The organism is Streptomyces sp. NPDC032161 (genome assembly GCF_040636995.1).
Lineage (GTDB): Bacteria > Actinomycetota > Actinomycetes > Streptomycetales > Streptomycetaceae > Streptomyces.
On record NZ_JBEZVN010000012.1, the window covers coordinates 56,234 to 151,954 of the forward strand.

General features: G+C 72.5%; 74 protein-coding genes, 1 pseudogene and 1 riboswitch (1 of these 76 running past the window's edge). Of the genes and pseudogenes, 49 read left to right on the forward strand and 26 right to left on the reverse strand.

The genetic code is table 11. The features are described 5' to 3' along the window. A protein-coding gene (locus AB0E67_RS21685) for a class I SAM-dependent methyltransferase (RefSeq protein ID WP_362029177.1) crosses the window boundary here: on the forward strand, nucleotides 1–556 show its 3' portion. It extends 185 nt beyond the left edge of the window; only the last 556 of its 741 coding nucleotides appear in the window; its start codon lies off the left edge, out of view; its stop codon occupies nucleotides 554–556. 16 nt (nucleotides 557–572) lie between these two features. Here AB0E67_RS21685 and AB0E67_RS21690 read toward each other — a convergent pair whose 3' ends face one another. Beyond that, nucleotides 573–4,367 carry a CHAT domain-containing protein gene (locus AB0E67_RS21690; protein WP_362029180.1) on the reverse strand — a complete coding sequence of 1,265 codons (3,795 nt, stop codon included), beginning with the start codon at nucleotides 4,365–4,367 and terminating at the stop codon, nucleotides 573–575. A gap of 79 nt (nucleotides 4,368–4,446) precedes the next feature. Here AB0E67_RS21690 and AB0E67_RS21695 point away from each other — a divergent pair, with 79 nt between their 5' ends. Next, nucleotides 4,447–4,842, forward strand: a complete 396-nt coding sequence (locus tag AB0E67_RS21695) for a hypothetical protein (RefSeq protein WP_362029183.1) — start codon at nucleotides 4,447–4,449, stop codon at nucleotides 4,840–4,842. A gap of 10 nt (nucleotides 4,843–4,852) precedes the next feature. Continuing rightward, nucleotides 4,853–5,779: a hypothetical protein gene (locus AB0E67_RS21700; RefSeq protein ID WP_362029186.1), complete on the forward strand. Its 927-nt coding sequence runs from the start codon at nucleotides 4,853–4,855 to the stop codon at nucleotides 5,777–5,779. A gap of 629 nt (nucleotides 5,780–6,408) precedes the next feature. On the opposite strand, the gene AB0E67_RS21705 is transcribed toward AB0E67_RS21700, so the two are convergent. Then, nucleotides 6,409–8,652, reverse strand: coding sequence for a PQQ-binding-like beta-propeller repeat protein (locus AB0E67_RS21705; protein WP_362029189.1), 2,244 nt, complete (start codon nucleotides 8,650–8,652; stop codon nucleotides 6,409–6,411). A gap of 252 nt (nucleotides 8,653–8,904) precedes the next feature. Then, nucleotides 8,905–9,327 carry a YjbQ family protein gene (locus AB0E67_RS21710; protein WP_362029192.1) on the reverse strand — a complete coding sequence of 141 codons (423 nt, stop codon included), beginning with the start codon at nucleotides 9,325–9,327 and terminating at the stop codon, nucleotides 8,905–8,907. A 182-nt stretch (nucleotides 9,328–9,509) separates the two neighbouring features. Here AB0E67_RS21710 and AB0E67_RS21715 point away from each other — a divergent pair, with 182 nt between their 5' ends. Continuing rightward, complete coding sequence (locus AB0E67_RS21715) at nucleotides 9,510–10,718, forward strand: NAD(P)-binding domain-containing protein (RefSeq protein WP_362029365.1); 1,209 nt, start codon at nucleotides 9,510–9,512, stop codon at nucleotides 10,716–10,718. A 279-nt stretch (nucleotides 10,719–10,997) separates the two neighbouring features. On the opposite strand, the gene AB0E67_RS21720 is transcribed toward AB0E67_RS21715, so the two are convergent. Then, complete coding sequence (locus AB0E67_RS21720; RefSeq protein WP_362029195.1) at nucleotides 10,998–12,803, reverse strand: ABC transporter ATP-binding protein; 1,806 nt, start codon at nucleotides 12,801–12,803, stop codon at nucleotides 10,998–11,000. Between the two features lie 166 nt (nucleotides 12,804–12,969). On the opposite strand from AB0E67_RS21720, the gene AB0E67_RS21725 reads away from it, so the two are divergent. From AB0E67_RS21725 to AB0E67_RS21745, 5 genes are all read left to right on the forward strand, one after another. Next, on the forward strand, nucleotides 12,970–13,413 hold the full coding sequence (locus AB0E67_RS21725) for a MarR family transcriptional regulator (RefSeq protein WP_362029198.1): 444 nt from the start codon (nucleotides 12,970–12,972) through the stop codon (nucleotides 13,411–13,413). Nucleotides 13,414–13,507: 94 nt separating this feature from the next. Then, nucleotides 13,508–16,459 (forward strand): FAD-binding and (Fe-S)-binding domain-containing protein, encoded by a 2,952-nt coding sequence (locus AB0E67_RS21730; protein WP_362029201.1) that lies wholly within the window; start codon nucleotides 13,508–13,510, stop codon nucleotides 16,457–16,459. Between the two features lie 359 nt (nucleotides 16,460–16,818). Beyond that, nucleotides 16,819–18,216, forward strand: coding sequence for a Gfo/Idh/MocA family oxidoreductase (locus tag AB0E67_RS21735; protein ID WP_362029368.1), 1,398 nt, complete (start codon nucleotides 16,819–16,821; stop codon nucleotides 18,214–18,216). Nucleotides 18,217–18,401: 185 nt separating this feature from the next. Then, on the forward strand, nucleotides 18,402–20,312 hold the full coding sequence (locus AB0E67_RS21740) for an ABC transporter ATP-binding protein (protein WP_362029203.1): 1,911 nt from the start codon (nucleotides 18,402–18,404) through the stop codon (nucleotides 20,310–20,312). Then, the gene (locus tag AB0E67_RS21745; protein WP_362029206.1) at nucleotides 20,309–22,090 is read left to right on the forward strand and encodes an ABC transporter ATP-binding protein; all 1,782 of its coding nucleotides are present in this window, start codon (nucleotides 20,309–20,311) and stop codon (nucleotides 22,088–22,090) included. Before AB0E67_RS21740 ends, AB0E67_RS21745 begins: the two co-directional genes overlap by 4 nt. Before the next feature lie 62 nt (nucleotides 22,091–22,152). Here AB0E67_RS21745 and AB0E67_RS21750 read toward each other — a convergent pair whose 3' ends face one another. After that, nucleotides 22,153–22,944, reverse strand: coding sequence for a metal-dependent hydrolase (locus AB0E67_RS21750; protein WP_362029209.1), 792 nt, complete (start codon nucleotides 22,942–22,944; stop codon nucleotides 22,153–22,155). A gap of 139 nt (nucleotides 22,945–23,083) precedes the next feature. Here AB0E67_RS21750 and AB0E67_RS21755 point away from each other — a divergent pair, with 139 nt between their 5' ends. Beyond that, a complete protein-coding gene (locus AB0E67_RS21755; protein WP_362029212.1) occupies nucleotides 23,084–25,597 on the forward strand; it encodes a DUF3516 domain-containing protein in 2,514 nt (837 codons plus the stop codon). Between the two features lie 49 nt (nucleotides 25,598–25,646). Next, on the forward strand, nucleotides 25,647–26,519 hold the full coding sequence (locus AB0E67_RS21760; RefSeq protein WP_351516500.1) for an acyl-CoA thioesterase II: 873 nt from the start codon (nucleotides 25,647–25,649) through the stop codon (nucleotides 26,517–26,519). A 10-nt stretch (nucleotides 26,520–26,529) separates the two neighbouring features. Here the strand turns inward: AB0E67_RS21760 and AB0E67_RS21765 are convergent, their stop codons facing one another. Further along, a complete protein-coding gene (locus AB0E67_RS21765; RefSeq protein WP_362029215.1) occupies nucleotides 26,530–26,769 on the reverse strand; it encodes a DUF6011 domain-containing protein in 240 nt (79 codons plus the stop codon). Between the two features lie 164 nt (nucleotides 26,770–26,933). Here AB0E67_RS21765 and AB0E67_RS21770 point away from each other — a divergent pair, with 164 nt between their 5' ends. Further along, nucleotides 26,934–27,422 (forward strand): glutathione peroxidase, encoded by a 489-nt coding sequence (locus AB0E67_RS21770; protein WP_362029218.1) that lies wholly within the window; start codon nucleotides 26,934–26,936, stop codon nucleotides 27,420–27,422. A gap of 48 nt (nucleotides 27,423–27,470) precedes the next feature. Here AB0E67_RS21770 and AB0E67_RS21775 read toward each other — a convergent pair whose 3' ends face one another. Continuing rightward, the gene (locus AB0E67_RS21775; protein WP_362029220.1) at nucleotides 27,471–28,697 is read right to left on the reverse strand and encodes an acyl-CoA dehydrogenase family protein; all 1,227 of its coding nucleotides are present in this window, start codon (nucleotides 28,695–28,697) and stop codon (nucleotides 27,471–27,473) included. Nucleotides 28,698–28,869: 172 nt separating this feature from the next. Between AB0E67_RS21775 and AB0E67_RS21780 the strand changes: the two genes are divergently transcribed. Next, complete coding sequence (locus AB0E67_RS21780; protein WP_362029222.1) at nucleotides 28,870–29,520, forward strand: TetR family transcriptional regulator; 651 nt, start codon at nucleotides 28,870–28,872, stop codon at nucleotides 29,518–29,520. A gap of 54 nt (nucleotides 29,521–29,574) precedes the next feature. Here AB0E67_RS21780 and def read toward each other — a convergent pair whose 3' ends face one another. Continuing rightward, the gene (gene def, locus AB0E67_RS21785; protein ID WP_362029225.1) at nucleotides 29,575–30,129 is read right to left on the reverse strand and encodes a peptide deformylase; all 555 of its coding nucleotides are present in this window, start codon (nucleotides 30,127–30,129) and stop codon (nucleotides 29,575–29,577) included. 105 nt (nucleotides 30,130–30,234) lie between these two features. Between def and AB0E67_RS21790 the strand changes: the two genes are divergently transcribed. From AB0E67_RS21790 to AB0E67_RS21810, 5 genes are all read left to right on the forward strand, one after another. Next, nucleotides 30,235–31,473 carry a MurT ligase domain-containing protein gene (locus tag AB0E67_RS21790; protein WP_351516510.1) on the forward strand — a complete coding sequence of 413 codons (1,239 nt, stop codon included), beginning with the start codon at nucleotides 30,235–30,237 and terminating at the stop codon, nucleotides 31,471–31,473. Between the two features lie 34 nt (nucleotides 31,474–31,507). Further along, nucleotides 31,508–32,236, forward strand: coding sequence for a glutamine amidotransferase (locus AB0E67_RS21795; RefSeq protein WP_362029228.1), 729 nt, complete (start codon nucleotides 31,508–31,510; stop codon nucleotides 32,234–32,236). Between the two features lie 143 nt (nucleotides 32,237–32,379). Continuing rightward, on the forward strand, nucleotides 32,380–33,405 hold the full coding sequence (locus AB0E67_RS21800; protein WP_362029231.1) for a 6-phosphofructokinase: 1,026 nt from the start codon (nucleotides 32,380–32,382) through the stop codon (nucleotides 33,403–33,405). A gap of 114 nt (nucleotides 33,406–33,519) precedes the next feature. Continuing rightward, nucleotides 33,520–34,470 carry a cytochrome c oxidase assembly protein gene (locus AB0E67_RS21805; RefSeq protein ID WP_362029234.1) on the forward strand — a complete coding sequence of 317 codons (951 nt, stop codon included), beginning with the start codon at nucleotides 33,520–33,522 and terminating at the stop codon, nucleotides 34,468–34,470. A 66-nt stretch (nucleotides 34,471–34,536) separates the two neighbouring features. Further along, on the forward strand, nucleotides 34,537–34,695 hold the full coding sequence (locus AB0E67_RS21810) for a hypothetical protein (RefSeq protein ID WP_362029236.1): 159 nt from the start codon (nucleotides 34,537–34,539) through the stop codon (nucleotides 34,693–34,695). Nucleotides 34,696–34,748: 53 nt separating this feature from the next. Here the strand turns inward: AB0E67_RS21810 and AB0E67_RS21815 are convergent, their stop codons facing one another. Both AB0E67_RS21815 and AB0E67_RS21820 read right to left on the reverse strand, forming a co-directional pair. Further along, complete coding sequence (locus AB0E67_RS21815; RefSeq protein ID WP_362029239.1) at nucleotides 34,749–35,144, reverse strand: SSI family serine proteinase inhibitor; 396 nt, start codon at nucleotides 35,142–35,144, stop codon at nucleotides 34,749–34,751. A 248-nt stretch (nucleotides 35,145–35,392) separates the two neighbouring features. Beyond that, nucleotides 35,393–36,997: an alkaline phosphatase D family protein gene (locus AB0E67_RS21820; protein ID WP_362029241.1), complete on the reverse strand. Its 1,605-nt coding sequence runs from the start codon at nucleotides 36,995–36,997 to the stop codon at nucleotides 35,393–35,395. Between the two features lie 308 nt (nucleotides 36,998–37,305). Here AB0E67_RS21820 and AB0E67_RS21825 point away from each other — a divergent pair, with 308 nt between their 5' ends. The 6 genes from AB0E67_RS21825 (at nucleotide 37,306) to AB0E67_RS21850 (ending at nucleotide 48,697) form a co-directional block, all read left to right on the forward strand. Then, complete coding sequence (locus AB0E67_RS21825) at nucleotides 37,306–40,188, forward strand: family 78 glycoside hydrolase catalytic domain (protein WP_362029244.1); 2,883 nt, start codon at nucleotides 37,306–37,308, stop codon at nucleotides 40,186–40,188. Further along, nucleotides 40,185–41,492, forward strand: a complete 1,308-nt coding sequence (locus tag AB0E67_RS21830; RefSeq protein WP_362029247.1) for an extracellular solute-binding protein — start codon at nucleotides 40,185–40,187, stop codon at nucleotides 41,490–41,492. Before AB0E67_RS21825 ends, AB0E67_RS21830 begins: the two co-directional genes overlap by 4 nt. Next, entirely contained in the window at nucleotides 41,489–42,448 is a 960-nt protein-coding gene (locus AB0E67_RS21835; protein ID WP_362029249.1) for a sugar ABC transporter permease, read from the forward strand. Before AB0E67_RS21830 ends, AB0E67_RS21835 begins: the two co-directional genes overlap by 4 nt. Next, complete coding sequence (locus AB0E67_RS21840) at nucleotides 42,445–43,341, forward strand: carbohydrate ABC transporter permease (RefSeq protein ID WP_362029252.1); 897 nt, start codon at nucleotides 42,445–42,447, stop codon at nucleotides 43,339–43,341. The genes AB0E67_RS21835 and AB0E67_RS21840 overlap by 4 nt, the downstream gene beginning before the upstream one ends. Before the next feature lie 9 nt (nucleotides 43,342–43,350). Further along, nucleotides 43,351–47,430 carry a hypothetical protein gene (locus tag AB0E67_RS21845; RefSeq protein ID WP_362029255.1) on the forward strand — a complete coding sequence of 1,360 codons (4,080 nt, stop codon included), beginning with the start codon at nucleotides 43,351–43,353 and terminating at the stop codon, nucleotides 47,428–47,430. A gap of 217 nt (nucleotides 47,431–47,647) precedes the next feature. Further along, nucleotides 47,648–48,697, forward strand: a complete 1,050-nt coding sequence (locus tag AB0E67_RS21850; protein WP_362029257.1) for an NAD-dependent epimerase/dehydratase family protein — start codon at nucleotides 47,648–47,650, stop codon at nucleotides 48,695–48,697. Nucleotides 48,698–48,791: 94 nt separating this feature from the next. Here the strand turns inward: AB0E67_RS21850 and AB0E67_RS21855 are convergent, their stop codons facing one another. Both AB0E67_RS21855 and AB0E67_RS21860 read right to left on the reverse strand, forming a co-directional pair. Beyond that, nucleotides 48,792–50,369, reverse strand: coding sequence for an alpha/beta hydrolase (locus tag AB0E67_RS21855; RefSeq protein WP_362029259.1), 1,578 nt, complete (start codon nucleotides 50,367–50,369; stop codon nucleotides 48,792–48,794). Between the two features lie 484 nt (nucleotides 50,370–50,853). Then, on the reverse strand, nucleotides 50,854–51,171 hold the full coding sequence (locus tag AB0E67_RS21860) for a type II toxin-antitoxin system Phd/YefM family antitoxin (protein WP_362029262.1): 318 nt from the start codon (nucleotides 51,169–51,171) through the stop codon (nucleotides 50,854–50,856). Nucleotides 51,172–51,627: 456 nt separating this feature from the next. Here AB0E67_RS21860 and AB0E67_RS21865 point away from each other — a divergent pair. From AB0E67_RS21865 to AB0E67_RS21885, 5 genes and pseudogenes are all read left to right on the forward strand, one after another. After that, nucleotides 51,628–51,870, forward strand: a pseudogene (locus AB0E67_RS21865) (ISAzo13 family transposase); the annotation flags it as partial. Nucleotides 51,871–52,029: 159 nt separating this feature from the next. Continuing rightward, nucleotides 52,030–52,290, forward strand: coding sequence for a hypothetical protein (locus AB0E67_RS21870; RefSeq protein WP_362029265.1), 261 nt, complete (start codon nucleotides 52,030–52,032; stop codon nucleotides 52,288–52,290). A gap of 227 nt (nucleotides 52,291–52,517) precedes the next feature. Beyond that, nucleotides 52,518–53,153 carry an ATP-dependent Clp protease proteolytic subunit gene (locus AB0E67_RS21875; RefSeq protein ID WP_362029371.1) on the forward strand — a complete coding sequence of 212 codons (636 nt, stop codon included), beginning with the start codon at nucleotides 52,518–52,520 and terminating at the stop codon, nucleotides 53,151–53,153. A gap of 7 nt (nucleotides 53,154–53,160) precedes the next feature. Next, nucleotides 53,161–53,469, forward strand: a complete 309-nt coding sequence (locus tag AB0E67_RS21880; protein ID WP_351516531.1) for a hypothetical protein — start codon at nucleotides 53,161–53,163, stop codon at nucleotides 53,467–53,469. Between the two features lie 335 nt (nucleotides 53,470–53,804). Then, nucleotides 53,805–54,001, forward strand: a riboswitch (cyclic di-AMP (ydaO/yuaA leader). A 3-nt stretch (nucleotides 54,002–54,004) separates the two neighbouring features. Continuing rightward, on the forward strand, nucleotides 54,005–54,478 hold the full coding sequence (locus AB0E67_RS21885; RefSeq protein WP_362029268.1) for a C40 family peptidase: 474 nt from the start codon (nucleotides 54,005–54,007) through the stop codon (nucleotides 54,476–54,478). Nucleotides 54,479–54,600: 122 nt separating this feature from the next. On the opposite strand, the gene AB0E67_RS21890 is transcribed toward AB0E67_RS21885, so the two are convergent. Together AB0E67_RS21890 and AB0E67_RS21895 are read right to left on the reverse strand one after the other, a co-directional pair. Then, nucleotides 54,601–55,032: an ATP-binding protein gene (locus AB0E67_RS21890; RefSeq protein ID WP_362029373.1), complete on the reverse strand. Its 432-nt coding sequence runs from the start codon at nucleotides 55,030–55,032 to the stop codon at nucleotides 54,601–54,603. A gap of 297 nt (nucleotides 55,033–55,329) precedes the next feature. After that, complete coding sequence (locus AB0E67_RS21895) at nucleotides 55,330–56,472, reverse strand: 8-amino-7-oxononanoate synthase (RefSeq protein ID WP_362029271.1); 1,143 nt, start codon at nucleotides 56,470–56,472, stop codon at nucleotides 55,330–55,332. 142 nt (nucleotides 56,473–56,614) lie between these two features. Between AB0E67_RS21895 and bioB the strand changes: the two genes are divergently transcribed. From bioB to bioD, 3 genes are read left to right on the forward strand one after another with little or no spacing between them, the layout of a single operon-like run. Further along, complete coding sequence (bioB, locus tag AB0E67_RS21900) at nucleotides 56,615–57,838, forward strand: biotin synthase BioB (RefSeq protein ID WP_362029273.1); 1,224 nt, start codon at nucleotides 56,615–56,617, stop codon at nucleotides 57,836–57,838. Next, on the forward strand, nucleotides 57,831–59,135 hold the full coding sequence (locus tag AB0E67_RS21905; RefSeq protein ID WP_362029276.1) for an adenosylmethionine--8-amino-7-oxononanoate transaminase: 1,305 nt from the start codon (nucleotides 57,831–57,833) through the stop codon (nucleotides 59,133–59,135). Before bioB ends, AB0E67_RS21905 begins: the two co-directional genes overlap by 8 nt. A 1-nt stretch (nucleotide 59,136) precedes the next feature. Beyond that, nucleotides 59,137–59,826, forward strand: coding sequence for a dethiobiotin synthase (gene bioD / locus AB0E67_RS21910; RefSeq protein ID WP_362029278.1), 690 nt, complete (start codon nucleotides 59,137–59,139; stop codon nucleotides 59,824–59,826). Between the two features lie 93 nt (nucleotides 59,827–59,919). Here bioD and AB0E67_RS21915 read toward each other — a convergent pair whose 3' ends face one another. Together AB0E67_RS21915 and AB0E67_RS21920 are read right to left on the reverse strand one after the other, a co-directional pair. Continuing rightward, nucleotides 59,920–60,291 carry a fic family toxin-antitoxin system, toxin component gene (locus AB0E67_RS21915; protein WP_362029281.1) on the reverse strand — a complete coding sequence of 124 codons (372 nt, stop codon included), beginning with the start codon at nucleotides 60,289–60,291 and terminating at the stop codon, nucleotides 59,920–59,922. Further along, a complete protein-coding gene (locus tag AB0E67_RS21920; protein WP_362029376.1) occupies nucleotides 60,288–60,515 on the reverse strand; it encodes an antitoxin in 228 nt (75 codons plus the stop codon). Before AB0E67_RS21920 ends, AB0E67_RS21915 begins: the two co-directional genes overlap by 4 nt. Nucleotides 60,516–60,663: 148 nt before the next feature. Between AB0E67_RS21920 and AB0E67_RS21925 the strand changes: the two genes are divergently transcribed. The 6 genes from AB0E67_RS21925 (at nucleotide 60,664) to mug (ending at nucleotide 66,949) form a co-directional block, all read left to right on the forward strand. Further along, nucleotides 60,664–61,128, forward strand: a complete 465-nt coding sequence (locus tag AB0E67_RS21925; RefSeq protein WP_362029284.1) for a GNAT family N-acetyltransferase — start codon at nucleotides 60,664–60,666, stop codon at nucleotides 61,126–61,128. 245 nt (nucleotides 61,129–61,373) lie between these two features. Next, on the forward strand, nucleotides 61,374–62,714 hold the full coding sequence (locus tag AB0E67_RS21930; protein ID WP_362029286.1) for a hemolysin family protein: 1,341 nt from the start codon (nucleotides 61,374–61,376) through the stop codon (nucleotides 62,712–62,714). After that, a complete protein-coding gene (locus AB0E67_RS21935) occupies nucleotides 62,711–63,730 on the forward strand; it encodes a hemolysin family protein (RefSeq protein ID WP_362029289.1) in 1,020 nt (339 codons plus the stop codon). The genes AB0E67_RS21930 and AB0E67_RS21935 overlap by 4 nt, the downstream gene beginning before the upstream one ends. Nucleotides 63,731–64,027: 297 nt before the next feature. Next, on the forward strand, nucleotides 64,028–64,876 hold the full coding sequence (locus AB0E67_RS21940) for an SGNH/GDSL hydrolase family protein (protein WP_362029292.1): 849 nt from the start codon (nucleotides 64,028–64,030) through the stop codon (nucleotides 64,874–64,876). A 59-nt stretch (nucleotides 64,877–64,935) separates the two neighbouring features. Next, nucleotides 64,936–66,378, forward strand: a complete 1,443-nt coding sequence (gene purB / locus AB0E67_RS21945; protein ID WP_362029295.1) for an adenylosuccinate lyase — start codon at nucleotides 64,936–64,938, stop codon at nucleotides 66,376–66,378. Between the two features lie 19 nt (nucleotides 66,379–66,397). Further along, the gene (gene mug, locus AB0E67_RS21950; protein ID WP_362029298.1) at nucleotides 66,398–66,949 is read left to right on the forward strand and encodes a G/U mismatch-specific DNA glycosylase; all 552 of its coding nucleotides are present in this window, start codon (nucleotides 66,398–66,400) and stop codon (nucleotides 66,947–66,949) included. A gap of 219 nt (nucleotides 66,950–67,168) precedes the next feature. Here mug and AB0E67_RS21955 read toward each other — a convergent pair whose 3' ends face one another. The 3 genes from AB0E67_RS21955 to AB0E67_RS21965 all read right to left on the reverse strand — a co-directional run bounded on the left by AB0E67_RS21955 (nucleotide 67,169) and on the right by AB0E67_RS21965 (nucleotide 69,476). After that, on the reverse strand, nucleotides 67,169–67,606 hold the full coding sequence (locus AB0E67_RS21955) for a hypothetical protein (protein ID WP_362029301.1): 438 nt from the start codon (nucleotides 67,604–67,606) through the stop codon (nucleotides 67,169–67,171). A gap of 191 nt (nucleotides 67,607–67,797) precedes the next feature. Then, nucleotides 67,798–68,535, reverse strand: a complete 738-nt coding sequence (locus AB0E67_RS21960; protein ID WP_362029304.1) for an ABC transporter permease — start codon at nucleotides 68,533–68,535, stop codon at nucleotides 67,798–67,800. Nucleotides 68,536–68,537: 2 nt separating this feature from the next. Then, nucleotides 68,538–69,476: an ATP-binding cassette domain-containing protein gene (locus tag AB0E67_RS21965; RefSeq protein ID WP_362029307.1), complete on the reverse strand. Its 939-nt coding sequence runs from the start codon at nucleotides 69,474–69,476 to the stop codon at nucleotides 68,538–68,540. 108 nt (nucleotides 69,477–69,584) lie between these two features. Between AB0E67_RS21965 and AB0E67_RS21970 the strand changes: the two genes are divergently transcribed. The 3 genes from AB0E67_RS21970 to AB0E67_RS21980 all read left to right on the forward strand — a co-directional run bounded on the left by AB0E67_RS21970 (nucleotide 69,585) and on the right by AB0E67_RS21980 (nucleotide 72,669). Further along, complete coding sequence (locus AB0E67_RS21970) at nucleotides 69,585–70,757, forward strand: histidine kinase (protein ID WP_362029309.1); 1,173 nt, start codon at nucleotides 69,585–69,587, stop codon at nucleotides 70,755–70,757. Between the two features lie 4 nt (nucleotides 70,758–70,761). Further along, a complete protein-coding gene (locus AB0E67_RS21975) occupies nucleotides 70,762–71,412 on the forward strand; it encodes a response regulator transcription factor (RefSeq protein ID WP_362029312.1) in 651 nt (216 codons plus the stop codon). 99 nt (nucleotides 71,413–71,511) lie between these two features. Then, nucleotides 71,512–72,669, forward strand: a complete 1,158-nt coding sequence (locus AB0E67_RS21980; protein WP_362029315.1) for an ROK family protein — start codon at nucleotides 71,512–71,514, stop codon at nucleotides 72,667–72,669. A gap of 153 nt (nucleotides 72,670–72,822) precedes the next feature. Here the strand turns inward: AB0E67_RS21980 and AB0E67_RS21985 are convergent, their stop codons facing one another. The 3 genes from AB0E67_RS21985 to AB0E67_RS21995 all read right to left on the reverse strand — a co-directional run bounded on the left by AB0E67_RS21985 (nucleotide 72,823) and on the right by AB0E67_RS21995 (nucleotide 76,130). Continuing rightward, nucleotides 72,823–73,590 (reverse strand): GntR family transcriptional regulator, encoded by a 768-nt coding sequence (locus tag AB0E67_RS21985; RefSeq protein WP_362029318.1) that lies wholly within the window; start codon nucleotides 73,588–73,590, stop codon nucleotides 72,823–72,825. Between the two features lie 322 nt (nucleotides 73,591–73,912). Next, entirely contained in the window at nucleotides 73,913–74,797 is an 885-nt protein-coding gene (locus AB0E67_RS21990) for an RNA polymerase sigma-70 factor (protein ID WP_362029319.1), read from the reverse strand. A gap of 226 nt (nucleotides 74,798–75,023) precedes the next feature. Next, nucleotides 75,024–76,130, reverse strand: a complete 1,107-nt coding sequence (locus AB0E67_RS21995) for a DMT family transporter (protein ID WP_362029322.1) — start codon at nucleotides 76,128–76,130, stop codon at nucleotides 75,024–75,026. 47 nt (nucleotides 76,131–76,177) lie between these two features. On the opposite strand from AB0E67_RS21995, the gene AB0E67_RS22000 reads away from it, so the two are divergent. From AB0E67_RS22000 to AB0E67_RS22020, 5 genes are all read left to right on the forward strand, one after another. Beyond that, a complete protein-coding gene (locus AB0E67_RS22000; protein ID WP_362029325.1) occupies nucleotides 76,178–77,644 on the forward strand; it encodes a PLP-dependent aminotransferase family protein in 1,467 nt (488 codons plus the stop codon). Between the two features lie 407 nt (nucleotides 77,645–78,051). Further along, entirely contained in the window at nucleotides 78,052–79,632 is a 1,581-nt protein-coding gene (locus tag AB0E67_RS22005) for an alkaline phosphatase D family protein (RefSeq protein ID WP_362029328.1), read from the forward strand. Between the two features lie 71 nt (nucleotides 79,633–79,703). Continuing rightward, nucleotides 79,704–81,077, forward strand: a complete 1,374-nt coding sequence (locus AB0E67_RS22010; RefSeq protein ID WP_362029331.1) for an SWIM zinc finger family protein — start codon at nucleotides 79,704–79,706, stop codon at nucleotides 81,075–81,077. Continuing rightward, the gene (locus AB0E67_RS22015; RefSeq protein ID WP_362029334.1) at nucleotides 81,074–83,797 is read left to right on the forward strand and encodes a DUF6493 family protein; all 2,724 of its coding nucleotides are present in this window, start codon (nucleotides 81,074–81,076) and stop codon (nucleotides 83,795–83,797) included. The genes AB0E67_RS22010 and AB0E67_RS22015 overlap by 4 nt, the downstream gene beginning before the upstream one ends. 180 nt (nucleotides 83,798–83,977) lie before the next feature. Then, nucleotides 83,978–85,462 carry a GNAT family N-acetyltransferase gene (locus AB0E67_RS22020; protein ID WP_362029336.1) on the forward strand — a complete coding sequence of 495 codons (1,485 nt, stop codon included), beginning with the start codon at nucleotides 83,978–83,980 and terminating at the stop codon, nucleotides 85,460–85,462. Nucleotides 85,463–85,636: 174 nt separating this feature from the next. On the opposite strand, the gene AB0E67_RS22025 is transcribed toward AB0E67_RS22020, so the two are convergent. Continuing rightward, nucleotides 85,637–86,956 (reverse strand): aminotransferase class I/II-fold pyridoxal phosphate-dependent enzyme, encoded by a 1,320-nt coding sequence (locus AB0E67_RS22025; protein WP_362029339.1) that lies wholly within the window; start codon nucleotides 86,954–86,956, stop codon nucleotides 85,637–85,639. A gap of 59 nt (nucleotides 86,957–87,015) precedes the next feature. On the opposite strand from AB0E67_RS22025, the gene AB0E67_RS22030 reads away from it, so the two are divergent. Together AB0E67_RS22030 and AB0E67_RS22035 are read left to right on the forward strand one after the other, a co-directional pair. Further along, nucleotides 87,016–87,513 (forward strand): Lrp/AsnC family transcriptional regulator, encoded by a 498-nt coding sequence (locus AB0E67_RS22030; protein WP_351516570.1) that lies wholly within the window; start codon nucleotides 87,016–87,018, stop codon nucleotides 87,511–87,513. A 102-nt stretch (nucleotides 87,514–87,615) separates the two neighbouring features. Then, complete coding sequence (locus AB0E67_RS22035; RefSeq protein ID WP_362029343.1) at nucleotides 87,616–89,301, forward strand: DUF885 domain-containing protein; 1,686 nt, start codon at nucleotides 87,616–87,618, stop codon at nucleotides 89,299–89,301. A gap of 274 nt (nucleotides 89,302–89,575) precedes the next feature. Here AB0E67_RS22035 and AB0E67_RS22040 read toward each other — a convergent pair whose 3' ends face one another. The 3 genes from AB0E67_RS22040 to AB0E67_RS22050 all read right to left on the reverse strand — a co-directional run bounded on the left by AB0E67_RS22040 (nucleotide 89,576) and on the right by AB0E67_RS22050 (nucleotide 95,073). Beyond that, the gene (locus AB0E67_RS22040) at nucleotides 89,576–92,743 is read right to left on the reverse strand and encodes an SMC family ATPase (protein WP_362029346.1); all 3,168 of its coding nucleotides are present in this window, start codon (nucleotides 92,741–92,743) and stop codon (nucleotides 89,576–89,578) included. Beyond that, entirely contained in the window at nucleotides 92,740–93,906 is a 1,167-nt protein-coding gene (locus AB0E67_RS22045; protein ID WP_362029348.1) for an exonuclease SbcCD subunit D, read from the reverse strand. The genes AB0E67_RS22040 and AB0E67_RS22045 overlap by 4 nt, the downstream gene beginning before the upstream one ends. A gap of 219 nt (nucleotides 93,907–94,125) precedes the next feature. Next, entirely contained in the window at nucleotides 94,126–95,073 is a 948-nt protein-coding gene (locus AB0E67_RS22050; RefSeq protein ID WP_362029351.1) for an ornithine cyclodeaminase family protein, read from the reverse strand. A gap of 314 nt (nucleotides 95,074–95,387) precedes the next feature. Between AB0E67_RS22050 and AB0E67_RS22055 the strand changes: the two genes are divergently transcribed. Further along, a partial coding sequence (locus tag AB0E67_RS22055; protein WP_362029354.1) for an IS110 family transposase occupies nucleotides 95,388–95,721 on the forward strand: 334 nt, incomplete at its 3' end.

Here is a 95,721-nt window from a genome sequence, read left to right on the forward strand (position 1 = left end):
TGTGCCGGTCGTGGGCATCGAACTGTCCGAGCACATGGCCGCGGTCCTGCGGCGCAAGGTGGACGAGGAAACCCTTCCGGTCGCCGTCGGGGACATGGCCACGACCACCGTCCCCGGGGAGTTCAGCCTGGTCTACCTCGTCTACAACACGATCACCAACCTGCTCACCCAGGGCGAGCAGGTCGAGTGCTTCCGGAACGCCGCCCGCCATCTGGCCCCCGGCGGCCGGTTCGTCGTCGAGCTGGAAGTACCGCCGCTGCGGTTCCTCCCGCCCGGGCAGGTCGCGGTGCCGTTCGACGTCTCCGAACGGCATCTCGGCTTCGACACCTTCGATCTGGCCGAGCAGATCCTCGTCTCGCACCACCTCACCCGCGACGGCGACGACGGCCGCTACCGCCGCAGCGAGTCCCGGCACCGGTACGCCTGGCCGGCGGAGCTCGACCTGATGGCACGGCTCGCGGGGCTCGAACGGGAACGCCGCGTCGCGGACTGGAGCGGGGAGCCGTTCACCGAGGACTCCACGAAGCACGTCTCCGTGTGGCGCAAGCCGGTCTGAGGCCGCCGCCCGGCCATCAGGGACCCGCGTGCACCTGGCAGGCCCACAGGCTCGGGGTCCGCGGATAGGTGTCGCGCAGGGTGCGCACGGCCCGGTGCAGGGCCTCGGCCGCGCGGGCGACGTCGAGCGCGCCGTCGCCCGTGTTCAGCGCTTCGTAGACGCTCAGCGCGACCTCGGCCCCGATGGCGTCGTCGACATGCCACAGCGAGCCGACGACGTGGGGGAAGCCGGCCATCTGGAAGGCGCTGACGATGTGCACGGCCTCGTCGGCGAGCCCGGGGCTGGTGCGCAGGGTGTCGCAGGCGGAGAGGTAGGCGAGCCGGACCGACGGCAGCCGCAGCCGGGCCAGGTCGCGCACGGTCAGCGGGTGCGCGGTGTGGTCGTGCAGGACGAGCCTGCTGCCGGAGGGACGTTCCGGGTCGCCCAGGGCGTGGCAGGCGAAATGGGCGTGGGCGTGGTGGTGCAGGGCGGAGACGACCGCGGAGCGGGTGGCGTCCGCGTCCGCCAGCAGCGCGGCGCCGGGGAGGAGGCCGGCCAGCTGGTCCGCCTCCCGGCGTGCGCCCGGGAGCGGGGCCTGGCCGGTGGCCCCCGCGACACTGACCACGAGCGTGCCGCCGCCCGCCGGGCGGGCGGCGCGGCGACGGGCGTGGTGCAGGGCCCGCAGCGTCGGTGTGTACGAGGAGACCACCCGGTCCAGGGCGCCCGGAGCGTCGACGGGGGCCGCCGCGTGCAGGGGCAGCGTGCCCAGGAGACCGCCGGGCGACCACCACACTCGAGTGGCCTCCGGGAGGCGGTCGAGGACCGGACCGGTGGCCGCCCGCCACAGCCAGGCGAGGGTCTCCCGTACGTCCTCCTGGGCACGCCGCGACTGCTTGCGGGAGGTTCCGGGTGTCTCGATGCGGACCAGCGCGTCCTGGAAGGTGCGCCGACGCGCCGCCGTCGTCCGCTGGTCGAGCCCGGGGAGGGGCACGGCGTCGATGGAGCGCTCGGTGACGACCAGGGCGTCGCTGCCGTACGGCGAGACGTTGACCAGGATCACCGGGCCCGCCGCGGCGGTCGCGCGCAGTTCGCGCTCGTCCCACTCACGCACCGGACGCAGCATGCCCAGCTCGGGGTGTTCGGCGCGGATCCGGTCCGTGAGGTCCCGCCACTCGGCCGCCAGCCGCTGCCGCAGATCGGCGCGGGCGTCGGGGCCGGGCGGTCGTTCTTCGAGGAACTCCCGGGCGCCGGTCGCGGTGTCGAGGGCCTCCCGGAGTTCCTCGAAGCGGTCGGCGAGGTCCGGGGCGGTCTCCCGGAGCCGCGTCAGATCGCTGTCGGCGTCGAAGGCGTGGGAGAGGATCACGCCCCTGGCCTGTTCGAGCAGTCCGACCGCGAGCCCGGGCCGGCCACAGCGCACCGCGCAGGCCGCCGCCCGGGCACCCAGCCCGACGGTCCCGCTCAGCAGGAACTCCTGGTCGTCACGGACGAGATGACGCGGCGCCACGGAATGCAACAGGTCGACCGCCAGGGCGTAGCCGTCCAGGGCTCCTTCCCAGTCGCCCAGCTCCGCCCGGACGTCGCCCCAGGCCCGTGCCGCTTCCATGCGCAGGGAGGGCGCGCACTGCTGCTCCAGGGCCGCCGAACGGAACACGTCGGCCGCCGCGACCAGGTCGGCTCCGCGGCGACGGCGGCCGGGCCTCCGGTCGCTCAGAACGCGGCCGAGGTTCGTCAGGCGCAAGGTGCGGTGGGGGTGACCGGGCGGGGTGGCCTCGACGGCCCGGTGGAAGAGCGCGACCACTTCGTCGCGGGCCGCGGACGACACCAGGACGCGGGGGCTCAGGAGCCGTGCCCCCGCCGCCACCGTCAAAGCACCCGCCAGCTCGGGCGAGTTCGCGGGCAGCGCCGCGATCACCGCGTTGGCCAGCTCGCGCGCCTCGCGGGCGTCGCCGATCCGCGGCGTCCGTGCGAAGCGTGCCATCAGGGCGATGGCGAGGTTGTGACGCCGACGGGGCAGCAGCGGGTCGCCCTCCGGGGTGAGGGCGAGGGCCTCTCTGAGCAGCGGTACCGCCTCATCGAGTCCGCCGGCCGGATCGGCGGCGCGTCCGAGGCCGATGACCAGACCGATCCCCGTCGAGCTCAGCAACGCCGCGCGGTGCGCACGGCCCAGGCCGGGCAGCGCGGCGGCCCGGCCCCGGCACTCCTGGGCCTCCCGCAGGTCCTCGCCGTCCTCGGTCAGCTGGTGACGCAGGTCCAGCGCCGCGCCGAGGTTGAGCAGCCGCACTCCGAGCATCCGGTGTCCCTCGGGGGTGAGTGCCACCGCCGCCCGATGGGCGCGCACCGCCTCGTTCAACTCCCCGGGATCTCCGGAGCGCTGATAGCCGGCGGTCAGCACCAGTCCGAGATCGTCGAGCATGGTGGGGCGGTCCGGGTGGCCCGGCGGTGTGAGCGCCTCGGCCCGCCGCAGCCGGCGCAGCGCCTCCGCCAGATCCGGCCCGTTCGCCTCCGGGTCGCGCGTGTAGCGGGTGTACAGGGCCATCGCGGGGGCGAGAAGCGGTGGTCCGGAGCCGTCCGGCGGCTCCGTCGAAGCGGTGGCCGGGCCGATCAGGCCGAGCGCCGCGTCCAGATCGGCCTGAGCGCCGGTCGCGACGGAACGGGCGCGCAGGGCGTTGCCCAGCGCGTTGCGCAAGGCGGCGCTCCGACCGGGATCCGTGGCCGCCCGAAGCGCCTCGGTCAGCACGGCGACCGCCTCGTCCAGATCCTCGGTCCGGCCTGTGTACTGTGCCCTCAGCACGAGGGCCATGCCCAGGTCGTGGCCCGCCGTCGCGGGTTCCGCATCGCCGGGCAGCGCCCGGCGGCACAGCTCCACCACCTCGTCGCACTCCTCGGGTGTCGCGCCCTCCCGCTGCCGCAGCAGCAACAGCGCGCGCTTCAGGACGTCGAGACCGTAGAACGGTCGGGGACTCCCGGGGGCCGCCTGGGCCAGTGCGTCACGTGCGATGCCGACCGCCTCGTGCAGGTCCTCGGGGTCGTACGAGCGCAGGTAGCGGTCCAGGAGCCGGGCGGCCAGGGCGTCGAGGGCGAGGAGACGCTCGGGCGACCCGGCCGGGATCGCCTTGAGGGCGCGGTGGGCGAGCCGCACCGGGTCCGCGGCCTCTCCTGACGTGTCGCCGGACATGTCGCCGAGCAGGTCCCCGAGCGGCCAGGTCGTCCCGGCCCGGTCCAGCGCCCGGGACAGGCCCGCGTGCCGGTCCGCGTACCGGGGGTCGTACTCCGGCGTCGCGAGGACGGCGAGGCTGCCGCATCCGACCGCGGTGGCGAGCCGGATCCCGGGAGAGGGCAACACGGCACCGAGGGCCGCGGCCAGTCGGTGGAGCCGGCGTACGTCTTCGGAGGCCCCCGGCGGCGGGTCGTACTGCCGCCCCTCCGCCACGATCAGCCACGCGGCACACTGGGCCGCCCACTCGGCGGGGCCGTCCGCGTCCGCCGGGTCGGGGCGGACGGCGGGACCGGTGGCCGCGTAACGCGCCGCCAACTCCGGCGGCACCAGCCCCGGATCGGCGACCCAGACCGGGAAGAGCAGTGTGCCCGCCATGCACCCGTGCACGCCGCCGTGCTCCCCCGGCCCGGCCATCTCGCGGGCGACGCAGAGCCACCCGGCCGCGTGCCGGGCCTCCATGTCGGTCCTGGCGTCGGCGGTCCGCAGCAGCCCCCGCAGTTCCGCGTCCGCCTCGGGGCCGAACACCACGGCCCCGTCCACCCCTCCGTCCGCGGTCGCGGCCCGCGCGAGGCGCGCACGGATCGCCTGCAGGAACCAGTCCCGGTCGTACCTCACCCCGCCGCTCCCCGCTGTCCGGTCTCGTCGTCACGTCCACGCACGCCCAACTCTGCCCGATCTACGGCACACTTGGACCATGACCGCGTCTTCCGACCTCCCTCATGCCGATCACCGGGCGACGGCGTCGTTGTGCCTCCTGCTCGGCTCGCCGGACGCTCTGCGACAGCCCGAGGTCCGGGAGGCGGCCGAGCACGCGCGGGACCTGCTGCGGTCGGGCGCGGGCGCCGACGAACTCGCGGCCTGCTACCGCGTCCTGGACACGGCGTTGCGTCGGGCCGGGGACGCACGCGGGCTGGTCAACGGATCCCGGAGCTGGACGGCCCCCGGCGTCTCGCCCCACATCAAGGTGGCCGTGTGCCCCGGACCGGCCCGGTGCCCCCGCGTCGAACGGGCCCGCGACCTGCTCCCCGCCCCGCACTGCGCGGTCAACGGCACGCGCATGCGCAAGGGCCGGCTGGACTCCGCCCAGTGACCCCGCTCCCGTGAATCCCCTCCTCGCCACTCTGGGCGGCAGACTCACCGAACGCTGGCTCAACCTGCTGGTGCTCCCCGGCGCGCTGTTCCTCGCCGTCACGGCCGTCGGCGCCACCCTGGGTCACCGCCACTGGCACGACATCGACCGGCTGCGCACCGGTCTGGACGACCTCGCCACCAGGCCCGCCCTCGACCGCGCGGGCACCGCCGCGCTCCTGGTCGCCCTGGTCCTGCTCGCCGCGACCGCGGCCTCGCTCGTCGCGCAGTTCCTCGGCGGCGTGATCGAGCGGTACTGGCTGCGCTTCGGCCGGGACCCGCTCTCGCGCGCCCTCACCGTCCGCCGCGTCCGCAGGTGGAGGGAGCGGGACGCGCGGCTCGACGCGGCAGTCGGCCGCGCCGACTGGACAGGTGCCGGGCCCGACGACACGGTGATGGTCCCGAGCGGCACACTGGCCCGGATCCGGTCCCTCACCGAGGCCCGCGACCGTGTCGCACTGCGCGAACCGGCCCGCCCCACCTGGTACGGCGACCGCATGCAGGCAACGGCCGACCGTGTCGAGGCGGCCTACGGAGTGGACCTCGCCACCCTCTGGCCCCGGCTGTGGCTGGTCCTCCCCGAACCCGCCGTACGCCACATCCAGTCGGCCCGCGACTCCTTCGGCGCCGCCGCCCGTCTCGCCGCCTGGGCCGTCGGCTACGCCCTGCTCGCCTGCTGGTGGTGGCCCGCCGTCCTGGCCGCCCTCGGCTGCGCTGCCGTGGCCCGCTCCCGCGCGCGCACCGCCCTGGACGCGCTGGCGGGCCTCGTCGAGGCCGCCGTCGACGTCCACGGCCGCGAACTGGCCACCCGGGTCGGCCTGCTCCCGCCGGACGCACAGGGACTGCTGGCCCATGACACGGGGGACGGGATGTCGGCGGTGTTCAGAAAGGCCGAGTGACCGTCGACGGACCATGGCACCGGCGCACCCGCCGCGGACCGGCCGGGGAGCGGCTCCGGTCGGCCCAGGTGATCGCCCGCCCGCAGGTGCTCGGGCAGGCGGTGCTCGTGGTCACCGCGGAGTACGACCGGTGGGCCGGTACGGACGGGATTCAGGCGCACGACCGGCTGGAGGTTCTTGTGCTGGTCACGAGCGGGCGTCTCGTCGTGGTCGGGCCGAAGCGCGGAACGGGCGACCGGGGCGTGCACCCCCCGGGCGATCGGCTACGCCGCTCCGGTGTCCCGGTTCGGCCTCGGCACCCGGCCCCGGGCGCGCCGCGACCTCCTGTCGCGCAGGGGGCAGGACCTCGACAGCGACGTGTGCAAGCAGCGGCTGCTCGACCACGTGGACGGGGAGTGGAGCCCGGAGTCGCTCCAGCTCCCCCCGGCAAGTGAGCACCGCCGCCGACTTCCCCGAGCAGGTCACCCGCTCCGTGGTCCGGCTGGCCGGCACGGTCCTCGGCATCGACCTCATTCAGGTGGGGTCCGCGGAAGGTGGAAGGGCACCTGGTCGCCGGCCGCGTGGGCGACCGAGTGGGCCGCTGAGGTGCGCCCGGCAAGGAGGGCGGCCGACGTCCGGTGCCGCCCGGGTCAGCCCGACTTCGGCGGCTCCTGCGTGTCGAAGGCGAAGAGAGTGTTCTTGGCCGCGGCCACGATCACCGCGCGCCCCGCGACGGTCACGCGCGGGCTCGCGCCCTGCTCGCCCGTCAAACCATCGGCCTGCGGGTCTGTCGTCCACAGAGGTTGGCCGTCGTGCGGCGACAGCGCGACCACCCGGCCGGTGGCCGAGCTGAAATACAGCGCGCCGGCTCCCGCGACGGGACCCGACGCACCCTCCACGCCGGTCTGCCGCGACCACTTCGTCCGGCCGGTCGCGGGGTCGAGCGCCGTGACGAGACCGGTCTGCCCGCTCACGTAGACGGCGCCGTCCGCCATGCCGGGCGTCCCCGCGTATGTCCTGGCCAGTCGGGAGTACGTGACCTTCCGCGAGTCCGGGTCGACCCGCGCCACCCCGTCGTAGCCGGCCAGCGCCGGTCCCTCCATGTGTCCCTGGAGGAGTACGAGCCCGCCGTTGGTGACGCCCATCGGTACGGCGGGGCCGTCGACCGCGATGGGCCCGCCCAGTGCCCCCGAGGTGCGGTCGACCGTGCGCAGGGTGGGGTGGCGCACCTCCAAGGCATCCACCTCCGTATCCGTCGCGCACATCGCGAAGAGCTGTGGCCCCACCGGGACGGGAGCGCACTGCGTACCGGCGGGGAACGACGTGGTCCAGGTGACCTCACCGCTGTGCGCGTCCCGGGCCTCGAAGCGGGAGTTGGAGGCGTCGACCGTCACGACGGCGGAGCCGACCACGACGGCGTCCTGGGTCCGCCCCGTGACGGCCTTCGACTGGGCGCCGGACGGCACGGACCACAGCTCCCGGCCGGTGTCGGCGTCGATGGCCACCACCTCGCTGGGAGGGTCCTGCGGGGCGTCCTGGGCGGCGAAGCGGTAACCGAGCACCGTGTCGTCGGTGGTGCCCACCATGTGCATGCCCTGGACGGGGACGCCCGGGCTCTTCGCCGTCCACACCCGCGAGCCGTCCATGGCCCTGATACGGGTCGCGACGACACCGCCGCCCCCGCAGAACACCGCGTCGCCGCGCGCGACGCAACGCAGCTCGTCGGGGATGTCCTCGCGCCCGCCCTGCACGGTCTTGCGCCACGGTTCGAAGCCGTCCGGAAGCGCGGCACCCGGCGTCGCGACGCCGTTGCCCTTGCCGCCGCCGCTGTTCCCCCCGAAGCCGCCCGCCTTCAGTACGGCGGCTCCCCCGCCGATCGCTGCCACCGCGACCGCGGCCGCGAGCACAGGACGCCATCGGCGACGCAGACGGCGGCCGACGGGGGTGCCGGTGCTCCCTGTGTCGGGACCGGCCGGGGCGGTGTCCGGGGCTGACGGCGCCGGGGTGTCCCGCGTCGCGAAGTGATGCTGAGTGATCACGTCGCGGGTGCAGCCCGCGCCGACCCCGTTCGCGTCGGTTCCACCGAGGTCGGCCGGCAGGTCCCGCAGCAGCACGAGGAGTTCGTCGGCAGAGGGGCGCCCCTCGGGCTCCTTGTCCAGGCACAACTCGACGACCGCGCGCAAAGCCGCCGGCACGGCACCCAGCGACGGCTCCTCGTGCACCACCTGATACGCCGTCATGTACGGGCTGTCCGCGTCGAAGGGCCCGTGGCCCGTCGCCGAGTACACCAGCAGCGTCCCCAGCGAGAAGACATCGGACCGCGGCCCCACACCACGCGGCGCCTGCAACTGCTCCGGCGACATGAAGGGCGGCGTACCGATGACCCGGCCCGTCATCGTCAGCGTCTGCTGGTCCACGGCGCGCGAAATGCCGAAGTCGATGACGCGGGGGCCCTCGGGCGAGAGCACGACGTTCGAGGGCTTCAGGTCACGGTGGACGACCCCCACCCGGTGGATGTCGCGCAGCGCCTCCGCCAGCCCGATGGCGAGCCTCCTCAGCTCCGCACCGTTCAGCGGGCCCTTCTCGGCGATGTGCTGGGTGAGCGTGGGCCCCTCGATATAGGTCGTCGCCATCCACGGCTGCTCGGCCTCAGGAGCAGCGTCGACCACGGCGGCGGTGAACGCGCCGCTCACCCGCCTCGCCGCCGCCACCTCCTGCCGGAAGCGGATGCGGAACTCGTCGTCCGCCGCGAACTGCTGGTGGATCAGTTTGACGGCGACGGGTCGCCCCGAACTCGTACGGGCCAGAAAGACCGTGCCCATGCCACCCGAGCCGAGCCGCGCCTCAAGCGGATAGCCGCCGATCTCGACTGGATCACCTCCGCGCAGCGACACTCTTCCCGCCCTCCCGTCCCCCGTGCACCTCTGCCACCACGGGCCTGCGTACTTGTCCCGCAGACAAACTAGTCGTAGGGCGGTGCGGCACAGCAAAGCGGGTGACGGACAAGGAGTCCAGAGCCGCTCCCGTGCCGCACACGACGAAGCCCCGCCAGGAGCATGACGGAGCTCCGTCGTGTCGTGGAACACCGCACACCGCTCATTCGGCGCGGCCGGACTTCCCCTCTGCGGTCCAGCCGAAGCGATCGGCTAACCGACGAAGCTCAGACGCACCTGACGGTCGGGATTGTCCTTGTTGGTGTCGACCAGGCACACCGACTGCCACATCCCCAGTTCGAGCCGTCCACCGATCACCGGCAGCGTCGCGTGCGGGGGCACGAGGGCGGGCAGTACGTGGTCGCGGCCGTGCCCGGGCGAGCCGTGACGGTGCTGCCAGCGGTCGTCGGCGGGCAGCAGGGTGTGCAGGGCCGCGAGCAGGTCCTCGTCACTGCCGGAACCCGTTTCGAGCACGGCGATTCCGGCGGTCGCATGCGGCACGAAGACATTGAGCAGCCCGTCCCTGGCGGCGGCGGTCCGGGCGAGGAACTCCTCGCAGTGGCGCGTCAGATCGGTGACGGTCTCCGTCGTCCCGGTGGTGATGCGCAGGACGCTGGTGCTGAAGGGGGATGACATCCTCCCATCTTGCCGCCCTCGCCGCGCGGTCGCGCCGTCCACTCCTTCCGCGTACGGACGCGTCTTCCGCGCGGGAACGTACAGGGCTCCGCCGAACGGAGCTTTCGCGGCGGCGCTGGAAGATCCTCACCGTCGACACGGTTAGTAGAAGCGTGAACAACACTGAGGTGGCCGCAGCGCACATGGTCGATGTCGTCGTGATCGGCGCCGGACAGGCGGGCCTGTCCGGCGCCTACCATCTGCGGCGCGCGGGCCTGGAACCCGAACACGACTTCGTCGTGCTGGACCACTCGCCGCGCCCCGGTGGCGCCTGGCAGTTCCGCTGGCCCTCGCTGACGTACGGCAAGGTGCACGGCATGCACGCGCTTCCCGGTATGGAGCTGACCGGCGCCGACGACGACCGGCCCTCCTCCGAGGTGATCGGCGCGTACTTCGACTCCTACGAGCACGCCTTCGACCTGCGGGTCCACCGGCCGGTGGACGTGAGCGCGGTGCGCGAGGGCGACGGCGGCCGACTGCTCGTCGAGACGTCCGAGGGCACGTACGCCACCCGCGCCCTGATCAACGCCACCGGCACCTGGGACCGACCGTTCTGGCCGCGCTACCCGGGGCAGGAGGGCTTCCGCGGGCGGCAGTTGCACACGGCGGACTACCCCGGGCCCGACGCGTTCGCCGGTCGGCGGGTGGTGGTGGTCGGCGGCGGCGCCTCCGGCACCCAGCACCTCATGGAGATCGCCGAGGTGGCGGCCGAGACGTACTGGGTGACGCGTCGGCCGCCGGTCTTCCGGGAGGGGCCGTTCGACCAGGACCGGGGCCGGGCCGCCGTGGCGCTGGTGGAGGAACGGGTACGGCGCGGACTGCCGCCGCAGAGCGTGGTGAGCGTGACCGGACTTCCGTTGAACGACGCCGTGCGACGGGCCCGCGCGGAGGGAGTGCTGGACCGGCTGCCGATGTTCGACCGGATCACACCGACCGGGGCCGCCTGGGACGACGGCCGGACGATCGACGCCGACGTCATCCTCTGGGCGACCGGCTTCCGGGCCGCCATCGACCACCTCGCGCCGCTGAGGCTGCGCGAGCCCGGCGGCGGCATCAGGCTCGACGGCACGCGGGCGGTCAGGGACGCACGCGTCCATCTCGTCGGATACGGGCCGTCCGCCAGCACCATCGGCGCCAACCGGGCGGGGAGGGCCGCGGTGCGCGAGATCACGCGGCTCCTCGCGACACCGGCAACCGACGTCGGCCACGCGGGCACCGCCCCGGAAACGGCTTCGGTCCCGGAAACGGGAGCGATCCGTGCCGTCCTGCCGGGGGCCCGTCGACCGGTACGACAGACAGCTCAACTCACAGAACACGCGAACACGGGATCGGATGTTCGCTGGAACGCGTGATCGTTTCGCATTTCGTTGCTCAGCTCCCCCGCGACGGATGATGATTACAGGGCGCAAGCAACGGGCTGCAGACCGCGACTGCGCTGTCCCGCATATGCACCATGTACAAGGAGAAAATCCTCATGAACGTCCTCACCAACCTGCTCGCCGGCATCGTCCACTTCGTGGGTTGGCTCGTCTGACCGTTGTTCCGCCCGGCGCCGTCGCTCCCCGTCCCACGGGAGCGGCGGCGCCGCCGCGTGTACGGGCCGCTCGGGGCCCCACACCCGGCCCCGCCGATCAGGTGGCCACCGGGGCCAGTCGGGTGTCGCATCGGACGAGCGCGGCATAGCGGCCGTCCTGCCGGAGCAGCTCGTCGTGGGTGCCGCGTTCGGTCGTGCGACCGGCGTCGAGGACGACGATCTGGTCCGCGTCGCGGACGGTGGAGAGGCGGTGGGCGATGGTGATGGTGGTCCGGCCCGCGGAAAGCGCGTCGATCGCTTCCTGAACCGCGAATTCCGTACGGGTGTCCAGGGCGCTCGTCGCCTCGTCGAGCACCAGCACCGGCGGATCGCGCAGGATCGCACGGGCGATGGCCAGGCGCTGCTTCTCGCCGCCCGAGAAGCGGTAGCCCCGCTCCCCGACCAGGGTGTCGTAGCCGTCGGGCAGTGCGGAGATGTGGTCGTGGATCTGCGCCGCGCGGGCGGCCGCCTCGATCTCGGCGTCGGTCGCTTCCGGTTTGGCGAAGCGCAGGTTGTCGGCGACCGAGGCGTGGAAGAGGTACGTCTCCTGGGAGACCACCCCCACGGCCCGCGCCAAGGTGTCGAAGTCGAGCTCGCGCACGTCGACGCCGTCGATCAGGACCCGGCCGCCCGTGACGTCGTAGAGCCGGGGCACCAGGTAGCTGAGGGTGGACTTGCCCGACCCGGTGGGTCCGACGATCGCCAGGCTGCCGCCCGCCGGCACGGTCACGTCGATGTCGCTGAGCGTCGGACCGTTCTTCTCGTCGTAACTGAAGTCGACGTGCTCGAAGCGGACCTCGCCGCGGATCCTCTCCAGCCGGACCGGGTGCTCGGGCTCGGTGATCTCCACGTCGAGGTCGAGGTATTCGAAGATCCGCTGGAAGAGCGCGAGGGACGTCTGCATCTGCACTCCGGTGGAGAGCAGGCCCACGGCCGGCCGGAACAGCGCCTGCTGGAGCGAGACGAAGGCGACGAGCGTGCCGATGGAGACGGCCGGACCGCCCGATCCCAGGGCCAGCCCCGCCGCCCAGTAGATGACGGCGGGCATGGCGGCCATGACGACGCCGATCGTCGCCATCCGCCACCGCCCGGCCATGCTGGAACGCACTTCGAGATCGACCAGCTTCTCCGACTCCTCGGCGAAGCCCTCGGTGAGGGAGTCCGCCCGGCCCATCGTGCGGCCGAGCAGGATGCCGCTGACGGAGAGCGACTCGGTGACCGTCGCGGCCATGGCGGCCATCTGCTTCTGGCGGCGGGTGGTGATCTTCTTGCGTTCGCGGCCGACCTTGCGGCTGATCCACACGAAGACCGGCAGCAGGAGCAGCGAGACCAGGGTGAGCCGCCAGTCGAGCGCCAGCATGGCGACGACCGTGGCGACGACCGCGGTGAGGTTGGAGACCAGCGAGGTCGCGGTGGAGGTGACGGTGGCCTGCATGCCGCCGATGTCGTTGGCGATGCGGGACTGCACCTCGCCGGTCCTCGTCCGGGTGAAGAAGGCGAGCGGCATACGCTGCAGCTGGGCGTAGACCGCGGTGCGCAGATCGTGCATGACGCGCTGGCCGACCGTGGTGGAGATCAGCGTCTGCAGGACGCCGAGGACGCCGTTCAGCACGGCGGCCACGATCATCCCGAGGGCGAGCAGCGACAGCAGTCCCGTACGCGCCTGCGGAATGGCGGTGTCCAGGATCTCGCGCAGCAGGAACGGCGAGGCGACCGACACCAGGGACGAGGCGCCGACGAGCAGCGCCACCAGGGCGAGCCGACCTCGGTAGGGACGGAACAGGCGCAGGATGCGACGCACCTCGGCGGGCGGGTGTTCTCCGTCCCGGGGCGGGGGCGTCCAGTTGATTTCGTCGGGTTTCATGGGCTCCTTCGACGGTGCGGGGTCGTGGGGACCCGGGGTCCGGCCGGTCCGGCATCCGGCCCGGGGTGGTCCGGGTCCGGGCCAAGGGCCGGGTATCCGGCATTTCGAGAGCTTAGCTCATTGTTACCTTCGCTCACAATGAATGCGGTCCTGATATTATTCCGCCATGGACTCCTCCGACGCAGACGGCGTACTCGCCGAGCAGTTGCTGCGGGTGACCCGCAGGCTCCAGCGGATCCAGAGCCGCCAGCTGGAGCCGATCGGCATCACTCCCGCCCAGTTCCGGCTGCTGCGCATCGTGGCCCATTACGACGGGCCGCCCCGGATGGCGGACCTGGCCCAGCGGCTGGACGTCGTCCCGCGCGCCGTGACGAGTCTGGTCGACGGCCTGGAGACGAGCGGCCGGGTGCGCCGCGCCCCCGACCCGGACAACCGCCGGGTGATCCGGATCGAGATCACCGAGGAGGGCCTCGCCACCCTCCGCTCGCTGCGCGACGCGCGCCGGGCCGCCGCGGAGGAGATCCTGGCCCCATTGACCACCGATCAGCGCGAGGTGCTCGGCGGGCTGTTGTCCGCCCTGGTCAACGGCATGCCGGAGCGCCACTGCTAAACCTGTGGGAACGCGCGTCCGGCCGGTTGGTGCCCGGCACGCACCGGCCGGACGTACCGAACGAACAGAACAGAACCGCCGAGGAGAGCCCGACATGCCGCTGCTGGAGCCGAAGCCCGAAGCACTCCGTCCCGGTGCGGTGCGCACGCCGTCCCCGGACCGGGTCCCCGACCGGCGGTCCCCGGGCACGCCCGAACCGCTGCGCAGCGCGCTGATCGGCCTGCTGGGGGCCGAGAAGGTGCTGTGGAAGGTCTCCGACCTGGTGAAGTACGCCTCCGACGCCAGCCCCTACCGGTTCGTGCCCCAGGTCGTCGTGGTCCCGGAGGACATCGCCGACGTCGCGGCGATCCTGTCGTACGCGCACGACAACGGCCGCGAGGTCGTCTTCCGCGCGGCGGGCACCAGCCTGAACGGCCAGTCGCAGGGCGAGGACATCCTGGTCGACGTGCGCCACCACTGGGCGGGCATCGAGGTGCTGGACGGCGGCGCACGCGCCCGTGTCCGGCCCGGGACGACGATCGTGCGGGCCAACGCCACGCTCGCCCGCCACGGCCGGCTGCTCGGCCCCGACCCGGCCAGTGCCATCGCCTGCACGGTCGGCGGAGTCGTCGCCAACAACGCCTCGGGCATGACCGCGGGCACGACCCGCAATTCGTACCGCACCGTCTCCTCGCTCACGTTCGTCCTGCCGAGCGGCACGGTCGTCGACACGGGTGCCCCCTCGGCGGACGAGGACCTGGCCCGGGCCGAGCCCCGGCTCTGCGAGGAACTGCTGGCGCTGAAGGCGGAGATCGAGGCGGACGCCGAGCTGACCGCGCGTATCCGGGCCAAGTACGAGATCAAGAACACCAACGGCTACCGCCTCGACGCCTTCCTGGACGGGTCGACGCCCGTCGAGATCCTGCGGGGGCTGATGGTCGGCTCCGAGGGCACCTTCGGCTTCATCTCCGAGGTCGTCTTCGACACGCTTCCGCTGGACCGACGCGTCTCCACCGGTCTGCTGTTCTTCCCCTCCCTGACCGCGGCGGCGGCGGCCGTGCCGCACTTCAACGCGGCGGGGGCGATCGCCGTCGAGCTGATGGACGGCAACACGCTGCGCGCGTCGGTGAGCGTCCAGGGCGTGCCCGCGGACTGGGCCGGGCTGCCGAAGGAGACCACGGCGCTGCTGGTGGAGTTCCGGGCCCCGGACGAAGCGGGACAGGAGGCGTACGAGCGGGCCGCCGCGTCCGTCGTCGAGGGGCTCGACCTGGTCGCGCCGGTGGCCTCGGTGACCAATGAGTTCACCCGTGACGCCCAGGTCATCTCGGGCTACTGGAAGGCCCGCAAGGCGTTCGTCACCGCGGTCGGCGGATCGCGGCCCTCGGGGACGACGCTGATCACGGAGGACTTCGCGGTGCCTCCCTCCCGGCTGGCCGACGCCTGCGAGGCCCTGCTCGCGCTCCAGGCGCAACACGGTTTCGACGCCGCCGTCGCCGGGCACGCGGCGCACGGCAACCTCCACTTCCTGCTCGCCTTCGACGCGGCGAAGCCGTCCGACGTCGAGCGCTACGCCGCGTTCATGGACGACTTCTGCCGACTGACGGTGGAACGTTTCGACGGCTCCCTGAAGGCCGAGCACGCCACCGGCCGCAACATCGCCCCGTTCCTGGAGCTGGAGTGGGGCCCGAAGGCCACCGAGCTGATGTGGCGCACGAAGCAGGTCATCGACCCGGACGGGGTACTGGCCCCGCGCATCGTCCTCGACCGCGACCCCAGGGCCCATCTGCGCGGTCTGAAGACCATCCCCGAGGTGGAACTGATCGCGGACCCCTGCATCGAGTGCGGCTTCTGCGAACCCACCTGCCCCAGCCACGACCTGACCACATCCCCGCGCCAGCGCATCGTGCTGCGCCGGGAGATGATGCGGCAGACGGGCGGCTCGCCGGTGGAGTCGCGGCTGCTGGACGCGTACGGCTACGACGCCGTCGACACCTGCGCGGGCGACTCGACGTGCAAGCTGGCCTGCCCGGTCGGCATCGACACGGGCGCCATGATGAAGGACTTCCGCCACCGTCGGCACTCGCCGCGCGAGGAGCGGATCGCGGCGCTCACCGCCAAGAACTTCAAGGCGGTGGAGGCGGCGGCACGTCTCGCGGTCGCCGCGGCCGACCGGATCGGCGACCGCATCGGCGACGGGCCGCTGGAGACGATCACCGGGCTCGCCCGCAAGGCCGTACGCCCCGATCTGATGCCCGAGTGGCTTCCCGAGACCCCGGGCGCCGCCGCCCGGAAGCTCCCCCGTACCTCCCGCGTCGGGGCGAGGGCCGTCTACTACCCGGCGTGTGTGAACCGCATCTTCGGCGGCCCGGAGGGCCATCGCGGCCCGTCCCTGCCGCAGGCCGTCGTCGCCGTTTCCGCCCGCGCCGGGAAGCCGGTGTGGATCCCGGACGACGTCGCGGGCACCTGCTGCGCGACGATCTGGCACTCGAAGGGGTACGACGAGGGCAACACCGTGATGGCCAATCGCATCGTGGAAGCGGCCTGGGGCTGGACGGCCGGCGGCCGGCTCCCCCTGGTCGTCGACGCCTCGTCGTGCACCCTGGGCATCGCCCACGAGGTGGTGCCGTACCTCACCGACGACAACAGGGAGCTGCACCGGGAGCTGACCATCGTCGACTCCCTGGTCTGGGCGGCCGACGAACTGCTCCCCGGGCTGACGGTGCTCCGCAAGGTCGATTCGGCGGTGCTGCACCCGACGTGCTCCATGCAACATCTGGGCGATGTGGAGCAGTTGCGCACGGTCGCGGAGGCCTGCGCGGAGGAGGTCGTGATCCCCGACGACGCCGGTTGCTGCGCGTTCGCGGGCGACCGCGGCATGCTGCACAAGGAGTTGACGGAGTCGGCCACGGCCAAGGAGGCGGCGGAGGTGAACACCCGTGACTACGACGCGTACCTCTCCGCCAACCGCATGTGCGAGATCGGCATGGACCGGGCCACGGGCCACTCGTACTACTCCGTGCTGATGGAACTGGAACGGGCGACGCGGCCGGGAGCGGTCGTGCGCTGACCCGCGCGGGGCCGCCCGGCGACCGCCTCGCGGGCCGGTCGTCCGACGGCCCGCCGACGTCCTCACCCGCCGGGTGGGTCCGGTCATGACCGGACCCACCCGGCTTTCGCACGGGCACCAGGCCCGTGGTTCACGAAAGTCCATGGTTTGGGATCAGGAGTCCAATCGTTCCCCTTGCGCGTGGACGGACTCGACGACCAAGGTCCTCCACGAGGTTCATTCACCGGCCGCGCACGTCAGACCCCCCTTCTGGAGGATCGATGAACGACGCAGCACAGCACGACGACGGTACGCAGCACGACGCCACGCAGCACGGGAACCCCCGGCACCACGGCGCGGAGAGCGGCGACCCGGGCCCGATGAGCCGCCGCTCGGTCCTGTGGACGACCGCCTCGGTGGCCGGTGCCGGGCTCGCGCTCGGCGGTCTCGGCGCCGGGACCGCGTCCGCCGCCCCCGTCCCGGGCCCGCAGTCGGCCGGCGCGGAACAGGCGTCCGCGCCGCAGCGCCGGGGGCGCACCATGGTGGGGGTTCCGTTCGACCGGCGCTCCACCGTCCGGGTCGGACTGGTCGGGCTCGGCAATCGCGGTGGCAGCATGATCGACCTCTTCCTCGCCATGGAAGGCGTACGGGTCGTCGCCGTCTGCGACCCGGTCAGGGCCAAGGCCGAGCGAGCGGCGGCGAAGGTGACCGCCGCGGGGCAGCCGTCGCCCGCCGTCTACACCAACGGCGAGCACGACTACGAGAACCTCTGCCGGCGCGGGGACATCGACTTCGTCTACGTGGCGACGCCCTGGGACTTCCATTTCGAGATGGCTAGGACCGCCCTGCTGAACGGCAAGCACGTCGGCGTGGAGTGCCCGATCGCGCTCCGGCTGGACGAGCTCTGGGAGTTGGTCGACCTCTCCGAGCGCACCAGGCGTCACTGCATGCAGTTGGAGAACTGCTGTTACGGGCGCAACGAGATGCGTGTGCTGCGCATGGCGCACGCCGGGCTCTTCGGCGATCTGCTGCACGGCGCGGGCGCGTACAACCACGACCTGCGCGGCCTGATGTTCGATCCGAAGTACTACGAGGGCCCGTGGCGCAGACTGTGGCACACCCGGCTGCGCGGGGACCTCTACCCCAACCACGGCTTCGGTCCGGTCGCCAACTACATGGACATCAACCGCGGCGACCGTGCGGTCAGCATCACCAGCGTCGGTTCCCCGTCGCTGGGACTCGCCGAGTACCGCAGGAACAACATGCCGCCCGGCGATCCGAGCTGGAAGGAGACCTACATCGAGTCCGACCGTACGATCAGTCTCGTCCAGACCGCCAAGGGCCGGGTCATCCGGCTGGAACACGACGTGTCGACCCCTCACCCGTACTCACGGATCAACAGTCTCGGCGGGACGAAGGGCGTCTTCGAGGACTACCCGGCGCGCATCTACATCGAGCCCGACCACACGAACGACGCCTGGGGCGACTTCTCCCGGTACGCCCAGTGGGACCACTGGCTCTGGAAGGAGCACGCCAACCCGCCGGGCGGACACGGCGGAATGGACTACATGCTGGTGTTCCGGCTGATGCAGTGCATGCGGCTCGGCCTCGTCCCGGACTTCGACGTGTACGACGCGGCGACCTGGACGGCACCCGTGCCGCTGAGCCATCTGTCCATCAAGGCGAAGGGCGCGCCGCAGCAGATCCCGGACTTCACGCGCGGTGAATGGAAGAAGGCACGCTCCGGCATGGATTCGGAGAAGCCGGAGGGGATCTGACGGTCCGTGCACGGGCCGCGGGCCCCGGCTCCGCGGCCCTTCTCCACGACCGGTGCGGCGGCCGGAGCATGTCCGAAACGACTCCCCCGGGGAAAATTCGATTGCTCCGGCCGCCGGGCCGGGGACAACCTGGGGCGGTTTGCGGCTTTCTCCGAGCCGTCCGGCACACCGACCCCTGGGACGTCATGAAGATTCGCGATCTTCCGTACTCGGATCCCGGCGTTCCCGACGTCCGCTCGGGTCCGCGTTTTCTGCTCTGGCTGGGGCGCGGTCAACTCCGCGGCCAGCTCAAGGCGATGGGGTGGGGGCTGCTCCACCAGTGCGCGCTGGCCGGGTTCTCGCCCGCGGTCGGTTTCGCCGTGCAGGCGGCCGTCGACCGTTCCGGCGCCCGGCTCGCGTGGGCGGGCGCCCTGTTCGCCGTCCTGGGCGTGCTGATCGCACTGGGCGACACCATGCTCCACCGGACCGCCGTCACCAACTGGATCACCGCCGCCGCGCGCGTCCAGCAACTGTTGGCGCGCAAGACCGCGGAGCTGGGTTCGGCACTGACCCGCCGCGTCGCCGCGGGCGAGGTCGTCGCCGTGTCCACCGGCGACGTCGAGAAGATCGGCTGGTTCGTCGAGGCGCTCTCCCGCTTCGTCGCGGCCGTCGCCGCGATCGTGCTGATCTGCACGGCGCTCGTCGTCCATCTGCCCGCGCTGGGCGTACTGGTGACGCTCGCCGTGCCGTTGCTGGCCCTCGCCGTGCTGCCGCTGCTCCCCCCGGCCGCCCGACGCGCCGATCTCCAGCGCGAGAAGGCGGGACGAGCGACCGAACTGGCCTCCGACACCGTCGCCGGGCTCCGGGTGCTGCGCGGGATCGGGGGCGAGGAGCTGTTCCTCGGCCGCTACCGCCACGCCTCGCAGGAGGTCCGCCGGGCAGCGGTGCACAGCGCGCGGATGTGGTCGCTGATCTCGGCGGTCCAGGTCCTGCTTCCGGGGCTGCTGCTGATCTCGCTGGTCGGGTACGGGGCGGCGCTGGCCCGCGACGGCCGGATCGAGGTCGGGCAGCTGGTCACGGTGTACAGCGCGGCGGCGCTGATGCTGTTCCCGCTCCGCCGCGTCGAGGAGATCGCGATGGCGTACTCCTTCTCCCGGCCCTCCGCCCGCCGTGCGGTGCGGGTGCTCTCGCTGCGCCGCACCGACCCGCCCGCGGCCACCGGCTCCCCGGCTGCCGCGGCCGCGCCCTTCGGCGACCTGTACGACCCGGTCACCGGGCTGCTGGCACCGGCCGGTCTGCTCACCGCGGTGGTCTGCGGCGACCCGGACGAGGCGGGCCGCCTGGCCGAACGGCTCGGTGGCCACGCCCCTGCGGGAACGGACGCGGGCGCGGACACCGCGACCGGCACCGGCCCGGACCAGGGCCCGGACGAGGGCGTGCCGGAACGTACGGGGGCCGGTGCCGCGACCGGGCCGCGGCCGCCGTCCGTCCTCCTCGGGGGCGTGGCCCTGGACGAACTCCCGCTGGACGCGGCCCGGACCGCCGTACTGGTCCAGGACAAGGATCCGGTGCTGCTCTCCGGCACCCTGCGCGAGCTGCTGGACGTCCCTTCGTCCGGGCGGGTGCCCGCCGACGAGGCGTTGTCGGCCGCCCGGTGCGGCGATGTGCTGGACGCGCTGGCGCAGGCGCCCACCGCCTCGGACGGCGACCCGATGACGGCCCGCATCACCGAGCGCGGCCGTTCGCTCTCGGGCGGGCAGCGCCAGCGGCTCGCCCTGGCGCGTTCCCTGGTGACGGATCCGGAGGTGCTGGTCCTCGACGAGCCGACCTCGGCCGTCGACTCCCACACGGAGGCCGGGGTCGCCACCGGGATCAAGGAGGTGCGCCGGGGACGCACCACCGTGGTGCTCGCCTCCTCGCCGCTGCTGCTCGACGCGGCGGACCGGGTGGCGCTGGTACGCCGGGGCACGGTCGTCGCGGTCGGAACGCACCGTGAACTGCTGCACACGGAACCGCGCTACCGGGCGGTGGTCACGCGCGAGACGGACGAGGAGATCGCGGACCGGGCCGCCCGGGGCCCGCACGGAGCCGACGAGGAAATCGAGGAGCGGGCATGATCGGCGTCGCGAGACCCTCCCACGACCCGGCGGCGCCGGAGTCGGCGACGACCCTGCCGGTGGGCACCCCCGCCACGGTGCGGAGCTACGTACGGGAGCTGCTGCGGCGCCATCGCGGGCCGTTCGCGCTGCTCGTCTCGTTCAACGCCGTCGCGGTGATCGCCTCGGTCGTCGGCCCGTACCTGCTGGGCGGGCTGGTCCAGAACCTCGCCGATGGCGTCGGTGACCTGCGTCTGGAGCGCACGGTCGCGGTGTTCGCGCTGGCGCTCGTCGTGCAGACGGTGTTTACCCGGCTGATGCGGCTGCGCAGCGCGATGCTCGGTGAGGAGATGCTCGCCGATCTGCGCGAGGACTTCCTCGTGCGGTCGGTGCGACTGCCGCCGGGTGTGCTGGAGCGCGCGGGTACGGGCGATCTCCTGTCCCGGATCACCACGGACATCGACCGGCTGGCCGAGGCGATGCGCGAGGCCGTGCCGCAGCTGACGATCGGCGTGGTCTGGGCCGGGCTGCTGATCGCCGCGCTCACGGCGACGGCCCCTCCGCTGGCGCTCTCGGTCCTGGTCGCGCTGCCGCTGCTGGTCCTGGGCTGCCGCTGGTACTTCCGGCGGGCGCCTTCCGCGTACCGTTCGGAGGCCGCCGGATACGCGGCGGTGGCGGCGGTCCTCGCGGAGACGGTGGACGCCGGGCGGACCGTGGAGGCCCACCGTCTGGGGGCGCGCCGGGTGGCCCTGTCGGACACCCGCGTCGGGCAGTGGACCGCGTGGGAGAGGTACACGCTGTTCCTGCGTTCCGTGCTGTTCCCCGTCATCAACGCCACCTATGTGCTGATCCTGGGTGCGGTGCTGATGCTCGGCGGCTGGTTCGTGCTGGAGGGCTGGCTGACCGTCGGCCAGCTGACGACGGGTGCGCTGCTGGCGCAGATGATGGTCGACCCGATCGGGCTGATCCTGCGCTGGTACGACGAGCTGCAGGTGGCGCAGGTGTCGCTGGCGCGACTGGTCGGTGTCCGGGACATCGAGCCGGACGCGGGCGACGCCGGGGTCCTCCCGGACGGCCGGGACGTGCGGGCCGACGAGGTGCGCTTCGGCTACCGCGCCGGGCTGGACGTCCTGCACCGGGTGTCCCTGGACGTGGCGCCGGGCACGCGCCTGGCGCTGGTCGGTCCGTCCGGGGCGGGCAAGTCCACCCTGGGCCGGCTGCTGGCCGGGATCTACTCCCCGCGCACGGGTGAGGTCACGCTGGGCGGCGCGCGGTTGTCGCGGATGAGGGCGGAGGACGTACGGACCCATGTGGCGCTGGTCAATCAGGAGCACCACGTGTTCGTCGGGTCGCTGCGGGACAACCTGCTGCTGGCACGGGCGGGTGCCGAGGACGCGGAGCTGTGGGCGTCGCTCGCGGCGGTCGACGCGGACGGCTGGGCGAGGGCCCTGGAGGAGGGGCTGGACACCGAGGTCGGTTCCGGCGGTCTGGCGCTGACCCCGGCCCAGGCCCAGCAGATCGCCCTGGCCCGGCTGGTCCTGGCCGATCCGCACACGCTGGTGCTGGACGAGGCCACGTCGTTGCTGGATCCGCGGGCCGCCCGGCACCTGGAGCGGTCACTGGCCCGGGTTCTGGAGGGCCGTACGGTCGTGGCGATCGCCCACCGGCTGCACACCGCGCACGACGCGGACGTGATCGCGGTGGTGGAGAACGGCCGGATCAGCGAGCTGGGCAGCCATGCCGCGCTGGTGGCGGCGGACGGCGCGTACGCGGCGCTGTGGCGGTCCTGGCACGGCTGAGACGCCGGGCCCGGCCGTCCCTCGCGCGCCCCGACCGCCTCGGCCGGGGCGCGCGGCGCGGGTCAGAAGACGTTCAGCGCGGCCGCCCCGCCCAGCCCGCCGAGCACCATGAACACCGGCATCAGCACCTTCAGCTCGACCCAGCTGCCGGCCCTGAAGCGCATGGCCTTCGGCGGCCCGACCGGGTACCAGCGCTTGCGGCCCACCGGTATCGGCCACAGGATCGGACAGCCCGACACGGTCAGCGCATCGCCGATGTCGTGGACGAGGGCGCCGAGCACGATCGGCAGCCCGAGCCACAGGTACTCCTGGCCGGGGGCGGTGAACAGCCAGTCCGACCCGTTCCCCGGCTGGTCCAGCACGCCCGCCAGGATCCAGGCGCTGGTCGCGCCGAGCAGCCACACCAGCACGTCGCTGGACATCCGGGCGGCCCGCCACAGCAGCCCTTCGACGGCCAGCACCAGGTGGACGAAGAGGATCCCGAGGACCGCCCACCGGCCGCCGGTGATCGCCGCGACGGAGGCCCCGGCACCGACCAGGACCGCCCAGAGCCAGGTGTGGGTCAGGGTCCGGTGCCCGCCGTTCCTGCGCGGGTCGCCGGAGCCCCGGGTGGCCTTGTACACGGCGTGCGAGAGCGTGTCGACGACCTCGCAGAGCCACCGGGAGACCGGCCCGAAGGAGCGGGAGATCGTCGCGGACTTGTGGTCGAGGTCCGGGGCGAGCGCCGCCCCGGCCGTGATCAGCGCCCCGACGACGAGCACCGGCCACGGCATCGCGTGGTCCGTCGCCGAGACCGCCGCGCCCACCCCCAGCCAGGCCGCCGCCCCGGACAGTGAGTGTGCCGGTCCCATCATGGTGCTTCCCGCCCCCAGTTCCGTGCTGCCGCCACGACCGCTGCGGCGCGGCCGAGTTGAGTGGGAAAGCGTATCGTCCGTGATCTTCATACAGTCGTCCGGTTCCCTCATCCGGGCGGAAGGCAGGCAAGATGGGGGCGTGACCCTTATCGATCAGCTGCCCCCGACCGACGACCCCGACGCCCTCTTCGAGGCTTTCTCGTCATGGACCGAGACCCGGGGCATCACCCTCTATCCGGCTCAGGAGGAGGCGCTGATCGAGGTCGTGTCCGGGGCGAACGTGATCCTCTCCACCCCGACCGGCTCCGGGAAGAGCCTGGTCGCGGCCGGTGCGCACTTCACGGCGCTGGCCCAGGACAAGGTCACCTTCTACACCGCGCCGATCAAGGCCCTGGTCTCGGAGAAGTTCTTCGACCTGTGCAAGCTGTTCGGCACGGAGAACGTGGGCATGCTCACCGGCGACGCCTCGGTCAACGCCGACGCCCCGGTGATCTGCTGCACGGCCGAGGTGCTGGCGTCCATCGCGCTGCGTGACGGGAAGTACGCGGACATCGGCCAGGTCGTGATGGACGAGTTCCACTTCTACGCCGAGCCGGACCGCGGCTGGGCGTGGCAGATCCCGCTGCTGGAGCTGCCGCAGGCCCAGTTCGTCCTGATGTCGGCCACGCTCGGCGACGTCAGGATGTTCGAGGAGGACCTGACCCGCCGTACCGGCCGTCCCACGTCCGTGATCCGCTCCGCCACCCGGCCGGTGCCGCTCAGCTACGAGTACCGGCTGACCCCGATCACCGAGACCCTCACCGAGCTCCTGGACACCCGGCAGGCGCCCGTCTACATCGTGCACTTCACCCAGGCCGCGGCCGTCGAGCGGGCGCAGTCGCTGATGAGCATCAACATGTGCACGAAGGAGGAGAAGGAGAAGATCGCCGATCTGATCGGCAACTTCCGCTTCACCACCAAGTTCGGCCGGAACCTGTCGCGCTACGTGCGGCACGGCATCGGGGTGCACCACGCGGGCATGCTGCCGAAGTACCGGCGCCTGGTGGAGAAGCTCGCCCAGGCCGGTCTGCTGAAGGTGATCTGTGGTACGGACACGCTCGGCGTCGGCGTCAACGTCCCCATCCGCACGGTGCTGTTCACGGCCCTCACCAAGTACGACGGCACCCGTGTGCGCACGCTGCGCGCCCGGGAGTTCCACCAGATCGCGGGCCGGGCCGGGCGGGCCGGTTTCGACACGGCGGGCTTCGTCGTGGCACAGGCGCCCGAGCACGTCATCGAGAACGAGAAGGCGGTCAGGAAGGCGGGCGACGACCCGAAGAAGAAGCGCAAGGTGGTCCGCAAGAAGGCGCCCGAGGGCTTCGTCGCCTGGTCGGAGACCACCTTCGACAAGCTGATCCAGTCCGATCCGGAGCCGCTCACCTCCCGCTTCAAGGTGACGCACACGATGCTGCTGTCCGTGATCGCGCGCCCCGGCGACGCCTTCGAGGCGATGCGGCGCCTGCTGGAGGACAACCACGAGCCGCGCAGGGCGCAGCTGCGCCACATCCGCCGGTCCATCGCGATCTACCGCTCGCTGCTGGACGGCGGTGTGGTGGAGCGGCTCGACGCGCCGGACGCGGAGGGCAGGATCGTCCGGCTCACCGTCGACCTCCAGCAGGACTTCGCGCTCAACCAGCCGCTGTCCACCTTCGCGCTCGCCGCGTTCGACCTGCTGGACCCCGACTCCCCCTCGTACGCCCTGGACATGGTCTCCGTCGTCGAGTCGACGCTGGACGACCCGCGTCAGATCCTCGCCGCGCAGCAGAACAAGGCCCGCGGCGAGGCGGTCGGGCAGATGAAGGCCGACGGCGTCGAGTACGAGGAGCGGATGGAGCTGCTCCAGGAGGTCACGTACCCGAAGCCGCTGAGCGAGCTGCTGTGGCATGCGTACGACGTGTACCGCAGGAGCCACCCGTGGGTGGGCGACCACCCGGTGTCGCCGAAGTCCGTGATCCGTGACATGTACGAACGCGCCATGACGTTCACGGAGTTCACCTCCCACTACGAGCTGGCCCGCACCGAGGGCATCGTGCTGCGCTACCTCGCGAGCGCGTACAAGGCGCTGGAGCACACCGTCCCGGACGACCTCAAGTCCGAGGACCTCCAGGACCTGATCGCCTGGCTCGGCGAGATGGTCCGCCAGGTGGACTCCAGTCTGCTCGACGAGTGGGAGCAGCTCGCCAACCCGGAGCTGGAGACCGCCGAGGAGGCGCAGGAGAAGGCCGACGAGGTGAAGCCGGTCACGGCCAACGCCCGCGCGTTCCGGGTGCTGGTGCGCAACGCGATGTTCCGCCGGGTCGAGCTGGCCGCGCTGGACCAGGTCGCCGAACTGGGCGAGCTGGACGGCGAGTCGGGCTGGGACGAGGACGCGTGGGGCGAGGCGATGGACGCCTACTGGGACGAGTACGACGACCTGGGCACCGGCCCGGACGCGCGCGGCCCGAAGCTGCTGAGGATCGAGGAGGATCCCGCGCACGGCGTGTGGCGGGTCCGGCAGACGTTCGCCGACCCGAACGGCGACCACGACTGGGGCATCGGCGCGGAGATCGATCTGGCCGCCTCCGACGAGGAGGGGCGCGCGGTCGTCCGCGTCACCTCCGTCGGTCAGTTGTGAGGGCGTACGCCATGAGGGCCGCGCCGCTGCGAGAGTGGAGACGAACCGCATGACGAACCCCGCCGAGCGTCTGGTCGACCTGCTCGACCTGGAACGGATCGAGGTCGACATCTTCCGGGGGCGCAGCCCTCACGAGTCGCTGCAACGGGTGTTCGGCGGCCAGGTCGCCGGGCAGGCGCTGGTCGCGGCGGGGCGGACCACGGACGGGGACCGGCCGGTGCATTCGCTGCACGCGTACTTCCTGCGTCCGGGGCGCCCGGGGGTGCCGATCGTTTACCAGGTGGAGCGCATCCGGGACGGCCGGTCGTTCACCACCCGCCGGGTCACGGCCGTTCAGCAGGGCCGGACGATCTTCAGCCTGACGGCGTCGTTCCACCGTCCGGAGGAGGCCGGTTTCGAGCATCAGCTGCCGCCCGCCCGGGAGGTGCCCGGCCCGGAGGAGCTGCCGACGGTCGCCGAGGAGGTGCGGGCGCATCTCGGGGAGCTGCCGGAGGCGCTGGAGCGGATGGCCCGCCGCCAGCCGTTCGACATCCGGTACGTCGACCGGCTGCGCTGGACGCGGGACGAGGTGAAGGGGGCCGATCCGCGCAGCGCGGTGTGGATGCGCGCGGTCGGGCCGCTGGGCGACGATCCGCTGGTGCACACCTGCGCGTTGACGTACGCCAGTGACATGACGCTGCTCGACGCGGTCCGGCTCCCGGTGGAACCGCTGTGGGGTCCGCGCGGCTTCGACATGGCGTCGCTGGACCACGCGATGTGGTTCCACCGGCCGTTCCGGGCGGACGAGTGGTTCCTCTACGACCAGGAGTCGCCGATCGCGACCGGTGGCCGGGGGCTGGCGCGCGGCCGGATCTACGACCGCGCGGGCAACCTGCTGGTGTCCGTGGTGCAGGAGGGGCTGTTCCGGGCCCTCGGCTCGTAGCCGTACCGCTTCAGACGCCGGGCAGCGGGTCCTGCTCGACCTCGTGGCGGCGGGTGCGGATGTCCAGGGGCGCGGGGTGCAGTTTGGCGTCGCAGGAGGGGCCGAGGCCGGCACGGCGCGACTCCGTCCCCGTGAGGGGGCGGCCGCACAGGCGGCAGTGCACCGTCCGTCGGCGGGGTGTCCGGTCGGCTGTGCCGTTCTCGGCCGCGGGCTCGGCGCCTGGTTCGAAGAGGGGTTCTGCGGGGTCCACGGCACGATCGTCCCAGGCGGGCGTCCGCTCCGCGACTTCCCGGCGACACACGACGCGAGCGGTTCACGGGTGAGCGCCCCGGGCGACCCGGCGTTCGAGTTCGTGTCGATCAACCGGCGGGCAGGACAATGGCTGTTGGAAGCCAACCTCACAAGGAGCGCCGCATGACTCTGTACGACATCCCCCTGCGCACCCTCTCCGGCGAGCCCACCTCGCTCGCCGAATACCGCGGCCGCGCGGTCCTGTTGGTGAACGTCGCGTCCCAGTGCGGGCTCACCCCGCAGTACGCGGGCCTGGAACGGCTGCAGAAGGCGTACGCGGACCGGGGCTTCACCGTGCTGGGCGTGCCGTGCAACCAGTTCGCCGACCAGGAGCCCGGGAGCGCGGAGGAGATCCGGACCTTCTGCTCGACGACGTACGGGGTCACCTTCCCGTTGCTGGAGAAGAGCGAGGTGAACGGTGAGGGACGCCACCCGCTCTACGCCGAGCTGACCGCGCTGGCGGACGCGGACGGCGAGGCGGGCGATGTGCAGTGGAACTTCGAGAAGTTCCTCATCTCGCCGACGGGCGAGCCCGTCGCGCGGCTGCGTCCGGGCACGGACCCGGAGGCCGCGGAGCTGGTGGCCGCCATCGAGGCCCAGCTGCCCGTCTGACGGTCGGCTCCGCGCGGGCCCGCACCTCGCGCGGGCCCGCGCGCCGCGTCAGCGGATCTGCATGCCGGAGAGGGTGCGGGCGATCACCAGGCGCTGGATCTCGCTCGTGCCCTCGAAGATGGTGTAGATCGCCGCGTCCCGGTGCATCCGCTCCACCGGGTACTCGCGGGTGAAGCCGTTGCCGCCGAGGATCTGGACGGCCTGTGCGGTGACCTTCTTGGCCGTCTCGCTCGCGTAGAGCTTGGACATGGAGCCCTCGGCCGAGGTGAACGGCTTGCCGCTGGCGGCCATCCAGGACGCCCGCCAGACCAGCAGCCGGGCCGCGTCGATCTGCGTGCGCATGTCCGCGAGCTGGAAGGCGACGCCCTGGTTGTCGATGATCGGCCGGCCGAACTGGGTGCGGGTCTTCGCGTAGTCCAGCGCCACCTCGTAGGCGGCGCGGGCGGTGCCGACCGCCATGGCGCCGACGGAGGGGCGGGACGCCTCGAACGTGGCCATCGCCGCGTTCTTCACCCGCTCGCCGCCGGACGCGGCGCGTTCCCGGGCCCTGGCCAGCCGCTGGTCGAGCTTCTCCTTGCCGCCGAGCAGGCAGTGCCCGGGGACGCGCACGTCCTCCAGGACCACCTCGGCGGTGTGCGAGGCGCGGATGCCGTGCTTCTTGAACTTCTGGCCCTGGGAGAGGCCGGGGGTGTTCGGCGGCACGATGAACGAGGCGTGCCCCTTGGAGCCGAGCCCGGGGTCGACCACGGCGACGACGACGTGCACGTTGGCTATGCCGCCGTTGGTCGCCCAGGTCTTGGTGCCGTTCAGCACCCACTCGTCCTTCGCCTGGTCGTACACCGCGCGGGTGCGCATCGACGCGACGTCGGAGCCCGCGTCCGGTTCGGAGGAGCAGAACGCCGCGACCTTGACGTCGTCGGCGTCGCCGTACATCTGCGGGATCCAGGTGCCGATCTGCTCCTCGGTGCCGTTGGCGAGGACGCCCACGGCCGCCAGGCCCGTACCGACGATCGACAGGGCGATGCCCGCGTCGCCCCAGAACAGCTCCTCCATCGCCATCGGGATGCCGAGCCCGGTGGGGTCGAAGAACTGCTGGGCGTAGAAGTCGAGGGAGTAGATGCCGACCTTGGCCGCCTCCTGGATGATCGGCCAGGGGGTCTCCTCACGCTCGTCCCACTCCGAGGCCGCCGGACGGATCACGTCGGCGGCGAAGCCGTGGAGCCAGTCGCGTACCTGCTTCTGGTCGTCGTTGAGTTCGAGCGTGAACTCGGCCATGTTGCCCCTCCAGGTATTGCCCTGAAACCATTGGTTACTTGCGGTAACAGAAGTCTGTTACCGGTAAGTAGACCGTGTCAACCGGACAGGTGCCGATCCGCGCCCCGCAGGGTGGGGTGTTACGTTGCGCAGGCACGACGCACGGGAACGGCGGGGGCGGGGAGAGGGCGACATGGAGACCACACGACGGGCCGAGCGGCAACGGACAGCGGCCGAGAACCGCCGCCGCGAGCTGCTGGAGGCCGCCGACCGCGTGGTGCTCAGGGACGGGCCGGGCGCCTCGATGAACGCCATCGCGGCGGAGGCCGGTATCACCAAGCCCATCCTCTACCGGCACTTCGGCGACAAGGGCGGCCTCTACCGCGCACTCGCCAAGCGTCACACCGACGCCCTGCTGATCGCCCTGCGGGCGGCGCTCGACGCGCCCGCCGAGCGCCGCCGGCGCGTGGAGTCGACGCTCGACACCTATCTCGCGGCCATCGAGGCCCGGCCGCAGGTCTACCGCTTCCTGATGCACCCCTCCGACGACTCGGCGGCCACGGCGGAGCGGGGCTTCGACATCGGACGGCACTCCGCCCCGCTGCTGCGCAGGCTCGGCGAGGAGCTCGCCAAGGTGATCGCCGAGCGGGTGGACCTGGGACCGGACGGCGAGGCGATGGCCCGCATCTGGGGTCATGGCATCGTCGGCATGATGCACGCCGCGGGAGACTGGTGGCTGGGGGAACGGCCCTGCTCCCGCGAACAGTTGGTCCGCAGCCTGGCGGATCTGCTGTGGGGCAGGCTGGCCGCCGTGGACGACCGGCCCGGGGGCCCCGGGTTCTGAGGGCGCGGCCTACCGCACCCCGCTCCCGGCTCGCTCGTCCGCGCCCGCTCCGCGTCAGCCGCCCCGCGCCCAGGGTGCCCGGCGGGCCGCTCGCAGCGCCCTGGACCGGCGCAACCCGGTGAGCCGGTCGGTGTAGACCCTTCCGTCGAGGTGGTCGCACTCGTGCTGGAGGCAGCGGGCGAAGAAGCCGGTCCCGGTGATCCGGACGGGCTCGCCCCCGAGGGTCGCGCCCTCGACGACGGCCCGGTCGAAGCGCGGGGTGTCGGCCTCGATGCCGGGGAGCGAGAGACAGCCCTCCGGGCCGCGCACGATGACGCCGTCCGCCTCGACCAGACGCGGGTTGACGACGTGTCCGAGGTGCCGGACGTCCTCGTCGTCGGGGCAGTCGTAGACGAACACGCGCAGCGGCACACCGATCTGATTGGCCGCGAGCCCCACGCCGGCTGCCGCGTACATGGTGGCGTACATGTCCTCGACGAGGCGGGCGAGCGAGGGGCCGAAGTCCGTGACGGGATCGCAGGCGCCATGCAGCACCGGGTCTCCGAGCAGGCTCATGGCGCGAACCAGTCCGGAACTGCCGGGGATCGGGCGGCTTCGCATGGCGGCCATCGTACGTTCCGGCCGCCCCGGCCGGTCCCGGCGGTGCCGAGGTGCGGCGTCCGGGCCGGACATCGATAGGCTGGGCGCGGACCGATGCAAGGAGGATCTAGGACGATGGCAGGCAACACGGAGCCGCTGTCGCCGCGGGCCAAGCTGGCCGTGACGGCGGGCAAGGCCGCGGCGGCGGTGTCGCGCGCCGCGGGGCGCGGCAGCGGATCGGTGATCGGCGGCCGGGTGGCGCTCAAGCTCGACCCCGACCTGCTGGGGCGGCTGGCGCAGCACCTGGACGTGATCCTCGTGTCGGCGACGAACGGCAAGACGACGACGACCCGGCTGATCGCCGAGGCGCTGCGGGCCGCGGGCCCGGTCGTGTCCAACGCGCTCGGCGCGAACATGCCGGCCGGTATCACCTCGGCTCTGGCGGGCGGCTCGGACGCGCAGTACGGCGTGATAGAGGTCGACGAGAAGTACCTCGCCGGAGTCGCGCGCGACACGACGCCCAAGGTGATCGCGCTGCTCAACCTCTCCCGCGACCAGCTGGACCGCGCCGCGGAGACCCGGATGCTCGCGGAGAAGTGGCGCGAGGGCCTGTCCGGCTCGAAGGCCGTGATCGTCGCCAACGCGGACGACCCGCTGATCGTCTGGGCGGCGTCCTCGTCCCCCAACGTGGTGTGGGTGGCGGCGGGTCAGGCGTGGAAGGACGACGCCTGGTCCTGCCCGTCGTGCGGCGGCGTGATGCAGCGCCCCGGTGACGACTGGTTCTGCGGCGAGTGCGGATTCCGCCGCCCCGCCCCCAGCTGGGTCCTGCACGGCGACTACGTCCTGGACCCGCACGGTTCGGCCTGGCCGATCCACCTCCAGCTGCCCGGCCGCGCCAACAAGGCCAACGCGGCCACGTCGGCAGCGGTGGCCGCGGTCTTCGGTGTGCCGCCGCAGGTCGCGCTGGAGCGTATGTACCAGGTGCAGGCCGTGGCCGGCCGCTACGACGTGGTGACGTTCCTCGGCCGCGAACTGCGGCTGCTGCTCGCGAAGAACCCGGCCGGCTGGCTGGAGACGTTCTCCCTGATCGAGCCGCCGCCGACGCCGGTGGTCCTGTCCGTCAACGCCCGCGGCGCGGACGGCACCGACACCTCCTGGCTGTGGGACGTGGACTACACCCAGCTCGCCGGCCACCCGATCTTCGTGCTCGGCGACCGCAAGCTGGACCTCGCGGTCCGGCTGGAGGTGGCCGGTCTCGACTTCCGGGTCTGCGAGAGCCTCGACGAGGCCGTGCAGCAGGCCCCGCCCGGCCGTATCGAGGTCATCGCCAACTACACCGCCTTCCAGGACCTGCGCCGTCGTGTCGGCAACTGACCCCGGCCCCGGCCACCTCCGGAGAGGACGAAGCATGAGCAACAACGGTCTGCGTGTCGTCTGGGTGTACCCGGACCTCCTCAGCACCTACGGCGACCAGGGCAATGCGCTGGTGGTCGAGCGCCGGGCGCGGCAGCGCGGTCTCGACGTGCAGCGCGTCGACGTCCGCAGCGACCAGCCGATCCCGACGTCCGGCGACATCTACCTGGTCGGGGGCGGCGAGGACCGGCCGCAGCGCCTGGCCGCGGAGCGGCTGCGCCGCGACGGCGGACTGAACCGGGCCGCCTCCAACGGCGCGATCATCTTCTCGGTCTGCGCCGGGTACCAGATCCTCGGCCACGAGTTCATCAACGACCTCGGTGAGCGCGAGCCCGGCCTCGGGCTGCTCGACGTGGTCTCCACCCGCGGCGAGGGGGACCGGTGCGTCGGCGACGTGCTCGCCGACATCGACCCGCGGCTCGGCCTGCCGCCGCTGACCGGGTTCGAGAACCACCAGGGCGTCACCCACCTCGGGCCGACGGCGCGGCCGTTCGCCCGGGTGCAGTTCGGCCGGGGCAACGGCACCGGGGACGGCACCGAGGGCGCGTACAACGACACCGTCTTCGGCACGTACATGCACGGGCCGGTGATGGCGCGCAACCCGCTGATCGCGGACCTCCTGCTGAAGCTGGCGCTGGATGTCAACGCCCTGCCGCCGACGGACGACCGCTGGTACGAGGCGCTGCGCGCCGAGCGCATCGCCTCGGCGACCCAGCCCGCCTGATGAGGCACTTTTCGCTCAGCTGAGCGGCGTCCAGCAGGCGGACGCCCGGTTCGGTCCCGCCACCCCGCGCCGGTAGGGTGGCGGGCATCCAACCGGACGACGGGGTCCGGTCGTCGGCCCACGTTGCAAAGGTTTCCCGGGCAATGCGAATTGGTGTACTCACCTCCGGCGGCGACTGCCCCGGCCTGAACGCCGTCATCCGTTCCGTCGTGCACCGCGCGGTGGTCGACCACGGCGACGAGGTCATCGGCTTCCACGACGGGTGGAAGGGCCTCCTGGAGTGCGACTACCGCAAGCTCGACCTCGACTCGGTCGCCGGCATCCTCGCCCGCGGCGGCACGATCCTCGGTTCCTCCCGGGTCCAGCCCGCCCATCTGCGCGGCGGCGTCGAGCAGGCCAGGGGGCACGTCGCCGACCTCGGTCTCGACGTGATCATCCCGATCGGCGGCGAGGGCACGCTGAAGGCGGCCCATCTGCTCTCCGAGGCGGGCCTGCCGATCGTCGGCGTCCCCAAGACCATCGACAACGACATCGCCGCCACCGACGTGACCTTCGGCTTCGACACCGCTGTCGGTGTGGCCACCGAGGCACTCGACCGGCTCAAGACCACCGCGGAATCGCACCAGCGGGTGCTGATCGTCGAGGTCATGGGCCGCCACACCGGCTGGATCGCCCTGCACTCGGGCATGGCGGCCGGGGCGCACGCCATCGTCGTGCCGGAGCGGCCCTTCGACATCGACGAGCTGACCCAGGTGGTCGGCAAGCGCTTCTCGGCCGGCAAGAAGTTCGCGATCGTCGTCGTCGCGGAGGGCGCCAAGCCGCGCGAGGGCTCCATGCAGTTCGAGCAGGGCTCCAAGGACATCTACGGGCACGAGCGGTTCGCCGGTGTGGCGACGCAGCTCTCCACCGAGCTGGAGCAGCGTCTGGGCAAGGAGGCCCGCCCGGTGATCCTCGGTCATGTGCAGCGCGGCGGCACCCCGACGGCGTACGACCGTGTGCTCGCGACCCGTTTCGGCTGGCACGCGGTGGAGGCGGCGCATCGCGGCGAGTTCGGGATGATGACGGCGCTGCGGGGCACGGACATCACGATGGTGCCGCTGGCGCGGGCCGTCGAGACGCTGAAGACGGTCCCGGCCGAGCGGTACGCAGAGGCCGAGTGCGTGCTCTGACCTCCTCCCCCCGCCCCGCACAACAGCCCCCGGTCGCAGCCGTGACCGGGGGCGGTTCTACTCTGGTCGGGACAACCGGCGCGTATCGGGGACGTCCACAGCGGGAGTGAACAGATGGATCACAGCGGGCACGGCATGAACATGGATCTGCCGCCGTTCACGCTGGAACGGGGGCTCCAGTTCTCCCCCGACGCGTTCTTCCTCATCGGCTGCCTTCTCGCACTCGGCCTGTACGGGTACGGCGTGCTGCGGCTGCGCGGGCGCGGGGACGCCTGGCCGGTGGGGCGGACGGTCTTCTTCTTCGTGGGCGTGCTGAGCATCGCCCTGGTGATGTGCACCAAGCTCAACGACTACGGCATGGTCATGTTCAGCGTGCACATGGTGCAGCACATGGTGATCAGCATGCTGTCGCCGATCCTGGTGCTGCTGGGAGCCCCGGTGACCCTGGCGCTGCGCGCGCTGCCGGTCGCGGGCCGCGGCCGTACCGGCCCGCGCGAGCTGCTGCTCATGCTGCTGCACAGCCGGTACATGAGGGTCATCACGCATCCCGTCTTCACGATCCCGATGTTCATCGCCAGCCTTTACGCGCTGTACTTCACTCCGCTGTTCGACTTCCTGATGGAGTCGAAGACCGGGCACATCGCGATGATGGTGCACTTCCTCGCGGTCGGCCTGGTGTTCTTCTGGCCGATCATGGGCGTGGACCCGGGTCCGCACCGGCCGGGGTACGTGATGCGGATGCTGGAGCTGTTCGCGGGAATGCCGTTCCACGCGTTCTTCGGCATCGCGCTGATGATGGCCACGACGCCGATGGTCGACACGTACGAGCACCCTCCGGCCTCGCTCGGCATCGACGCGCTGAGCGACCAGAGCGCGGCGGGAGGCATCGCCTGGGCGTTCAGCGAGATTCCCTCGGTGCTGGTGCTGATCGCGCTGGTCTTCCAGTGGTACCGCTCCGAGCAGCGGGCGGCGAAGCGTTCCGACCGCTCGGAGGAGCGCAACGGCGACCGGGAGCTTCAGGCGTACAACGCCTATCTCGCCTCCTTGCAGACGCGCGGCCGGTAGCGGCGGGCCCGCCTCCGGGGTGACGATGGCACCCACGGCCGCGTGGCCGGTGAGGAGGGTGCGGACATGTCCGGGTCCACGAAGTCCATGGGCGTGATCACCATGGTCGCCCTGGTGGTGGTCACCGCGTACACGGTGGCGCTGGGGAGCAGCGGCTGGCTCTGGTTCGGCTGGGTGGTGCTCGGGCTGATCACCCTGGGGATGGCCGCGACGCGCCGGTCCTGAGCCGCCGCCCTCCGGGCACGCCTGCCCGGAGGGCGGCGGGCGGTCGATCCGGTTCAGAAGCGGAAGACGGGCCCGGTGGCGACGTCCATCTCGCAGGGGTTGGGGAAGGTCCGGCGCCAGGAGACGCGGCGCCCGTCCCAGGTGCCGGTGGCCTCGGCCGTCACCGGGTCGGACTCCTTGGTGCACAGGTGCGGGTCGCCGGGCAGGGCGTCGAGATCGCCGTCCGCCGCCGCGAGGTCCGCGCAGGCGGCGACCGCGTGGGGGTGGTGGGTGCCGGGCGTCGGCGGGCAGAGCAGTCGGACGCCCCTGATCCAGGTGTTCCCGCCGCCCGAGACGGTGAGGAGGAGGTTTCCCTTCGGCACCGGCTCCCCGGGCGGGGCGGCCACTGCGGGGGCAGCGGCGGTGAGGGTGAGCAGTGCGGCGGTGGCGAGTACGGTGCGCAGACGCATCGGGGTTCTCCTGTGGCGGGGGTACGGCCGTCCCCGGACGGGCCGGGCGTGTCCTGGACGGACCGGGCGCGCGGCCGTCGGGGAACCCCCGCATGGTGCTCGTGGGGGTTGGCCCGGACAAGGCGCCGCGCCATCGGTGCCCCGTCCGGAGCGGGCCGTGCGCCCGGACGGAGTACCAGGCGGCCCGCGTCACCGTGCGGTGCCGACGCCCGCGCAGGCTCCCCCGGCAGGAGACTCCGGTGTCCCCGTCAGGCGGGACGGACCCCGGGGCGGCCCGCCTCGGTCACGAGCGAGAGCCTGGTCGAGACGGGGGCACCGGGTGTGGTGACGTACGGGAGCACCCGGAAGTCGGCCCGGCACCGCTCCTGGGTGAGCGAGCAGCGCACGTAGCCACGCTGGAAGTTGGTGAACCTGATGTGCTCGTTCGCGGCGAGGAGCCGGGCGCCGGACGGGTCGAGGTCCATGCCGTCCTTCGAGGTGGAGATGGACGAGCCGACGAACTCGACACCGAGCGTGGGTGATTCCGGGTCGTCGAAGTCGCGCTTGAGATCTGCGGCGAGGTGGCGGTGCATGTCGCCGGTGAGCACGACGGGGTTGTTCACGGAACGGTCGGTGATCTCCTTGAACAGCCGCCTGCGCGCGTCGACGTAGCCGTCCCAGAAGTCCATCACGAACGACTGGCCGGGGCCGGGATCGGTGTCGACCTGGGACACCGGGATCTGCTGGGAGATCATGTTCCAGGTGGTGTCGGAGCGGCCGAGGCCCCGGTACAGCCACTGTTCCTGCTCCGGGCCGAGGACGGTCCGGCCGGGTGCCAGCCGCTCCGCACAGCCGCTCCTGGTGCCGTCACCGCAGGGCTGGTCGTCGCGGAAGAGCCTGGTGTCGAGGATGTGGAAGGTGGCCATCCGGCCGTAGCGCAGGCGGCGGTACATCCGGGCCTCGAAGCCGTTCGGCCTGTTCCCCAGCCTCAGCGGCAGATGTTCGTAGTACGCCTGGAAGGCCGCCGCCGCGCGCCGCCGGAAGACCGCCGGGTCCTGGTCGGGTTCGTCGTCGGCCTTCGACCGGTCCCGCGCCCAGTTGTCCTCCACCTCGTGGTCGTCCCAGACGAGGGCGAACGGATGGGCCCGGTGGGCGGCCATGAGGTCGGGGTCGAAGCGGTGCAGGGCGTGGCGGTTGCGGTACTCCACGAGGGTCGTCGGCTCGGGGCGCAGTTCGGCGGCCACGGGGACGCCGCGCACGCCGCCCATGGCGTCGATGGGGTTCTCGTAGATGTAGTCGCCGAGGTGCAGGACCAGATCGACGTCCTCCGCGGCGAGGTGCCGGTAGGCGGTGTAGAAGCCCTCGAACCACGCCTGGCAGGAGACGAAGGCGAAGCCGAGTTCCTTGGGGCGGCCGTCCGGCGCGGGCGCGGTGCGGGTGCGGCCGACGGGGCTCAGCACTCCGCCGGCACGGAAGCGGTAGTAGTAGTGCCGCCCCGGTCGCAGTCCGGAGACCTCGATGTGGACGGAGTGGGCGAGTTCGGGCACCGCCCGCGTGCTCCCCCGGCGCACGACGGTCCGGAAGCGTTCGTCCTGGGCGACCTCCCATTGGACGTCGACGGATCGCGGGGGCATGCCACCGGTCCCGTCGGGGGTCAGGGGCCGGGGCGCCAGGCGCGTCCACAGCACCACCCCGTCCGGCCAGGGGTCGCCGGAGGCCACTCCCAGGGCGAACGGGTCGTCCCGGAAGGGCGTGTCGCCCCACGCGTCGGACGCGGTCAGCCCGGCCGCGGCGAGAGCCATGCCGGCCGTTCCGCCGAGCATCGCCCGCCTCCCGAGCCCCCTGGTGCCGCCCGTCCCGCTGTTCATACGCATGAAACTCGTCCCTTCGTCGGGCGGGATCCCGTCCGGTACGAGGTGGGATCGGCGCGTGATTTCACGTCCACCCATGTGGTAATCACACGCTGGATATCACACGGGATCAACCGCCACAAGACCGCACGCGGGGGGCACAATGCCCTTCGGCGAAGGACAGTTGGGCGCCGTTCGACCAGGTGACGGGGCGTCCGGGGCAGGGCCGAAGCATACTCTTGACACCTCTTTGAGGTGCTCCTAGTCTCCACGCCACAGAATGGCCGTTAGATTTCACATCGGGAAACTCGGGGCGACGGAAGGACGTGCTCGTGTCCGGTTCCTCGGCAGTGGACGCGCCCGTTCCGCGCTCCGCCGGAGGCGGCCCCGAGGAGCACCCCGGGCCACGGCCCCTCGGACTGTCCGGTCTGCGGTGCGAGCACCGCACCACGCCGCTGGGAATCGACGAACCGTCACCGCGGCTGTCCTGGCGGTCGGCGTCCGGGCTGCGCGGCGACGACCCCGTGGCCCACCGGGTCCGGGTCGCCGAACACCTCGCGGACCTGGACCGGGACCAGCATCTGCGGTGGGACACCGGCCGGGTGACGGACGACGGCGCGATCGCCGTCGAGTACGCGGGGCCCGCCCTGCGGGAACACACCCGCTACCACTGGCGGGTGTCCGTCTGGACCGCCCGCGCGGCACGGCCCGTCGACGCCACGTCCTGGTTCGAGACCGCCTTTCTCGGCGGCGCGCCCTGGCGTGCCTCCTGGATCGCCCACGACCCGCGTCCGGTCGCCGTGATGGACGCCCCCACCGAGGGCTCCCTCGCGCTCGACAGCCACGGGCTCGCACCGTGCCCCCTGTTGCGGCGCGCCTTCACCGCCCCGGCCGTCGCACGCGCCCGGCTCCATGTCACTGCCCGCGGTCTGTACGAGGTCCGGCTCAACGGGGCACGGATCGGGGACGCCGAACTCGCGCCCGGCTGGACCGACTACAACCGCCGCGTCCAGTACCAGACCTACGACGTCACCGCCCTGCTGCGGGACGGCGAGAACGTGCTCTCGGCGACCCTCGCCGACGGCTGGTGGAGCGGGTTCGTCGGCTTCGAGCCGCGCAGGGCCGGAGCCCATTACGGCTCGTTCCCCCAGTTCCTGGCCGAACTCCACCTCACCGGAGCGGACGGCCGGAGCAACGCCGTCGTCACCGACGGCACCTGGCGCACCGGGACCGGAGCCGTGCGTCACGCGGACCTGCTGATGGGCGAGTGCCACGACCTGCGGTACGCGGCCGAGGGCTGGGAGCTGCCCGGCTTCGACGACTCCGGCTGGTCACCGGCGCTGGTCACGGAGACCGACCACCGGCTGCTCGTTGCGTCCGTCGACGAGCCCGTCCGGGCGACGGCCCGGCTCGGCCCGCGCGCGGTCACCCGCCTCTCCCCCGACACGCACGTGGTCGACTTCGGGCAGAACCTCGCGGGCCGGGTGCGGCTGCGGATCGGTGAACTGGCCGCCGGCGCACGGGTGGTGGTCCGCCATGCCGAGGCGCTGGACGGGTCGGGCGGGCTCTACACGGCGAATCTGCGCACCGCCGCCGCGACCGACGTGCTCGTCGGGGACGGCCGCCGGGACATCGTGTTCGAGCCGCGTTTCACGTATCACGGGTTCCGTTACGCCGAGATCCGCGGGCTGCCGGAACTCGCCGCCGACGACGTCGTCGCCGTGGCCCTGCACAGCGACACGCCGTGGGCCGGGGAGTTCGACTGCTCGGACCCCGAACTGCGGCGGCTCCACGACTGTGTGGTGTGGGGGCAGCGCTCGAACTTCGTGAGCGTACCCACGGACTGTCCGCAGCGCGACGAGCGGCTCGGCTGGATGGCCGACGCGCAGGTGTTCCTGCCGACGGCCGCGCTCAACGCGGACGTGGCCGCGTTCTTCACCAAGTGGCTGCGCGACGTGGACGACGCCCGCACCCCCGACGGCGGGTTCGGCAACGTGGCCCCGCGCCTGGCCGGGGTCGCGGACGAGGGGGCGCCCGGCTGGGGCGACGCCGGGGTGATCATTCCGTGGCACCTCCACCGGGTCTACGACGACGACCGGTTCCTGTCCCGCGCGCTGGACGGCATGTGCGCCTGGGTGGAGCTGATCCGCCGTCACAACCCGGATCTGGTCTGGCGCGGTCGGGTGGGCCCGCACTTCTCCGACTGGCTCGCCCCCGGCACCCCCACCCCCCGCGACGTCGTCGCCACGGCGTACTTCGCGCACAGTGCCCGGCTGACCGCCCGGGCCGCGGGCGTCCTGGGCCGCGAGGAGGTCGCGGCCCGCCACCACCGGCTGGCCGACGCCGTCCGCGCCACGTTCACGAAGCGCTTCGTCACCGTCGCGCACTCCCCGGGCGGCGGCCGGCCGACGGTACGCGTCGCCGGGGACACCCAGACCGGCTGTCTCCTCGCGCTCGCCTTCGACCTGGTGCCCCCCGACCTCGTCGACGGGGTCGCGGACCGGCTCGCCGAACTCGTGGAGGCCGCGGGGCCCGCCCTGCTGACCGGGTTCCTCGGGGTCGCGCTCGCCGCGCCCGTCCTCGACGCGCACGGACGGGCAGACCTCGCCCACGCGCTCCTGCTGCGCGACGAGGTCCCGTCGTGGCGGTTCCCGCTGCGGCACGGCGCCACCACCGTCTGGGAGCGCTGGGACGGGTGGACCCCGGACGCGGGCTTCCGGGCGCCGTCGATGAACTCCTTCAACCACTACGCGCTCGGTTCGATCGACGAGTGGCTGTACCGCGGTGTCGCGGGGCTCGACCAGGCACCGGACTCGACCGGTTACCGGCACCTGCGGATCAGACCACGGCCCGGCCCCCTGCGTCACGCACGGGCCCGTCACGAGTCGGTGCGCGGCACGATCGAGGTGGGCTGGGAGCGCGACGGCGGCCGGATCTCCCTGTGCGTCCTGGTGCCGCCCGGCTCCACCGCCGACGTGTACGTGCCCACCACGGACCCCCGCTCGGTCCGGGAGTCGGGAGCGGTGCCGGCGGCCGACGACGCCCACGTCACCGAGCTCGCGTCGGCCGCGGACCACGTCCTGTACCGGGTGTCCTCGGGCGTCTACCGCTTCACCGCCGCCTTTCCGCCGCCGGACCCGCACGCCGGCCCCGCCCCGGTCCGCCCCGCACCAGCACCTCCGCCCGCCCGTTCGCACGAGGAGGACACACCATGACGACGGGTTCCCAGGACCGGCCCGACCGGGGCGCGTTCGGCCGCCGGGGGTTCCTCCGGGCCGGTGGCTCGCTCGCGGCGCTCGCGGCGCTTCCGCCCGTGCTGACGGCCTGTTCCTCCTCGGACGACGGCTCCGGACAGCTGCGCGTGGTGGGCGTCGCCGACCAGCAGAAGCCCTTGGAGGAGATGGTCGGACGGTACCGCGCCTCCCACCCCGGCGCCCGGTTCACGACCTCCTTCGCGCCCACGGACCAGGTGCAGACGCTGGTGCGCACAAGGCTCGCCGGGGGCAACGCCCCCGATGTCCACGTGCTCTACCCCGGCAGCGGCAGCGCCATGTCGATGGCCGAACTGGCCCGCGCCGGCCTGCTCGCCGACCTCAGCGGCCAGCCGTGGGCCGAGGAGGTCCCGGAGAACTTCCGCTCCGCGTACCGGCGCGAGGGCAGGACGTACCTGTACTCGGCGGGAAGCAGTGTCATCGGCGCCATCCACAACAAGCGGGTCTTCGCCGAGGCGGGCGTCGAACCGCCCCGGACCTGGAGCGAACTCCTCGACGTGTGCGCCAGGCTGAAGGCGCGGGGCGTGGTCCCGATCGCTCTCGGCGCGCAGACGCCCTGGGTCACCCAGCTGATCACGTACGCCCTGGTGCCCAACGCCGTCCACGCGAAGAACCCCCGCTTCGACGCCGACATGGCCGCGGGGCGGGCACACTTCCGCGGCTCCGGGTGGGCCGACGCGCTGGGCAGGTACCAGGAGCTGCAGCGCCGCGGCTTCTTCAACGCCAACCCCAACGGCACGACCTACGAGCAGCAGACCGCGATGGTCGCGGGCGGGAAGGCGGCGATGGCCGTGCAGGTCTCCGCCGTGCTCGCCGGCTTCCGTCAGGCCGCCAGAACACCGGACGACCTCGGCATGTTCCCGTTCCCCGGCAACGACGACGCGGCGGACCAGTGGATCCCGGCGGGCGTCGTCGTCGGCCTCGGCGTCTCCGCGCACTCCCGGAGAACGGCGTCGGCGAAGGCGTTCGTCGAGTTCCTGGGCCGGCAGGAGAACGTCGACCGCTGGGCACGTTCCGTGGCCGCGATCCCGTTCCGACGCGGCCCCTCCACCCGCGTCGATCCCGTGCTCGGGGAGTTCCTGCCGCTCATCGACGCCGGCCGGGCGGTCCCGTTCATGGACCAGAACTGGCCCAACCCCGAGGTGCAGCCCGCCCACTTCGCCGCCGTGCAGGACCTCCTCGCGGGAAAGACGGACGTCGACGGCGCCCTGGGACGGATGGACGAGGCGTACGGGAAGACGCCGTGACGGGCACGTTCGAGCGGTCTGCGCCCGCCGCCACCGGCCGGTCCGGTGCCGGGCCGCGCCCCGGTGTCCGCCCGGCCCGGCAGCACGACCACACCGCCCCGCCCTGGCGGTTCGTGGTCCCGGCGCTCGTCGTGTACGGCGTCGTCGTGCTGTACCCGAGCCTGGCCGGGGTGATGTACGCCTTCACCGACTGGTCCGGCATCGGCGGCTTCTCGTTCACCGGCCTGGACAACTTCCGCACCCTGCTCGACGACGAGCGCGCGCTGGGGTCCGTCGGCAACACCCTGCTGCTCACCGTCGCCGTGGTCGTCGTCCAGAACGGCATCGGACTGCTGCTCGCGCTGGGCGTCCACGCCCGCCTCAGGTCCCGTGCCGTGCTGCGGCTGGTCTTCTTCGCACCGGCAGTCGTCAGCCCCGTCATGGTCGCGATCCTGTGGAAGCACGTCTACAACCCGGAGAACGGCGCCGGTCTCAACGGCCTTCTGGGGGCGGTCGGGCTCGGCGGGCTGCGCCAGGACTGGCTGGGCGATCCCTCCCTCGCCCTGTGGTCCGTCGCGGCCATGGTCGTGTGGCAGTACGCCGGGTACTCGATGGTCGTCTTCCTCGCCGGGCTCCAGGGCGTGCCCGCCGAACTCCACGAGGCCGCGCGCATCGACGGCGCCGGTGCCTGGCAGCGTTTCCGCCACGTCACCTGGCCCCTGCTGGCACCGGCCCTGACCATCAACGTGATGCTGTCGACCATCGGCGGGCTCAAACTCTTCGACCAGGTCTACGCCGCCACCAACGGCGGCCCCGGCACGGCCAGCGAGACCCTGTCGACCGTGCTGTACAAGGAGGCGTTCGTCTACGGCAAGTTCGGCTACAGCACCGCCGTGGCCCTGGTCCTCGCCCTGTTCGTCGCCGCGGTCTCGCTGGTCCAGCTCCGGGCCCTGCGCGCGAGGGAGGTCACCGCGTGAACGCCACGCCGACCCCACCGCCCGTGAAGGCGCGTCCCGGCCGCGGGCACCGGAACCGGAACCGGGCCGCCTCCCGGCGCGGATACGGGCCCTACGCCCTGGAACTCGTCATGGCGGCCGTCGCCGTCGTGTTCCTGTTCCCGGTGTACGCGCTGGTCACCCTGGCGCTGAAGGACCCCCGGCAGATCGCGGACTCGCCACTCGCCCCGCCCTCGCCGCCCACGCTCGCCAACTTCGGCGACGCCTGGTCCTCCGCGTCGCTCGGCCCGGCCCTGGTCAACAGCACGGTCATCACCGCCACGAGCCTGCTGCTCCTCGTCGTCCTGGGCTCCACCGCGGCCTGCTTCCTCGCGCGCCGCGCCCGCGGCGTCGGCCACGGACTGTACGTCCTCTTCCTGCTCGGCATCGTGCTGCCGTTCCAACTGGGCATGATCCCGCTCTACGAACTCGTCGACGGCCTGGGCTGGCTCGGCACGTACCAGGGCATGGTGCTCTTCTACACGGGCATCCAACTGCCGTTCACCGTCTTCCTGTACACCGGATTCATCCGGGCCCTGCCGTCGGACTACGCGCAGGCGGCGCTCATCGACGGATGCGACCACCGCCAGGCGTTCACGCGGGTCGTCTTCCCCCTGCTGCGCCCCGTGACCGGCACAGTGATCATTCTGAACGCCGTGTTCGTCTGGAACGACTTCTTCACCCCGCTGCTGTATCTGGGCGGTTCCGACAAGGAGACCGTGCCCGTGCGGGTGTTCGCCTTCGTCGGCCAGTACGTCTCCGACTACGGGCTCGTCTTCGCCGGACTCGTGCTGGCCGCGCTGCCGGTCCTGGTGGTGTTCGCGCTCCTCCAGCGCTATGTGATCAAGGGATTCACGGGCGGTCTCAAGGGCTGAGGGGGACTCATGACAGATCGGGACGGACCGTCGCTGCCTCCATGCGTCGCCGAGGTCCTCGCCGATCCCCCGCGTGCCTTCTCGCCCGTCGCCCTGTGGTGGTGGAGCGGGGAACCGCTCGAACGCTCCCGGTTGCGGGCACAGCTGGAACGGTTCACGCAGGGTGGGGTGCACCAGGTCGTCCTGATCGGCCTGGCGCCGTCGGGGCCGCTGTTCGGCTCCGACGCCGACGACCCGCCGTTCATGTCCGAGGCGTGGTGGGCGCTGGTCGACGGCGTGTGCGAGGACGCGCGGGGGCTCGGCGCACGTCTGTGGTTCTACGACCAGCTCGGCTTCTCCGGCGCCGACCTCCAGGCACGTCTCGTCGACGAGGAGCCCGCCCACGCGGGGCGCGGCCTCGACCGGCTGCGGTCCGTCGTCACGTCGACGGCGGCACGGCCGGGCGAACTGCGGTGCCCGCCGGGCGCCCGGCCGCTCGCGGCGCGCGCCGAACCGGTCGACTCCGCCGGACGCCTCGCCGGACCGGCGATCCGGGTCGCGGTGGCCGACGGCGTCGTACGGGCGCCGGGCCCCGGCCGCTGGCGGCTGACGCTCCATCATCACGTGGCGCTCGGTTTCGACTACCTCGGCGTCCGGGCGTGCGCGGCGCTGCTGGACCGGGTGCACGGGGAATTCGAACGCCGCCTCGGCGACCGGCTGGGGACCGTGGTCGTCGGCTCGTTCCAGGACGAGCTGCCGGCGCTGCCCACCTGGTCCACCGGTTTCGCCGAGGCCTTCCTGCGGCGGCGCGGCTACGACCTCGTCGAACGGCTCGACGCCCTGTACGGGGACGGGGCGGATCCGGACCCCGCGCTCGTCCGGCGCGACTACCAGACGACCCGCGCCGAACTGGCCGAGGAGGCGTTCTTCCGGCCGCTGACGGACTGGCACGCGCGGCACGGCCTGCTCGTGGGCTGCGACCAGCAGGATCCCGCCCGTGCCGGACACCCCGTCGCGGGTGTGGAGCTGTACGCCGACTACGCCCGCACCCACCGCTGGTTCCCGGCGCCCGGCAGCGACCACCACGGGGACGCTCGCGTCCACTCCTCGCTCGCCCATCTGTACGGCCGGCCGCGCACCTGGATCGAGGCGTTCCACTCCACCGGCTGGGGCGGCACCCCGGAGGAGACGTTCGACTGGCTGCTGCCGTGGCTCCGTGCCGGTGCGACCCTCTACAACCCGCATGCCGTGTACGGCACGACGAAGGGCGGCTGGTGGGAGTGGGCTCCGCCGGCGACCGACTGGCGGCAGCCCTACTGGTGTCACCACCGCGTCCTCGCCGACGCGGTGACCCGGCTCTGCGCGCTGCTGAGCCTCGGCCGCCATCTGTGCGACGTCGCGGTCCTGCTGCCCACCACCACGGCACAGGCCGGCACGGCCCGGGACGGTGTCACGGAGGCGGCGGAGCGGGCCCAGTCGGCCTATCTGGAACTCGTCGGGGACATGGCCTGGTTCACGGCTCGGCCGGGGATCCTGGACCGTCTCGGTCTCGACGCCGATGTCGTCGACGACGCCTCCCTGACGCGTGCGCGGGTGGTCGCGCCGCCCGGCGGGGAGACGCGGCTGAGGGTCGCGCAGGAGGCGTATTCGGCCCTCGTGCTGCCCGCGTGCACGGTCCTCGAACACGGCACGGCCCGCAGGATCGTCGAGTTCGCCTCCGCGGGCGGCACGTTGGTCGCGGTCGGCGCCCTCCCCGAACGGGTCGTCGGCCCCGGCTGCGACGGGCTGCGGAAGGAGCTGGGCGCGTGCTTCGCGGACGGCCGTGCCGTGTTCGTCCCCGGGACCGACGACGAGGGCGCGCTCGCGGCGGCGTTCGCGCGGATGGATCCGGCCGTCCGCGCCCCGGTGCCGGCGCTCGCGCGTCGTACGGACGACGCCACGGTGGTGTTCCTGACGGCGGCGGCCCCGCGGGCGACCCGGGCGTCCGTCGCGGCGCCGCACGCACGCGGGGCCGCGCTGGGATGGCTGGACGCCCGGTACGACTTCGATCCGGGCCGCTACGCGCGCCGCGCACGGGTACGGGTGCGGGACGTGACGGGACCGGCCGTCCTGGTGGACCCGTTCGGCTCCGCGCCCCGGGCGCTGCCGGTGCGTACCGTCCCGCCCTCGGACGGCGGCGCGCGGGCCGTGGAGGTCGACGTCCCCTTCGACACGGGCCCGGCCGCCGTGCTGGTCTTCCCCGACCGGCCCCCGGCCGCGGTGCCCGCCGCTCCCCGGCCGCCTCGTCCCGTCCCCGGACCGGCCGTCGTCGAGATCCCTGCCGACGCGGACTGGGACGCCGTGCTGGTGCCGACCCTCGACAACACCTGGGGCGACTTCGCCCGCCCCGCGTCCGGGCCGCCCGCCGGCCCGGCGGTCACCGAATGCCGGACCTTCCGGCACCGGGTGGAGGCGGCCGGCGAGGACGGGGTGCGGGACGGGTGGGCCCGGCCGGACCTCGGGCGCGGACCGGTCACGGGCACCGTCCACGCGACGTTCGGCCCGCACGCCGTCGTGGACCGCGGCGGGCCGGGTCACGGCACCCGGTCGGTCCAGGCGTGGTCCGATTCCCTGGGCGTCCACAAGGACCCGGTCCACCGCGCCGTTCTGGGGCCCAAGGGGCATGTCCCGGAGGAGTTCGTCCACCTCGGTCCCACCGCCGCCGGAGAGGTGGTGCGGCTGCGCACGGAGCTGTTCCTCGACGCCGCCTTCGACGGCCATCTCGCGATCGGGGCGGCCGGGGCGAAGCGGGCGCGGTTCGACGGCGTGCCCGTGCCGCTGGACGACGGGGGCCATCTCGCGACGGGGCCGGTCCGGGCGGCGGCGGGCCGCCGGCTGCTGGAGCTGGAACTGACGCCGGATCAGGACACCGAACTACGCGCGCATCTGGCGCTCGTGCGCGATCCGGGGCGCTGTCGGCGCCCGGAGTGGATCCACGCCTCGGGGCCGATGGGAACGACGGTCCGGCTCCCGTCGGTCCCCGCCCGGGCCGTCGTCCAGGTGGCCTCGCGCGTGCCCTGTGTCGTGCGGGTCAACGGACGGGTCGTGGGCCGGCAGGGCGGATTCGACCCGTACGCCGCGCACGCGGTGCCGCGGGTGCGTCGGCACGAGGTGGCGGGGGCCCTGCGCCTCGGCGACAACGAGATCACCGTCGAGCCCTCGCCCGGGGCCGACCGGGCGGTCCTGGTGGACGCGGTCTTCGAGGACGGGAACGGCGGCCCGGTCACGGCGCTGCACAGCGATGCCGGCTGGTGGGCGGGAACGGCGGCGGGGCGGGTGCCGGTCGCGGTCCGTCGTGAGCAGGTCGGCGATCCGGCGGCCCTGCATCTGCGCCGCCGTCCGCATCCGCTGCCGGGAGCCGCCTGGCTGGATCCGGACGCGGACGACGGGACGGTGCTGCCGGTCCGGTTCGCGGTGCCCGGCCGCCGAGGGGCGGTGGAGTGGCTGTGGTGCGAGCTGCCTCCGGGGGCAGCGCGGCTGTCGGTGCGGGTGCACGGCGCGACGCGGGTGTTCGTGGACGGTTCCGAATGCGCCGTGTCCGCGGCCGTCGGCGCGCGGGGCGTGCGAACCGTCTCGGTGGAACTGCCGGCCACGGGTCCTCGCGGACCCCGCACGGCCGCCCTGCGCATCCGGACGGTCCCGGGCCTGGAGGGGGGCGCGGCCCTGGCCGGTCCGCTGCGCTGCGAGGTCGGTCCCGGGCGGATGCGCGTCGGCGACTGGGAGACGCGGGGACTGGCCGAGTACAGCGGCGGGGTGCGGTACCGCCGTGTGGTGACCGTGCCCGGCGGGACCGGCGGGGGCCGGGTGTCGCTGGATCTCGGACGGGTCCGCGGAACGGCCGAGGTGCGGGTCGGCGGCGTCCTCGCCGGGGTGCGGGTGTGCTCCCCGTACGTGTTCGATCTGACAGGACTGGCCGGCCCCGGGGACAACGTCCTCGACATCCTCGTGTTCAACACGCTGGCGCCGCGCCTGGACGCGACGAGCCCGACCCACTTCGTCTTCCCGGGCCAGCGCGTGAGCGGGCTGCTGGGTCCGGTGGTGCTGCGGGTCGGTGGTCCCGCTCCGGTGTGAGCGCGGCACACCGCCCACGCGCATCGCATCCGCGTCCCCGGCGGGCCCGGTGTGCTCCGGGCAGCCGTGCGGGCGCGTCGGGCGGCACCCCGGGTGCACGCACGCGGCAGGCCCGTCCGACGAACCGTGGGGGTTCCCCGAACCGCCACGCCGACAGCGAATCCGCGCTCGGTGAACTCCGCTGTCGCGGGCGGTGGTTCCGGCCTAGCGTCGCCTCATGAGCATGGGAAGCGCATGGGTACTGGGAGCGACGGGACAGATCGGGCGGGCGGCCGTGCGGGCGCTCGTCGAGGACGGCTGGGAGGTGACGGCCGCATCGCGCGGCGGTGGCAGGGACGAGCGGTGGGACGGCGCGGTGCGCGCGGTGGCCCTCGACCGGAACGAGGACGGGGCGCTCGCCGCGGCGCTGGGCGACGGCTGCGACGTGCTGGTCGACGCCGTGGCGTACGGGGCGGACCACGCCCGGCAGTTGACCGGCCTCGCGGACCGGATCGGTTCGGCGGTGGTCATCTCCAGCGGCGCGGTGTACGCGGACGAACAGGGGCGCGGCTTCGACACGCAGGACGAACCCGACGGGGCCCCGCGCTACCCCGTGCCGATCCCCGAGACGCAGCGCACCGTGCCCCCGGGCGACGCCACGTACGCGACGCGGAAGGTGCGACTGGAGCGGGATCTGCTGGCGGCGGGCGCGGCACTGCCGGTGACGCTGCTGCGGGCGGGCGCGATCCACGGGCCGTACTGCCGTTCGCCCCGCGAGCTGTACTTCGTGAAGCGGGTCCTGGACGGCCGGGCGCGGCGGGTGCTCGCCTTCGGGGGTGAGTCCCGCTTCCACCCGGTCCATGTCTCCAACCTGGCCGAGCTGATCCGGCTGTCCGCGCGACAGCCCGGTTCGCGGGTGCTCAACGCCGGGGATCCGCAGGCGCCGACGGTCGCGGAGATCGGCGAGGCCGTCGACGCGGTGCTCGGCCGACGGACCGAGAACGTGCTGATGGCGGGCGCGCCCGGGAAGGACGGGGTCGGCGCCACCCCGTGGACCATCGCCCATCCGGTCGTGTACGACATGACGGCCGCCGGGCGCGAGCTCGGGTACCGGCCGGTGACCGGCTATGTGGAGTCCCTTCCCGAGACCGTCGAATGGCTCGCCGGCCGATTGGAGGGCAGGGACTGGACGGAGGCGTTCCCCGTCCTGCTTCGGTCGTACGGAACGCAGCTGTTCGACTACGACGCGGAGGACGCCTGGCTGGAGGCGTACGACCGCGGGGCATGAGACGCGGTGCCGCGCACGGCACGGGCGGCCGGTGATCGAAACCACCGGCCGCCCGTGGCCGCCGCTCACTCGCGTCGCGGTCGTGCTCGCGTCACTACGGCTTCGGCGTGGCGTGCGGGTCGCAGGTCACGTCGGCGCGGTCGGTCTTGCCCGTGAGCAGGTAGGCGTCCACCCGCTCGTTGATGCAGGGGTTGACCAGGCCGGTCACACCGTGCGAACCGGCGTTCCGCTCGGTGATGAGGCGCGAGCCCTTGAAGCGCTTGTGCAGTTCGACGGCGCCCACGTACGGGGTGGCGGCGTCGCGCTCGGACTGCACGATCAGCACCGGCGGAAGTCCCTTGCCGGTCTTGACGTTCAGCGGGCTCCGCTGCTTGGCCGACCAGGTCGCGCACGGCAGGTTCATCCAGGCGTTGGCCCAGGTCATGAACGGGTACTGCTCGTGCAGCCGGATGTTGTCGCGGTCCCACTTCCGCCAGTTCGTGGGCCACTTGGCGTCCGCGCACTCGACGGCCGTGTACACGGCGTTGCCGTTCTCCGACGCGATGTTCCCCTTGATGTCCGACATGTCCGGGGCGGCGGCGTCGACGAGTGCCTGGGTGTCACCCTTGAGGTACTCGCTCCAGGTCCGGGCGACGGGCACCCAGGAGGAGTCGTAGTAGGGGGCGCTCTGGAAGAAGCCGATGAGTTCGGCGGGGCCGACCACGCCGCCGATCGGGTTCTTCTTGGCGGCGGCGCGCAGCGTCAGCCACGCCTGCTCGACCTTCTCGGGGGTGTCGCCGATGTGGAAGACGGAGTCGTTCTTGGCGACCCACGCCTTCCAGTCGTCCCAGCGCTTCTGGAAGGCGATGTCCTGGTTGAGGTTGGCCTGGTACCAGATGTTGTCCCGCGCCGGGTCGACGACGCTGTCGACGATCATGCGGCGGACGTGGTCCGGGAAGAGGGTGCCGTAGACGGCACCCAGGTAGGTGCCGTAAGAGACGCCGAGGAAGTTGAGCTTCTTCTCGCCGAGGGCGGCACGGATGACGTCCAGGTCGCGTGCGGTGTTCGGCGTGGTCATGTGCGGCAGCATGTCACCGCTGCGTTCGGCGCAGCCGTCCGCGTACTCGGCGGCGAGCTTGCGCTGGGCGAGCTTGTCGGCCTCGGAGTCGGGTACGGGGTCGGCCTTGGGGGCCTTGACGAACTCCTGGGGGTCGATGCAGGAGATCGGCGCGGAGTGTCCGACGCCGCGCGGGTCGAAGCCCACGAAGTCGTATGCCTTCGCCGTGTTCACCCAGAGCGGGTTCCCGCTGGTGATCCGGGTCGGGAAGCGCAGACCCGAGCCGCCGGGGCCACCTGGGTTGTAGAGCAGGGCGCCCTGTCGTTCGGCCTCCGTGCCGGTGCTGATGTGCCGGTCGACGGCCAGCCGGATCTGCTTGCCATCGGGCCTGGCGTAGTCGAGCGGCACGGTCACCCAGCCGCACTCGATCTTCTTGGCCAGGCCCCAGTCGGCCGGGCAGTCCTTCCAGTCGATGCCGGACCGGGCCGCCCGGGCCGCGGCCAGTTCGACGCCGCGCGCCTCGGACACGCGGTGGTGACGCCCCTCGGCGGTGGCCGTCGGCGCGGTCACCGCGCCCGAAATGAGCATGCCCGCCACCAGGGCACCGGCCGAGCCGAGAGCTGCTGTGCGTCTCAAGTGGAACCTCCCCCAGGCCTGAAGTGCCGCCGGTGGCGGCGTGATTCATCCAGGACCTCTCGCGGATCCTGTCGGCTGGGAGGTTCCTGAGAACAGGTCGCGTACCCACTTCTTTACCGAATCGATAACCGGACGCCCGTGTCCCGCTGAGCGGTGTTCGGCGCGCACCGGGCCTCTCTCGCTCCGCGGCCTCCTGCGCCCCGCCTCCTCGCAGGTCCCGGGGCACCCGGCTCCGTGCCGTACGCGCCGGACGCGCGGCGTCGGCACGGCGAGTTCCGGCCACACTGCGGCAACGGCCATGACGATCGGATCGCGGTCGCTGGCGGACCGGTGGCGGGCTGCCGGACACGCGACCTGCTCGGTCGACAGGCCCCCGGGGGGCGCGGAGCGCGCACCGGCTCAGCGCGCAGGACGGCCCCGAGCGCCTGTCACCCTCGGCGCGCGCGGCGCCCGCACGGCGCGGGTCATCGGCGGTGCGCCCGGCTCAGCGCCCCGGCTGGTCGCGCCCCGCACGCTCCTCGTGTCCCGCGTGCCCCGTTCCCGTGTGCTCCGCCGCGATGCCGAACCGTCGGCGTTCGCCGGGAGCGGACGCCGAAGAGCCGATCGAGGAGACCGAGCTGATCACCCGCTCCTCGGCGGCCTCCGCTCCGCCTTCCAGTCGCTCCAGGTCGGCGGCCGAGACGAGGGCGACGAGCGGTTTGCCGTGCCGCGTCACGACCACGCGCTCGCCGCCGTAGACGACGCGGTTGATCAGTTCGGCGAGCTCAGCTCGGGCTTGCGTCACCGGAATCTCGTAGGCCATGCTCCCCAGCCTATGCAATGTCCACCTGGTCCGCCGTGGTCCGTGGCGACAGGCGAACGTCCAGGTCAGAGGCTCTCGCGCACTCCCGTGCGCTCTCGTTCGTGAGAGATGTGTGAGACGAGGTGAGACGAAGAGTTCCCTGGCCGCACTGAATCCTGGCGGGTCTCAGAGGGGATCGACGCCTCACATGACGCAATCGGGCTGGTGCAGCCAGACGTCCTGGCCGTGAGGTCTCCCGGCCGGCGCGAAGGCGTCGGCGGGCGACTCACCGAGACCGACATACCGCACGCACAGCCTCGGTCTGGACCCACGAGTGCACCTGGGGCGCCGAACTCGCCCGCGCCCTCCTCGATACACACCCCACGCTCAGCACCGCCGTGATGGCCACAGTCACCGGAGCGCAGGTAGAAAACGCCGTCTCTATCCCTGACCGCCGCCGGCCGGCATCTCCTGGACCTGGACACCGACTGGCACGTCGTTTCATCCGGCTCGTCCATGAGAACCCTGGTTCTTGCCCGTATCGACCACGAAGGGGACATGGTCGCAGACCTGCTGCGTGAGGAAGGCTTCAGCCTGCAAGCCTGCGCCAGGACCATCGAGGGCGAGCAACACCCGGACCGGGATGCCCAGTTCCACTACATCAACGAGCGGGCCAGGCAGCACATGGACACCGACCAGCCAGTGATCAGCGTGGACACGGGCGGATCCAATGGCTGCCCCACCCGCCCAAGATTTCTTTGCGTAATAACGGACTCAGCTGCACGACCCGAACGGCGCCGTACCGCTGCGGGCGGCAGACAGGCGGCGGACGTTACCCAGGGCGGCTGCCTGTTCCCATAGCCTCGTGATCTCGTCGTATTGGGCGACGAACCGAGAGATGGCCGCGGTCTTGAACTCGGTGAACCCGGCGTCGACTTCATCCCGCTCGGTGGCCTGGTCCTTGAACTCGGCGACCTGGCCCTTGAGCCGTTCGATCTGCGCGGCCCGTGGGTCGACGCTCTCGCCGGCCTGCTGGAGAGCCGCAAGGCGCCGCTCGCACTCCTCGGCAAGGTGCTGGTAGCGCCCCTGGCCGGGTTGTGGCGTCCCGGTTCTTCTTGGGGTAGAAGCCGGTCCGGGTGACGCCGGACTCGAGGGCCAGGGTCTTGAGCAGGGTCGGGGACTGGCGCGGTGGCTTCCGCTCCGTTTCCAGCCCCCGCCGCTTCAAACCGTGCGCGCGGTTCCGGCACTGCCAGTGTTGCACTCGGGGTCTCCGCTTTCGAGTCTGTACGTCCTGTACATTTTTTACAGATGTGGACGCGAGCCCGGCCCGGAGCCGCGCGCATCCCGCGAGGAGAGGCAACGCCATGCTGTTCCGCCCCACCGCCCGACACGTGCTGCCCGAGTTCACCGAGCGCACGCCCCACGGGACCCGCACCCTCGACCCGTACTCCAAGCTGCTCGCCGAGCGGATCGTCCTGCTCGGCACCGAGGTCGACGACACCGCGGCCAGTGATCTGATCGCGCAGTTCATGTATCTGGAACACGCCGCCCCGGACCGGCCCGTCTCCCTCTACATCAACTCCCCCGGTGGCTCGTTCGCGGCCATGACCGCCGTCCACGACACGATGGAGTACCTCACCTGCGAGGTGGAGACGTACTGCCTGGGCCGGGCCGACGCCTGGGCCGCCGTCCTGCTCGCCGCGGGCGCCCCGGGGCGGCGGCACGTACTGCCGGGGGCGCGCGTCGTGATGCGCCAGCCCACGCTCGCCGAGCCCGTCCACGGCCGGCCGTCCGACCTGGAGATCGAGGCGCGGGAACTGGAACGGGTCCGCGAGGCGCTCGTCACCCTGCTGGCCCGTCACACGGGCCGCGACGCCGGGCGGATCGCCGAGGACATCGAGCGCGACCTCGTTCTCGACGCTGCGGGCGCCCGGGCCTACGGCCTGGTGGACCACGTCGTGGAGAGCCGGAAGACGTCGTTCCCGTCACCCGGCTCGCGGTGAGGACCTGATGCGCCCGTCCGATCCTCCTCCGCTGCCGGCGCTGACCCGTGCGGAGGGGGAGTTCATCGACTGCTACCTCGACGTCCTCGACCAGTTGGGCCGGATCAACCCTGCCCGCGGCAGCGACACCTACGGGGCACTGCGCGCCGCGCAGGCGCTGGCCTCGCGCGCCGGGGCGCTGCGGGACGCCCTGGCGCTGATGCACGAACGCGGCGAGGCGCGGATCCACGCCGGGACCCTGGCACGGGCGCTGCGCGCCCTGGACGGGGAACGCCGGTCCGGTCGCGTCACCCTGCCCCCCGTGCCACCCGGCTGATCGCTCGCCCGTGCGCTCCCGGTCGATCCCCCGTCAACTCCACCGCGCGACACGCCCGATGTGCGATCCGATTTTCCTACTCTTTTCAGAGTAGGAAACGCTGTTTTCAGAGAAATCTCGACTTGCGGCTTCCAGGTGGGCGGAGGGCGAAATCCGCCCTTCCGCCCCTGGTGCACGACCGGCGCGCACGCCCGGCGCAGCATCCAAATGCGTCAGCTGCACTCGAACAGTTCAGTCGTGAGGACTCTCACATATCATCGTTTCAGCTCGGAAATCCGGCTGTCGGTGAGTCAAGATCCCTGGGACGACAAGCCCCCGCCACCGCGGCGGGGCGGTCCGAGCGGACGCCGAGTCCTGCCGCCGCCCGGATGACTGGTCGACAGAAGTGGATCGGCAGGAGTGGAGGACCCGAGCACAACGGGTCGACCGGAACATCGGTCGTCCCTCGGGGTGAAGCCGCCGAGCGCGGCCGGGCAACTTCGCCAGCCCGAACCCGACAGGTCATCCTTCACAGGCGGCTGACGAAGGGTTGCGCATGACTGCGCAGGTTCATGTCCCGTCTCTGCTCGCCCGGGCCGGTACGGCCTCGGTTCTGACACTGGCCGCCGTCGGCGGCACCATGCTCGCCCCGGGCGCCGTCACGGAGGCCCAGGCGGCCACTCCGTCGCTCAAGGCGCTCAACGTCGCGGCATCGAAGAAGGGCTCGCCGTACAGGTGGGGCGCCACCGGCCCCCACCGCTTCGACTGCTCCGGGCTGACCGTCTACTCGTTCAAGAAGGCGGGCAAGAAGCTCCCCCGCACCGCCCAGCAGCAGTACAACAGGACCCGTCACGTCTCGGCCTCGCACCGCAAGCGCGGAGACCTGGTCTTCTTCCATTACGGCCGAAGCGTCTACCACGTCGGGATCTACGCCGGACACAACAAGATCTGGCACTCGCCGAGGACCGGCTCGGTGGTCCGGTTGGAGAAGATCTGGTCGAAGAGCGTCTACTACGGACGCGTCCGCTGACCCACGGTCTCGGGGACCGGAGCCACCGAACGGCTCCGGTCCGCAAGGCCGGGCACGGGCGGCACGACGGAAGCCGGTCGACCGGAGGGTCGGTGCAGAAGGTCGGTCGGTCCGAAGGGCGGTCAGTCCGGCGCGGAGACGTCCCAGGGGAGCTCGATCCATACCGTCTTGCCCCCGTCCGGGGTGGGCGTGACGGAGAGCCGACCACCGCACTCCTTGGCCAGCATCCGGATGATCACCATGCCCCGCCCGTTGTCCTGCTGGACGGCGGCGGGCAGCCGGCGGGGCCGGCGCGGATGACTGTCCGTCACTCCCAGGAGCAGCAGTTCCTCCCGCTCCAGTCTCAGATCGACGGTGAAGGCGGGCGACTGCCCGAAGGTGTGCTGGACGGCGTTGGTCGCGAGTTCCGAGACGACGAGCCGCAGGGCGTCCGCGAGTTCGGTGTCCGCGGCCAGGCCCCATTCGGTGAGCACCCGGGACACGTGTCCACGGGCCGCCGGGACCGAGACCGGCTCGCTCGGCAGAGTGATGCTTGCTTCCCGCTGGTCCGCCATGGCGAGCCACCCCTCTCCCACCCGGACCGACACGCGCCCGGTCCTGGTTGCGCTTCGCGCCAGATTGCCACTCGCCCCGCCGTCTGTGACGCCGATCCACCAAGATGTACGGATATCTGTCGCTCGATGTGGTGAACTCCGTCCCGGAAATCCGTACGTCTGCGCCACGCCGTCCGGTCGGTACGAATCACTCGGCAGGAGAGGGACGAGGCCCGCGTGTGCGGCGGCGTGGCAGGGACGGCGGAGGGCGAGGGGGGCCGGGAGCGTCCGTGATCCCCCGGCCGGCTCCGGGGCCCGTCAGCCGGCGGGGGCGGTGCGCCGTACGGTCTCCACCGCCGCCGCGATCTGCTCGTCGGTCAGGTCGGCGCGCGCGGTCAGCCGCAGCCGGGAGACGCCGTCCGGCACCGACGGCGGCCGGAAGCACCCGACCACGACCCCCTCCTCGCGGCAGTCCGCCGCCCAGCGCACCGCCGCGTCCGCCGACGGGGCCCGTACGGAGACCACGGCGGCGTCCGGACGCACGGCTGCCAGACCGGCCGCGGTCAGCCGCCCGTACAGCCCCGCGGCGACCTCGCGGACCCGCCCGGCGCGTTCCGGTTCCCGGCCCAGCAGGCGCAGGCCGGCGAGCGCGGCGCCCGCGGCGGCCGGCGCGAGGCCCGTGTCGAAGATGAACGTCCGGGCCGTGTTGACGAGGTGTTCGATCACCCGGGCGGGACCGAGGACCGCTCCGCCCTGACTGCCGAGGGACTTGGAGAGGGTGAGCGTGGCGACGACTCCCTGGTCGCCCGCGAGGCCCGCGGCTGCGAGCGCGCCCCGGCCGCCCTCCCCCAGCACCCCCAGGCCGTGCGCGTCGTCGACGAGCAACGCGGCCCCCTCCGACCGGCAGGCCGCGGCGAGCGCCGTCAGCGGCGCGGCGTCGCCGTCGACCGAGAAGACCGAGTCGGTGACAGCCAGCGCGCGCCCCTCGTGCGTCCGCAGGGCCTTGCGCACGGCGTCGGGGTCGGCGTGCGGGACGACGACGGTCCCGGCCCGGGACAACCGGCACCCGTCGACGATCGAGGCGTGGTTGCCCGCGTCGGAGACGATCAGCGCGTCGCGGCCGGTGAGGGCGGTGAGGGCGGCCAGATTGGCCGCGTACCCCGACGACAGCACCAGCGCCGCCTCGAACCCGCAGAATTCGGCCAGTTCGCGTTCGAGTTCGGCATGCAGATCGGTGGAGCCGGTGACAAGCCGTGAACCGGTCGCCCCGCCGCCCCAGCGGCGCGCGGCCTCGGCCGCCGCCCCGGTGACCTCGGGGTGCCGGGTGAGGCCCAGATAGTCGTTGCTCGCGAGATCCAGGGACACCGTCTCGGCGGGCCGCGGGCGGAGCGTACGGACGAGTCCGGCATCGGCGCGGCGGCGTGCCGCGTCGTCGATCCAGTCGAACGGGGCGTAGGACATGAGCGGTCCCTTTTGTAGGCAGTTCACAGACCCTAACCGTGGGAGCAGCGGGTCATGGTGTGGCAATACACACACCCTTCCCGGGGTGTGTTGTCCGGTTCCTCCTTGGCGGCGGGGCGGGCCATGGGACAGGATCAACGCCATGGACCTCCTGAACACGCTGGTGGACAAGGGGCTGCGGCGCGAGCTGCCGACCCGCGAAGAAGCCCTCGCCGTACTGGCGACCTCGGACGACGACCTGCTCGACGTGGTGGCCGCGGCCGGAAAGGTGCGCCGTCAGTGGTTCGGGCGGCGGGTGAAACTGAACTATCTGGTCAATCTCAAGTCCGGGCTCTGTCCCGAGGACTGCTCGTACTGCTCGCAGCGGCTCGGATCGAAGGCCGGAATCCTCAAATACACGTGGCTGAAACCGGACGAGGCGTCGAAGGCCGCCGCGGCCGGGGTGGCGGGGGGCGCCAAGCGGGTGTGTCTGGTGGCGAGCGGCCGCGGTCCGACGGACCGTGACGTCGACCGGGTGTCGGAGACCATCGAGGCGATCAAGGACCAGAACGAGGGCGTCGAGGTGTGCGCCTGCCTCGGGCTGCTCACCGACGGGCAGGCCGAGCGGCTGCGTTCGGCGGGCGCCGACGCGTACAACCACAACCTCAACACGTCCGAGGAAACGTACGGGGCCATCACCACCACCCACACCTACGCGGACCGGGTGGAGACCGTGCGGCAGGCGCAGGCCGCCGGTCTCTCGGCGTGCTCCGGGCTGATCGCGGGGATGGGCGAGAGCGACGCCGACCTGGTCGACGTGGTCTTCTCACTGCGCGAACTGGACCCGGACTCGGTGCCGGTGAACTTCCTGATCCCGTTCGAGGGAACCCCGCTGGCGAAGGAGTGGAACCTCACCCCGCAGCGGTGTCTGCGCATCCTGGCGATGGTCCGGTTCGTCTGCCCGGACGTGGAGGTGCGGCTCGCGGGCGGGCGCGAGGTGCATCTGCGCTCGTTGCAGCCGCTGGCCCTGCATCTGGTCAACTCGATCTTCCTGGGCGACTACCTCACCAGCGAGGGACAGGCCGGGCAGGCCGACCTGGACATGATCGCGGATGCCGGTTTCGAGGTGGAGGGCGCGGACACGTCGACGCTTCCCGCGCACCGCGCCGCGACGGGCGGCTGCGGCGGGCACGACGGGGGGTGTGCGCCGTGCGGTGACGCGCCCGCGCAAGCCGCCGATCGTGGTGACGCGCCCCCGCAAGCGGCCGGTTGTGGTGACGCGCCCGCCGAGGCCGTCACCGGTGGTGCCGACGCCCCGGCCGCACGCCCGGATCTGGTGGCGGTGCGGCGGCGCGGCGCGGGTACGGATCTCGCCCCCAATGCCTGAGTCCTTCTCCCCCGCCGAACTGCGGTCGCTGGACCGCGCCCACGTCTGGCATCCGTACGGCCCGATGCCGGGACGCCAGGATCCGCTCGTCGTGGAGTCCGCGTCCGGGGTACGGCTGCGGCTGGCCGAACCGGTCCACGGGCACCGCGAGTTGGTCGACGGCATGTCGTCGTGGTGGTCGGCGGTGCACGGCTACAACCACCCGGTGCTCAACGCGGCGGCACGCGGCCAGCTGGACCGGATGAGCCATGTGATGTTCGGGGGGCTCACCCACGAGCCCGCGGTCCGGCTGGCCGCCCGGCTGGTCGAGATCACCCCGGAGCCGCTGCGGCACGTCTTCCTCGCCGACTCGGGCTCGGTGTCGGTCGAGGTCGCGGTGAAGATGTGCCTGCAGTACTGGCGCTCGGTGGGGCGGCCCGCCAAGCAGCGGCTGCTGACCTGGCGCGGCGGGTATCACGGGGACACCTGGCAGCCGATGTCTGTGTGCGACCCCGAGGGCGGCATGCACGAGCTGTGGTCGGGCGTGCTGCCCCGGCAGGTCTTCGCGGACGCGCCGCCGGGCGGCTTCCACTCGGAACCGGACCCGGAGTACGCACGCCATCTGCGGGAACTGGTCGCGGAGCACGCGGACCGGCTGGCGGCGGTGATCGTGGAGCCGGTGGTGCAGGGCGCGGGCGGGATGCGCTTCCACTCCCCCGCCTACCTGAGGGTGCTCCGCGAGGCGTGCGACGCGCACGACGTCCTGCTGGTGTTCGACGAGATCGCCACGGGGTTCGGCCGTACGGGGACGTTGTTCGCGGCCGGTCACACGGGGGTCTCACCGGATGTCATGTGCGTGGGCAAGGCGTTGACCGGCGGATATCTGACGATGGCGGCGACGCTCTGCACCTCACGGGTCGCCGAGGGCATCTCGCGGGGCGAGGTGCCGGTGCTGGCGCACGGTCCCACGTTCATGGGCAATCCGCTGGCCGCGGCCGTGGCGTGCGCGTCCGTGGATCTGCTGCTGGACGGGGACTGGCAGCGGGATGTCGAGCGGATCGGCGCGGGGCTGCGGGACGGTCTCGCCCCGGCGGCGGACCTGCCCGGGGTGCGGGAGGTGCGGACGCTGGGGGCGATCGGTGTCGTGCAGCTCGACCACGAGGTGGACATGGCCGCCGCGACCCGTGCGGCGGTACGGGAAGGGGTGTGGCTGCGGCCGTTCCGCGATCTCGTCTACACCATGCCGCCGTATGTGACCGACGACGACGACGTGGCGCGGATCTGCCGTGCCGTGTGCGCGGCCGCGAGGGAGGGCTGAGATGAGCGTTCTGGTGGTGACGGGCACCGACACCGAGATCGGCAAGACCGTCGTGACCGCCGCCGTGGCGGCGGCGCGGCGGGACCGGCGCGTCGCGGTCCTCAAGCCCGCGCAGACGGGTCTGGCGCCCGGTGAGCCGGGGGATGCCGCGGAGGTGGCACGGCTGGCGGGCGGCCATGTGACGGCGGTCGAACTCGCGCGCTTCCCGGAGCCGTTGGCGCCTGCCACGGCCGCCCGGAGGGCCGGCCTCCCGCCGGTGCGCCCGTACGAGATCGCCGAGGCCGCCGAGAAGCTGGCGACCGAGCACGACGTGGTGCTGATCGAGGGCGCGGGCGGTCTGCTGGTCCGTTTCGACGACACGGGCTCGACCCTCGCCGACGCTGCCCGGCTGCTGTCCGCGCCCGTGCTGGTCGTGGCGCGGGCCGGACTGGGCACGCTCAACGCCACCGCCCTGACCTCGGAGGCCCTGCGGGCCCGGGAGCTGGAGTGCCTCGGTGTGGTGGTGGGCAGCATGCCCGCCGAGCCTGACCTCGCGGCCCGCTGCAACGTGGCGGACCTCCCGGTGGCGGCGGGCGCCCCGCTGCTGGGCGCGGTACCGGCCGGGGCGGGGGCTCTGGCGCCCGCCGACTTCCGTGCGGCGGCCGGGAGTTGGCTGGCCGCCGAACTGGGCGGGACCCGGAACCCAGGATGAGCGACCGGGCCGTGGTGCGGCCGACTGCCGCCCCGGTCCGGCACCCGCCGTCGCCGGGGCGCGCACCACGAGGGGCGGGCCGGGCAGGGATCATCACTGGCTCCACTGCCGCAGTTCGTCGGCGATGGCCCGGACGTCCGCCTTTCCCTCCTTCACCAGTCGCGCCAGGTCCCGCACCCGTTCCGGGGAGGTGACGACCCGCTGCCCGGACGCGACGAGGTAGCCGTACGCGACGGCCGAGGAGAACATGGCGTTGGAGTGTTCCAGCGCGGGGACGTGGATCAGCAGCTGCAGGAGAGCCGCCGCTCTGGAGTGCGGGTCGCTGTAGACGGGGCTGCCGAAGATCTCCGCTTCGTGCCGGGCCACCGCGGCCACGAGCGCACCCCAGTCGACGACCTGCGGATCGCCCGGGGTCTTGTGCTCGGCCACCATCAGCAGCCAGGAAAGATCGATCCGGAGGTTCAACGCGCGCCTTCGCGCTCCGGACCGAACTCCTCCGCGAAGACCGCCTGGTACTCCTCCATGAAGTCGCCCGCGGCCTCGACGAACGCATGCCCCACCGTGCCGGCGTCCTGTTTCACGAGTTCCTCTGTGTAACGGTTCACACTCATCCCCCTCTGCAGCGCGCGCTGCCGCGCCGACTCGGCGGTGGCCTCGTCCACTCTCACGTTCAGCTGGGTCCTGGACACGAAATCACGCTGGCGCCGGTGCGTCGGCGCCAGCAAGGAGAAGCCCTCGGGACCCAAAGGCACGCCTCGCCCGGCGCCGCGGGTCCACGACGCCCCGGCGTCGAAATGCCGCTGGTCGAGCGGGGAGACGGTCTGCTTGGCTCGGGCCATGGACGATCCGCGCATCCGTTGCGCCACCCCCTCCGACATCGACGACGTGCTCCGGTTCTGGCGAGCGGCCGCGAAGGGCACGAGCATCAGTGACGACCACGACGGCGTGGCCCGGCTCATCGCACGGGACCCCGAAGCGCTGCTCCTCGCGGAACGCGCCGACGTTCTCGTGGGAACGGTGATTGCCGGGTTCGACGGCTGGCGGTGCTCGGTCTACCGGCTGGCCGTACACCCCGACCGCCGCCGTCAAGGCATCGCCACCGCCTTGTTGGCAGCTGCGGAGGAACGATTCGCCAGCCTTGGCGGACGACGGGTCGACGCCATGGTCCTGGAGGCCAACGAACGGGCGCACCGCACATGGGCCGCGGCCGGATACCACCGCGAGGACCACTGGCGACGCTGGGTCAGGCCGCTCCGGCCGGGAACGGGCACCGGCGGCGAAGCCCGGGAGCACCACCCGTGAACGCCGACGAGCGGGCCGGAGCCGCGTTGCGCCCCACGACGCCACCGGTGGGTTGAGAAGCTTCCCACGGAGAACGAGCGTTTTTGCCGATCCTTTACCATGGATGGCTCCTGAACGATTCCTTTCGAAAGGTGTGTACGTCCGCCCATGGGCGAGCCCCCCAGTTGTAGACACAGCCGAATCACACGCAGCCGACATCGGGCGGTCCGCCCGCCCCTGCCCGACCATGGGACGGAGGTGACCCGATGACCGAAGTGCTTCTGCTGCTCGTCGCGGTGCTGCTCTCCCTCGCGTGCGGTGCCTTCGTCGCGGCCGAGTTCTCGCTGACGACGGTCGAGCGCGGTCAGCTCGAACGCGCCGTCGAACGGGGCGAGCGGGGCGCGGCGAGCGCCATGAAGGCCGTACGCGGCCTCACCTTCCAGCTGTCGGGTGCGCAGCTCGGCATCACCGTCACCAACCTGGTGGTCGGCATGCTCTCCGAGCCGTCCATCGCGAAGCTGATCCGCGGGCCGGTGGAGGCCGTGGGCCTGCCCCCGGGCGTGGCGTCGTCCGTGGCCCTCGTCCTGGGAACCGCGCTGTCCACGGTGTTCCTTATGGTCGTCGGCGAACTCGTCCCGAAGAACTGGGCGATCTCCTCGCCGCTCGCGATGGCCAAGGCCGTGGCGACCCCGCAGCGGGCCTTCACCGCCGTGTTCCGGCCGTTCATCAGCCACCTCAACAACACGGCGAACCGGATCGTGCGCCGCTTCGGTCTGGAACCCGCCGAGGAACTGGCCTCGGCCCGCGGTCCGCAGGAGCTGGTGGCGCTGGCCCGGCACTCCGCGAAGGAGGGCGCCCTGGAGGCGGACACCGCCGAACTGTTCGTCCGCACCCTCAACCTGGCGGAGCTCACGGCGCAGAACGTCATGACGCCTCGGGTGCAGGTCACCGCCCTGGACGTGCGGGCGACCGCCGAGGACGTCGCGAACGCCACCCGCGCGACCGGCCTGTCCCGTTTCCCTGTCTACCGAGGCAACCTCGACTCGGTCGTCGGCGTGGCGCACATCAAGGACGTGCTGGCCGTCCCGGCCGAGCAGCGGCCCCGTACGCGTGTCTCGCAGATGCTGCGCGAGCCCCTGCTCGTGCCGGAGACCCTCACTGTGGACCGGCTTCTCGACCAGCTGTCCGGCAAGCTCGCGATGGCCGTCGTCATCGACGAGTACGGGGGCACGGCGGGCGTCGTGACCCTGGAGGACATCGTCGAGGAGGTCGTCGGCGAGGTGCGTGACGAGCACGACCCGCACGAGACGCCCGACCTGGCACCGGCGGGCGAGGACGCCGACGGACGGACCCTCTGGTCGGCCGACGGCGCCGCACGCCTCGACCAGCTGCAGAGGATCGGACTACGGGTGCCGGACGGTCCGTACGAGACACTCGCCGGACTCGTCGCCACCGAGGTCGGGCGCATCCCGGCCGCGGGCGACTCCGTCGAACTGGCCGGCTGGCGGATCGACGTCGTGGACGCCTCCGGCCGCCGGGCCGCGCGGGCCCTGCTGCACGCGCCGCTGCCCGGCGAGGACGACGAACGGACGGAGGACGCACGATGACCGCCGTCCAGCTCTTCATCGGACTGATGACCCTGGTCGTCAACGCCTTCTTCGTCGGCGCGGAGTTCGCGCTGATCTCCGTGCGCCGCAGCCAGGTCGAACCGCAGGCCGAGGCAGGGAACCGGCGGGCCCGAAGTGTCATATGGGGCCTGGAACACGTGTCGGCACTGCTCGCCGCGGCACAGCTGGGCATCACACTGTGCACACTGGTCCTCGGTGTCGTCGCCGAACCGGCCATCGCCCATCTGCTGGAGCCCGTCTTCGACGCGGTGGGGGTGCCCGGCGGGCTGATCCACCCGATCTCGTTCGTGATCGCCCTGTCCGTCGCGACGTATCTGCACATGCTGCTCGGCGAGATGGTGCCGAAGAACATCGCCCTGGCCGAGCCCGTACGGGCGGCCCTGCTGCTCGGGCCGCCGCTGGTGGCCCTCGCCAGGGCGCTGCGCCCGGTGATCTTCGCCGTGAACGCCTTCGCCAACGGGCTGCTGAAGCTCCTGCGGGTCGAGGCGAAGAACGAGGTCGCCGCCACCTTCTCGGACGACGAGCTGGCCCGGCTGGTGAAGGACGCCGGGGACGCCGGTCTCGTCGACGACCGTTCGGCCGAGCGCCTGCACCACGCGCTCGAACTGGGCCGTCGGCCGGTGCGGGAGGTGGCGCTGCCGGTGGACCGGGTGACCTACACCAGGATCGGGACGACGCCGGAGCAGCTGGAGCGGCTGTCGCACGAGACGGGCTTCTCCCGCTTCCCGGTGATGGACAGCGAGGGCCGCATCCTGGGCTACCTCCATGTGAAGGACGCGCTGGACGCCACCCCGCGCGACCTGCCGTTCCCGGTGACGGCGATGCGGCCGATCGCCAGGGTGCGCGCCGGGACCCCGCTCGACGACGTGCTGACGGCGCTGCGCCGCAGCCGCACGCATCTGGCGGCGGTGCTCGACGAGCACGGCCGGCTGGCGGGCATGGTCACGATGGAGGACGTCCTGCGCGAGCTGGTGGGACGGCCGCGGGCGCACTGACCCGTCCGCCGGGCCGCGGTCGGACGTCCGCGGCCCGGCGGACGGGGAACGGGGCGCCTGCGGCGGGTCCGCGTGCGACGCGTCCGCCCGGCGGCCCGTTTCCCCGGCCGCCGGGCTTTCTGCCGACGGCCGGGGGACGGGTGCGTCGGGTGCGTGGGACGGGTGCGTGGGACGGGTGCGTGGGACGGGTGCGGCCCGGCCCGCGGTCGGTGGGCCGCGGGGCGGAACCCGGCGGGTGGAGACGGGTCGAGGCTGTCCCGAAGGGGCCGGGTCGCCCCGCGATACGATCGCATCGCCATGGAGATGAATGCCTCGTACACCAGTCTGGTCGCGGTCGGCGACTCGTTCACCGAGGGCATGTCGGACCTGCTGCCCGACGGCACGTACCGGGGCTGGGCCGATGTTCTCGCCGGCCGGCTCGCGGTCCGGGCGCCGGGATTCCGTTACGCCAACCTGGCGGTACGGGGCAAGCTGATCGGCCAGATCGTCGACGAACAGGTCGGGGCCGCCGCCGCTCTGCGCGCGGACGTCGTGACGCTCGTCGGCGGGCTCAACGACGCGCTGCGGCCCAAGTGCGACATGGGCATGGTCCGTGGACGGCTCGAAGAGGCGGTCGAACGCCTCGCGCCCTCGTGCGGGAAGCTCGTGCTGATGCGCAGCCCCGGCCGCAACGGTCCGGTGATGGAACGTTTCCGTCCGCGCATGGAGGAGCTGTTCTCCCTGGTCGACGCGCTGGCCGCCCGCCACGGCGCGGCCGTCGTCGACCTCTACGGGGCGCCGGCCCTGGGCGACCCCCGGCTCTGGGACGTCGACCGACTGCATCTGACGGCCGACGGGCACCACAGGGTGGCCGAGGCGGTCTGGCAGACTCTGGGGCTGCCGCCGGAGAGCGACTGGCGGGCGCCGCTCCCGGAGAGTGCTCCCGCGAAATGGGGGGTGCGACGCGTCGAAGACGTCCGCTTCGCCCGTCGGCACCTGCTGCCGTGGATCGGTCGTCGGCTGACCGGCCGCTCCTCCGGGGACGGGCGTACGGGCGCCCAGTACAGCGCCGAACTGGGACGGGCGTTCTGGGTCACCCCCGAGCGTGACGACGCCCCGGGCCCGGTGGCGACGTGGCGCAAGGTGGACGTGACCCCGCTCTCGTAGCAAGCCACAAACCCGGCCACGGCGCTGGCCTGCACAAACCGCCAGTAGAATCTGGTCATGTGACTGCTGTGTCTGCGAAGCCTCGCATCCCCAATGTCCTGGCCGGCCGCTATGCCTCCACGGAGCTGGCCGTCCTCTGGTCCCCCGAGCAGAAGGTGAAGCTGGAGCGCCGGCTGTGGCTGGCGGTGCTGCGCGCGCAGAAGGACCTCGGGATCGAGGTGCCGGACGCCGCCCTGGCCGATTACGAGCGGGTCCTCGACGAGGTCGACCTGGCCTCGATCGCCGAGCGCGAGAAGGTCACCCGGCACGACGTCAAGGCCCGGATCGAAGAGTTCAACGCCCTCGCCGGACACGAGCAGGTCCACAAGGGCATGACCTCCCGGGACCTCACCGAGAACGTCGAGCAGCTCCAGATCCGGCTCTCCCTGGAACTGATGCGCGACCGCACGGTGGCGGTGCTGGCCCGGCTGGGCAAGCTGGCGGCCGAGTACCGCGAGCTCGTCATGGCCGGCCGCTCCCACAACGTCGCCGCGCAGGCGACCACGCTCGGCAAGCGTTTCGCGACCGCTGCGGACGAGCTCCTGGTGGCGTACGGACGGCTCGAGGACCTGCTGGGCCGCTACCCGCTGCGCGGCATCAAGGGCCCCGTGGGCACGGCCCAGGACATGCTCGACCTGCTGGGCGGCGACTCCGCGAACCTCGCCGACCTGGAGCGGCGCATCGCCGAGCACCTCGGCTTCGCCCACGCCTTCACCTCCGTCGGACAGGTCTACCCCCGCTCGCTCGACTACGACGTCGTGACCGCGCTGGTGCAATTGGCCGCGGCACCGTCGTCCCTCGCCAAGACGATCCGCCTGATGGCCGGGCACGAGCTGGTGACCGAGGGCTTCAAGCCCGGTCAGGTGGGCTCGTCCGCGATGCCGCACAAGATGAACACCCGCTCCTGCGAGCGCGTCAACGGCCTCATGGTCATCCTGCGCGGCTACGCGTCGATGACCGGCGAGCTGGCGGGCGACCAGTGGAACGAGGGCGACGTGTCGTGCTCCGTGGTCCGCCGGGTCGCCCTCCCCGACGCGTTCTTCGCGTTCGACGGGCTGCTGGAGACCTTCCTGACGGTGCTCGACGAGTTCGGGGCCTTCCCGGCCGTCGTCGCCCGCGAGCTCGACCGCTATCTGCCGTTCCTCGCCACCACCAAGGTCCTGATGGGTGCGGTCCGCGCCGGCGTCGGCCGTGAGGTCGCCCACGAGGCGATCAAGGAGCACGCGGTCGCCTCGGCCCTGGCCATGCGCGAACGGGGGGCCGAGCGCAACGAGTTGCTCGACAAGCTGGCCACCGACGAGCGCATCCCGCTCGACCGCGCACAGCTGGACGCCCTGATGGCCGACAAGCTCTCCTTCACGGGCGCGGCGGGCGACCAGGTCACCACCCTGATCTCCCGCATCGAGGAGATCATCGAGCGGCACCCCGAGGCTGCCACGTACACGCCGGGCTCCATCCTCTGACGGCCGACCACCTGAGCCGATGACACCCGAGGAGCTCCGGGCCGCCCGCGACCGCACCGTACCCGATGTGGTCGCGGACGGCCTGCGCGTACTGTTCGGGATCAACCCGAGTCTGACGACCGGGGCGACCGGTCATCACTTCGCCCACCCCGGCAACCGTTTCTGGCCCGTACTCCACCGGTCGGGCTTCACCCCCCGGCTGCTGGGTCCGACGGAGCAGACCGAACTGCTGCGGTACGGCCTGGGCATCACCAATGTGGTCGCCCGGGCCACCGCACGCGCCGACGAACTGTCCGCCGAGGAGTTCCGCGAGGGCGGACGGATCCTGGCGGCCAAGGTCGAACGGTTGCGACCGGAGTGGCTGGCGGTCGTGGGTGTCACCGCGTACCGCACCGCGTTCGGCAGGCGGACGGCCCGGATCGGTCCGCAGGACCACACGGTCGGCGGCGCCCGGGTCTGGGCCCTTCCCAACCCCAGTGGCCTCAACGCCCACTGGACGACTCCGACGATGGCGGAGGAGTACGGGCGCCTGCGCGCCGCCGTCGAGCACGTCGGCCCCACCACCGCGTGAGGCCCGCCGCGCAAGGACCTCACCACGCGCGAACCCCACCACGAGACCCTCACGGCATGAGGGCCCGCCGGTCGCGACACCCGGCGCCGCGGGCCACCGGCGACCACCGCAGCCCCGCGGCCGCGCGGGGCGGCCTCTCTTCCCCATGCCTCCGGCCGGCCGAAACCGTGGGCCCCGTGGTCTTGTCCCCGGGTCACGGCGCGGGTCGGCCCGCCCACGTCACGGCGGATCGATCTCCGTCACCACGACGTTCAGCTCGCAGCCCGGCCCGTCCTCCTCCAGGTACAGGCCCAGCGCGACCCACCGGTCCTCGATCCGCCACAGCTGGAGGTATTCGCAGCCCGCGACCGTCTCGGCCCACGCCTCCGGGATCTCCTCCCCTGCCGTCATCCGCTCCTGCGCACTCCACAGACTGACCACCTGCGGTTCGCCCCAACGACTCGTGAGCAGGGTCAGCAGCGCATCGTGCTCCGCCAGGCACTGCGCTCGGTGTTGCAGCCGCACCGCCTCGTCGTCGTCCCAGTGGTCGACGTCCGCGTGCAAGGACGCCGTGTGATAGCCGGGCCCGCTGACTCCCGAACCCGACCGGATGCGCTCCGCGGGAAAGACGCGGGTCCGCATCCCGTCGATGAGGCGAAGGTGATGTGCGGTGGTCATGCCGTCAGTAAACCGCCCAGCACTGACATTCGATCCCGCGGCCCCGGGCCCTGAAGGCCTCTCAGCCTTTTCCGCGCCCTCCTCCGTCCTCCCGGCGCCCCGGAAGCAGGGATCCGGGTCCGGCACGGACGTGGACGACGGCGTGGGCGTGTACGTGACGCAGCACGTGGCCGCCGATGCGGCGGGCGGCACTACACGTCCCTGCGCCGGATCGCCCACCAGCCCGCCAGCAACGCGGCCGCCGCCCAGGCCGCGGTCACCGCGAGTCCGCCCCACGGTCCGAGGCTGCCCTCGGGGTTCTGCTGGAGCACCAACTGCCCGGCCCGGTCGGGCAGGTACTGCGCGGCGCCACCCGCGATGTCGCCGACCACGAAGGAGACGATGAGGATGAACGGTATGAGCAGGCTGAGCACGGCCACGGCGCTGCGCAGCAGCACCGTCAAGCCGGCGGCGAACAACGCCATCAGGGCCAGGTAGATCCCGCCGCCGAAGGTGGCCCGCAACGCCCCGGGCTCACCCAGATCGATCGCGTACTCCCCCAGGAACAGCTGCCCCACCAGGAAGGCGCTGAAGCTGGTGGCCAGGCCGACGACCAGGGCGAGCGCACCGACGAGTGCCACCTTCACCCCATAGAGAAGGGTGCGGTGCGGCACGGCGGTCAGGGAGATCCGCAGGGCCCCGTTGACGTACTCGGACGAGATCGCGGTCGCGCCGAAGCCGATGGCCGCCACCTGCCCGAAGTTCAGGGCGTAGAAGGCGCCGAAGACCGGATCGGCACCCGCGTTGTCCGCCTCCGCCCGGCCGACGGTGGCAAACACGAGCACGGTGACGACGAGAGTCACGAGAAGCACCGCTATCAGGGATCCGATCACGGACCGCACCGATCTGATCTTGATCCACTCGGAGTGGAACAGTGCCGCGGTCGACATGGTCAGGCCTCCTGAAGGTCGGTGGACGGGGCCGACGCGGACGCGAAGTCCATGGCGTCGGAGGTGAGGTCGAGGTAGGCCTGCTCCAGCGTCGGGCGCTCGTCGGCGAGTTCGAGGATCGCGATGCCGTGCTCGGCGGCCACGGCACCGATCTCAGCGGCCTGTGCGCCTTCGACGCTCAGAATCCCGTCGTCGCCCGGAAGGGGCTCGTGTCCCTTGCCGATCAGTGCCTCCCGGAGCCGGGCGGGATCGGTCGTGCGCACGCGCACCACGGGGCGGCTTCGGGACTCCAGGAAGTCCCGCATCGGCAGGTCCGCGAGGAGTCGGCCGCGGCCGAGCACCACGAGATGATCCGCGAACAAGGACGTCTCGTTCATCAGATGGCTGGACACCAGGACCGTGCGGCCTTCCCGGGCGAGACGCCTCATCAGCTCACGAATCCAGATGATGCCTTCCGGGTCCAGCCCGTTCGACGGCTCGTCGAGCATCACGATCTCCGGGTCGCCGAGTAGAGCGGCAGCTATGCCCAGCCGCTGGCGCATGCCCAATGAGAACGTCTTGATGCGCGCGCCGCCGACCGCGCCGAGTCCCGCCTCGTCCAGGACCTCGTCCACTCTGCGGGCGCCTATGCCGTTGCTCACCGCGAGGGCGAGCAGATGATCCCGCGCGGTGCGCGAGCCGTGGGCGGCCTGGGCGTCGAGCAGCGCCCCCATCCGCCGCAGCGGATTGTCGAGCGCGGTGTAGGGCTGCCCGCCGACCGTCGCCGTACCCGCGGTGGGCCGGGCCAGTCCGAGCACGAGTCGCATGGTGGTGGACTTGCCGGCACCGTTGGGGCCGAGGAAGCCGGTGACCCGGCCCGGGCGCACGCTGAACGTGAGCCGGTCCACGGCGCGGGTCGTGCCGTATTCCTTCGTGAGTTCGTGGACGTCGATGCTGGTCATGTCGTCAGCTTGGCGGTCCCGCAGGGGTACCGGCCTCCCCCGTGGGAGGGGATCTTCTCCCTCGCTCGGGGGAGTCGCCCGGCCCGGGCGGACTGGCACGATGGCCGCATGCTCCGCCACATCCGACCGCTGGCCACGTCCGCCACCTACACCCGGTGGCTGCACCTCCTCATCCCACTGGCCCTCTGCAGTGTGTGGATGTTCATCTCCATGGACACTCCGTGGGTGCTCATGGTCCTGGCCATACCGGTGGGGTTGCTGCCGGGCATGCGGCTGGCGGAAGGGGTGCAGGCCCAGCTGCTGCTCACGCCCGCGGAGCACGGCAGCCCCCACGCGGCGATCTCGGCCACGGCCGCGGCCGACTGGGCGGACCGCTGGCGCACCGTCCTCTGGCTGGAGCTGCGACTGGTGTTCGGCGTCGCGGTGGGTGTTGCCACTGTCTGGCTGCCGGTGATCACGGTGGACCTTGTGATCAGCGGTACCGGCGGCAACGTGGAACAGAGTTGGCTGACAGCCGTACTCCAGCCGCATTGGTGGCATCTCCTGCTCACTCCCCTGCCCCTCCTGGTTCTGCTGGCCGTGGTCGTGGCGAGTGGTGAGCTGATCACCCTGGCCGCCCGCAGCCTCCTCGGCCCGTCGCCGGTGCAGCGGCTCACCGCCTTGGAGGAGCGCACCGAACAGCTGCTGGAGCGCAATCGCATCGCGCGCGAGCTGCACGACTCCATCGGGCACGCGTTGACCGTCGCCGTCGTGCAGGCGGGTGCGGCCCGGGCGGCCGACGATCCGGAGTTCACGGCGCGGGCGCTGACCGCGATCGAGGAGACCGGCAGGGACGCGCTCGACGATCTGGAGCGGGTCCTGCGGGTGCTGCGTGAAGCGGGGGCGCCGACGGGACGGCAACCGACGCTGGTGGAGGCGGACCGGCTTCTGGACTCCGCACGCCGGTCGGGGGCGAAGGTCGACGCGGACGTGTCCGGTCCGTTGGAGGAGGTTCCCGCGGCGGTGTCCCGTGAGGGCTATCGCATCCTTCAGGAATCGCTCACCAACGTGCTCCGTCACGCCGGGACCGTTCCCGTCCGTGTGCGGATCAGCGTCGCGAACGGCCGGCTGGAGCTGAACGTGACCAACCCGCTGGCTCATTCGACGGGTTCGGCAGGTGGCGGGAGCGGGCTGCGGGGCATCCGCGAGAGGGCCGCGCTACTGGGAGGAAAGGCCAGGACGGGTCCGCACAGGGGCGAGTGGAGGGTGTACGTGAGCCTTCCGTCGCACGGCCTAGGCTGATCGGATGGCGGTTACCGTTCTTCTGGTCGACGACGAACCCCTCGTCCGTGCTGGGCTGCGCGCTGTCCTCGATGCGCAGCACGACATCGAAGTGGTGGGCGAGGCGGACGACGGCGCGGCCGTCGTCCCCCTGTTGCGTCGGCTGCGTCCCGACGTGGTGGCCATGGACGTCAGAATGCCTCTGATGGACGGCATAGAGGCGACACGACTGGTGCTGCGCACCGTGCCGGACCCGCCGAAGATCCTGGTGGTCACCACGTTCGAGAACGACGAGTACGTGTACGAGGCGTTGCGTGCGGGGGCGGACGGCTTCCTGCTCAAGCGGGCACGGCCGACCGAGATCGTCCATGCGGTGCGTCTGGTCGCGGAGGGCCAGTCGTTGCTGTTCCCGGCGGCGGTGCGACAGCTCGCCGCGCAGTACGGCACGAACAAGGCACGGGCGGTCATGGAGCGGGCGTCGCTCACCGAGCGGGAGGCGGCGGTGCTGCGGCTGATGGCCAGAGGGCTGTCGAACGCGGAGATCGCCGCCAAGCTCGTGGTGGGCGTGGAGACGGTGAAGACCCATGTCAGCGCCGTGTTGGCCAAGTTGGGCGCCAGGGACCGCACCCAGGCGGTGATCGCGGCGTACGAGTCCGGGTTCGTAGCCCCGAGCTGAGCCCCGCGGCTCCGGATGCCCGTTGCGGCCCACGGTCGCCCGACACCCGGGCAGCGAGTACCATCCGCCTGACATGCGCACGAGCTGGGAGGACTGACCGTGGGGCGGCTGACCGGTGGTGATCCATCGCTGTTGCGACGGATCAATTCCGCAGTGGTATTGCACGCCCTCCGGGGCGCCGACTCGCCCACGCTCACGGACCTGACCCTGATCACGGGTCTGTCCAGGCCGACGGTCGAGGGCGTGATGGAAGGGCTCTTGGAGGCCGGGCTGGTCGTCGAGTCGATGCCCGACGGTGGCGAGGCCCGTCGGCAGGGGCGCCCGGCGCGACGGTTCAGGTTCCGCGCCGAGGCCGGTCATCTGCTCGGCATCGAGATCGGTCCGCACCGCGTCTCCGCCCTGCTCTCCGAGCTGGACGGCCGGATCATCGGGGCGGGTTCACGTGAGGTGTCGGAGACGGCGTGCGCCGACGACCGGCTCGAAAGGGTCCGCGTGATGGTGGCCGATGTCCTGCGGCGGACGGGGGTAGCCCGGAGCAGTCTGCGTGCCGTCGGGGTCGGCAGCCCGGGCATCGTGGAGGCCGACGGAACGGTTCGGCTGGGCACCGCGCTGCCGGACTGGACGGGGCTGGCGCTGGGTGAGCGGCTTCGGCGTTCGTTCCGCTGTCCCGTCATCGTGGAGAACGACGCCAACGCCGCGGCGGTGGCGGAGCACTGGAAGGGGGCTGCCGCCGAGTCCGACGACGTCGTGTTCGTCCTGGCCGGCCTGAGCCCGGGTGCCGGATCACTGATCGGCGGACGGCTGCACCGTGGCTACGGCGGCGCGGCGGGCGAGATCGGCGCCCTGCACCTCCTGGGCCGCGAAGCCACGCCGGAAAGACTCCTCTCCACGACGGACAGGCCCCTGGATCCGTTGGACGAGGCCGCCGTCGCGGCCGTGTTCGCGGAGGCGCGGCGCGGGGACGCACGGGCTCAGGCGGCGGTCGAGCGGTACATCCAACGTCTGGTGCACGATGTCGCGGCGCTGGTGCTGGCCCTGGACCCGGAGCTGGTGGTGGTCGGTGGATGGGCCGCGGGGCTGGACGGTGTGCTGGAGCCGCTCCGCCGCGAACTGGCCCGCTACTGCCTCCGGCCGCCGCGTGTGACGCTGTCGTTGCTCGGCGAGGCCGCGGTGGCCACGGGTGCCCTGCGACTGGCTCTCGATCACGTCGAGGAGCAGCTCTTCGCCGTGGAGGGAACGGTGACGGCCCGCCGCTGAGCGCGACGGGCCGTTCACGGACGCCGCAGGCCCACCCGCAGGCGTCCCGACGGCCCGTTCACGTACTTCTGGGCAGGGGGGCGGGCTCGGGAGCGTTCCGCCCGAGCCGCCCCGGGTGGTGTCGTCCGGGACGCCCGCCGCTCACGGCCGGGGTCAGGACGCCTGACGCTCCTGACCGTGGTGGCTGATCTCCAGGTCGCCCGAGTCGCCGAAGGTGAGCCGGCAGGTGTCGGCGCGGTAGGTGGCGACGGAGAGCGCCGCGGTACCGCCCGCCACCAGGTAACGGGTGGTGACGACGAGGACAGGGGAGCCGGGAAGCCGGTCGAGTTCCTTCGCGTCGTCCGCGCGCGCCGAACCGAGCTCCACCGACCGGTCCTGCCCGCCGAGGCCGAGGCGGTGCAGTTCGCGCAGGACGCCGCGGGCCCGGGCGGGGCCGGACGACACATCGATCGCCGGCAGTCCGGGCACCGACGACGACGGGACGTAGAGCAACTCCGCGGCGATCGTCTGCGCCTGGGCGACACGGATGCGACGGACGACGTGGACCGGTTCGTCACCGCCCACACCGAGCACGGACGCCACCGACACCGGCGCGACCGCGGTCGTGCAGCCCACCGGCTGCCATGCCTCGCCCGCCCCGCCGCCCGACCAGTCGCGCTCCCCCGTGGAGACCGCGACCCCGACGCGCGGCGGCGCGACGGTGGTGCCGACGCCTCGGCGGCGCTGCAGCCTGCCCTCCAGTTCGAGCTGTTCCAGAGCCTGCCGGAGCGTGGCACGGGCGACTCCGAACCGAGCAGCGAGGTCACGCTCGTTGGGCAGGATCTCTCCCACCGCAAAGTCCGAGTCGAGTGCCTCACTGAGCACGGTCTTGAGGTGCCAGTACTTCGGCTCCTGCACCGATTCCAGCTGCGTGGTCCCCACCCTGTCCTCCGCAATCGCCCAGCGGCTTTTCCGCGACGTTATTTATTAAAGGTTCCTGCCTTAACGGTGAGACCATAGGACGGGATACCACCTTGGTCAAGACCAATCCTCCTGCGGTCACGCAGCGAAATGAGCCCCTGCCTCAGAGCGTTCACAGGACGTTCGTGGTGCCGTGAGCCGCCCGCAGCAGAAAGGCTCCGCGGCGGGGTGGGCCGCGGAGCCTGGGAGGGAGTGCCGGGAGGATCGGGACGACCCGGTGGCCGTCACGTCCCGGCGGCCGTCACATCCCCGGTGGACGGGCACCGGGGTGCGAGAATGCCGGTCATTGGTCGACCAGACCGACGAGTTTGTCAGGGTTGCGCATGATGTACACGCACTGGATGAGCCCGTTCCTGAGCTCGATCTGGACGGCGGAGTCCGGCCTTCCGCCCGAGAGCACGACCACGGCGGGACGACCGTTGAGCTCCACGGCCCATATGTCGAACTCCTGGGTCCGGTCGTGGACAACGGCACAGAGGAAGCGGCTCACCTTGTCGGCGCCCTCGATGACGCGCAACGGTGCCTTGGCCTTTCCCCCGCTGTCCCCGACGAGCCGCACATCGGTGGCGAGCATCGCCAGCAGCCGCTCGATGTCACCGCCCGCCGCCGCGGCGAGGAACCGTTCCGTGAGGTCACGACGGTGGGCCGGGTCCACGTCGTAGCGCGGCTTTCGCTCGTCGACGTGGCGCCGGGCGCGCCCCGCGAGCTGCCGCACGGCGGCCTCGGAGCGTTCCAGGGTCGTGGCGATCTCGGCGTACGGGAATCCGAACGCCTCACGCAGCACGAAGACGGCCCGTTCCAGCGGTGACAGGGATTCGAGGACGACGAGAACGGCAAGGGACACCGAGTCCGCGAGAACGAACCGTTCCGCCGTGTCGGGTGCGGAGGGGCCGAAGTCGGTGACGAGGGGTTCCGGCAGCCAGGGCCCCACGTACGCCTCGCGCTGCGACCGCACCTGCCGCAGCCGGTCGACGGCGAGACGGGTGGTGATCCGGACGAGATAGGCGCGCGGCTCCCGTACGTCCTCGCGGGAGGCGGACGACCACCGCAGCCATGCCTCCTGCACCACGTCCTCGGCGTCGGCGATCCGGCCCAGCATGCGGTAGGCGACTCCGATGAGCACGGAACGGTGGGTCTCGAAAACATCGGTGGCGGTGTCGGCTGTCACCCGTCCATCCCAGCGGACGTGCGGAACACTGTCCAGCACCGCCCGCCCGGGCCCCTCGAACTGGGGGCCGCACAACGGCACTTGCCCTCGTCCCGCAGGCCAAGTCCGTCCCCTCCCCCATCCGTTCGCACGCGACGCACGTGTGTCGCATCGCAACTGGCGCAACAGCCCTGCCTCACCGCTCCGTTCGGACCCGTCCGCCCCGAGGCCCCGCCGTGCCCGACGGTCATCCGGCCATGCGGTCACCGCTGCGAGGACCGGCCGTACGCTCCCCCGCCGCCTGGGAGCCGGGGCCGGGGCCGGCCGGGCCGCCCCCGTTGCCAGGTCGTTGCGGCTGCCCGGTCGCGGGGACCTTCTGCGGAACGACGGACCGGCGCCGCAGGTAGCGCGGAGCACGCGTGACGCCGGGCGCCGTGCCGGTGCCCGGTGCGGTGCGGCGCCGGGGCAGCACGCCCGAGCCGAGCGCCACGCCCAGCCCGACCAGCACACTCCCGAGGGCCTGCGGAACCCCGTAGGAGCCGGTGCCCACGAGTGGCGCGGTGAGGGCGGCGGAGACCGGGATCAGTCCGGAGAAGAGCGTGGCGCGCTCGGCGCCGATCCGCTGCACGCCCATGTACCAGCAGACGAAGCCGACGACCGTGACGACCACCGCCTGCCAGAGCAGGGCGACGGCTTCGCCGGTCGTGGGTGTCCGGACGACACCGGTGCCGTCCGTCACCAGGCCGAGCAGCAGGGACTCCACTACGGCGATCCCGCACACCGCGGCCGACAGCAGTCTCGGCCCCAGCGGTCCCACCGGCCGCAGTACGGGCACCGCGAGAACGGCGAAACCCGTCTCACCGGCCAGCGCACCCGCCGACCATAGGATGCCCGCCGTGTCGGTTCGGCCCCACCCCTGGACCGTGAAGGCCCCGGCGGCGACGAACACGGCGGCCCCCAGGACGACGCGCGTCGGCCGACGTCCGTCCAGCAGGGGCACGACCGCGGCGACGAGGATCGGGGCGCAGCCGACGAAGACCCCGGGGACGGCGGGTTCGGCGGAGCGTTCCGCCCCGAGGACCGCCAGGTTGAAGCCGACCATGCCGACGGCCGCCAGAAGCGCGAGCCGCCCCCACTGCCGGTGGTGAAGGCCACGCAGTACGGCGACCGGTCCCCCGGACCGCCGATCTCCGGCCACCAGGGGCAGGAGCAAGAGCGCCGCGAGACCGTAGCGCAGCGCCTGACCGCCCGCGTACGGATAGTCGCCGAGCAGGCTGTTCACGGTGAAGGAGGCGCCCACGAGGACGCCGGCGAGGGCTGCGAGCAGCGCCCCGCGCGGGGAGACAGCGTTCATGGAGCCGACGCTAGGCAGAGGTGTGGTCTGTTTTAAGGTCCACTTTCATGACGTCATCGGGGACCAATCCACCGGCACGGGACGAGGAGCCCGGGAGGTTCACGGAGTCCGGCTCCGCGGCCTGGGAGCTGCTGGTGCCCGCTGCCGCCGCGCCGGCACGTCGACGGGGCCACGCCCTCCAGTCGGCTCTGCGCGAGGCCGTACGTTCCGGTCGTCTCGTCCCGGGGACGAGACTGCCGTCGAGCCGGGCGCTCGCCGCGGATCTGCGGCTGTCGAGAGGGCTGGTCACCGAGGCGTACGAACAACTGACGGCGGAGGGCTATCTGCGCAGCGAACGCGGTGCCGGCACCTGGGTGGGCGGGGCCGTCCGGGCCGCCGCGCCGGGGGCGCGTGACCTGGCCCCACGTGCGCCGGGCGCACGTGTGGACTTCCGCCCGGGTACTCCTGATCTCGCGCTGTTCCCCCGCAGTGCCTGGGCCGCCGCCTGTCGCGCGGTGCTCGGCGGGCTGCCGCACAGCGCACTGGGCTATCCCGATCCACGGGGGCTGCCCGAACTCCGGGAGACGCTTGCGGCCCTGCTCGCCAGGCGTCGCGGGGTGGTCGTGGAACCGGAGCGCGTGGTGGTGTGCTCCGGCGTGGCGCAGGCGATGACATTGCTCGGTTTCGTCCTGCGCGATCGAGGTGTGCGGGCGGTCGGCGTCGAGGACCCCGGGAGCCCCGAGCACGCGGCGCTGTTCGCGTCCGCCGGAATCACGGCCACCGCGCTGCCGCTCGACGCCGACGGGCTGGCTGCCGGGCCTCTCGTACGCTCGGGTGTCCGCGCCGTGGTCACCACTCCGGCACACCAGTTCCCCACTGGCATCGCCTATTCCGCCACCGGCCGCGGCAGACTCCTGGACTGGGCCCGTGCCACGGACGGGCTGATCGTGGAGGACGACTACGACGGGGACTTCCGTTACGACCGCGCGCCCGTCGGGGCCTTGCAGGGCCTCGACCCGGAGCATGTCGCGTACACCGGTTCGGTGAGCAAGTCGCTCGCCCCGGGGCTGCGGCTGGGCTGGCTGGTCGCACCGGCGGCGCTGACCGACGAGATCGTGGCCCGCAAGCGCACGATGGATCTGGGCAATCCGGCCGTCGATCAGGCCGTCCTCTCCGAGTTCATCCGCACGGGCGGCTACGACCGGCAGTTGCGCCGCTGCCAGCGGGCCTACCGCGAGCGCCGCGACACCCTGGTCGCCGAGCTGACGGACCGCTTCCCCGGAACGGCCGTGAGCGGCATCGCCGCCGGGCTGCACGTCATCGCGCGGCTCCCCGAACGCTACGGGCCCGAGCCGTCGTTCATGAGGCGCGCGAACGCGGCCGGGGTGGCCCTGCGCCCCCTGAGCGACTGCGAGACGGTGCCCTCCGGGAGCCTGACGGTGGATCTGCTGCTCGGCCATGCGCACCTGACACCGCATGAGATCACGCGAGGGGTACGGCTGCTGGCGTCCGTCCACCGGGAGAACGGCGGGTGACGACGGGTTCGGGCGAGAGGCATCGGGCACCCGCGTGCGAGAACGGGATACCGGCGGGCGGGACACCGACGTCCGCGGGAGCTCCGGCTGCCGGCGCAGCCGCAACGGCAACGGCAACGGCAACGGCAACGGCAACGGCAACGGCAACGGAACAACCGTGGCATGCGGAACCACGGCGACGGCTGCGACGGCTGCGACGGCCGTGGCAGGCAGGACGACCGCGACGAACACGAGGGCCGAGACCGACGGGACGACGGTCACGGCCGTGACGTCCGGGGCGACAGTGACGGCCGCTGCCTGGTGTTCACCTGGGATTGGTGTGCGCGCAGCCGACGGGCACGAGGGTGGGGTCGGCCGACCGGCCCACCCCTGGTCCACCGACGCACCCGCCCGTGGAGGCGCCCCCGATGCCGAACCGTCCTCTTGTCCCATCCCTCGACCGTCGCGGTGTGCTGCGCGGTTCCCTCGCCGTGTCGGCCGCGCTGTCGCTGCCCGCGGTGGGGGCCGCGGCCCCCGCGTTCGCCCTCTCCGGCAGGCCACGCGCCGCATGGGGTGTGCAGGTGGGCGACGTCACCGCCTCGTCGGCGCTGGTCTGGGTCCGTTCGGACCGTCCCGCCAGGATGATCGTGGAGACGTCGGCCACGGAGTCCTTCCGCCGGTCACGCACCTGGCACGGTCCGCTGCTCGGCGCCGGAACCGACTTCACCGGGACCACGCCGCTGTACGGGCTCCCGGCGGGCGAGCAGGTGCACTACCGGGTGACGCTGGCCGATCCGGCGGACCCGCGCCGCACCGGAAAACCGGTGCACGGGACGTTCCGGACGGCGCCCGCCCGGCGCCGGGACGGGGTGCGCTTCCTGTGGTCCGGCGACATCGCGGGCCAGGGCTGGGGCATCAATCCGGACATCGGCGGCTACACCGTCTACGAGGAGATGCGCCGCCTCGACCCCGACTTCTTCCTGTGCAGTGGCGACAACATCTACGCGGACGGGGTGATCGAGCCCAGCGTGACGCTGCCCGACGGACGTGTCTGGCGCAACGTCACCACCGAGGAGAAGTCGAAGGTCGCCGAGACGCTGGCCGAGTACCGGGGGAACTTCCGCTACAACCTTCTCGACGCCAACCTCCGTCGGTTCAATGCCCAGGTGCCCTCGATCGTCCAGTGGGACGACCACGAGGTGCGCAACAACTGGTATCCCGGACAGATCCTCGACGACTCCCGCTACACCGAGAAGAACATCGATGTGCTGGCGGCCCGTTCGACACGGGCGTTCGGCGAGTACTTCCCCGTGTCCACGCTGCGTGCCGCGTCCGGCGAGGGCCGGATGCACCGCGTCGTGCGGCACGGTCCGCTGCTCGACGTGTTCGTCCTCGACATGCGGTCCTTCCGCAACGCCAACTCCCCCGGCCGACAGCCGGACGACGCCACCGGCATCCTCGGCTCCGAACAGCTGCGCTGGCTCAGGCAGGAGCTGTCACGGTCCCGCGCGGTGTGGAAGGTGATCGCCGCCGACATGCCGCTGGGGCTGGTGGTCACCGACGGAGCGACCGACTTCGAGGCGGTCGCCCAGGGCGATCCCGGGCAGCCGCTGGGCCGGGAGCTCCAGATCGCGGAACTGCTCCGGTACATCAAGCACCGGCGGATCACCGGCACGGTCTGGCTGACGGCCGACGTGCACTACACGTCGGCCCAGCACTACGTGCCCGAGCGTGCCGCGTTCAAGGACTTCGCGCCGTTCTGGGAGTTCGTCTCGGGTCCGCTGGCGGCCGGTCAGTTCCCGGCGAACGCGCTCGACGCGACGTTCGGTCCCGACCGGGTCTTCGTGCGGGCACCCGACCGGGCGAACGTGTCGCCGATGGAGTCCCCGCAGTTGTTCGGCGAGGTCGACATCGACGGCGACAGCGGCGAGTTGACCGTACGACTGCGCGCCCAGGGTGGTTCCGTGCTGTTCAGCAAGGTGCTGCGGCCGGGCCTCGTCGGACAGTGAGGCGGCCCCGACCGCCGTCCCCGGACGGCGGTCGGGGACCGATTGTCAGTGGTGGGTCCTACGGTTTTTCCATGACCCGATCCGTTCAGGCATTGGCCTACGCACGCCCGTCCGTCGTGGAGTCCTCACAGGCCGGGCGCCTGCTCGGTCTGGAGACGTCCGGTGGACTCACTCCCCGGGGTGCCGAACCCCATCCCCGGTTCTTCTCCGGATTCCTCACCTCGCCGGGCATCGCCGCCCGCGGCCTGCTGGCCGTGGCGGACGTGGCGTCCGCGCGCTACTACCAGCGGACCCTGCCCGCCTCGCTCGATCCCGTGGTGACGGGCAACGGCGACCGATTGCGCTTCGAGTCGTTCTCCGGCTGCTGCGGCGTGTACGCGCGGCTCGACGTGCTGCGAGAAGGACTGGACGGCGCGGAGACGGGGCACGGCACGACGAACGTGGACGTCAACAACCCGCTGCGGGAGGCCCTTTCCCGGATATCGGGTGACGATCCGCTGCACATGCGGGTGGGTCCGGAGGAGATGGCCGTCACCACGCTGGACGGACCGGTCGTGGAGAAGAAGGTGCCGCTGCCCGACCGGTGGCTGCGCGGCTTCGCGGAGGCGCAGGTGGTGTCGGCCGGTTTCGATCTGCGGGCCGAGCTGCCCGCAGCCGAGGCCGTGCGGTTCCTGAGGTCACTGCCGCGCACGTCGGGGAACGCCTCGCGCGGCGCGCGCTGGGTGATCCCGGCGGGGAAGACACTGCGGCCGACGACTCGGCCGGTGGCGGGGGCGGTGTGTCTTCCGGGCCCCGAGCGGCTGGTGGCGTTTCAGCGGGTGCTGCGTCATGCGACGTCCCTGCGGGTGTACGGGCCGGTGGCCGACGGCGCGGCGACCGCGAGCGCCTGGGAGGCGGTGCTTCCCGGCATGCGGCTCACGCTCACGCTGTCGCCCGAGGCCTCGCGCGGCTTCTCCGGCGAGGGCGGGGTGCTGGAGGCACTGGCCACCGAGGACGCCGCGGCCGACGCCGAACTGGTGTCGCTGCTGCTGGCCTGGGAGCCGCGTATCGAGCCCGCCGACCTGGCGGAGCAGTCGGGTCTGACGGTGGAGCGGGTACGGGCCGCGCTCACCCGGCTGGGGACGGCGGGCCGGGTCGGCTACGACCTCGCGGACGCCGCCTACTTCCATCGCGAGCTGCCGTACGACGCGCACCGCGTCGAGCGGCACAACCCGCGCCTCGTCGCCGCCCGGGAACTGGCCGGCTCCGGAGCGGTCGCGCTCGACGGGGACGTGGCGGTCGTCTCCTCGGGCGAGCGTCGGTACCAAGTGAGGGAGAAGGACGGAATGCTCGGCTGTACCTGCCAGTGGTGGATCGACTATCGCGGCCGTCGCGGCCCCTGCAAGCACGCCTTGGCCGTGCGGATGGTCCGTCGTGGTGCGCCGGTCGCCGGAGGTGCGCGATGAAGGACCTGCTCACCGCCGTCCGGGAGGGGCACGTGAAGGACGTCCCGGGCCTGCTGGCCGGACTGGACCGGGCCGAACGCCGGTCGGCCCTCGTGGAGTTGAAGGCCCTGCGCAAGGAGGCACGGGGCTGGCACTGGAACGAGCGGGAGAGGTCACGCGACGCCCTGTTCGTGGCCGGCGCGGGTTGCCACACGGGGGCGGCGGCGTGCGCCACCTGGCTGGGGGGCCGGGATCTGGTGGGGTGGCGACGGACTCCCTTCTTCCGGGTCGTCGAGGTGCTGGGGGACCGCGATCCCGCCTGGGTCGCCGATGTGGCCCATCGGCTCGCGGCGCGGCCCGCGGCGGTGGAGTCCGCGTACGAACTCGTCGTCGGCCTGGTGAAGCTCGCAGCGTGTCCGGTCCCCACCACGGACGCCTTCGTGCGCGGCTGGGCGGAGCACGTCTCCACCGCGCCCTGGCAGACGCGCAAGACGCGCCCCTTGACCGACATCCTCCGCGCCGACCCGTATCTGCCGGTTCTCCTCCCCCGCGTCTTCGAGTTGCCGGAACTGCCGTCGTCGATGATCTGGTTCGACGAGACGACGCAGAATCCGTGCCAGTGGCCGGTGGCACTGCTCGCTCTCGTCGACGAGGGTCTCGTCGAGCGGACGCGGCTCGTGGAGATGTCCCTTACACGGTTGCTCCGGGGCGGGAAGCCCGCGGAACAGCGGTTCTGCCTGGCGTTGTTGCGGCGGCTGGAGCTGACCGAGCAGGAGGAGACCGGGCATCTCGCCGACTGGGCCGCCATGGCGGCGGACGGGATCTCCACCGTGGCCGGTCACGCCCAGGAGGTGCTCGGCCGGATGGACGAGCGCGGTGAGCTGCCGGTCCGGTCGCTGGCGGAGGTCTCGGGTGCCGTGCTGTTCCGCACCGAGAAGAAGCTGGTCCGGTCCCAGCTCGTGCTGATCGGCAAGGCGTTGCGGCGCGACCCGTCGACGGCCGACGAACTGCTGCCCGCCGTCGCCGAGGTCTTCGGGCACGAGGACATCGGCCTTCAGGAACGGGCACTGAAGCTCGTGACGCGGTACCTCTCCTCCGCCGGTGACACGACACGGGAAGAACTTTCCCTTTCGGCTGCGCAGTTGAGCCCGGTGCATCAGGAAGCCGCGACTGCGGCCTTCGGTGTCCTGCCCGGCGACCGGCCGACTGCGGAACCGTACGAGGAAGTGCTTCCGCTCCCTCCTGTGCCGCTGCCTCTCGCACCCGCGCCGGCCACGCTGCCCGAACTCATCGAGGAAGTGGCACTCCTGACGGGTGATCTGCGGTCCGGATTCGGCGGCTCCGGCGCTCCCTTCGACGTGTCGGCGTTCGAGCGGACACTGGACGGACTGGTACGGCACGCCCACGCCGACCGGACGGCACTGCGCGACGCGCTGCGCGAGGCGCTGACCGGTCAGTGGCGGATCGACAGCGAGCCCAACCCTCATCTCAGGCGGTGGCTCATCTCGCACTCGGGCATCGAGATCGTCGTGGCCACGCTCCTCGGCGGGGAGTCGGCGCGGGCCGTGGCGGCCGACCGTCCGTCGCGGGAGCCCGATTGGAGGTGTGCCCACGCGGCACTGGACGGGATCCGCGAGGCCCGCCTGTGGGAGGCGGCCGACGCCGTGCTCGACGGCGGGGTGCCGTTCCTGCTGGCCATACCCACGTCGCACACCGGTTTTCTCGATCCGGCCGTGCTGGTGGACCGGCTGCGCGCGTACCAGCGCCTGGGCGTCCGGCCCGGTGACGTCGATTTCGGTCAGGCCCTGCTCCGCGTACCCCGCGGCGAGGCACAGCACGAGGCGGCGGTGGCGGCCGCGGCTCTCTGCACGCCGGAGGGGAACCTTCTGGCGGCGTGGCTGCGCACCGACGAACCGCTCGCCCGGGTACGCCGCTTCGACCTGGAGAGGCGGACCCGGACGGCCGGCGGACTGGTGTCGACGCCGGGCACCTGGACGCACCGCGTGCTGATGGCCAGCGAGGAACACCCGTTCGTCCGGACGGAGTTCCCCCGCCTCTTCCGCTGGCTGGGAAAACCGCACACTCCCACGCACCATGTGTGCTACCACTGGGGCGAACGGCCGGAGGGCTGGATCTCGTCCCTGCCTCAGGACGCGGAGACGCTGGCCGCCTGGATGCTGCCGAACATCTCGGTCGGCACGGTCGAGGAGATACGGGACACCATGCGACCGCTGCCGTCGCTCGCCGAGCTCGACGCGCCCGCGGGCGAGGCGGTCCATCTGGCGGTCGCGTACGGTCTGGCGTGCAGGCACCAGGAGGACCGCCTCTCCGCGGTGGACGCCCTGCTGATACTCGCCGCGCGCCAACAGCTGGACGCCTCACTGCTGGGCGAACAACTGACGGCCCTTCTCGAACACGGGGTGGCGAAACCGAACCGGGTCGCGGAGTCGACCCGCACCGCCGCCGCCACCGGCGCGTACCGGACGACGCTCTCCGTGCTCGCCGCGCTCCTGCCCGGACTGCTCACCCGCCAGAAGGCCCCGCGCGGGCTGAATGATCTGCTCGCCGTGGCCGCCGAATGCGCGGAACACTGCGGCGCGGTGCGGGCCGAGCCGATACCCGGGCTCGCCGAGACGGCGGCCCGCGGCGGCTCCTCGCAACTGGTACGGCAGGCGGTACGCCTGCAAGCCGCCTGGAGGGAAAGCGGGACCGGCGTGACCACCTCGGCCGTCGAGGCGTGACCCGCGCGCGAACCGCCCGGAGCGTGGCCGGACACCGTCCGGACCGGCACCGGTCAGGACGGACCGCAATTGATCAAGGCGATATTGCGCCAAAACGGATGCTAGGGGTCAGATGCTCGCTTAACCCATCGGTCACGGACTGTTCGCGATCGGGCAACACCGCTCGGTCACAGTGAACTCATGACTGACAGGACACCCACCACGACCTCCCGCCGCCCGCACCACCGGCGGCGGGACCTGATCGAGCTGGCCGCGCTGTTCACCGCCGTGGCGGTGGCCGACGCGATCGCCAACCTGATCGGGCACCAGCCCGACGGACCGTATCTCCTGATCGCCTCGGCCGTGGCCCTGACCATGACCGCGGCGTTCCACACCTGGTGGGCGCGGCGTCACAGTCACGCTCCCCCGCCGGTCGGGAGCGGTCTCGACGCCGACGACGTCGGCGATGCCGACGGGCCGCCCGGCCACCGCGTCGAGCCCGCGGACGGGCCCGACGGCTCTGCCGACAAGGTCGCGGCGACGGTGAACGTGCCCGAGCCGGCGGGGCCCGGGGCGGCCCCGGCTGGCGAGGGCACGGCGCTGTGGCGGATGCGTACCACCGTGCGGGACGCACCGGGGAGTCTCGCCGCACTGTGCCTGGCGCTCGCCCGGCACCGGGTCGACATCCTCACGTTGCAGACGCACCCGCTGGCGCGCGGAACCGTCGACGAGTTCCTGCTGCGCGCCCCCGCGTCCCTCCGGGCCCGGCAGCTGAGCCGGTCCGTCTCCGCCGCCGGGGGCGGGTCCACCTGGATCGAGCGGGCCGACACCCACGACCTGGTGGACGTCCCGACGCGGGTACTCGGCCTCGCCACACGCACGGCACTGGACGCAGCAGAACTACCCCTCGCCCTGCGCCAGTTGCTGGGGCGCTGCACGATCCGTTCGCTGCCCTCGGTCCCGGTCACCGGTCACGTGCCGGACAGGGAAACGACCCCGGCGGAGGGAGTGCTGGAGGAAACGGTGATGCGGCTGCGGGATCCGTCCGGGGGCACGGTCACCGTCGAGCGACCGTATCTGCCGTTCACGCCGACCGAGTTCGCCCGGGCGCGGGCCCTGGTGGAACTGGACGCCCGGCTGGGCCCCCGCGTACCGCGCACCGAACACGTGCTCACGCTCCCCGAGGGCAACGAGATCACCGTGCGCCGCGCCGACCAGGACGATCTGGAGGCGGCCCGGGCCATGCACGACCGCTGCTCCGACCGGACGCTCGCCCTGCGCTATCACGGCCCGGTGCGCGACGCCGACCGCTACCTGGACCATCTGCTGAGCCCCCGATTCGGCCGCACCCTGGCCGCGCAGACCGCCTCGGGACGCCTCGTCGCCCTGGGCCACCTTCTGTGGGACGGCGACGAGACCGAGGTCGCCCTGCTCGTCGAGGACGACTGGCAGCGGCGCGGAATCGGTTCCGAGCTGCTTCGGCGACTGGTGGCGCTCGCCGTCGAGGCGGGCTGCGAGAACGTCTATGCGGTCACCCGGGCCTCCAACACCGGCATGGTCGCGGCCATGCGTGCGTTGGCCCTGCCGCTGGACTACCAGATCGAGGCAGGCACGCTCGTCATCACCGCCCGGCTGGACGCGGCACCGGTCCGTTCGCTGCCGCCGTACGAGCAAGCCGGTCACTGACGAGCAGGCCGGTCACGGCCACCGGGCCGGTCACAGGGGAACGAGCCCCGCACCGACCGACGAGCACGACCAGCGCCCCGGTGGCCCCATCCCGCCACGCGCCCGACGGCCGGGGGCGCGCGGACCCCCGCCCACACGCCCCCGGCCCTCCTCGCCGGGCCGGACCTCGCCCCTCTACGAGGCCGGGCCTGTCCCGACGGCCCGGACCGCTCCGGGGCCCCGCTCCGCTCCGGAAACGGAAGCGGCCTCGGACACACCGTTCGTCCCGGGCGCGCCGACCACCCCGGACACGTGGACCGTCCGTGAGGCCGGTTCCCGTTCACCGGGACCTGGCTCGTCGCAGTCCAGCGCCCGGGAGAGATCGGCCCACAGGTCCTCGACGTCCTCCAGCCCGACCGACATGCGCAGGAGCCGGTCCCCGACGCCGGAAGCCTGCCGGTCCGCCTCCTCCACGATGCGGTGGCTGATGGACGCCGGGTGCTGGATCAGGGTGTCGACGCTGCCGAGGCTGACCGCCGGGGTGATGAGCCGTACGGCCGAGATCACCCGGTGGGGATCGCCGTGCACCTCGAACGAGACCATCGCCCCGCCCAGTTCCGGGTAGTGGACCCGGGCGACGCGCGGGTGGGCCGCCAGCCTGCGCGACAGTTCCGCGGCGGTAGCGGAGGCCGCCCGCACCCGCACCGGGAGCGTCGCGAGGCCGCGCAGCAGCAGGTACCCGGCCATCGGGTGCAGCACGCCGCCGGTGGCGAAGCGCACCTGTCGCAGACGCGCCGCGAACTCCTCGTCGCAGGCGACGACGCCGCCCATCACGTCGCCGTGTCCTCCGAGGTACTTGGTGGCGCTGTGCAGCACGATCCGGGCGCCGTGCTCCACCGGCCGCTGGAGCACGGGCGTGGCGAAGGTGTTGTCGACGAGCAGCGGCACCGACCCGCAGGAGTGCGCGATCGCCCGGATGTCGACCTCGGCGAGCGTGGGATTGGCGGGCGTCTCCACCATCACCAGACCCGTGTCCGGCCGGATCGCCTCGGCGATGCCCGCCGGATCGGTCCAGGTCACCTCGGTGCCCAGCAGACCGGTGCCGAGGAGATGGTCGCTGCAGCCGTAGAGCGGACGGATGGCGACCACATGACGCAGTCCCATGCTCGCCCGGACCAGCAGCACGGCGGTGAGCGCCGCCATTCCGCTGGCGAACGACACGGCGCTCTCCGCCCCTTCGAGCCGGGCGAGGGCGTCCTCGAACCGGGCGGTCGTCGGATTGTCCAGGCGAGCGTAGACGGGCGGGCCGTCGGGCCTGGCGCCGTTCGCGGCGAAGGCGTCGATCCGCCGGGCCTCGTCCCGGGAGTCGTACGAGGGGTAGGTGGTGGACAGGTCGATCGGCGGAGTGTGCAGGCCGAGGGCCGCGAGATCGTCACGGCCCGCGTGCACGGCTTCGGTGGCGAGCGCCCGCGACCGGGGGGTCGCCGGGGGCGCCATGAAGGAGTCGGTGTCCATGACATCACTCTGAACATCACCCGGGCCTTGCCGGGACTGTCCCGTGCTACGTTCGGCAGATGTCCGAATCCGTCGTTCTCGACCCGGTGGACCTGCACATTCTGCGGCTGCTGCAGAACGATGCCCGGACCACCTACCGCGAGCTGGCCGCCGAGGTCGGTGTCGCCCCGTCGACCTGTCTGGACCGGGTGGCCAGACTGCGTCGTTCCGGGGTCATCCTCGGCCACCGGTTGCGCCTCGACCCGGCGCGGATCGGCCGGGGGCTGGAGGCCCTGCTCTCCGTACAGGTGCGCCCGCACCGCAGGGAGCTGATCGGTCCGTTCGTCGACCGGATCAGGGCGCTGCCGGAGTCCCGCGCGCTCTTCCATCTGACCGGGCCCGACGACTACCTGGTCCATGTCGCGGTCGCCGACACCGCTGACCTTCAGCGTCTGGTGCTGGACGAGTTCACGTCACGGCGTGAGGTGGCCCGGGTCGAGACGCGGCTGATCTTCCAGCAGTGGGAGTGCGGACCGCTGCTGCCGCCGACGGCGGGAGCACAGGGAACAGGGCCCTGAGCCGGAGCACGGAGCGCACGTCCCCGAGCCGGAGTGCGGGGAACAGGTCCCTGGGTCCGAATGCTGATGACGCGGAGGCCCTCGCCGTACGAGGATGTCCGCATGTCAGAAATTGCCGGCAGCGCACTGCCCCGCCAGGTCGCCGACGCCTACGTCGACGCATACATCGAACTCGACCCGATCTCCGGCACGTACCTGGGTGTCGCGGCGAGTTCGCGGCACCTTCCCGACTTCTCCCCCGCCGGGCAGGAGGCCCGTGCGGAGCTCGCCCGCACCACCCTCGCGAAGCTCGACGCCGCGGAACGGCTGCCCGGCGCGGACACCGACGCCGAACGCCGCTGCGGCCGTCTGCTCCGCGAGCGCCTCATGGCGGAACTCGCCGTCCACGAGGCGGACGAGGGGCTGCGCACGGTCTCCAACATCCACTCTCCGGCGCACAGCATCCGCGAGGTGTTCACGGTGACGCCGACCGAGACCGACGAGGACTGGGCGGCGGTCGTGGACCGGCTGCGCGCGGTTCCCGCCGCGCTGGAGGGGTACCGCGCGTCACTGGCGCTCGGCCTGGAGCGCGGGCTGCACGGGGGGCCGCGCGCCACCGCGACGTTCATCGGCCAGCTCGACGAGTGGGCCGGTGACGACGGGACGGGCTTCTTCGAGGAGTTCGCCGCCACGGGTCCCGCGCTCCTGCGCGCCGAGCTGGACGAGGCCGCCGGCCGGGCGACGAAGTCGGTCGCGGAGCTGCGGGACTGGATGCGCGAGGTGTACGCCCCGGCGGTCGAGGGTGCGCCGGACATCGTGGGCCGCGAGCGGTACGCGCGTTGGTCACGCTACTTCAACGGCACGGACCTGGACCTCGACGAGGCGTACGCGTACGGCTGGTCCGAGTACCACCGGCTGCTCGCCGAGATGAGGGCGGAGGCCGGGAAGATCCTGCCCGGCGCGGGTCCCTGGGAGGCGCTGGCCCACCTCGACGTCCACGGCAAGCACATCGAGGGCGTGGACGAGGTCCGGACCTGGCTCCAGGACCTGATGGACGAGGCCATCGAGGCGCTCGACGGGACGCATTTCGAACTCGCCGAACGGGTGCGGAAGGTGGAGTCCCACATCGCCCCGCCCGGCGGTGCCGCGGCTCCGTACTACACGGGCCCGTCCGAGGACTTCTCCCGCCCCGGCCGCACCTGGCTCCCCACCATGGGCGAGACCCGCTTCCCCGTCTACGACCTGGTCTCGACCTGGTACCACGAGGGTGTGCCCGGCCACCACCTGCAGATCGCGCAGTGGACGCACGTCGCCGACAGCCTCTCCCGCTACCAGGCGTCGATCGGCCAGGTCAGCGCCAACTGCGAGGGCTGGGCGCTGTACGCGGAGCGGCTCATGGACGAACTGGGCTTCCTGCCCGACCCCGAGCGCCGCCTCGGCTACCTGGACGCGCAGATGATGCGCGCCTGCCGGGTGATCGTGGACATCGGCATGCACGCGGAGATGGAGATCCCCGCGGACTCCCCGTTCCACCCCGGCGAGCGGTGGACCCCCGGCCTGGCCCAGGAGTTCTTCGGCAACCACAGCGGCCGTCCGGCCGACTTCGTGGAGAGCGAGCTCACCCGCTACCTCTCGATGCCGGGGCAGGCCATCGGGTACAAGCTGGGCGAGCGTGCGTGGCTGCTCGGCCGGGAGAACGCGCGCACGGCGCACGGCGACGCGTTCGACGCGAAGGCGTGGCACATGGCCGCGCTCTCGCAGGGGCCGCTCGGACTCGACGACCTGGTGGACGAGCTGTCCAAGCTCTGACCGGGCGTCCACGCTCCGGCCGGACGTGGAACCGTCCGGGCTCCGGCCGGACATTCGGACTCCGACGGGACCGTGCGGTCGGCCTCTCCGCCTCGGCGGCCGGACGGCGGTGCCGGAGCGAGGAGAGGGCGATCGCACGCGTCGGCCGGCACCCGGGTCCCTCGGGGCCGGGCGGCGTGGGCGTGGGACCGGCCCCGGCACTACCGGCCGCACGGCGGGCTTCGGCGTGACGCAGACGGGCGGTCGAAAGCCGCCCGTCGCCAACCGCCAATCGTCAGCCGTCAGCCGTGCCCGACGCGCGGTGCCGTACCGCCGATCCGCCGCGCTCCTTCACCACTTCGAGCTGGGCGGGGACACGGCGGCGCAGATCGGCCACATGGCTGACGATGCCGACGCTGCGGTCCCGTTCGCGCAGCGAGTCCAGGACGTCGAGCACCTCGTCGAGCGTCTGGTCGTCCAGGCTGCCGAAGCCCTCGTCGATGAAGAGCGTGTCCAGCCTTACGCCGCCCGCCTCGTCGGTGACGACATCGGCGAGGCCGAGCGCGAGAGCCAGCGAGGCGAAGAACGTCTCGCCTCCCGAGAGCGTCGCCGTGTCGCGTTCGCGGCCGGTCCAGGCGTCGACCACGTGCAGACCGAGACCGGACCTGCGGCTTCCGGTCCGGGCGTCGGAATGGACCAGGGTGTACCGGCCGGACGACATGCGTTCCAGCCGCGCGGTGGCCGCGGCGGCGACCTGTTCGAGCCGTGCGGCCAGTACGTAGGACTCCAACCGCATCTTGCGCTCGTTGTCCGCCGAGGTACCGGCGGTGAGCGCGGCCAGCCGTGCCACCCGGTCGTACTCCTCGCGCAGCGGGCCGAGCTCGCGCACCCCGTTCGTGGCACCGCGCGACAGCCGGGCCAGTTCGGCACAGCGCTCCCGTGCGGCGGACAGCGCCGCCGACGCCTCCCTCAGCAGCCGCTCGGCGGCGTCGTACGCGGCCCGCGCGGCGTCCACCGCGGCGGGCGGCCCGTCGGCGGCGGTACGGGCCGCGGTCTCGGCGAGCCGGTCGGCGACGGCGGCGGACTCCGACTGCCAGGCATCGGTCAGCCGCTGGAGTTCACGCTGTTCGGCGTCGGTCAGCAGGCTCGCGGCGGCGTCCTGCGGGGTGTCGAACCCGGCCCGGAACGCGGCGTCGGCAAGCCGGCCGTCGGCCTCCTTGCGACGCTGTGCGGCCGCCTCCTCCTCGCGTACCGCCATGGCGGCCGCGGCCAGCAGCCCGGCCCTTCGCTCCAGCAGCTCCGCGTGCTCGGCGACGCTGGCGCGGTCGCCCCGCGCGAGCACCAACTCGGCTTCCAGTGAAGCCTGTTCCCGGTCCAGCCCCTCCCGCAGGGAAGTGCGGGCCGCGACCCGGCGCTCGGCCGACCGCAGCCCTTCCAGCCGCTCGGAGTGTTCCCGCTCGGCGGCCGCCAGTGCCTCGCGCGCCGCGTGCGTCCCGGCGGCGGTCCGGTGCGCCTCGGCGTGCCGGTGGGTCAGTCCCTCGACGAGTTCGGCGAGTTCGACGACGGAGGGATCGGCGGCGGGCTCGGAGGGGGACGGCGTCGTCCGTGCCACCGCCGCGTCGCCCACCGGGACCCCCGGCCCGGCCGGCTCCGCATCCGCGGCCCCGGCGACGCGCCGCGCACCGGTCCGTTCGACGGCATCCGCGCCGTCCCTCGGCTGCGGCACGGCCGACCGCGCCGCGGCCCGGGCCGTCAGGTGCTTCTCGCGCAGGATCCCCAGCTCCCGGTCGGCCCGGGTGCGCACGTCCTCGGCCCGCCGGTGGGCTTCCAGGGCCCGTTCCTCGGCGGCCCGGTCGACGTGGCCGTCGCTCGCCCGCGCGGGGGCGGGGTGGTCCGTCGATCCGCACACCGTGCAGTGCTCGCCGTCCACCAGCTCCGCGGCCAGTTCCGCGGCGATGTCACGCAGCCGCCGTTCGCGCAGCTCCAGCCAGGACTCGTGGGCACCGACGGCGCGCTCCCGGGCCAGGGCCAGCCGCTCGACGGCGGCCGACACCTCCAGGGCGAGCGCGTCGCGCCGCCGGGCCGCCTCCCACCGGGCCCGGACGGGTTCCAGCCGTCCCGCGAGCTGTTCCGCGCGGGTCGCCGCCTCCTGGGCCTCCTCGACCCGGGCCCGCAGGGCGTGCCGGGTCGCCTCCCAGTCGGCCAGCCAGCCCTTCGCCTCCTGGATCAGCTCGTCGTCCGCCCGGGCCTGTCGCTCCAGCCCGGCACGTTCGGCGTCGATCTCCGCGCTGCGCCGCTCGGCGCGCTTCGCCGCGTCCAGTCCGCCGAGTTCCTGACGGAGCCCGCGCTCCAGTTCGGCCAGTTGCTCGGCGCCCGCCTCGCCGAGGGCGGCGGGCAGCGGCGCGCGGGCGCGGTCCCGGGCCTCCCGGGCGGCGTGGTAGGCGCGTTCGGCCTCCTCGCGCAGTTCCAGGGCGGGGGCGACCTGGTCCGCCTTGCGGGCGCGGGCGAGCCGTTCACGGCGGCGGTCGTGGTCGGGACGGCCGGCTTCGAGCGCGGCTGCGCGGCGCCGGGTCTCCTCGTACCGCTGCTGGAGCGCGGCACGTTCGCGTTCGGCGTCGAGGGCCAGGCGGGCGGATTCCTGTCGGCCCTCGGCGAGCGCCAGTACGGACGCGGCGATGTCGAGCCGTTCCCGGGCGCCGCTACGGGCCTGCGCGGCCCACTCCAGCACGCTCGCGGCGAGCCCGGGGTCACCGGGCCGGAGGCCGGGGAGCACCGCTTCGCGCGCGGCCGGACCGGCGGCCTGGGCGATCCGCTGAGCGGTCGCGAGGACGCGTTCGTCCCCGGCCCTGACCTGGGCCTCGGCGGCACGGCGGAGCTCGGCGAGCCGGTCCTCGACGGCGGCGAAGCGACGGGTGTCGAAGAGCTTGCCGAGCAGTTTGCCCCGCGCCTCGGCGTCGGCCCTCAGAAAGCGCGCGAAGTCGCCCTGCGGCAGGAGCACCACCTGGCAGAACTGGTCGCGGCTCATTCCGATCAGCTGCGTGATCTCCTCGCCGATCTCCTGGTGCGAGCGGCTGAGCGACCGCCAGCCGCCGTCCGGCCCGTACTCGCGCAGGCGGCTCTGCGCCTTCTCCGTCGTGAAGCCGTCGCCCTTCTTCTTGGGGCGGGGCTGGGCCGGACGCCGGGTGACTTCGAGGCGCCGGCCGCCGACGGTCAGGTCGAGCGCGACCTCGGTGGGTACGTCCACCGGGGCGTGGTCGCTGCGCAGCGAGCCGCCGGGGGTCTGACGGACACCGGGCACCGAGCCGTAGAGGGCGTAGCACACGGCGTCGAGGACCGAGGTCTTCCCTGCGCCGGTCGGCCCGTGCAGCAGGAAGAGCCCGGCCGAGGAGAGCGTGTCGAAGTCGATGTGCTGGGTGCTGCCGAACGGCCCGAAGGCCGTGAGCGTGAGCCTGTGCAGCCTCACCGGTTCACCTCGCGCAGCGTGTCGTCCACCCGGACGTGGTCGAAGGCACCGCGCAGCACGGCGCGTTCCCGCTCGTCCGCCGCCGCGCCGCCGCGCACATGTGCCACGAAGTCCTCCGCGATCTGCTGGTCGTCGCGCCCCTGGAGGCGCTGTGCGTACGAGGCGAGCGGGTCGTCGGGGGCCCGGTCGGGGTCGAACACGAGGCTGAGGGTGTGGGGGAAGCGTTCGGCGAGTCGGGCCATCGGTTCGGTGGGGCGCACCGGGTCGGTGAGCGTGGCCTCGACCCAGGAGTCCCGGTGGCGTTCCAGCGCGGGGTCGTCGAGGAGGGAGTCGAGGCGGCCGCGGAGTCTGGCGAGCGGTCGGGGCACCGGGCAGTCGACGCGTTCGGCGGTGATGCCCCCCGAGGCGTCCAGGTCGACGAGCCACATCGTCTTGCGGTGGGTGGCCTCGGAGAAGGAGTAGGCGAGCGGTGAGCCGGAGTAGCGGATCCGCTCGCTGACGGTCTGGCAGCCGTGGAGGTGTCCGAGCGCCACGTAGTCGACGCCGTGGAAGACTCCGGCGGGTACGGCGGCGACCCCGCCGACGGTGATGTCGCGTTCGCTGTCGCTGGGTTCCCCGCCCGCGACGAAGGCGTGGGCGAGCACGACGGACCTGGTGCCTCCGGGCCGTTCGGCGAGGTCGGCGCGCACCCGGTCCATGGCGGCGCCCAGCACCGCCTCATGTCCGGCGCGCCCCGCCCCGAGGACGTCCTTGACCAGGGCGGGTTCCAGGTAGGGCAGCCCGTAGAACGCCACGTCGCCGTGGGCGTCGCGCAGGACGACGGGGGTGGCGCAGTGGGCGGGGTCGGTCCGCAAGTGGATTCCGGCCCGGCCGATCAGCCCGGCGCCGACGCCGAGCCTGCGCGCCGAGTCGTGGTTCCCGGAGATCATCACGGTGGGCACCCCGGCGGCGGCGAGCCGGTGCAGGGCGTCGTCGAAGAGCTCGACGGCGGACAGCGGGGGCACGGCCCGGTCGTACACGTCGCCTGCCACGACGACCGCGTCCACCTCGTGCTCGCGCACCGTGGCCACCAGGTGGTCCAGGTGGGTCGCCTGGGCTTCGAGCAGGGAGACCCGGTGGAAGGACCGGCCCAGGTGCCAGTCCGATGTGTGCAGAATTCTCACGTGCCGGCTCCGCCCTGCGTCATCTTCTTCCTCCGCCCCCGCGTCCGGTTCCGCGCCCGGCGCACACCATGACCGGCCCGCGGACCGGCGCGGCTTCGTGATCCGCGCCGATCGCCCGCCGCGACCGCTTCCGTGCCGGCGAGCACACCGTTCTCCCCGCTGAGCACACTGTTCTCACCGCTCACAGTGTCCCACCGGCATCGGCCGCCCACGGCGCCTTCAGCCGAGAAGATCGACCGGCGTCCCGACGCCGAGCCGTTCCGCCTGCCGGTAGGCGACCCAGGCGACGGCCAGGTCCTGCCAGGGGAGCCCGACGGGTGCGTATACGGAGCGTGCCATGTCCGGGACGCGGCCGGGACGGGTGCCGTCGAGCAGTTCACCGAGCGTGGCGTGCGCGGCGTCGGGCGGCAGTCCCGCCGCGGCCAGGGCTCCCGTGGTCGCCGCGAGTTCGCGGTCGTCGACGACCAGGAGGGCGGAGCCGAGCAGGTCGGCGGAGAGTTCCTGTTTGCCGGGCTCGTCGGCGCCGAGCGTGGTGAAGTGCTGGCCGGGACGGGTGTCTGCGAGGCTCAGCAGCGGGGTCCGCGACCAGGTGGCGAGCAGGACGACGTCCGCGGCAGCGGCGATCTCGGCCGCCGAGCCGAGGACACGGCCCCGGTGCCGGCCGGCGAAGCCTGCCGCGCGCTCCGGGTCGGTGTCGTGCACCACCAGGTCGCGGAATTCGCGCAGGCTCCGTACGCCACGGACCATGATCTCGGCCTGCGCACCCGCTCCGACGACGCCGAGCACCGCTTCGCCCACCGGGTCGGGTGCGGCGAGGACATGGGTTCCGAGGGCCGCGGCGAGGCCGGTCCGCCAGGCCGTGACGGTGGCGGAGTCGAGCAGGGCGAGGAGTTCGCCGTCCCGTCCGCTGTGCAGGCAGATCACACCGCGCAGCGCGGGCCGGGCACCCGGGAACTTGGCGTTGACCTTGACGGTGTACGCGTCGACGCCCGGCAGCAGGCCGGGCATCAGCGCCATCACCGTACCCGGGAACGGGAGGTCCGTGCGGAACCGCCGGCCGGCGACGGTGGAGGCACCGGCCCGACGGAAGCCGTCACGCAGGGCCTCCAGACAGGCGTCCGGTTCGAGCACGGCCAGGAGATCGCTGCTGGTCAGAAGCCGGGTCATGGCCCCATTGTCCGATGCGGCCGACGAGCTCCCACACGTGCCCCCGTTACCTTTTTCGTGGCCCCGCAATGGGGTGCCTGGCCCCCGGGTCCGGTATGGCTGTGTGCCCCCTGTCGAAGTGGATGACCTGGGGGGTGTTGCCGCCGGGCTTCGGGGCACCGCTTGACCGCTGATGAGGGGCCTGACGACCGCCTGGTCCGGTGCAATGCCGGACCGTTTTGCGGGTGGGGATGTCTGCGTAACGTGGTTGCCGGCGTGTGGTGCCGCAGGGACGGCCGGGAGTCGAGGAGACGAGAGGCAAGGGGCACGCGCACATGGCCGACACGACCGCGATAGACCTTTTCCTCGGCCTGGACCTGGGCAAGGAGTTCCACCATGCCCATGGCCGGACCGGGGACGGCAGAACCGTGCACGACAAGCGGCTGCCGAACACCGAGCCGAGACTGCTGGAGCTGTTCACCAGGCTGGTGGCGAAGTTCGGCACCGTCCTGGTGGTCGTGGACCAGGTCGCCAACATCGGCGCGCTGCCGCTGACGGCGGCACGCGCTGCGGGCTGCCGGGTCGCCTACCTGCCCGGGCTGTCGATGCGCCGGGCCGCCGATCTGCACCCGGGCGAGGCCAAGACCGATGCCCGCGACGCGTTCGTGA

Coding starts and splice junctions, on each gene's coding strand:
- AB0E67_RS21815 (WP_362029239.1), bottom strand. CDS start 35,144: ATGCGTCTGCGCACCGTACTCGCCACCGCCGCACTGCTCACCCTCACC.
- AB0E67_RS21720 (WP_362029195.1), bottom strand. CDS start 12,803: ATGAAACCCGACGAAATCAACTGGACGCCCCCGCCCCGGGACGGAGAA.
- AB0E67_RS21905 (WP_362029276.1), top strand. CDS start 57,831: ATGCCTGAGTCCTTCTCCCCCGCCGAACTGCGGTCGCTGGACCGCGCC.
- AB0E67_RS22030 (WP_351516570.1), top strand. CDS start 87,016: ATGTCCGAATCCGTCGTTCTCGACCCGGTGGACCTGCACATTCTGCGG.
- AB0E67_RS21960 (WP_362029304.1), bottom strand. CDS start 68,535: ATGTCGACCGCGGCACTGTTCCACTCCGAGTGGATCAAGATCAGATCG.
- AB0E67_RS21715 (WP_362029365.1), top strand. CDS start 9,510: ATGGTCGATGTCGTCGTGATCGGCGCCGGACAGGCGGGCCTGTCCGGC.
- AB0E67_RS21955 (WP_362029301.1), bottom strand. CDS start 67,606: ATGACCACCGCACATCACCTTCGCCTCATCGACGGGATGCGGACCCGC.
- AB0E67_RS21850 (WP_362029257.1), top strand. CDS start 47,648: ATGAGCATGGGAAGCGCATGGGTACTGGGAGCGACGGGACAGATCGGG.
- AB0E67_RS21970 (WP_362029309.1), top strand. CDS start 69,585: ATGCTCCGCCACATCCGACCGCTGGCCACGTCCGCCACCTACACCCGG.
- AB0E67_RS21895 (WP_362029271.1), bottom strand. CDS start 56,472: ATGTCCTACGCCCCGTTCGACTGGATCGACGACGCGGCACGCCGCCGC.
- AB0E67_RS21750 (WP_362029209.1), bottom strand. CDS start 22,944: ATGATGGGACCGGCACACTCACTGTCCGGGGCGGCGGCCTGGCTGGGG.
- AB0E67_RS21795 (WP_362029228.1), top strand. CDS start 31,508: ATGAGCAACAACGGTCTGCGTGTCGTCTGGGTGTACCCGGACCTCCTC.
- AB0E67_RS21805 (WP_362029234.1), top strand. CDS start 33,520: ATGGATCACAGCGGGCACGGCATGAACATGGATCTGCCGCCGTTCACG.
- mug (WP_362029298.1), top strand. CDS start 66,398: ATGACACCCGAGGAGCTCCGGGCCGCCCGCGACCGCACCGTACCCGAT.
- AB0E67_RS21770 (WP_362029218.1), top strand. CDS start 26,934: ATGACTCTGTACGACATCCCCCTGCGCACCCTCTCCGGCGAGCCCACC.
- AB0E67_RS21800 (WP_362029231.1), top strand. CDS start 32,380: ATGCGAATTGGTGTACTCACCTCCGGCGGCGACTGCCCCGGCCTGAAC.
- bioD (WP_362029278.1), top strand. CDS start 59,137: ATGAGCGTTCTGGTGGTGACGGGCACCGACACCGAGATCGGCAAGACC.
- AB0E67_RS22050 (WP_362029351.1), bottom strand. CDS start 95,073: ATGACCCGGCTTCTGACCAGCAGCGATCTCCTGGCCGTGCTCGAACCG.
- AB0E67_RS21975 (WP_362029312.1), top strand. CDS start 70,762: ATGGCGGTTACCGTTCTTCTGGTCGACGACGAACCCCTCGTCCGTGCT.
- AB0E67_RS21790 (WP_351516510.1), top strand. CDS start 30,235: ATGGCAGGCAACACGGAGCCGCTGTCGCCGCGGGCCAAGCTGGCCGTG.
- AB0E67_RS21845 (WP_362029255.1), top strand. CDS start 43,351: ATGACAGATCGGGACGGACCGTCGCTGCCTCCATGCGTCGCCGAGGTC.
- AB0E67_RS21810 (WP_362029236.1), top strand. CDS start 34,537: ATGTCCGGGTCCACGAAGTCCATGGGCGTGATCACCATGGTCGCCCTG.
- AB0E67_RS21935 (WP_362029289.1), top strand. CDS start 62,711: ATGACCGCCGTCCAGCTCTTCATCGGACTGATGACCCTGGTCGTCAAC.
- AB0E67_RS21925 (WP_362029284.1), top strand. CDS start 60,664: ATGGACGATCCGCGCATCCGTTGCGCCACCCCCTCCGACATCGACGAC.
- AB0E67_RS22010 (WP_362029331.1), top strand. CDS start 79,704: ATGACCCGATCCGTTCAGGCATTGGCCTACGCACGCCCGTCCGTCGTG.
- AB0E67_RS21820 (WP_362029241.1), bottom strand. CDS start 36,997: ATGCGTATGAACAGCGGGACGGGCGGCACCAGGGGGCTCGGGAGGCGG.
- AB0E67_RS21890 (WP_362029373.1), bottom strand. CDS start 55,032: ATGGCGGACCAGCGGGAAGCAAGCATCACTCTGCCGAGCGAGCCGGTC.
- AB0E67_RS21735 (WP_362029368.1), top strand. CDS start 16,819: ATGAGCCGCCGCTCGGTCCTGTGGACGACCGCCTCGGTGGCCGGTGCC.
- AB0E67_RS22005 (WP_362029328.1), top strand. CDS start 78,052: ATGCCGAACCGTCCTCTTGTCCCATCCCTCGACCGTCGCGGTGTGCTG.
- AB0E67_RS22025 (WP_362029339.1), bottom strand. CDS start 86,956: ATGGACACCGACTCCTTCATGGCGCCCCCGGCGACCCCCCGGTCGCGG.
- AB0E67_RS21965 (WP_362029307.1), bottom strand. CDS start 69,476: ATGACCAGCATCGACGTCCACGAACTCACGAAGGAATACGGCACGACC.
- AB0E67_RS21695 (WP_362029183.1), top strand. CDS start 4,447: ATGACCGCGTCTTCCGACCTCCCTCATGCCGATCACCGGGCGACGGCG.
- AB0E67_RS22000 (WP_362029325.1), top strand. CDS start 76,178: ATGACGTCATCGGGGACCAATCCACCGGCACGGGACGAGGAGCCCGGG.
- AB0E67_RS21860 (WP_362029262.1), bottom strand. CDS start 51,171: ATGGCCTACGAGATTCCGGTGACGCAAGCCCGAGCTGAGCTCGCCGAA.
- AB0E67_RS22035 (WP_362029343.1), top strand. CDS start 87,616: ATGTCAGAAATTGCCGGCAGCGCACTGCCCCGCCAGGTCGCCGACGCC.
- AB0E67_RS21780 (WP_362029222.1), top strand. CDS start 28,870: ATGGAGACCACACGACGGGCCGAGCGGCAACGGACAGCGGCCGAGAAC.
- AB0E67_RS22020 (WP_362029336.1), top strand. CDS start 83,978: ATGACTGACAGGACACCCACCACGACCTCCCGCCGCCCGCACCACCGG.
- AB0E67_RS21930 (WP_362029286.1), top strand. CDS start 61,374: ATGACCGAAGTGCTTCTGCTGCTCGTCGCGGTGCTGCTCTCCCTCGCG.
- bioB (WP_362029273.1), top strand. CDS start 56,615: ATGGACCTCCTGAACACGCTGGTGGACAAGGGGCTGCGGCGCGAGCTG.
- AB0E67_RS21885 (WP_362029268.1), top strand. CDS start 54,005: ATGACTGCGCAGGTTCATGTCCCGTCTCTGCTCGCCCGGGCCGGTACG.
- AB0E67_RS21830 (WP_362029247.1), top strand. CDS start 40,185: ATGACGACGGGTTCCCAGGACCGGCCCGACCGGGGCGCGTTCGGCCGC.
- AB0E67_RS21995 (WP_362029322.1), bottom strand. CDS start 76,130: ATGAACGCTGTCTCCCCGCGCGGGGCGCTGCTCGCAGCCCTCGCCGGC.
- AB0E67_RS21775 (WP_362029220.1), bottom strand. CDS start 28,697: ATGGCCGAGTTCACGCTCGAACTCAACGACGACCAGAAGCAGGTACGC.
- AB0E67_RS21880 (WP_351516531.1), top strand. CDS start 53,161: ATGCGCCCGTCCGATCCTCCTCCGCTGCCGGCGCTGACCCGTGCGGAG.
- AB0E67_RS21760 (WP_351516500.1), top strand. CDS start 25,647: ATGACGAACCCCGCCGAGCGTCTGGTCGACCTGCTCGACCTGGAACGG.
- AB0E67_RS21940 (WP_362029292.1), top strand. CDS start 64,028: ATGGAGATGAATGCCTCGTACACCAGTCTGGTCGCGGTCGGCGACTCG.
- AB0E67_RS21725 (WP_362029198.1), top strand. CDS start 12,970: ATGGACTCCTCCGACGCAGACGGCGTACTCGCCGAGCAGTTGCTGCGG.
- AB0E67_RS21710 (WP_362029192.1), bottom strand. CDS start 9,327: ATGTCATCCCCCTTCAGCACCAGCGTCCTGCGCATCACCACCGGGACG.
- AB0E67_RS21730 (WP_362029201.1), top strand. CDS start 13,508: ATGCCGCTGCTGGAGCCGAAGCCCGAAGCACTCCGTCCCGGTGCGGTG.
- AB0E67_RS21740 (WP_362029203.1), top strand. CDS start 18,402: ATGAAGATTCGCGATCTTCCGTACTCGGATCCCGGCGTTCCCGACGTC.
- AB0E67_RS21745 (WP_362029206.1), top strand. CDS start 20,309: ATGATCGGCGTCGCGAGACCCTCCCACGACCCGGCGGCGCCGGAGTCG.
- def (WP_362029225.1), bottom strand. CDS start 30,129: ATGGCCGCCATGCGAAGCCGCCCGATCCCCGGCAGTTCCGGACTGGTT.
- AB0E67_RS22015 (WP_362029334.1), top strand. CDS start 81,074: ATGAAGGACCTGCTCACCGCCGTCCGGGAGGGGCACGTGAAGGACGTC.